The following is a 94,717-nucleotide window of genomic DNA, read 5'->3' as shown; positions in this document are numbered from 1 at the left end:
AGGGGCAGGGTTCAGACCACGTAAATCGATGTTGATATCTTTCATAACGTCCTCTTTTCTTTTGAGATATTTCTATTGCAAGGTACATTTCAAGTAACGAAAAACGTTTGCGGGAACGTTTGCAGTTTTCATCAAAGATCCGGATCCTGTCAAGAATTATTTGCTGATTTTCAGAAGCGCCATGCTCGATTTACGTCGTCAGCGCGGATCTAAAACGCCGTTATTTACGCAAAAAGCGATACGTATGACGGCAGCACTCGGCGTGGTTGCAGGCGGTTTATCTCTGTAATGTCTGTGCGGTTGCCGGGCATGCGCCTAAGGTGTTGCGTCTCACCGCCGATGACGTTTGCCAGACCAGGGGGGCGCTATGACACCGCCCGGTACCGTCACGTATTCTTACAGGGAGCCGCCTGGGCCGGTAATGACGGCGTATGATGGTGCCGAAGGTTGGCTAGCAATGAAGGAGGAACAACATTGGGACAGGTACAACTGGCGCGTGTTTACGATGTACAGCCGCCGTTTGGGGAAGACGTGTTTCTGGTGGATCGGTTATGGCCGCGCGGCATCAGCAAGCTGCGGCTCGACGGTGTGGTCTGGCTGAAAGCGGTGGCGCCGAGCGATGCGTTGCGTCGTTGGTTTCACGCCAATCCTCAGCAGTGGGCGGAGTTTGTCGAGAGGTATCGTGAGGAACTGACGGTGACGGGCGCGGTACAACCGCTGGTGGAGGCGTTGCGGCAGTCGCGTCGGGTGGTGTTGTTGTATGCCAGCCGTGAGACGCAACGCAATCATGCCGTGGTGCTGCGGCAATTTCTGCTGGAGCAGGCGACTGTCAGCGATTGCGAATAAAGGTGCCGTCCTGCTGGCGGATGAATAATGCCGTCTGGCCATCGGGCATATCGATCTCCAGCGCGCTGACCATCCCGGCGGCGTTACGCTGTAAACGCACTTGTTGCCCGATGTGCAGGGTGCTCAGCGGCTTGCCGGGGCCTTCCACCTGCGCCATGGCAAAGACATCGCCGACCGGGAGATCATTATCACGAAACAGCTGCGCCAGTGTCTGACCCTGGGCTATCTGATAGGTTTGCCAGCGGGCGGCGGGGGGGGAAGGCGTGGTGGCGGTCGGCGGCGTTTGCGCTGTGGATTGCGGCGAAGGAGTCGCCGCGTTGTCTACCAGTTGTGCCTGCATGGGGACGCTTCGGGCACTGAGCGGGACATCTACCGCACGGGGCGCTGTCTGGGTGGTGACGGGGGAATTGGGCCACAGCAGAACCACAAACAGCAGGAACAGTACGATCAGGATCCCGCGTCGATGAAAGCTGGGCAACGGATCCATCCAGCGGAAACTGTCGGGCATGCACCAGACGCGGTTCAACAGCGACGGTGGACGCTCCTGGGGGGCTACGGGTACTTCCTCTTCCCTGACTCTTTCCGCCTGATTGTCGATGTCGGCCCGGCGATGTTGCCGCTGGCCCACATACTGCCGACAGGATTGCCACAATTGCTGGACATCCCAGACGGATTGCTTTCTCCTGGGCGCGATTCTGCCCATGGTGACCTCTCTTACTAGAATAAAATCAGCGTAATTATATCGATAATTATGGAGCGATAACCAGTTAAGGGAAAAATCCGACAGTAATCTCCGTGAGGATACGTTGAACTTTTGCCGCGCGATCCTTGCCGTACATGGCGGTGTGGGCAGCAACGGAAAATTTTACCGGTTCTCTTCGCGCTGTTATGCTGCGGGTTCGATATTTTCTGAGTAAAGGAACATCCATGACAACCCCTTCTTATGACAGCGTAGAAGCGCAGGCAAGCTACGGTATCGGTTTGCAGATTGGTCAGCAGTTACAGGAGTCCGGCCTGGCCGGCCTGATTCCGGAAGCGCTGGTCGCCGGTCTGCGCGATACGCTCGAAGGCAATGCGCCGGCGGTGCCGGTTGATGTGGTGCATCGCGCGCTGCGTGAAGTCCATGAGCGGGCGGATGCGGTACGTCGTGAACGTCAGCGGGAACAGGCCGTGGAAGGGCAGAAGTTTCTGGAAGAGAACGCCCGTCAGGACGGCGTTAGCCTGACTGAATCCGGGTTGCAGTTCCGGGTGTTGACGCAGGGCGAGGGCGCGATCCCTGCGCGTCAGGATCGTGTCCGTGTGCACTACACCGGCCGTCTGATCGACGGTACCGTGTTTGACAGTTCCGTGCAGCGCGGCCAGCCGGCGGAATTCCCGGTGAGTGGCGTGATCGCCGGATGGATTGAAGCGCTGACGCTGATGCCGGTCGGCTCCAAATGGGAGCTCTATATCCCGCATAATCTGGCGTACGGCGAACGTGGCGCCGGCGCGTCGATCCCGCCGTTCAGCGCGTTGATTTTCGAAGTCGAACTGCTGGAAATCCTGTAATTCCCCCCTCGGCCGGGTGTTCCCGGCCGATTTCCTCCCTCGCGAGATTTAGCCGCCGGATGGCCCGGCTTCAGTCCCTCTTGTTGATGCGTTGTCATTCGCCAACAGCGGTCGATAGTGGTGAACCTGCCGCATGGCGACCAGATCCTTACGTCTGACGACATGAGTGGGGGAAGCGCTCCCGGCCAGCGAGCGCGTGTCTATCGTCAGCGTTGCCGCGCCTTCGTCCTGCCATCGCAGTTGTTCGGTACGGGGAAAATGGAACGTGTCCGGCCCGAATACTCCGCTATAACCTCCTTGCGCCTCGGCGTGGCAGCGGTTGGCGAACGCCAGGTAGAGATTGTTTTCCCCGGCGCGCGTGCGGAACAGGTGCCAATGCAACGGATCGGCCCCGGTAGGGATTGGATAGTTCTGCCCAACCCGGCTGCCTGGGTGGGCGCCGGTGAACCCGCCGTCAAGCGCAGCGGCGCAGGCGACGACATCGCATCCTTCCAGCGCCAGAATACGCGCCGCTTCCGGAAACAGCGCATCGTGGCCCACCAGCAGGCCGAGACGGCCGAGGGCGGTATCGAAGACGCCCCAGTGGTCGCCCGCGCTGGCCCAATCTCGATAGGCTTGCGGTAAATGAATTTGACGGTAATGGCCGACGACGCCCTCCGGCCCCAGCAGCAACAGGGTGTTATAGCGCCGTTCGCCGTTCTGTTCCGCCAGCCCGAACGCCAGCCAGACGCGGTGGGTCATCGCCAGTTGCAACAGCGGCCACAGTAATGGAGAGTCCAGCGCGATGGCGCGCTGTTCCGGCGCGTCATAACCAGTGACCGCCAGCTCGGGAAACACCAGCAGTTCGCTGCCTTGTTGGTCGATGGTCTGCTGCGCCAGCGCGGCCATACGTGCCACATTGCCGGCGATATCGTTGCCGGCATCGAACTGGAGTACCGAAATAATGCTCTGCCTGCCAGCCGGTAACGGGCGATGGTTGTAGAGCGTGAAGAAATCGGCGGGGTTCCACAGAAAGCTGTCGCTGAGTAGGCCGTGATAGAGCTCAGGGCGGCGCTGGCGAAAGACCGGTTCGCCCAGCACCTGACGAGGATGCCCGACGAGCTCCAGCGAGGCATAGGCGATGCCGTCGCCGTCGTCCACCGTCGCCAGAATTTCGCCGTCCGGCGCGATAATGCAACTGCCGCCGCTGAACTGCACGCCCCGCTCCAGTCCCCAGCGGTTGCTTTCCAGTAAATAGCAGCCGTTTTCCATCGCCCGGCTGATCCAGTAAGGGGCGGGCGTGCGCTCCGCCAGCCAGTTACTGATGTGGCAGATGATGTCCGCGCCGGCCAGCGCCAGCAGGCGGGCGGTTTCTACATAGTGAATATCCATGCAGATCAGCATGCCGATACGCCCGAGCGGCGTGTCGAACACCTGATGCCGTTCCCCTGCCGCCGCCCATTTGGGTTCGGAAATGTAGGGGTGGCTTTTGCGATGGCAGCCGATAATTCCGTCCGGGCCAATCAGTACGGCGCTGTTGTAATACAGCCCGGTAGCCGCTTCCACTTCCGGCATGCCCAGTACGATGTAGCACTGGTAACGCGCCGCCAGTTCGGCGAAGCGTCCGGTAGTGGGGCCGGGAACGGTTTCCACCTGGCCGGCGATTTCCTGACGGTGGTACCAGCAGTAGCCGGTGGTGGCCATTTCTGGTGTGGTAATCAGTTTGGCGCCCTGCCGGGCGGCCTGTTCTACTAGCGTCAGCAGGCGTGTGATATTGGCTTCCCTGGCGCCGAACAGCGGCTCGAACTGCACGGCGGCGGCAAGAAATGCGGCGGTGGTCATGGCGTTTCCTTATCGATTGATGGCGGACTGGCGGTCACTCCTTGCGGGCAGCCAGCGCGCCGGGCGTAGTCAGGGAAAACACGTCGTTGGCCTGAATCAAAGCGCAGGCCATCTCTTCGACGGTGATGCGCTTGTCCATGGCTTGGTGACGCAGGATCTCGTAGGCGCGTTCTTCGCTGATGCCGTGCATCCGCATCAGGATGGCTTTGGCCTCGCCGACGTAACGCATGCCCAGCATTTTCTTCTCCAGCCGTTCAAGGCGATCGGCCATGCGGCGACGCTGCTGGGCGTGGTGCAACGCCATCACCATGGCGGAAAGCAGGCCGGATGCGCGGATCGGCGTGGTGATGGTGGCGCCGGCGCCCATCTCCAGTGCCTGATCGAGAAAGGTCGGGTTCTCGTAGGCGATCACCGAAACCAACGCATGGCGGGCCGGGTCTAACCAGGGCGTTTCCAATTCCGGCCGGTCGGACTGCGGTGTGAAAAAGATCACATCGGTATCCGGCGGCAACCGTTCCGGGATCGGCCAGAACGCCTGTACCCGGAATCCCATCCGGCGCAGGTGATTGGTCAGCGTGGCGCCGTCCTCGTCGTTGGGATGCAGGACGACGCAACGCACGCCCCGGCTGAGCAGCAAGGCGGTGGTACTGTTGTGAAGTGGGTTATGGCGCATGGGGATACTCCACTTTTGACAGTTTAGTGACCCAATCCCCCTGAACCTGATTGGTCATGTAGGGGTCGGGGGGAACGATGCGGCGCGATTCCCGCACAATGGTGAACTGGCCATCCGGGTTGGACTGGCCGATGCGCGGGTAGAGGCCGGTATGGTGATTGAGTGGATCGACGCGAATGCGCCCCTGCGGCGCGTCGAACTCGCTGCCGTACAGCGCCGGGCGCAGCAGCGCAGCGCTGTCGCTGTCGCAGCTACGCATGGCGTTGGCGAACAGATGCACTTGGCTGTAGGTCGCCTCCCAATTCATATCGGTAGTCAGCGTTGGGCCGAACATCTGGCGGAATTTCGCCAACGCCGCCTGATTAGCCGGGGTCGCGATGCTCTGGAAATAGGGCGATGAAGTGAAGTGGCCCGCGGCCATATCGGCGCCCATCACGGCGATCTCGGTTTCCGAGGTGTTAAGGCTGCCGATGGGCATGGTTTCCGGGTCGAGGCCCTGTTCATAATAGGCACGGTATAAGTAGGGCACCGTTTGGCCGATGACGGTGCTGAAGATGAAATCCGGCTGTTTTCTGCGCACCTCGTCCATCACCGTCAGAAAGGCGTCGTATGGCGCGTTCAGATCAAGATAACGTTCGCCGATCACCGCGCCGTCGTCCCGTTGCAGCAGTAGTTCCTGCATATTGCGGTTGCATTCGTATGGATAGATATAACGCGAACCGATCATGAACACCCGGGCACCGAACTGGCTGGAGAGATAGTCCTCCAGCTGGACGCAGTTCTGGTTGGGTGCCGCGCCGCCGTAGAAAATATTTTCCGAGAATTCAAACCCTTCATACAGCTGGGAGTAGAACAGCAGGCACTGGTATTTCTCCACCACCGGGGTCATTGCCTTGCGGCTGCTGGAGGTGTAGCCGCCGAAGATGACGTTGACCCGATGCTCCACAATCAGTTGCTCCGCCAGCGAGCGGAACAGGGCGTTGTCCGATAGCGGATCCAGATGGATGGCCCGCAGCGGACGGCCGTTGATACCGCCCGACTGGTTGATTTCGCCGATCGCCAGCAGCGCGCCCCGCAGCTGGGATTGCTCCAGCAACGCGGTGACGCCGCGGGAAGAGTAGAGTAAACCGATGTTGATGGGGGCTGATGACGCCATGGTGACTCGCTTTATTCGTGTGAAAACGTGACGGCTCGCGCCATGCGGCGTCAGTGGGCCAGCAGATGCTTGTTCAGCATCGCGCCGACGGTGTATTTAGGGTCGACCATATTGCCCAGCCGCACTTTGCCGCACTGGCTCAGCAGCATGTAGGCGTCCCATTGCTCGAAGCCGAAGTCATCCACCAGCCAGTAAATCAGGTCGCGGTAGGCGATGCGGGTGGCGTCCTCCAGCGGGCGGGCGCTGCCGATGCTCATGATGGTTTCCTGGTTTTCCATGCGCGGCCAGGACAACGCCCAGCTTTTGATCAGGTCGACTTTGATGGTCGTTACCGACGGATATTCCACCGCCGTACCACAGATTTCGCCGTCGCCCTGGCAGGCGTGGGCGTCGCCGATGAACAACCGGCCACCGGGGGCGCGTACCGGCAGATAGGTAATACTGCCGGGGCCGATATCGGGGACATCCATGTTGCCGCCGTGACTATCCGGGGTCAGCGAGTTGATGGAGTCTATCTCCGGAGACACGCTAAGGGTGCCGATATGCGGTTTGTAAGGCAGCGTGTGGCGCGGGCTCCAGTAGACTTTTTCGCGGTCGAGCTTGATAAGCCGCACCTTCTCCGGCAGCGGATCGTTGAGCATGGCGGTAAGGTCGGTGCCGGTCAGTCCGCCGAAGTGCGGGATCATGGCGCAGATGCCGTGGTCGCTGCGCGGTAGCATTGACTCGATATACACCGCCAGCACGTCGCCTTTTTCCGCGCCGTTGACCATAATCGGGCCGTTTTGCGGGTTGAGAAACGGCATCTTCAGCAACTGGCTGGGCAGATCCTGCTCGGAGGTGATGGCGCCTTCAAACGCATCGCGAGTATCGACGATCACCCGATCCCCCGGTTCGATGGTCAGCACCGGTTCGGAATAGGGGCCGATGGTGTAATGGAATTGTTTCTGCCGCTCTTCGGTGAGGTGGTGCGTGATGGGCTGACGCTGGGCGCCGACGCCGCGCTGATACATGATGGATGCTTTCAACCAGTCGTGGTTCATGATCATTTCCTCTGCAAGTGGGGTGTCGGCGCTTGGCGCCGACGTCGGTCTGGGTTGAGGTAGTTACAGCGTCAGGTGGCGACGGATCGCGTCGTCGTCATTGAGCTGTTGGCTGTCGAGGGTGTCGATCACCTGCCCTTTGTCCATAACGCAGCAGCGCTGCGCCGCCCGCTGGATCATGGCGATGTCCTGTTCCACCAGAATCACCGCCACCCGCAGTTCCCGGGCGATGCGCACCAGTGTGTCGGCGATGGCGGTGACGATGGAGGGCTGTATACCTTCCGACGGCTCATCCAGCAGCAGAACCTTGGGCGAGCCCACCAGCGCGCGGGCGATAGCCAGCTGCTGTTGTTCGCCGCCGCTCATGGTGCCGGCTTTCTGTTTCAGGCGCTGACGCAGGATCGGAAAGTAGTTCAGCACCTGCTCCAGCAGCCCTTGCGCCAGTTCCCGGTGTTCGCGCACGAACTGCATGCCGACCTGCAGGTTTTCCGCCACGGTCAGGCCGGAGAAGATTTCTCGCCCCTGCGGCACGTAGCCGATGCCCAGCCGGGCGCGCCGTTGGGGCGTGGCGTGGGTGATTTCGGTTTCCCCCAATAGGATATGGCCCTGATGCACCGGAATGGTGCCGATCAGCGAGCGCATTAGGGTGGTTTTGCCCACGCCGTTGCGGCCGATCAGCCCTAGCACTTCGGCGCTGTTGAGTTGCAGGCTGGCGCCGTTGAGTACCAATCCGCCGCCGTAGCCGCTGGTGATGTTATTGATCTGCAGTAATACGTCGTTCATCCGTTTACTCCCCGTTCTTTCCCAGATAGATGTCCGCCACGTCTTCCCGCGCCAGCACCTCGGCGGCGTCGCCGTCGGCGAACACCCGTCCGCCGTGCAGCACCGTGACCTGCGAGGCGATTTGGCGCACAAAGGTCATGTCGTGTTCCACCACCATCAGCGTCAGCCCGTCGCGCTGCATCTGCCGGATCAGCTCGCCGGTGAGGTAGGTTTCCTCCACCGACAGGCCGGCGACCGGCTCATCCAGCATCAGCAGCCTGGGCTGTAGCGAGACCGCCATCGCGATTTCCAGCCACTGCTTTTTGCCGTGGGAGAGGTTGCCCGCCAGTTGGCGATGTTCGCTCGTCAGATTGAAGCGTTGCAGCAGATCGTCGAGGCTGTCTGCCGCGCGATGGTGCGCTGTGCGACGGTGGCTCAGCGAGAGTTGCAAATGCTGTTCCACGCTGAGGGCGGGAAAGATGCCGGGAATCTGAAATTTGATGCTCATACCGCGGCGGATGCGCTGAAACGGCGGCAGCGCGTTGAGCGGTTCGCCCTGAAAGCGGATTTCGCCGCTGCTGGGGCGGTGTTCGCCGGTGAGCAGTTTGAAAAAGGTGCTTTTACCGGCGCCGTTCGGGCCGATAACGCAGCGGATTTCACCCTGACGAATGCGGATATCCACCCCATGAATCACCTGTACGCCGCCAAAGCGTTTTCCTAATGCCTGGGTTTCCAATACCGGCGTGTTCATCGCGTACCTCCTACATAGTGACCGATAACCGGCAGCCGCCGTAGCTGCTGCGCCAGCCAGACCAGGATCCCCTCCGGTGCGACCAGCACGACGAACAGTAGGACAAGGCCGAGCAGGATCATGGCGTATTCACTGCCGTACACCGCCAGCCATTGCGACAGCCACACCAACAGCGCGGTGATAGCGATGGTGCCGGCCAGGCTTTTTCGCCCGGCGGTGGCGACCCAGATCACCGGCATGGCGGCAGCGGTCAGCCCCATCGACGACGGGGTGATGTAGGACCCCCACTGGGTATAGAGCACGCCGGATAACCCAGACAGGACGCCACCGAGGGTGAAGATCAGCAACTGATAGCGGCGGATATCGATACCCAGCATTTCGGCGCGCTGCGGATTTTCACGGATGGCGGCCAGCGTCAGCCCGATGTTGCCGCGCAGCAGACGTTGCATCAGCAGATAAGCGATGGCCAGCAGTGCCAGAATCAGGTAGTAAAAGGCATTGCCGTCCAGCGTGAAGGGGTGTTCGCCGCCGAAGGGTAGGCTGAGTGGTGGCATGCCGGACATGCCGTTGAAACCGTTCAACCGGGCGCTGCCGATGACCCACTGTGGGCCGGCGGTCTGGGACATAAAGGTTTCCAGTACCAGCGTGAACGACAGGGTGACGATGCCGACGAAAATGCCGGTGACGCCGCCGTAGAACATCATGTAACCGAGGGCGGCGGCCACCGCGCCCGCTGCGGCCAGTGCCAGGATAAAGCCGGACCAGGTGGAGATGAAACCGTCGCCGAAGTTGAGGGTCAACACGCCGTAAACGTAGCCCGCCAGCCCGAAAAAGGCAGTCTGGCCGAAGGAGAGGATCCCGCCGTATCCCCACATGGCGGACAGCCCCATGGCGCAGAACGTCCACAGTAGAAAATAGGACAGATCGCCGGTGAAGGCGCTGTCGACCACCAGCGGCAACAGCATGGCGATCGCCAGCACCAGTAATCCGCGCCATGAACGAAGGCCTGATCGGCGTCGCGCTTCAGTAGTGAGTCTCAGAGAAGTGGTCGTCACAGTCAGTTCCTCAACGGTTACGGGTGAACAGCTGGCCGACGCCATTGGGCAACAGTCGGATCACCAGCATGGCGGTAATCAGCAGGCCGATCTGCCCGGCCAACTGACCGTACCAGGCGTTCAGCCCGGTCTGGATGGCACCGAGCGCCATGGCGGCCGGAATGGTGCCGATCAGTACATTGGCGCCGCCGACCACCACCGAGACGAACGCTTGTACGATGAAGGCGCTGCCCATGGTCGGTACGGCGGTCATGGTCGGGGCGTAGAGGGCGCCCGCCAGCCCGGCGAGCCCGGCGCCGAGGGCGAAGGTCTGGGTATAGATGCGGTCGGTTTCCAGCCCGAGACAGGACGCCATGCGGGCATTCTGGATGGTGGCGCGGGCGCAGATACCGTAGTTGGTGTGAAAAAACAGCCAGTACAACACCAGCAGTACCGCGATGGCGATCAGCGGCAGCAGCGCACGGTAAGTCGCGAAAGAGTATTCGCCCAAGGTGAACGAACCGAAGGGGGTGGAGAGCCCTTCCAGCGAAGGGCCCGCCAGCAGCAGCATGCTTTGCTGGACGATCAGGCTGATGGCCCAGGTGGCCACCACCGAGTCGTACAGCCGCCCGTACAGGTGGCGCACCACCAGGCGTTCCACGGCGCAGCCTGCCATCGCCGCTGCGGTGGCGCCTACCAGCATGGCGAGCGGCAACGGCAGTCCGGATTTGTTCAGCGTGATCGTGACGTAGGCACCGCACATGATGAATTCGCCATGCGCCAGATTGATGACCCCCATCATGCCGAAGATCACCGCCAGACCCAGTGCCGACAGCACCAGAAAGGCGAAGTTATCGCCGAACGGGTAAAGCGCCGAATAAAGAACGGAGAGCAATAACATCAACAGGCAATCCTTGGTGCCCCGACCGGCACCGGTGAAAAAGAGGTATGCCGGGAAGCGTTAGGCCGCTTCCCTGACGTGATGCCCGGTTCAGGCCTTGGGCGGGTTGGACGGCGTGTACTGGCTGGTATCCGGTTTGACCGGCAGGTTGCAGCCGGCTTCGCCCAGCCAGTAGGGTTTGATGTCCGGCCAGACTTTGGGGATTTCCACCGAGTGGTCGTCCCGGACATGCGCCAGATAGATGGTGTGGCTCAGGTGATGGCTTTTCGGGTCGATGCACACTTTGCCGGACGGGCCGTCGGTGCAGATGTCGCCGCTTTCCAGCGCTTTGCGTACCGCGACCTGATCGACGCTGTTGGCTTTTTCTACCGCTAGCTTGTACAGATAGACCGCGTCGTAGGCGTTGGCGGCTTCCTGGTTGATGTAGGGCTCGTCAGGGAACTTGGCGCGGAAGCGTTTTTTGAAATCATTGCTGGCGGGGCTATCCACCTCTTCGATGTAGTTGGCGGTCACGTACATGTCTTTCAACGCGGGTGGTTTGAAGCGTTTGTGCTCATAGGCCTGACCGACGTTGACGGAGCTGGCCATCGGCAGATTCAGCTTGGCCGCCGCCTGTTGTTCGTAGTAGGAGGACTGGTTGGTGCCTACCAGCAACGTCACCACGAAATCCGGCTTGGCTTTCTGGATGTTCTGAATGGTTTGGCCGAATTGGGAGACGCTCAGCGGGATGAACTCTTCACCCACCATGGTGCCGCCGTTTTCCTTGACGATTTTGCGCACCCACTCGGCGGAAATCTGCCCGAAGTTGTAATCGGCGGCGATGGTGTAAACCCGCTTGCCGTATTTTTCCATCATCCAGGGCAACAGGGTGGAGAACTGCTGTTCCGGCACCGCGCCGGTCACGAAGACGTTGCTATCGCAGACGCCGCCTTCGTACTGGTTGTTGTACCAGTAAAGCTGTTTTTCCTTGTCCATGATTGGGCGGATAGCTTCGCGGGAAGCGCTGGAGAACGCGCCGAAAATAACGTCCACTTTATCGTTTTTAATTAATCGACGGGCCATTTGCTGGAAACGGGTATTATCAGATTGGGTGTCGTATTTAATTAGTTCTACCGGGCGTCCGAGAATACCGCCTTTGGCATTGATCTCTTCAATCGCTAATTCGGTGGCATGGATCTTGGGAATAACGGGCAGGGCAAAGTTACCGGACGCATCCTCCAGTAAACCTATTTTTATCGGTTTATCCGCAGCGACGGCCATATTTGACGTGCTTATCGCCAATATGGATGCCAGTGCAAGTGTCAACGTGGCGTAATGACATTGTATTCTGGACATAATTACCCCTGATGTTGGTGTGAAAAAAAGCAAAAAAAAAGCCCCGCAACGTCAAATGACTTTGCATGGGGCTCTATTGCCTTCGCCACAAGCCGACAGCGTTGGCGGTCTTGCGGGGAGTGGCTATCACTATAGAAAGCAGCATAATTGGCTGTCAACGGCTAAATTTTATTATAAGTATTCTCTATTTAACCCAGTGCAACTGCACATCAACGGGGCATGTCTGCACAAAAGATGATCACGATAGCGGTGGTGGCGTTTTCCCGATTAAATGTGATAGCGATAGAATACGGGGAATAAAAAATAAGATGTGGCGTGATGTTATTTTTATCGCCATTTATGATTTTAATATCACAATACCTATTATTTATTCAATGCACACTCAGTGCTCACTATTGTTGATTCTGGCGATATTATTATGGTGCTATGTGTAAATCAGTTTGTGATTTTATCTCTACTCTCATGGGGAGTACGTGCGGTGAAAGCAGAAGAAAAAAAGCCGGGCGGAAAAGTGCCTGATAGCCTGATGTCATAACCCCAGTCTGATGCCTTAGAACCGGGTTTAAACGCGGTTGAGTCAATTTATCCGTTTTCGTCATACAGCAGACCTTAATGAAGAAACCCTCGAATAAGGTGTTTTTAATTGTATGTTTTTTAAAAATAAATATGACTTTTTGTGAATGCATCAAGATGCGGAAAACGCAGTGATCATGTCAGTACACGTTTTCTTATTGCTGTCATGGGTTTCTCATTTTTTCTTGATTTAAAATGATGACTATCATTATATTACAATATGCGATTTTCTTATTTATTCCTTTTTATGTTATATTTAATTTATTTCGTGGAAAATAATTTATTTATTTTTTAATGTTTATTAATCAATCCATTTTAGGATTAATCTTATTTCTCAAAATATAAATATTTCACAATGTAACCGTGAAGCAGGACATGCTTCTTAATCTCATACATTAAATTATATATGGATGTGAATATTATGATGTTTAAAAAGACACTATTAATCTCTGCCGTATTATTACCTCTGTCACACAGTGTTCAAGCTGCCTGGGAACTGGGTGATATCTGTTATGGTTATGCGACCGCCACAGGATCTGGATATTCTGGCGGTGCATTATTATTAGACCCAATCCCTTCTGATATGGAGATAACAGCATTAAACCGGACGCAACTGGATTATAAAGGTGTTAAAGCTGCACTGGCCGGCGCCTATCTCAAAGTCACCGGGCCTAAAGGAAGTACAACTGTATATGTTACCGATTTATATCCTGAAGGTGGCGATTGCGCCTTGGACTTATCATTCAATGCGTTCGAGAAAATTGGCAACTTGCAGGACGGGAAAATTAATATTCAATGGGAGCTGGTAAAAGCGCCTGTAAGCGGCAATGTGATATACCGTATAAAGGAAGGTTCTAATCCTTATTGGGCCGCCGTGCAATTCAGAAATGTTCAATATCCAATTATTGAGATGAAATATCTGCGCGACAGTCAGTGGGTTAGCGCGCCCAAAACAGACTATAATCATTTTATTTTAGAATTTGTTGGGAAAAATGATATTCCGATTGAGTTTACCGATATCAAAGGGAATGTATTAAGCGATACGCTTCCGCCGATGTCAGATAGCACGTCGTCCGCCTATTTAATTAACGGGAAAGTACAGCTGCCCTAATCTTCATGATGAAAAAATATCATTAAGTAATGAGAGTTATCGGTTATACCGGTAACTCTCTTTCTTCATTATTTAGACTATATATTATTGAGTCTATTCTATGCATCCCTGTATTAAATTAATCGGCGTTGAGCTCAGCTGCGTATAGTTGCCTGTAAGGATTACGGCCTTTCATCCAGATATTTTCCCGGCGAGTACATTCAATGCATCGCCAGAATGGTGTGCCACAATGTTGCGATGCGAGTGAATGCTTTTGCGCAGGCGTTTATCGACAATATCTGGGGGGATGGCATGTCAGGCCGCCGCTTCGGGTTCACCGCACTATGCACTATGCACGTGCGGGTTATCCATTTGGTACTGTTTTCGGGAAGATCTTGACCATAACACCGGAGAAATTAGCCATTTTCTGATAGCTGTGGGCTGTGGCGGGACGTATAAAGAAGCCATCCGCCGCATAGCGGTGAAGCTGAGGTTGTTAACATGATGAAGCCACTTTTATTGGGGATTGTGATGGCGGGCGTACTGGGCGCCGCAGTCGCGGTACCTGCGGCGCAGGCAGACAGCCTGAGCCTGGCGTTGCCCGGTATCTATCTGCATATCGGTGATCGTGACGATCGTGGCTACTACTGGGACGGTAATCGCTGGTGCGATCCCGACACATGGTATGCCCGCCGGCACCACCCGCGTCAGGTTTATTACTATGAACCGCCGCCGCCGCGTGTCGTGGTAGTTGAGCCGCCTCCGCCGCCGCGTCCGGTTTATATCGTGCCCGGCGGCCCGGGCCCTGGCCCCGGTTGGGGACATCATCACGGCGGTGGTCCGCGCTGGTAGACCAAGGCAGAGCAGAAGACGTTTTCCACCGACACCGCGGCACGATAAATATCATGGGCAGGGCCCCTTTGGGGGCCCTGCCTTATTTTTTTATAACACTGCTTTCTTGCCTTGCCGTTTTCCCTAATGAGGCTTCTCAGGCTGCTTCCCGTAGCGCCCTTGGGAACAACAGGTTGTTTTCCAGATGGATGTGCTCCATCAGGTCGGCAATAAATTCACCGATGCCCGCGTACAGGGCGCGCCAGGTATTGCAGGCGTCGGTAGGCGGCGTCAGGTTGTCGGTGAGGTTTTTTACCACCTCTAGCTGCTGGCCGGCGTCATCGTGTTCATGCTCCATCACGGATATCGGCCCGGCCGCTTGTCGCCCCATCCCCGCCTGGATCATCGGAAACAGAATCCGCTCTTCTTTCATCATATGCTGAGACAAATCATCGAGGATCAGTGTGAGCTGGGCAGCCAGACCATGCGGACAGGCGGATTTATCCTGATGTACGCGCTCAACCTTTTCAGCCATTGTGATCAGTTCCGGCAGTTGCTCGCGGTGGCGATCATGGAACCGCTGGATAATGTACGGGATCATCTCGTTCAACGGCGCTTCTCGCCAGTCTTTACCTGACTGCGGCTCGGCGTCCAGTTCCGCCAGTCGCGCTTCCAGCATATCGATATCCAACTGGCGTTTGCCGGCGGCGTGTTGCAGCGTCTGTTTGCCGCCACAGCAGAAATCAAGATTGAACTCGCGGAACAGCGCGGTAGCGCGGGGAATAGCGACGGCCAGTTCGCCTAAGGATTTTTCGCGGTAGTGCATAGTAGTTACCCCTGAACGGTGCAAATAATAAGGTGTATTTTAAATGCATCTTATTGGGGCGGCCATCACCCAAAAGGGGTAGATTTATCCGTTTGCGAATGAGATGGGTCGTAATAAGGGCGCGTGCCGCGCCCTCATGCGGTTGAGCCGTCTTCCGTGCGCGGCTCAACCAAGTTTGTTTCGGTTACTGTTGTTGCAGATCGACACGGTAAACCGCAAAGCCGATATCGTCGGTGCCGACCTGCGTCAGCGGGTACTGGGCCTTCTCCTTGATAAAGGTTGCCGCTTTGGCGGACGGTGCGGTTTCCAACCGGATATCCAGCGGCGTATCGCTGACGATGCGCGCCAAGCGCCAGTTGTTGTCCGCCTCTGGTTTCACTTCGCCGGATTTTTTCGTCTCGGCGCTGATGTAGGCCGCCAGCACAGAGCGATTCTCATCCGGCGACGCGAAGGCGATGTGCTTCTCGCCGGTGCCGGCGAATTTCTCACCATAAGCGCGGTAGTTATTGGTGGCGATCAGGAAAGTCGCTTTCGGATCGATGGGTTTGCCGTTGAATGTCAGTGCGTCAATGCGATGGGCATTCGGATTGATGAGTTTGCATTCGCCATCGTAACGGGCGGGCTGGGTAACGTTGATCTGATACTTCACGCCGTCGATCACGTCGAAATTGTAAGTCCGGAAACCGTCCCAGTTGATCAGGGATTGCGGCTTGGCGTTGTGGATATCGATCTGGTTGAACTGACCGGCGGAACATTCCAACCATTCGCGAACCTGCTCGCCGTTGACTTTCACCACCACTAACGTGTTGGGGTACAGGTACAAATCGGCCGCGTTGCGGAAGGTGAGCTGGCCTTTTTCCACTTCGACGTAACCCGCCGGATCGTTCTTGCGCCCACCCGCTTTGAACGGCGCCGCAGCGGAAAGTACCGGCAGTTTTGCCAGATCCGGGTCGCCCTGAATAAAGTGTTCGACATAGGATCGCTGGGCGTTATTGACGATCTGCACGGTGGGATCATCCTGAATCAGCGACAGGTAGCTGTACATGTTGTCCGAGGCCTGGCCGATCGGCTTGCTGACAAACTCGCGGGTTTTTTGATGCGCTTCAGACAGCACTTGCACCAGTTGCGGATCTTCCGCCGCCACCGATTTTTTCTGGGCTTTGTCGTAAATCGGGCGGGCCTGTGCCGTGCCCTGTGCGACTTTCCAGGCGCCATGGTCGTTGTTCAGCACCAGATCCACCACGCCTAGATGGTCGCCCCACATGCCCGGCATGACTGCCGGAATACCATTGAGCGTCCCGCGCGCGATGTCGGCGCCCTTGATGGCGGCGAAGTCCTGGCTGGGGAATACGGCATGGGCATGGCCGAACAGGATGGCGTCAATGCCGGGGATCTGGCTCAGGTAGTAGACCGAGTTTTCCGCCATGGCGCGGTAAGGTTCGGCGGAGAGGCCGGAGTGCGGGATAGCGATAACGACATCCGCGCCTTTTTGGCGCATTTCTGGAATCCATTTTTTCGCCGTCGCGGTGATATCCGCCACCGTGACTTTACCGCTGAGGTTGGCTTTGTCCCACACCATGATCTGCGGCGGCACGAAGCCGATGTAGCCGATGTGCAGCTTATGTGTCTTTCCGTCGCGGTCCTTGACCTCGGTTTCCTTGATCAGATAGGGCGTAAACAGCGGTTTTTGGGTTTTGGCGTTCAGTACGTTGGCGTTGACATAGGGAAAACGCGCGCCGGCCAACGCTTTGTGCAGATAGTCCAGACCGTAGTTGAATTCGTGGTTGCCGAGGTTGCCGACGGCGTAATCGAGGGTGTTCATCGCTAGGTAGACCGGGTGCACTTCACCTTTTTGTAACCCTTTCGCCGCCATATAATCGCCGAGTGGGCTACCTTGAATTATATCGCCGTTGTCGACCAGTACGCTGTTGACGACTTGCTGTCGGGCGGCATGAATCAGGCTGGCGGTGCGCACCAGGCCGAATTTGTCCGTCGCGCTGTCTTTGTAATAGTCGAAGTCCATCATGTTGCTGTGCAGGTCGGTCGTTTCCAGTACGCGCAAATCGACGGTGGCCGCCTGGGCGGTGGCGGAAAGAATGGCGACCGAAAGCAGGCTCAGCGCCAGCGTGTGTTTCATGGTTTTACTCCTGTAGCGGAATTAAGTAGGGTGTATATCTCAGATAATCATGAATATTGTGTTACCTGCCATCCCAAAATGTGAACTGCAATAGAAATCCAGCAATATTATGCTCAACACTGTGTACTGTCCTGTCGTCATAACGGGTTATTCATGGGGCAGCACGATGATTTGCCAACGGTTAATTAAGGTGAGGTCATGCTAGAACATATCTGCCAACTGGCGCGGGACGCCGGCGAGGCGATCATGCAGGTTTATAACGGTCATCAACCTATCGACGTGGCCCGCAAACAGGATGATTCACCGATAACGGCGGCGGATCTGGCGGCGCACCGGGTGATCAAGCGGGGGCTGGAGAGCCGTTATCCGGATATTCCTCTGCTGTCGGAAGAGGATCCTCCCGCCTGGTCGGTACGCCAGACGTGGCAACGTTATTGGCTGGTCGACCCGCTGGACGGTACCAAGGAATTCATCAATCGTAACGGCGAGTTTACCGTTAACATCGCGTTGATTGAGGAGGGTAAACCGGTGCTGGGCGTGGTGTATGTGCCCGTGACTGGCGTGATGTACGCTGCGGCCGGGGGGAAAGCTTGGAAAGAAGAGGGCGGGCAGCGCCATCAGATTCAGGTGTATGACGCCCGGCCGCCGGTGGTGGTGGTGAGCCGCTCCCATGCGGATGCCGAGCTGGAGGATTACCTGAGCCAGCTCGGCGAACACCGCACGGTGTCAGTCGGCTCATCGCTGAAGTTTTGTCTGGTGGCGGAAGGCCGCGCTCAGCTTTATCCTCGTTTTGGGCCCACCAGCGTCTGGGATACCGCCGCCGGCCATGCTGTGGCACTGGCATCTGGCGCGCAAGTGACCGACTGGCAGGGTAAACCGCTCTCCTACCGCCCGCGGGAGTCATTTCTCAATCCGGGGTTTCGTGTCTCCCTGTTCTGAACTGGCCTGGCTCAATAGCACCTGCAGCAGGTTGACGACCTGCTGCACCTCCTGTCGGTTGAGCGACCCGTCCTTCACGTAACGTATCCGCCCTTCCTTATCCAGTACGATGACGGCCGCGCTTTTCGGCATCAGCTGCCAGGTTTTGCGTACTACCCCCTGATTATCCAGCACGAATTGCGTCCAAGGGTATTGCGTCTTGCCTGCCTCTATCCGTTTGCGGACGAAAAAGCCGGTACCGATGACAGCCTCGTCGGCATTGACGATTGTCGTCGTTTGGTAATATTCGCGCGGTAGATTGGCCGCCTTGAGTGCGGTCATCAACGTTTCATTCATATTGCGGGCGGACATACGGCCGGCAATGTGTTGAATCAGCCGGACTTTCCCGACAAGTTGTGCGCTGCTCCAGCTCAGATAGCGGGGCTTCCCGTCCTGGTATTGCAGTTCGCCGCCGTCGGAGACGACGACATCCGGCAACATGCGATAGAGGGGCAAGATATGAGCGGGCAGCCAGCGGGGGAATATTAGCAGTACCCATATTGTCAGCAGGCAGGCGCGGCGCGTCATGACGTTTTCTCCCTTATACGGTCCGAGCGTGAGGCCTTTGCGTCACGTGATACCTATAAGCGTAGATAGCGAAAAAAGGTCTGTCCTGTTTGCTGGGGTGAGTTTGTGGTGTTCCGCACATTCGCTATAAACCTGAAGGTTTATACTGATTTAAAAGGTATGGCATTCATCTGTTCGGTAAAAATATGTAAAATCCGTCAAAAATGCTGTACTCGTGGGAACTCACCGCATTCTAATGGCACTAATAGAAGTAACTTGAGTGTCATCGGTCATGGTTGTTCTGAGTGTGTCCCCTACGGGGACGGACAGAACGGATGAGCAGGACGGGAGGAGAGTAGCAATGATGAAGATCTTCGAACGTTACAATCCCTTGAAGATTGCTAAGTACGTGAAGACCTTATTCAAAGGGCGAATTTACATTAAGGGCATCGGCGCTTTTGAATTTGATTACGGTAAGATCCTGCTGCCGAAAACGCAGGATAAACAGCACCTGGTCGTGATGTCAGAGGTGAATCGGCAGGTGTTGAAATTGCAGGCGGAACTGGGGTGAACCCGATGACGGCCATGCAGGTAATAGATAACGGCCCGTCGCGGGCCGTTTTAGTTTATTCCCCTGATGGCGCGGCAGCCGGAGGCGTCGCGGCTGTTGCGTTGGTTTTCTCTTCCACGCGAGTGACCAGCAACTGGTCGATTTTGTAGCTGTCGATGTCCACCACTTCAAACTTATAACCGGCATAGCGGACGAAGTCGGTACGTTTCGGGATTTTACGCAGCATATACATCATGAAACCGCCGATGGTTTCATAGTTGTCTGAGTGAGGAAATTCGTCGATATTCAGCGCCCGCATGACGTCGTTGATTGGCGTACCGCCTTCGATCAGCCAGGAGTTTTCGTCGCGGGCAACAATTTGCTCTTCCAGCCCTTGTCCTACCAGATCGCCCATTAGCGTGGTCATCACATCGTTCAGGGTAATGATCCCCACCACCAGCGCGTATTCGTTGAGAATAACTGCGAAATCTTCCCCGGCGGTTTTGAAGCTTTCCAGCGCTTCGGATAGCGTCAACGTATCCGGCACGATCAGCGTCGGGCGGATTTGCATCCCGCTGGTCAACTCCAGGCTTTGGTTGCCGAGTACCCGGTTCAGTAGATCTTTGGAATCCACATAGCCGATGATCTGGTCGATGTTGCCGTCGCAAACCAGAAACTTGGAATGCGGCTGCTGGGCGATTTTTTCTTTGATGTGCGCTTCTTCTTCGTGCAGATCGAAAAACACCACGCTTTCCCGCGAGGTCATAGAGGAGGCGACGGTACGCGATTCCAGCTCGAATACGTTTTCAATCAGCTCGTGTTCCTGCTTGCGTAACACACCCGCCAGCGCGCCGGCTTCCACCACCGCGTAAATATCGTCGGAGGTGATGTCTTCCTTACGTACCATCGGCAGTTTCAACAGGCGGAAAATGCCGTTGGCCAGGCCATTGAACAGCCATACCAGTGGGCGAAAAAGCCACAGACAGAAGCGCATGGGGTTGATGATCCGTATGGCGACGGCTTCCGGAGCAATCATACCAATGCGTTTCGGCGTCAGATCGCCAAACAGAATGAACAGGCCAGTCACCAGTGTGAATGAACAGACAAAGCTCACTCGGGTCAGGATATCGGCGGGCACCAGGCTGGCGAACAGCATATCGAAATAAGGGGAGAAGGCGGCGTCGCCGATGATACCGGCCAGGATGGCGACTGCGTTGACGCCAATCTGGATCACGGTAAAGAAAATGCCCGGCGTCTCCTGGAATTTCAGTACCAGCGCTGCATTCAGATCGCCTTCATCGGCCATCAGCTTCAGTTTTATCTTGCGGGAAGCGGCCAGCGATATTTCGGATAAAGAAAAAAACGCACTGATGGCGATAAGTAACAGGATTACTAACAGACTGTTTAACATGGTTTTTTTCGTGTCGCCCAACGGACGCACACGAGCCTCGGAAAGGTAATGGTTTGATGTATCGGCGATGTAAATGTCGCCGACAGAACCGTACGACGGCGCTGTCGGCGACGATTATAGCAAGCGTGCTCAAATTGCCGCCAGTCTCACCCTGCAGGCGGCAGACACACACCGGTACCGCCCAGCCCACAATAGCCGTGCGGATTCTTGTGCAGGTACTGTTGATGCTCGTCTTCAGCATAATAAAAAGGGCCGACCGGCTTGACCTCGGTGGTCACGGCGCGCAGATCGCCTGCATCGCGCATGGCTTGCTGAAAGCGTCGCCGGCTTTCTTCGGCAGCGCTTGTCTGGGCGGGGGTGGTGGTGTAAATCGCTGAGCGGTACTGGGTACCGATATCCCCACCTTGCCGCATGCCTTGCGCCGGATCGTGGGATTCCCAAAACAGCTGCAACAACTGCGAATAGCTGATCTCCGCCGGATCGAACACCACCCGCACCACCTCGGCGTGGCCGGTTTGCCCGGTACAGACTTCGCGATAGGTGGGATTGGGCGTATAGCCGCCGCTGTAGCCTGCCGCGGTGCTGTATACGCCCGGCTGCTGCCAAAACAGGCGTTCGGCGCCCCAGAAACATCCCATCGCAAACAGGGCGACCTCCATCTGGGCCGGAACATGCGTCATTGAGTGCTGACTAACCACATGCAGACGCGCCACCGGCATCGGCGTGACACGGCCGGGCAAGGCTTCCGCCTGGCTGACAATCCGGGTTTTATCGAAATGCGTCATCGGGTTTGGCTCCTGATTGAATGACCGGTGAATGGGGCCGTGTTCCGGCGTTCGGGCAGTGTCCCCATATCTTGATAGCGTGTTTCCCCATTCTGCACCAGCGATACGCAGCATGGCGGAGTCATGAACCTTATCATGATGTTTATCAGATATATGCCATTTTCATCTTTTTCAATTAGTCTCTATAGTTAACTCAATATAAACAGATGAATAACGACAGGCGTTTTCGTCGCCTGATACTGCCGGGACGCGACGACAGTGATTGATAACCGCAACAAACGCCGGCTCTGCGGCATGACGCTTAGTCAGACGCTGATACTGTGCGGCGTGCTGATGACGCCGCCGACAATGGCGGCTTCCTCCAATGTGCGTTTGCAACTGCTGGGTTTGAGCGGCGATCTGCAGAAAAACGTCAGAGCCCGGCTTTCCACCATTTCCCCGGATGAAGTCAACGCCGACAGCCGCTTTCGCGCCCGCGTCAACGAGGCAATCCGGCAGGGGCTGCGAGCGATGGGCTACTACCAGCCCGATATCCATTTCGACTTCATCCCTGCCGAAGGCCGCGGACGCCCGGTGCTTAAGGTGACGGTCGATCCTGGCGAGCCAGTCACTATCGCCGGTTCCAGCATTGCCATGCGCGGCGAAGCGCAGCATGACGAAGATTATTTGCGGTTGGTGGCGGAACATCGTCCGAAAGTGGGGGAGGTGCTGAACCACGGCGCTTATGACAATTTCAAAAGCGAGCTGAACAACCTGGCGATGCGCAAGGGGTATTTCGACGCCCGCTTCAATAAAAGCCAGTTAGGCGTGATGCAGTCCACTCGTCAGGCCTGGTGGGATATCGATTATGACAGCGGCCCACGCTACCGCTTCGGAAAAGTGACTTTCCGCCATGCTCAGATTCAGGAGCAGTATCTGCAGGCGCTGTTGCCGTTTCATGAAGGCGACGCCTATACCACGGAGCAACTGGGCGAGTTAAACCGGCGTTTGTCGGCCACCGGTTGGTTTAATTCGGCGGTGGTTTCGCCGGATTTCGAACCGGGCCGGCAGAGTAAAGTCCTGCCGCTGGACGCGGTTCTGACGCCCCGAACCCGCAATAGCGTAGAAACCGGGGTCGGGTACGCGACCGATGTCGGCCCGCGTCTGAAAACTGTCTGGAATAAACCTTGGGTCAACAGCTACGGCCACAGTTTCACCAACAGCCTCAGTCTGTCCGCACCGGAACAGCAACTGGATATGAGCTACAAAATCCCACTGCTGAAAAGCCCGCTGGAACAGTATTACTTGGTACAGGGCGGTTTGAAGCGGGAAGACCTCAATGATACCCAATCCGATACCACTTCCCTGAATCTGGCCCGCTACTGGGAGCTGAACAGCGGCTGGCAACGTGCGCTTAATCTGCATTGGACGTTAGATCACTTCACACAGGCCAGCGTCACCAACACCACCATGTTGATCTACCCCGGCGTGAGCTTCAACCGCACCCGCCAGCGCGGCGGTCTGATGCCGGACTGGGGAGATACGCAGCGCTATTCCGTGGATGTTTCAAACACAACGTGGGGATCGGATCTCGATTTTGCGATCTTTCAGGCGCAGAACGTATGGATCCGCACGCTAGAGGAAAAACACCGTTTCATCGCCCGCGCCAATCTGGGTTGGATTGAAACCGGCAGTTTTACCCGCGTACCGCCGTCGCTGCGCTTTTTTGCCGGGGGCGATCGCAGCATTCGCGGCTACAAGTACAAATCCATCTCCCCCAGAGACAGCGACGGTAAGCTGACCGGCGCGTCAAAGCTGGCGGTCGGTTCATTGGAATACCAGTACAACGTCAGCGGTAAATGGTGGGGCGCGGTATTTGTGGACAGCGGCGAGGCAGTCAACGATATCCGCCGCAGCAACATGAAAACCGGGGCGGGCGTCGGCCTGCGCTGGGCATCGCCGGTCGGGCCCGTCAAGCTGGATATCGCCCGGCCGATCGGTGACGACGATAAGCATGGGCTGCAGTTTTACATCGGACTGGGGCCGGAACTATGAACAGGGTGAAAAAAGCCGGGATCGGCCTAGGTGCATTGGTCGTCACGCTGCTGGTGGTGCTGTTGCTGTTGGTCGCGACTGCGCCGGGGCTGCATCTGTTGCTGTCCGCGGCAGTACGTTGGGTACCGGGGCTAGAGATTGGGCGGATGGAGGGCGGCTGGCGTAATTTGACGTTAACGGATGTGCGTTATCGGTCGCCGGGTATCGACGTGAGCGCCGGCGCATTGCATGTGGCGTTGCAGCCGAATTGTCTGTGGCGCAGTCAGATCTGTCTGGAGGATCTTGCGCTGCAGGCATTGACGGTGACGGTAGATTCTGCCGGGCTGCCGCCGTCGGCGCCGACAGCAGGCGACACATCGCCGGAAACGGACATCACCGCACCGGTGACGCTGGTGCTGCCGCGCATCCGGCTGGACAACAGCCGGGTTCAGGTGGATGGCGTCCGCATGGAATTACCCTCGTTGCAAACCGGCATCCAATGGCAGGGGCGGTCACTGACGCTGTTGCCGACCCGGATTGACGGCATGAATGTCGTATTGCCGAAAACACCGGCGTCACCTGTCGCTGCACCGCCGGTGGCGGATGCGATGCCGTTGGGCGAACGCCTTCGCACGTTGTTCGCGTCCCCCCTGTTGCCCGAGATGCCGTCGGTGTCGTTACCGCTGGACGTCACGGTTGCCGATCTTCAGGGGGAATCCTGGTCGATCATCGGCGAGCAGACGGTCAAGGTGACGCGCCTGCACGTGAAAGCCGACGCCCGGCAGCAGGGCGTGACCTTACAACAGTTGGCCGTGCAGTTGCCGCAGGGCGCGCTGTATGCCCACGGTGAGGCGACGCTGGCGGGAGACTGGCCGCTGACGCTCAATGCCAACGCGATCCTGAATGTCGAGCCGCTGAAAGGCGAGCGTCTGCGTTTGACGGCGGCGGGCGCGCTACGGCGACAACTGGCTCTGGCGCTTAACCTGTCCGGCCCGCAGCGGGCGCAGCTTGACGTCAAGACGGAACTGGCGCAGGCGGGGTTGCCGCTGACGGTCAGCGTACAAAGCCAGCAGCTGCGCTGGCCGTTATCGGGCGAGGCGCAGTATCAGGTGGACGGACTGCGTCTCCACCTTGGCGGCAAGGCGACGGACTACCAGCTTGCGTTGCGCGGCGCACTGCGGGGGGCGGCGTTGCCACCGGGGCAGCTAACGCTGGAGGGCACGGGATCGGAACGACAGTTTTCGCTATCCCGCCTGCGTCTAAGCGCGTTACAGGGCACAGCGGATCTCAGCGGGCGTGTGGAGTGGCCGCAGGCCGTGCGCTGGCAGGGGGAGCTCGCGTTACAGGGGATCGATACCGCCCGGCAGTGGCCGGATTGGCCGCTGCGGCTGGATGGGGGGCTGAGCATGGCCGGCAGTCTGGAAAGCGGGCGCTGGCAAATTGAGGTGCCCCGTTTGGCGCTGGACGGCAGCTGGCGCCAGAATCGGCTGTCGGCAAAAGGGAGCCTGAGCGGCAGCGCCGATGGCCGCTGGAAAGTGCCGTCTCTGACGCTGGCGCTGGGGCGCAATCAATTGGCGATACAGGGGGAGCTGGCCGAACAGTGGAACCTGACCGGGGAGCTGAACGCGCCGGTGCTGAACCAGGCATGGCCCGGTCTGGCCGGGCAGGCGACGGGGCGGCTGCGGCTGGATGGCAACCGCGATGCGCCGCATCTGCTGGCTGACCTGACGGCATCGGCCGTGCGCTGGCAGGCGTTGTCGCTCAGTCAGCTCACGCTTAAAGGCGATGTGCGGGCCGGGCGTCAGGTGCAGGGAACGTTGGCGCTGCAAGGCCGGCAATTCACGCAGGGTGACATGCGCCTGTCGGCGTTTTCCTTACAACTGCAGGGCGATGAGGCGAATCATCAATTGCGGCTGAACGTGAGCGGCGAGCCGGTCGCCGGCCAATTGGCGCTGCACGGGCGTTTTGACCAGGCGCAGCAGCGTTGGCAGGGCGACCTCTCCGATAGCCGTTTTGAGACGCCGGTCGGCGAGTGGCGTCTGGCGCAGCGTGTGGCGCTGAACTATCAGGTTTCGGCGCAGAAACTCACCGTAGGGACACATTGCTGGCGTAATCCGAATGCCGAGCTGTGTGTGCCGCAACCCATCGAAGCCGGGCCGGCCGGTAAAGCCAGTGTGGCGCTCAATCGGCTTAATCTGGCTATGCTGGCACCGTTTCTGCCGCCGGAAAGTGCGCTGTCCGGCACGCTGGCCGGCAATGCCGACGTCAGTTGGCAGAGCAAGGGCGGTTTACCTGAGGCGAAAGTGATGATTTCCGGCCAAAACGTCACGCTGCGTCAGCATATGCAGGGCAATACTCTGCCGGTTGTCTTTGATGCGTTGACGTTCAACGCCGCGCTGCAACGGGGGCAGGCGGTGCTGGGGTGGCACGTGGCGATTCGGGGCAATGGGCGTTTCAATGGCGATGTGCAGATTAGCGATCCGCAACATCGGCGTGATTTGAGCGGTACCCTTGTCGTGAGCAATCTGTCGCTGGATATGCTGCGGCCGCTGTTGCGACAGGGAGAAAAAGCGGCCGGGCGGCTGGACGCCAATCTGCGGCTGGCGGGGAATCTGCAACGGCCGTCATTATTCGGGCAGGTGTCGCTTGACGGGCTGGCGATCGACGGTATCGGTTTACCGGTGGCTGTCACCGATGGTCGGCTGGCGCTGGGCTTTACCGGGATGTCCTCCACTTTGCAGGGATATCTGAAAACGATGCAGGGTCAGGTGAATCTGGCGGGGAATGCCGACTGGGCGCAGCCGGAAGCATGGCGTGCGCGTATTGCGGCGAACGGCGAACGTATCCGGGTGACAATACCGCCGATGGCACGGCTGGATGTGTCGCCGGACATCGTGTTCGACGCCTCACCGCAGCTGCTGTCGCTGACCGGAACGGTGACGATTCCCTGGGCGCGGATTGTGGTGCAAGAGATGCCCGCCAGTGCGGTGGATGTTTCCGCCGATGAAGTGATGTTGGACGCGCAACGTCAGCCGCTGAATAAAAGCAGTAGCGCGATCCCTATTAACAGCCGTCTGGTCGTGCGGATTGGCAACGATGTCTGGCTTGACGCCTATGGGTTGAAGGCCCGGCTGAGCGGGGATTTAAACGTGGCTCAGGATCAGCAAGGGCTGGGGTTGCATGGGCAAATCGTGTTGCCGGAAGGGCGCTTTAAAGCCTACGGGCAGGATTTGCAGGTACGCAAAGGGCAACTGCTGTTTTCCGGCCCTCCCACCTTGCCGGTGTTGAATATTGAGGCGATCCGTAATCCGGATAATACTGAGGATGATGTGGTGGCCGGCGTGCGCATCACGGGGACGGCGTCGTCGCCCAAGCTGGATGTGTTTTCCGAACCCACGCTGTCGCAGCAAGAAGCGTTGTCCTATTTGCTGCGTGGACAAGGGCTCGGCAGCAGCGGCGCCGACAGTGCCATGATGACATCGGCGTTGATTGGTCTAGGGGTTGCACAAAGTGGTCAAGTTGTGGGTAAAATCGGCGAGGCCTTTGGCGTAAGTAATCTAGCCTTGGATACACAGGGCGTTGGCGATAAATCTCAAGTAGTCGTCAGTGGTTACGTCCTTCCGGGCCTGCAGGTCAAATATGGCGTTGGGCTGTTTGACTCTTTGGCGACGTTAACGCTTCGTTATCGTTTGATGCCAAAACTATACCTGGAAGCCGTGTCTGGCGTGAGTCAGGCACTGGATGTGCTCTATCAGTTCGAGTTTTAGCAATGCGAATTATTGTCTACGGCAGTTTACGGCGCAAACAGGGAAACAGTCACTGGATGACGAATGCGCAATGGTTGGGCGATCATCTGCTTGAAGGTTACGAGCTGTATGATCTCGGCCATTATCCCGCGGCAGTGGTCGGCGAAGGGGCTATCTTTTGCGAGGTTTATCGCGTCAGTTCCGCTATTCTGGCGGAATTGGATGCGCTCAAACGGGATGGTGGCGAGTATAAACGCGAGTTGATCGCCACCCCTTACGGCAGCGCCTGGATTTATCTTTACCAGCAACCCGTTACCGGCCTGAGCCGGATAACCAGCGGTGACTGGTTAAAGCGTCACAACGATTGATAACGAGAAACACCGCCAACAGGCGGTGTTTTTTCATCTCATCGATAAGCTGTCGCCCAAGCGGGCGGCGAGCTTATTTGTTTTTGGCGCGTTCGAAAGACGTAACGATTTCCGCTTTGGCGGCTTCGGCATTTTCCCAACCGTCAACCTTCACCCATTTGCCTTTTTCCAGATCTTTGTAGTGTTCAAAGAAGTGGGCAATCTGGGCGCGCAGCAGTTCCGGCAGATCGTTCACATCGTTGATGTGATCGTACTCTTTGCTCAGTTTAGTGTGCGGTACGGCAACCACTTTAGCGTCTTCGCCGGATTCGTCGGTCATTTTCAGTACGCCGACCGGACGGCAACGGATGACGGAGCCCGGCTGCAGCGGATACGGCGTCGGAACCAAGACGTCAACCGGGTCGCCGTCCAGAGACAGGGTATGGTTGATGTAGCCGTAGTTGCACGGATAGAACATGGCGGTAGACATGAAACGGTCTACGAACAGCGCGCCGGTTTCCTTATCCACTTCGTATTTGATCGGATCGGCGTTGGCGGGAATCTCGATAACAACGTAGATATCTTCCGGCAGCGATTTGCCTGCCGGTACTGAGTTCAGACTCATGTGGGTTTCCTTCTTTTCAAACCGGAATAGAGTGGCGCTCATTATAGCCAACTGTTGATGAATGTCGCGGTTTTTAGGCGCTGTATGCGCCGGTTCGCCTGGTGTGAACGCCTCTCCTCCTCCCCGTTTTTTCTCTGCTATCGCTGCGGCCGTCGTCCGTTAACTGATGTATACAAATTAAATAATTCATTAATGTAAAGACTTGTAGTGATTATTCCGATAAGTAACGATTCTGTGGGGTAGCCCGCAGTTTTATTTTTTATGTATGAATTCAAGGGAGAAATTCGATGTTAAAAAACATCAGGGTCAGGCACAGCCTGCTTGCGCTGGTCGGCGCTATGCTGCTGCTATTGGCGATTGTTGTCGGGATCGGCACCAGCGCCATCAGTCAGGGGAACCGTTCGCTGGTCTCCATCGACAAAATTCAGGGCAAGGAGCTGAGCGCGTTGTCAGCCAGCTACATCGCCACATTACGAGCCCGCACTGCTGCCGCGCAAGCGGTTCGTCTGTATGAGACCGGTCAGATCGATCAGGCGAAAGAGACGCTGTCCCGGGCGGAAAAATACCTGGCGCTGTCGCGGCAGGAGATGGATCGTTTTCTGGGGTATGGCACGGTGACTCAACGCGGCGCCGAGTTGGCTGGACAGATCAAGATCAGCTACGGCGCCTATATCAGTAAGGGGATGGAACCATTACTGGCGGCACTGCGGAAAGAGTATCTCGATGAGTATTACACGGTCATGCAGGAGGCCCTGCCGCCGCTTAGTGCCGACGCGGAAAATGCGATGCACAATTTCAGTGATTTCGCCCAGCAGGTGGGGGAAAACATGGTGGCGCAGGCAGAGGAGGTTGCCAGTAGTCGGCTTATCATTATGGGTATCGCATTCGTTATCGCGCTACTGATGGTCGTGCTGGCGTGGGGGGCAATTCGCCATCTGATCCTGCTGCCGCTGGATGGCTCGGTGCGCCAACTGGAAGCGATTGCGTCCGGCGATTTATCCCGCCCGATTGAGGATGGCGGTCGTAATGAAATCGGCCGTCTGATCCAGGCGATGAAAACCATGCAGCAGGCGTTGGCGGGCGCGGTGTCTCGGGTGCGCGATGCCGGTAGCCAGATAGACATCGGCACCAGCGAGTTGGCTTCCGGCAATAACCATCTGGCAGAACGTACCGAGGAGTCTGCCGCTTCGCTGGAACAGACGGCATCCAGCATGGAACAGCTGGCTGCCACGGTGAAACTGAATGCGGAAAATGCCGATCAGGCCTATCTGTTGGCACAACAGGTATCGACCATCGCGGGCAAAGGCAGCGAGGCCGTCGGTCAGATGCTGGAGAAAATGGGCTTGATCTCCGCCACGGCGGCGCGGGTAGCGGACATTCTAGCGATGATTGACGGTATCGCTTTTCAGACGAATATTCTGGCGCTGAATGCCGCAGTGGAAGCGGCGCGTGCCGGGGAGCAAGGACGGGGATTCGCAGTGGTTGCCGGTGAGGTGCGAAGCCTAGCGCAGCGCAGCGCGCAGTCGGCCAAAGAGATTCGTTTGCTGATGGAAGATTCGCAACGGCAGGTGAATGACGGCAGCGATATTGCCCGCGTTGCGGGTGAAACCATGAATGACGTGACCCGTGCGGTGAACCAGGTGACGGCGCTGATGCATGAGATTTCAACGGCGGTGCACGAACAGAGCAACGGCATCGAACAGGTGAACCAGGCGGTGGCTCAGATGGACGAAGTGGCCCAGCAAAATGCGTCATTGGTGGAGGAGTCGGCCGCAGCGACGCGCTCTTTGGAAGAACAGGCGCGGGAGTTGGCGGCCAGCATGGCGCTATTTAGAGTGGAACGCCAGAATGCCGTAGCGGCGCTTGGCCGGTTCTGAACTGGGACAATGGCGGTGGAATAGCCGCTGGTTGGATGAGGGTTACTGTTTGTCGGCGGGAGGGGCTCCCGCCGTTTTTTTTGCCCGCAGTTTTTTCCAGATGCGGCTTTCCTGGCCACGCCACAGGCGTTGAATATTGTCATGGTGACGCATCAGGATCAGGCAGGAGAGCATCGCGACCGGGAAGGTAAATTGGGGCTTGAACCACCAGACATAAAAAGGGGCGATCAGCGCGCTGACGATGGCACCCAATGATGAATAACCACTCAACAGCACAGTCAACAGCCAGGTGCCGGTCATCAGGCCGGTGAGATCCCAGCCAATCGGCGCGATGGCGCCGAATGCAGTGGCGACACCTTTGCCGCCGCGAAACTGGAAGAAAACGGGGTAGATATGGCCGAGGCAGGCAGCAATGGCCGTCAGGCCCAGATAAAGCGGGCTGCTGCCCAGCAAATAGGCGCCCCATACCGGCAACATCCCTTTCAACACGTCGAAAACCAGCACCGTGGCCGCGGCGGCTTTGCCGCCAATACGCAGCACGTTGGTCGCGCCGGGATTGCCTGACCCTTGCTCCCGGGGATCCGGCAGACCGGCGATCCTGCATACCAGAATCGCACTGGAGATTGAGCCACACAAATAGGCGACGAGAATCATTCCAGGCGCGATAACACTCATAACCGGCTTCCGTTTAATAGGGGGGGTCGTTTTCGTTTCGTTATCTGTGGATAATACGCACTTTCCGCTGGAAGTGGTATCCAGCCGAGGCAAAAACAGGGTATGGCGTGATGGATATCGTATTTATCGAAGAACTTAGCGTGATAACCACCATTGGTGTTTATGACTGGGAACAGACTATTCAGCAGAAGCTGGTGTTCGATATCGAAATGGCGTGGGATAACCGCAAAGCGGCGGCCAGTGATGATGTCAGTGACTGCCTGAGTTATGCCGATGTCAGCGAAGCGGTGATCGCGTTGGTGGGCGGTGGGCGTTTTGCGTTGGTGGAGCGGGTGGCGGAAGAGGTTGCCGCCATGCTGATGCAGCGTTTCGGGATTACCTGGCTGCGTATTCGGGTTGGAAAACCGGGCGCAGTGGCGCAGGCGCGCACGGTCGGGGTGGTGATTGAACGTGGTAATCGGTGACGGATTGTTACATAAACCCGCCTTTTTCTTAAGGTAAACAAAAGGTAATCCTATTATTTTAGGGCGCTCCGTATTTACGGAGTCGAACCGTGGCGGCCTGCGATGATCAGCGCCGCTTTTTTATGTGCAGGGGAGTGGGTTTCATGGCGGATGTACATACGTTGCTGGTGGCGTTCATTCTGGGGATTGTGGAAGGGCTCACCGAGTTTTTACCGGTATCGTCGACCGGACACATGATCATTGTCGGTCATCTGTTGGGATTTGAGGGCGATACGGCTAAAACATTTGAAGTCATTATCCAATTGGGGTCGATCCTGGCGGTGGTGGTGGTGTTCTGGCGCCGGCTGTTCGGGCTGATTGGCATCCATTTCGGGCAAGTTCCGCATGAAGGGCGGGGGAATGGGCATCTGACGCTGGGGCATATCCTGCTGGCGATGATCCCGGCCGTGGTGCTGGGGCTGGTGTTTCATGATGCCATCAAGACGCTGTTCAACCCGACAACGGTCTCCTACGCGCTGGTCGCCGGAGGGATCCTGTTACTGCTCGCCGAGTGGGTACGCCCGACGCGCCCTCGCGCCGAAGGCCTGGACGACATCACTTATGGACAGGCGTTTCTGATTGGTTGTTTCCAGTGTCTGGCGCTGTGGCCGGGTTTCTCACGTTCCGGCGCGACCATTTCGGGGGGGATGTTGTTCGGTGTGAGCCGTTATGCCGCTTCCGAGTTCTCCTTTATTTTGGCGGTACCGATGATGCTGGGGGCCAGCGCGCTGGATCTGTACAAAAGCTGGCACTTCCTGTCGCTGGCGGATTTACCCGTATTTGCAGTGGGTTTCGTTACCGCATTCGTGGTGGCGATGATCGCCATCAAAACGTTCCTGCAGTTGATCAAACGTATTTCGTTTATTCCTTTCGCGATTTACCGCTTTATCGTCGCTGCCGCTGTCTGGCTGGTGTTCATGTAATTTCCCGACGCTGGGCGCATTCTGACATCGAACGTCGGCATGCGCCCGCTGCGTGTTGTTCCGGGTTACTCGGCCGGCGTCGATTGGCTGGTTTTCCAGTTCTCCAGCGCCTGATGGCGTCTACGATGCATCTCTTCACGGATCGCGCCGTGACGGAACCCGGCGGCCACCACCTCCGCGCTGGTGACTTGACTGGCAATCTTGAACGCCTCGCGCAGATAGTCGCCCTGCGGGTAGGGATTCTGTTCAAAACCGGCTCGGCCGCGTGCGTCCGACTCGCTGCTGATGATCAACTGCTCCAGTCGTTGCGGTTTACGCCATACGTCGATGGCGTCGAACAGTTTCAGCAGCGTTTGCGGCCGTAGAATCTGCACGGTATGCACTAGATCGTGGTATTCCGTCACCAGACAAGCGAGATCGCGCGGCGCGTTGGGAACGCGCAAACGCTGACACAGTGCCTGTACCAGCGGTACGCCTGCCGGCCCGTGACCATGATGACGGGGCCATAACGCTTGTGGGGTCAGGCCCTTGCCCACGTCATGGCACAGCACAGCGAAACGGATGTCGATATCCGGGCTGAGGCGGGCCGCCATAGACAGACTCATCATGACATGGATACCGGTGTCGATTTCCGGGTGCCATCTGGCCGGCGCCGGTACGCCGTAAAGCCGGTCGATTTCAGGGAACAACACCGCCAGCGCGCCACAATCGCGCAGTACCTGAAAGTAAACCTGCGGATCATCCGTGCCGAGCGCTTTTTCCGTTTCCTTCCATACGCGCTCCGGCGTCAGATAATCCAGATCGCCGGCTCGGGTCATCATCTGCATCAGCATCAGGGTTTCTTCGGCGATATGAAACCCCAGATGGGCGTAACGGGCGGCGAAGCGCGCGACCCGCAACACGCGCAGCGGATCTTCACTAAACGCATCGGAGACATGGCGCAGGATGCGATCCTGCAAATCCTGCTGGCCGCCGTAAGGGTCGATCAACCGCCCGGCATCATCCTGTGCAATAGCGTTGATGGTCAGATCCCGTCGCAGCAGATCCTCCTCCAGCGTAATATCCGGCGTCGCCTGACAGACAAAGCCGGTATAACCGTGGCCGGATTTGCGTTCGGTACGCGCCAGCGCGTATTCCTCTTTGGTTTCCGGATGCAGGAATACCGGGAAATCCCGCCCGACCTGTTGATAGCCTTGTTGCAGCATCGCTTCCGGGGTGGCGCCGACCACCACCCAGTCGCGTTCTGTAACCGGACGCTCCAGCAGGTTGTCACGCACGGCGCCCCCCACGAGGTATATATTCAAACCCGTCTCCCGATATGGTGATGCCCGTCAACCGGCCGAATTCGGCCCCGTTCCGGGCGACGCAAACTGTTTCAATGCGTATTGTTGACTAACCCGTGTTGCATCTCAATGGCGAGAAAAATGAAACGCGAGGCGGCTCGCCTCTTTGGGGAGATCGGAACGTGTTTGGGGGGATCGGAACAGGGTTGGAAATGGCGCGGGCCCGTCAGGCCTGTGCGCTGACGGGGTTTGGCTACCAGCGTTCGGCTTTTTTGCGGCGCGGCATCAGATACGGCAGCAGCAGCCCTAGCAGTAGACCACCGCCGGCCACGCCGCCGCCGTACATAAACCACTGCATGATCAGCATGCGTTGCTTATCGTCTAATTGCAGGCTGGCGGCGTTGAGTTTTTTCTGTGCGACCGCTAACTGGGTTTTCAGATCCTGGTTTTCCCGCTGTAGTTCGGTGATGGCGCTGTCGCTGGCGCCCACTTTCTGCTGCAAGCCGGCGGTGCGTTGGTTCCAGTCGCCATTGATGCGGTTGAGCTGATCCGTCAGGGTCTGTACCTGGTGCTCCAGTTCAGGAACCCGGGCTTTCAGACTGGGGGTTTCGCTGAGTTGGTCAAGTGCAATCCAGCTGGCGCGGCCTTTGTCATCGCGGATTTGGGCGTAGCCTGCGTCACGATTGATGCCGAGGACGGTAACGGTTTCTCCGGCATTTAGCGCACCGACGATACGGTATTGGTTGCCGGGGCCGCTACGGCTATAGGTGGTCAGATCGTCGGAAATATAGCGTTTTTCTTCGGCGCGTAGGCCGAAGGCGAGCAGCAACGTGGACAGGCTGAGGGAGAGTAAGATTAATTTTTTCATCATATCAATAAGTTATTCCGTCTCTGAGTGAGTGGTTAGCGGGCTAAGTCTGACGAGACGGGCGCAAAACCTGAATGAGAACTCTCCTATCTTGCCTTGTCCGGCGGACGGCGTGCGGCAACAGTGGCAACCTAAAGTAAAATGTTATTTACTGGCGGCATTTCCGCAGCATCCGGTGCAACAGACCATGAGTGAAGAGATTGAATTAAAATTTATTGTCCATCCCGATTCCGTCGACGCCTTGCGCGAACAACTGAATCACTGGCAGAGCGATTTCAGCCATTGCAACCGCCTGCAGGCCTGCCATCTGGCCAACATTTACTACGAAACCCCGGACGGCTATTTGCGCGCTAACGGTATTGGTCTCCGGGTTCGCGGGGAAAACGGCCACTACGAAATGACGGCGAAAACCGCCGGAAAAGTGGTGGGCGGGCTGCATCAGCATCCGGAATACAATGTGGCGTTGACCGGGCCGCAGCTGGCTGTCGCGCTGCTGCCGACCGAAATTTGGCCGGAGGGATGTGACGTCGAGTGGTTGGCGTCGGCTCTTAACCCATTGTTCAGCACAGATTTTTCCCGGGAAGTATGGGCGGTGACTTACCGTCAGAGTGTGCTCGAGGTGGCATTCGACCGTGGTGAAGTCGTTGCGGGGGAACAGCGTGAACCGATTTGCGAGCTTGAACTGGAGTTGAAAGTCGGTCAGCAGGAGGATTTGCTGTCCTTTGCCGACGAGCTGGTGGATATCGGCGGTCTGCGTCAGGGCAGCCTGAGCAAGGCGGCGCGCGGGTATCATCTCGCTAAGGGCAACCCGCCGCGGGAACGGCGCCCGCTGGGGATTGTGCCGACGGAAGAGAAAATGACGCTCGATCAGGGGATCGCCGCCGGGTTGGAGTATGCGCTCGCTCACTGGCAATACCATGAGGAGCTGTGGGCGCGAGGCAACAGCGAAGCGCGTCTGTCGTTACGCGACGCCGCAGGCATGATGCGTGAACTGCTGGTGTTGGTGGGCGGTGTCGTGCCGCGCAAGGTGACGACGCTATTCCGCGCCGCGCTGAATAATCTGGAAGCGTTGGTGGAGTCATCACCGGATGCGGAGCCGTTGTGTTACCAGAGTCACTATCTGAAAGACAAAATGGTGCTGGTGTCCTGGTTGCTGGAGGATGGCTGGCGTCAGCACATGGATAATCGTGAGCGTATGCGGCTGCAAAGCTCGTATAAACGTTTCGCCGATATCATGATGAGCCGCTGTCTGGCGGATCTGAAAACCAGTTTCGGTCGCCCACTCGATGCTTTGCATTATGCGCAGCAACTGCCGCGTTTGCAGCGCGGTTTGTTCGCTTTTCTACTGCTGGGGGGCTTTTACCCAGAGGCGTCAGTTCGGCAGTATCTCAGGTTGTGGCACGAACTGAATCGGATGATCGCCGAGCTGCCCTCGGATAGCCCGGTGCCGGATCTGCTGGAAGCATGCCGCAGAGCGGCTGTCTCACAATCGCAGTTCTGGCTGCACAGCGGTCAGTAATCGGTGTTGGTCAATGCCGGGGGATCCCCCGGCAGTGCTTTACATGGCCCCGTCGCCGCCTATTCCACTGCAGATGCCGCCTTGCTCCACGGCGACAACCGGACGTTATTACAAGGATATCGTTATGCCCAGTCACTCCAGACCGCAGTTTCCTTTGTCTGCCCCTTTGATTGAACAGGCCCGCCGGGCAGTTTCGCGGCTAACCGACATGGCGGAAACATTGCCGCCGGACGCCGGCGCCGTGGCGGCGAACAGCGACTTCGTCGTCGAGGCGTTGGGCCGCTATCCTGCTTGGGGACAAGCGTTGTTGCAGCAGGCGCCGCAGCCGGACGAGTGGCGGCAGTATGCTGACTGGTTGGCGGCGGAAACCGGCGATGTGGCTGATGAACATGCGCTGATGCGGGTTTTACGTGTGTTCCGCCGACGGATGCTGGTGCGCATCGCCTGGGGACAGTGGCTCGGCATCAGTACCACGGAACAGACACTGACCCAATTGAGCGTGTTGGCGGAAACGCTGATCGTGGCGGCGCGTGACTGGCTGTATGACCTTTGTTGCCGGGAATGGGGGACGCCGTGCAATGCCGAAGGCGCGCCGCAACCGCTGTTGATTCTGGGGATGGGCAAACTGGGCGGCGGCGAACTGAACTTTTCTTCCGATATCGATCTGATTTTTGCTTACCCGGAAAACGGACAAACCCGTGGCGGACGGCGTGAACTGGACAATGCGCAGTTTTTTACCCGCCTGGGACAGCGCCTGATCAAAGCGCTCGATCAACAAACCGCAGATGGTTTTGTCTACCGGGTAGACATGCGTCTGCGGCCGTTTGGCGACAGCGGCCCGCTGGTAATGAGCTTCGCCGCGTTGGAGGATTACTATCAGGAGCAGGGGCGCGATTGGGAGCGTTACGCCATGGTGAAGGCGCGTCTGATGGGCGGTAGCGAAGACGCCTATAGCCAGGAACTGACCAATATGCTCAGGCCCTTTGTGTTCCGCCGGTATATCGATTTCAGCGTGATTCAGTCGCTACGCAATATGAAGAGCATGATTGCCCGCGAAGTCCGTCGCCGTGATTTACGCAACAACATCAAGCTGGGGGCGGGCGGTATCCGCGAGGTCGAGTTTATTACCCAGGTGTTCCAGTTGATCCGCGGCGGACGCGAGCCAGGGCTACAACGGCGTTCGCTGTTGCCGACGCTGGTGCAGGTGGAGGCGTTGGGGTTGTTGACGTCTGAGCAAGTCGGTTGTTTGCGCGACGCTTACCTGTTTCTGCGGCGGCTGGAAAACCTGTTGCAGTCGATCGCCGACGAGCAGACCCAGACCCTGCCGGAGGATGCGCTGAACCAGGCGCGATTGGCCTGGGGAATGGCGTGTGCGGATTGGACACAGCTAAGTGAACGTTTACATCAGAAGATGTCGGCGGTACGCCGGGTGTTCGACGAATTGATTGGCGATGATGCGCCGGACGGCAGTGAAACCCCGGAGCACAGCCATTACAACAGCCTGTGGCAGGATCTGCTGGACGGCGATGAGCTGGCGACTCTCACGCCGGAGTTAACGGTAGCGGTGAGAGAGAACCTGTTGTTCCGGATACAGGATTTCCGTAACGAACTGGCGCGCCGCACTATCGGCCCCCGCGGCCGGGATGTGCTCGATCATTTAATGCCCGCGCTGTTGGCTGAAGCCTGCCGCCATGCGCAGGCGGATGTGATCATTACCCGTATTACGCCACTGCTGCTAGGGATTGTGACCCGAACCACTTATCTGGAACTGTTGCTGGAGTCCCGTGCGGCGCTGAAGCATCTGATCCGGCTGTGCGCCGCTTCGCCGATGATCGCCAGCCAACTGGCGCGTTACCCGCTGTTGCTCGATGAGTTGCTGGATCCCGCCACGTTGTATCAACCCACGGCGCCAAACGCCTATGCCGATGAACTGCGCCAGTATCTGATGCGTGTACCGGAAGAAGACGAAGAGCAACAGCTGGAGGCGTTGCGCCAGTTCAAACAGGCCCAGCATTTGCGTATTGCCGCTGCGGATATCGCGGGTGCATTGCCGGTGATGAAAGTGAGCGATCACTTAACCTATCTGGCGGAGGCGATCATCGCCGCCGTGGTGCAACAGGCGTGGAACCAGATGGTGGCGCGTTATGGGCAGCCGTCTCACCTGACCGAGGAGGTGGGGCGCGGTTTCGCTGTGGTGGGGTACGGTAAATTGGGCGGGTGGGAACTGGGCTATAGTTCCGATCTGGATCTGGTGTTCCTGATCGATTGCCCGACCGATGCGGTGACGAACGGCGAGCGCAGCATCGACGGCCGCCAGTTCTACCTGCGGCTGGCGCAACGGGTGATGCATCTGTTTAGCACCCGGACGTCGTCCGGCATTCTATACGAGGTGGATGCGCGGCTGCGGCCATCCGGCGCAGCGGGCATGCTGGTGAGTTCGGTGGAAGCGTTTGAAGATTATCAGCAGCACGAAGCCTGGACTTGGGAACATCAGGCGCTGGTGCGCGCTAGAGTGGTATACGGCGAACCTGCCATCCAGCAGCAATTCGATCGCATTCGCCAGCAGATCCTGTGTCGTGAGCGCGATGCCGAGATGCTACGTACCGAAGTGCGGGAGATGCGGGAAAAAATGCGTCAGCATCACGGCAGCAAAGATGCCGCCAGCTTCGATATCAAAGCCGATGCCGGCGGGATTACCGATATCGAATTTATCGCGCAGTATCTGATGTTGCGTTACGCCGCGCAGGAGCCGAGGCTGACGCGCTGGTCCGATAATGTGCGTATTCTGGAACTGATGGCGCAGCATGACGTGATGGCCGACGAAGAAGCCGATGCCTTGCGTTTGGCTTATATCACTATGCGCGATGAAATCCACCATCTGGCATTGCAGGAGTTGCCCGGCAGGGTGAGCGCTGATCAGTTCTGCGCTGAACGCCATCAGGTGCAACAGAGTTGGGCGCGCTGGCTGGATTGACCCCGTCACCGGCGCTGCGCCGTTCGTTGGCTGGCGTACAACGTCGGGGTGGGTTTTCGGACTTAGGGTAACGGCCTTTCGCTCTGGTTTCAGCATTTGACGCCGGCCGGTTATTTCCTGTTGGTGCGCGGATTTTCGTGCGGAAAACGGTGTCGTTGTGTGAGCTGTGGTAGTATAGCGCGCGTTAAAAATGAACCTGTTTTTGGAGCCAGGGAATGAAAGTTACGCTACCCGATTTTCGTCATGCTGCGGTGTTGGTTGTGGGCGATGTGATGCTGGATCGCTACTGGTATGGGCCGACCAGCCGTATTTCTCCGGAAGCGCCGGTGCCGGTGGTCAAAGTGGATACCATTGAGGAACGTCCCGGCGGTGCGGCGAACGTGGCAATGAACATTGCCGCGCTGGGAGCCGGTTCCCGGCTGGTGGGGCTAACTGGCATTGATGATGCTGCCCGCGCCCTCAGCGCCAGGCTGAACGAAGTGAACGTGAAGTGTGATTTTGTTTCCGTTCCGACCCATCCCACCATTACCAAACTGCGCGTACTTTCCCGCAATCAGCAGCTTATCCGGCTGGATTTTGAAGAAGGCTTTGAGCGTGTTGATCCGCAACCGATGCTTGATCGTATTCAGCAGGCGTTGCCGAAAATCGGCGCGTTGGTGCTGTCCGATTACGCCAAGGGCGCGTTGGCGCATGTGCAGAATATGATCCAACTGGCGCGCGCCGCCGGCGTGCCGGTGCTGATCGACCCGAAAGGCACCGATTTCGCCCGCTATCGCGGTGCGACGCTGTTGACGCCGAATCTGTCGGAGTTCGAGGCGGTGGCCGGCCGTTGCAAAGACGAAGACGATCTGGTGGCGCGCGGTATGAAGCTGCTGGCGGATTTTGACTTTTCCGCGTTATTGATTACTCGCTCCGAGCAAGGCATGACGCTGCTGCAACCCGGCAAAACCCCGTTGCATCTGCCGACACAGGCGCAGGAGGTTTATGACGTGACTGGCGCCGGTGATACGGTGATCGGTGTGCTGGCGGCGTCGCTGGCGGCGGGTAAACCGCTGGAAGAAGCCTGTTTTCTGTCTAATGCGGCGGCAGGCGTGGTGGTCGGTAAGTTGGGGACATCCACCGTCAGCCCGATTGAACTGGAGAACGCGGTGCGTGGCCGCGCCGATACCGGCTTTGGCGTGATGACCGAAGAACAGCTCAAACAGGCGGTGGCGCTGGCCCGTCAGCGCGGCGAAAGGATCGTGATGACCAATGGTTGCTTCGATATTCTTCACGCCGGGCATGTATCTTATCTGGCGAATGCCCGTCGTCTGGGCGATCGCCTGATCGTCGCGGTCAACAGCGATGACTCCACTCGCCGTCTGAAAGGGCCGACCCGGCCGATCAATCCGCTGATGCAACGAATGATCGTCCTGGGTGCGCTGGAGGCGGTGGACTGGGTGGTACCGTTTGAAGAGGACACGCCGCAGCGCCTGATTGCCGACGTGTTGCCGGATATTCTGGTGAAAGGCGGCGATTATAAACCGGAAGATATCGCCGGTAGCAAAGAGGTTTGGGCGAATGGCGGCGACGTGCAGGTGCTGAATTTTGAAGACGGTTGCTCGACGACCAATATTATCAACACCATCCTGACCCGAGACTAACGGGCGGTATCATGTCAGAAAAAAAGCCGATGCCCATAAATGATGCTTCCGCCGCCGCAGTGCAGATTGATGCGCTGCGTGCCCAGCTGCGTTATCACGAATACAAGTATCACGTCGAAGATGCCCCGGAAATTCCTGATGCGGAATACGACAAGCTGATGAACGCGCTGAAGCTGCTGGAGCAGGCGCATCCCGAGTGGGTGACGTCGGATTCGCCGACCCAACGGGTGGGGGCGACGCCGTTGGCGGGGTTCGATAACGTTCAACATGAAGTCCCGATGTTGTCGCTGGACAATGTATTTGACGCAGAGAGTTTTCAGGCTTTCGTGAAACGTATCGGCGATCGGTTGAAAAGCGACGATGCCCTGAGGTTTTGTTGCGAGCTGAAGCTGGACGGCCTGGCGGTGAGTTTGTTGTACGAGGACGGCGTGCTGGTGCGCGCGGCGACGCGCGGCGATGGTTCCACCGGTGAAAATATCACCTCCAATATCCGTACCATCGGTGCGATACCGCTGCGGTTGCAGGGTGACAATATTCCGCGTCGCCTGGAAGTGCGCGGAGAAGTGTTTATGAAGCATAAAGGCTTCGAGGCGCTCAACGACGAGGCGCGCCGTACCGGCGGCAAGGTGTTTGCCAATCCGCGTAATGCGGCGGCAGGCTCGTTGCGTCAGCTCGATCCGCGCATTACCGCTAAACGTCCCTTGACGTTTTTCTGCTACGGCGTGGGGTTGATGGAGGGCGGTTCATTGCCCGACAGCCACTGGCAGCGACTGATGCGGTTTCGCGAGTGGGGGTTGCCGGTCAGTGATCGTATCCGATTGTGTACCGGCGGTGATGAGGTGCTGGCGTTTTACCAGCATGTAGAAGCGGTACGCGATACGCTGGGATTTGATATCGACGGCGTGGTGATCAAAGTCGATGATTTGGCGTTGCAGGAACGGCTGGGGTTTGTCGCGCGTGCGCCGCGTTGGGCTGTGGCGTTCAAATTCCCGGCGCAGGAACAGCTGACCTGGCTGCGCGATGTGGAGTTTCAGGTAGGGCGCACCGGCGCCATCACACCGGTTGCCAGATTGGAGCCGGTGGCGGTGGCGGGCGTTATCGTCAGCAACGCCACTTTACACAATGCGGATGAGATCGACCGGTTGGGGATCCGGATTGGCGATCGCGTTGCCGTTCGACGTGCTGGTGATGTGATCCCGCAGATTGTCAGCGTGGTATTGCCGGAGCGCCCGGCGGATGCACGCCCGGTAGTGTTTCCGACGCAGTGCCCGGTTTGCGGTTCCGATGTTGAGCGGGTGGACGGTGAAGTGGTGACTCGTTGCACCGGCGGCTTGTTCTGCGCCGCACAACGTAAAGAGGCGCTCAAGCACTTCGTTTCCCGCCGTGCGCTGGATGTGGAAGGGATGGGCGATAAAATTATCGACCAGTTGGTCGAAAAAGAATACGTCAAGACGCCGGCGGATCTGTTTCGTCTGGACATCGGCATTCTTACCCGCCTGGAGCGTATGGGGCCGAAGTCGGCGCAGAATCTGGTGAATGCGCTGGACAAAGCCAGAACCACCACGTTTGCCCGTTTCCTGTATGCGTTGGGCATTCGGGATGTCGGTGAAGCGACGGCCGCTGGCTTGGCCGCGCACTTCGGAACGCTGGACGCGCTGATGACCGCAGATCTGGAAACGCTGCAGCAGGTACCGGATGTCGGCATCGTGGTGGCGACGCACGTGCGGCATTTTCTGGATGAGGAACATAACCAGCAGGTGATTCGCGATCTGATCGGCCCGGAGGTTGGTCTGCGCTGGCCAGATCCGGTGGTGGTCGACTCAGGGACGCTGGATAACCCGTTCGCGGGTAAAACCGTGGTGCTGACGGGGTCGCTCAGCCTGTTGTCCCGCGATGAGGCGAAAGATCGCCTGACGGCGCTGGGTGCGAAGGTCAGCGGCAGTGTGTCGAAGAAAACCGATTTGGTGATCGCGGGCGAGGCGGCAGGCTCCAAACTGGCGAAAGCACAGGAGCTGGGGATCGACGTGATTGATGAAGCGGAAATGATGCGGCTGCTGGGGCAGTAAGCTGATGGAAAAGGACGATTTACTGGCTATTGCCAATACGCAAATGCCGTTTGGCAAATACCAGGGGCGAGCGTTGATCGACCTGCCGGAAGAGTATTTGCTGTGGTTTGCCCGTAAAGGCGAATTTCCGGTTGGGCGCTTGGGTGAGCTGATGCAAATCACGCTGGCGATCAAGATGGAAGGCTTGCAAGGGCTGGTCAAGCCGCTTAAGCGTTAGACGTCGCCGCTGTTATTCGCGGTATCGGGTTCGACCGCTATCAAGGCGGCCTCGGTGCGCATTAACATTTTGCGGTTACTGCCTCGGCGAATGATGGGCCGCAATGCAGCCGAGGGCATCCCGCTTCCCGTTATCGATAAAAAAATCGCGCTCCATGGAGCGCGATTTTTTTATACGATGGATGCGGTCAGATATACACATTGACCAGATTGTTTTCCGTCGGGCGATTAACACCGTCGGCAATAATCGAACTGATACTGATGCTGCCGCCAGAGGAGGACTGACCTGCGCTACTGTCGTTCACCGCGGCGGCCAATTCCGAACTGTTGCCGACATTTTGTTGGGACTGCTGTGATTGCAGTTGCGACAGTTGCGCTTCCAGCGATTGAATTTCAGATTCCACGACCTGCGCCTGCGTTTTAGATGTATCGTCCGTCGAAGACGTTAACCCGGCAAGCTGGCTGGTGAGTTGCTGTATCTTTTGCTGTAGTCGCGCAATCAGCTGACTGTTGCTCTGGTCATCAGATATTCCGTTATAAGACGTTATCGAAGATACGGCGCTGATACCTGACATATGGATTCCTCCCACTGGCCTTTCTCTTGTATTGATTATAGAACATACAATTTCGCGAGAAGGTTAAGACTTATCTGTATCCTGTCGTGCGTTTGTCAGGGTGGGGGGATAAGTGTAAAGGGATATTGCTTTCCAACGGTTATTATTACGTTCGGGTGGGTAGGAAGAGCAACAAAGAAGAAAAAGGCATAACCAGGTTATGCCTCGGTGATGAGTGTCTTTAGATATAAATATCGATCTGGTTTTCGCCGCTGGCCAGGTTTACGCCCTCAGTTTTCTTGGCGGAGTCTGAATCGGAAGATGTGGAAAGGCTGTCTTCCTCAGAATCCATCGTTTGCTGCTGTTGGGCTTGCTGGGCCTGTTGGGCTTGCTGACTCTCAAGTTGCTGGATCTGTGCTTCGATCATTTCGATCTGCTGCTGGATGGCTTCTTGCTGAGTTTGAGCAACACCAGTCGTGTCAGTGGAGCTGGAACTGCTGACTTCTTTAAGTTGCTGAGTCAGTTTCTGCAGCTTCTGGTTTAGCTGGTTAATCTTCTGCGTGTAGTTGGTCGAGCTGGTGCTCGATGAACTACTGCTCGAAGAAACCGCGCTGATACTGGCCATGTTTCCTCCCTTGATATAATTATTGCACCAGGGTGCTTAGTCATTTTCGGCAAGTAATATTGTTTAATTAAGACTCTTTGTTTATAAGCTGGCGATGTTTATATTTGTTGCCGCTGGGTTTTTTACCATAACCTGATTCTTTATTTACCATAAACGTGAATAGCGTCGGTGAGACGGGTTGCCTGGCTATTGAGGCCGGCCGCCACTTCCATCGATTGCTCCACCATGTCGGTATTTCCCGCCGTCATCTGTTCAATCTGAGCGATGGAATCATTAATCAGCGATAGCGCGGAAGTCTGTTCCTGCGTGGTGTTGCTGATCTCCCGAATCATGGTCGCGACCTGATGCACCTCGTTCACGATATCGCTGATATGGTTGCCGGCTTTTTCCACCAGGGCGTTACCGTTCATGACGCTGGTCATGTTGGCGTCGATCAACGTTTTGATTTCTCTGGCGGCGGAAGCGGAATGCTGGGCCAGGCTGCGCACTTCCGCGGCGACGACCGCGAAACCACGCCCTTGTACGCCAGCCCGAGCGGCCTCCACCGCCGCGTTCAGCGCCAGAATATTAGTCTGAAACGCGATGCTGTCAATAACGCCAATAATATCAACCACCTTACGGCTGGCACTGGAGATATCCTCCATCATGTTAATCGTCTCTTGCATGATGTCTCCGCCTTTTCGTGCCGACTGGCTGGCGCTTTCCGACATGTGCGTCGCTTGTGTCGCTGTTTCCGCGCTCTGTTGTACCGCGACGGTGATCTCTTCGATGGCTGCGGCGGTCTGTTGCAAGTTCATGGAGGTTTCTTCGGTTCGGCGGCTCAATGCTTCGTTATTGTCGACCAATTGCTGGCAAACATCCTGCATCCCATTGATTTGCGTGCCGACGTCATCCACTAACGAATGCAGGTTCAAACCGAACTGGTTGACGACCCGCATCAGCAGCCCGATTTCATCGACGCGGTTGAAGCGGATATTGTCCGACTTGCGGCCTGAGACTACCTGCTGAGCCTGCTGCAGAATGGTTTTCAACGGAACGGCGATATGGCGCTGCAGGAATACATCTAATCCACCGATCAGCAGTATGGCGATGACGGCGATGGCTACCGCGTTGACACCGTACAGTGCCAGCGCTGCCGGAATGATGCCACTGGCGAAAACAGCGGCACGCAGCCGCCAACTGACCGGTAGTTTTTGAAAGAGGGATAAAATGGACAACACGCCGGTGCGAACAACCAGACCCTTGTAGAACTTGATGTTGCGCGCTTGCTTGTTCTGCACGGCCTCATACAAAGGCTCTACTTGCCGGACTTCTTCCTGCGTCGGGGGATTGCGAACAGAGATATAACCGGTCAACCGGTTGTTATGATAAACCGGCGTCACATTGGCGCGAACCCAGTAATGGTCGCCGTTTTTTCGCCGGTTTTTTACCAGCCCGGTCCAACTGTCGCCCTGTTGTAGCGTGTACCACATATCGGCAAATGCTTCGATGGGCATATCCGGATGGCGGACAACATTGTGCGGCTCGCCCATTAATTCGGTTTCATCAAAACCGCTGATGCGAATGAACGCGGAATTGGCATAAGTAATGTGACTGTTTACATCCGTGGTTGACATCAATGTCGTGTTGGCATCCAGCACATGCTCCTGTTGTGTGACAGGTGAATTGACTCTCATGAGAAACCCCGATGTCTATATATTGAACCAATACTGTGAAACACGTTGCAGCTGACCACCCATTACATGATGGTCAGATTTAGTCACAGGTTAAGAGGTGGCTTTTTAATTACGCCAAAAGCCAACATATGCGTTGGCGTAACCGGGGCACGATTTTTACAATCTGCCCTGAAGTAAAATATTTTTTATTTTTTACAGGCGGAATTTATGCATCGTATCTGGTTATTGTCAATACAATCATTCGCAATTACTCTTTTTTTAAATGATTCATTAATCCAGATCTGTGTTATAGCCACCGGCGGTTTTTTTTCTTAATAAAAGAACTACAAATTAAATTTGTTATTAACATTGTTATGACAGGAATAGGTCATCATTCATGATGAATAAATCGCAGCGCAAATGTTAATGATCGCGGGGGATTTATAAATAAGTATTAATAATAATATGTGCTCTGAGAATAAATGACGGGGTAAATAAGTATTGATGACATCGGCGTTATTTTATGGCCTCTTCTCCGGAGAGTTAAATGCTTCACGTATTGCCAATCTGTTATGCCCTAAATAATTCGCGACGCAGAAATGTAACAAGTCCGTGATGCGGGGGCGCGACGAATCCACTGGGAACGATGGGAACATACGTGCTGTGGCCTCAAGGGCAACCCCAGAGATGGGCCGAGTCATAAAGCCCACAGCGACAACTCAAATATGACAGGCACAGAGCAAATGTGCGCGAAACCGGCGCCGATTGCCTGACCATCCGCCAGTCCCCCCGAAAGCACATCACATTCGGGGGGCCGTCGGGATTACGTCACGGGTGCCGGGTTAAAGACTGACAAGGCGTTATGCAAGCCCCATCGATCAGACCAGGTCTGTTTCCTGCCGCTGGCAATATCCAAAATGAACTGGAACAACTGCCAACCCACCTGCTCAATGGTGGCTTCGCCGGTGGCGATAGTGCCGGCGTCGATATCCATCAGGTCGTGCCAGCGCTCCGCCAATGCCGAACGGGTCGCCATCTTGATAACCGGCACCGCTTTCAGGCCGTAAGGCGTACCGCGCCCCGTGGTAAATACCTGTACCGTAATGCCCGACGCCATTTGCTGCGTGCCGCAGACGAAGTCGCTGGCGGGCGTAGCGGCGTAAATCAGGCCACGTTTGGTGGGGCGCTGTCCGGGGGACAACACTTCAGCGATAGCGCTGTTACCGGATTTGGCAATCGAACCGAGCGCTTTTTCCACCACGTTCGCCAGCCCGCCTTTTTTGTTGCCGGGGGAGGGGTTGGCGCTGCGGTCGGTTTGGCCGCTGTCCAGATAATTATCGTACCAGGCCATTTCTTCCAGCAGGCGTTTGCCCACCTCTTCGTTAATGGCACGAGGCGTCAGCAGATGGATAGCATCGCGAACTTCCGTCACTTCCGAGAACATAACGGTGGCGCCGCAGCGCACCAGCAGGTCGGAGGCGAAGCCGACCGCCGGATTGGCGGTGACGCCGGAAAAGGCATCGCTACCACCGCATTGCATACCGACGACCAGCTCGGAGGCGGGAACGGTCTCCCGTTTACGTTGGTTCAGATGTTGTAGGTGTTTCTCCGCCATGGCGAGGATATCGTCCACCATGGCTTTGAAACCGACATGGTGCTCATCCTGCAAACGCACAATGCTGGCGTCGTCCAGCGAAATTGGCTGTGCATCCGGCGTCCCTTGCAACAGGCGTTCCGGCTGGAGTTTTTCGCAACCCAGCCCGACGACCAGAATCTCTCCGCCGAAATTGGGGTTGAGCGCCAGGTTATGGATGGTGCGGATTGGCACCACGGCGGCGGGGGCATTGATGGCGACGCCGCATCCGTAGAGATGGTTGAGCGCGACAACGCCATCCACGTTTGGATAGCGTGGTAGCAAGTCCCGTTCAATGATATTGACCACGTAATCCACTACGCCGGCTACACAGTGCACGCTGGTGGTAATGCCCAGCATGTTCTTGGTGCCGACGCTGCCGTCCGGATTGCGGTAGCCTTCGAAGGTATAACCTTCCAGCGCCAGCAATGGTTCGGGTACCTTGGTTGCCAGCGGGAGGGTGTCCAGCGCGGGTGCTTTGGGCAATTCCACCAGTGATTCGTCTATCCAACTTCCCCGGGGAATATCTTTCACGGCGTAACCGATGATTTCGCCGTAACGAACAATCGATGCGCCGCAGGCGATATCGGACAATGCCACTTTATGGCCCTGAGGTACATGCTCCGTCAGCTCCAGACCACAACGAAATCGCGTTCCGGCACGTAGCCCATTATTGTTGACGACAATGGCCACATTATCTGAATCGTGCACTTTGATATAAAGCGGCCGATCCTGTGCCGCCCGGTTTTCTGTATCATTTAACATGATGCAAACCTTTCATAATTATGACATACAGCTTACTTTCACTGCGGATGCTACTTATTTCTTTGCTCCGTGCCAGTATAAATGAGCGGGGAATACACCGGCATTATGCAATTGAATGACATCCCGCAGACTTCGGCTCAATTTATCGTGCGAAAAAACAACCCTGAGTGAGAGTCATCACATTCCAGGTGCGCTGTCTTTGGCACCTGAAATGGCCATCACATTTTCCAATGATAACGCCCGATACGTCGGTTTCGTGAAATAACTCCCAGGCGCTTGGGCGGTTGCCATAACTTCTTTTGTCTACCCTGTAGATTCTTGGGCGTTTATCTAGTGAGCCGCCAAACCGCTGCTTTTATAATTTCTCTCGAAGTCGAAGAGGTCATCGTCGTTTATTTTCGCTGTTCTACTTTTTGCTCTGCTCAACATTAAAACCAATATCGACACTCGATTTCATTCTGATAACCGACCCTACACTGTTTTGTTATTCGGAATGAATGAGCTAACCGCTATACCAGTAGGAGTTCATTATGAATACAGCCAGCACAACGGCAGGCGTAATACAAAAGAAAACGAATGCCCGTTACTGGATTGTCGTGATGCTGTTTATCGTCACGTCATTCAACTATGGCGACCGCGCCACCATCTCCATCGCCGGCTCGGCCATGTCGAAGGAGATAGGTCTGGATGCCGTCGGCATGGGATATATCTTTTCTGCCTTTTCCTGGGCCTATGTAATTGGTCAGATTCCTGGTGGTTGGTTGCTCGACCGCTTCGGATCCAAACGGGTTTATTTCTGGAGTATTTTTACCTGGTCACTGTTTACGCTGTTGCAGGGGTTTGTGGATTTATTCCACGGCTCGGCCATCGTCATTTCCCTGTTTATGCTGCGCTTTATGGTGGGGATCTGTGAATCTCCGTCCTTCCCTGGTAACAGCCGTATCGTCGCGGCCTGGTTCCCGGCTCAGGAGCGTGGTACCGCTGTCGCCATCTTTAACTCGGCGCAGTATTTCGCCACGGTCATTTTTGCACCGATCATGGGCTGGCTGACGCACGCCGTCGGTTGGTCGCACGTGTTCTGGTTCATGGGCGGCCTGGGTATCATCATCAGCTTCCTGTGGGTGAAGGTTATCCACGATCCGAAAGACCATCCGAGCGTTAACAAAGCTGAGCTGGAATATATCGAAGCGGGCGGCGCGCTGGTCAACATGGATGCTGCGGCGAATAAGGCCAAAGTCTCCGGTGCGGAAAAATGGCACCAGATTAAACAACTGCTGACCTCCCGCATGATGCTGGGGATCTATCTCGGTCAATACTGTATCAACGCGCTGACGTACTTCTTTATTACCTGGTTCCCGGTGTACCTGGTGCAAGCGCGCGGCATGTCGATTTTGAAAGCAGGTTTTGTCGCCTCGATCCCGGCAATTTGTGGTTTCGTCGGTGGTGTGCTGGGCGGTGTGATTTCCGACTTCCTGATGCGTCGCACCCAGTCGCTCAACATTGCGCGTAAGACGCCAATTGTGCTGGGGATGCTGCTCTCCATGTCCATGGTGATCTGTAACTATGTTTCCACCGAGTGGGTGGTTATCGCGGTGATGGCGACGGCCTTCTTCGGCAAAGGCATTGGTGCGCTGGGCTGGGCGGTGATGGCGGATACCGCACCGAAGGAAATCAGCGGTCTGAGCGGTGGTCTGTTCAACATGTTCGGCAATATCTCCGGCATCGTCACCCCGATCGCCATCGGCTATATCGTAGGTGTTACCGGTTCTTTCAACGGCGGACTGGTGTATGTGGGCGTTCATGCCTTCGTCGCGATTTTGAGCTTCCTGTTCATTGTTCAGGACATCAAGCGTGTCGAATTGAAACCGTATAGAAACAACTGATTCAAGGGATAAGGAGAAAAGCATGAGTAGCACTCAGGACACCCCAATTATTACTGACATGAAGGTCATCCCGGTGGCCGGTCATGACAGCATGTTGCTGAATATCGGCGGCGCCCACGGCGCCTATTTCACCCGCAACATCGTCATTTTGACGGACAGCGCCGGGCATACCGGCGTGGGCGAAGCGCCCGGCGGCGAGGTGATTTACAACACGCTGACGGCCGCCATTCCCCAGGTGGTGGGCAACCAGGTGGCGCGCATGAACCGCCTGGTGCACCAGATCCACAAAGGGAACCAGTCTTCCGATTTCGACTCGTTCGGCAAAGGTGCCTGGACGTTCGAGCTGCGGGTGAATGCGGTGGCAGCGCTGGAGGCCGCCTGTCTGGACCTGTTGGGACAGCATCTGGGGGTACCGGTCGCCGAACTGTTGGGGCCGGGCAAACAGCGGGATGAAGTCACGGTGCTGGGCTACCTGTTCTACATCGGCGATCGCACCCAAACCGACCTGCCGTATCTGGCGGGCGAAACCGGCGGTCATGAGTGGTACCACCTGCGCCATCAGAAAGCGATGGACAGCGAGGCTGTCGTCAGGTTGGCAGAAGCCTCGGCCGATCGCTACGGCTTCAAAGATTTCAAACTGAAAGGTGGCGTGCTGCCGGGCGAGCTGGAAATCGACACCGTTAAAGCGCTGAAAAAACGTTTCCCGGATGCCCGTATCACCGTCGACCCCAACGGCGCCTGGTTGCTGGATGAGGCGATCCGTCTGTGCCGGGACATGAAAGACGTTCTGACCTACGCGGAAGATCCGTGCGGTGCCGAGCAGGGCTTCTCCGGCCGCGAAGTGATGTCCGAATTCCGGCGTGCCACCGGTCTGCCGGTTGCCACCAACATGATCGCCACCAACTGGCGTGAAATGAACCATGCCGTGATGTTGCAGGCGGTGGATATCCCGCTGGCGGATCCGCATTTCTGGACCATGCACGGCGCAGTGCGCGTTGCGCAGCTGTGCGACGACTGGGGCCTGACCTGGGGTTGCCATTCCAACAACCACTTTGATATTTCGTTGGCGATGTTTACCCATGTTGGCGCTGCGGTACCGGGAAAACCGACCGCTATCGATACCCATTGGATCTGGCAGGAAGGTCAGCATCTGACCAAAGAACCGCTGCAGATCGTCAACGGCAAGATCAAAGTGCCGGATCGTCCGGGGCTGGGTATCGAGCTGGATATGGAACAGGTGATGAAGGCGCACGAGCTGCATAAGAAACTGCCGAGCGGCGCGCGCAATGATGCCGCTGCGATGCAGTACCTGATCCCCGGCTGGAAATTTGATCGCAAACGTCCGGTTTTCGGGCGTGAAATTCCTACGAATTCCAAGTTTTAACACAGAGGACACGCACAATGGCTTCACAAAGTACCACGCCCGTTATTACCCATATGCAGGTGATTCCGGTGGCCGGCCATGACAGCATGCTGCTGAACCTGAGTGGGGCGCATGCGCCGTATTTTACCCGTAACATCGTGATTATGCAGGATAACGCGGGTAATACCGGCGTGGGTGAAATCCCTGGCGGTGAGAAAATCCGTCAGACGCTGGAAGATGCCGCTCAGTTGGTCGTCGGCAAAACGCTGGGTGAATACAAGAATGTCATGACTGCCGTGCGTAATCAGTTCGCCGATCGCGATGCTTCCGGTCGTGGCCTGCAGACGTTCGACCTGCGTACCACCATCCACGTCGTGACCGGTATCGAAGCGGCCATGCTGGATTTGCTGGGGCAATTTCTGAATGTGCCGGTCGCAGCACTGCTGGGCGATGGTCAACAGCGCGATGCGGTGGAAATGTTGGGCTACCTGTTCTACATCGGCGATCGCAACAAAACCGACCTGCCGTATCAGAGCCAGCCGGATGAAAAATGTGACTGGTATCGTCTCCGTCATGAAGAAGCGTTGTCACCGGAAACGGTGGTGCGTCTGGCGGAAGCCGCTTATGAAAAATACGGCTTCAATGATTTCAAACTGAAAGGCGGCGTACTGGCCGGCAGCGAAGAAGCGGAGGCGGTCACGGCGTTGTCCAAACGTTTCCCGCAGGCACGTATTACGCTGGATCCAAACGGCGCCTGGTCGCTGGATGAAGCGATTCGCCTGGGCAAACAACTGCGTGGCGTGCTGGCTTATGCCGAAGACCCGTGCGGCGCGGAGCAGGGTTTCTCCGGCCGTGAAGTGATGGCGGAATTCCGTCGCGCCACCGGCCTGCCGACCGCGACCAATATGATCGCTACCGACTGGCGTCAGATGGGGCACACCATCTCCTTGCAGTCGGTGGATATCCCGCTGGCGGATCCGCATTTCTGGACCATGCAAGGCTCTGTGCGCGTTGCGCAGATGTGTCATGAATGGGGTTTGACCTGGGGTTCGCATTCCAACAACCATTTCGACATTTCGCTGGCGATGTTCACCCATGTCGCGGCGGCGGCGCCGGGCCATATCACCGCCATCGACACCCACTGGATCTGGCAGGAAGGCAACCAACGTCTGACCAAAGAACCGTTCCAGATCGTCGGCGGCATGGTGGAAGTGCCGAAAAAACCGGGTCTGGGCGTTGAATTGGATATGGCGCAGGTGATGAAGGCCCATGAGTTGTACAAAAACATGGGGCTGGGGGCGCGCAACGACGCCGTCGGCATGCAGTATCTGGTTCCCGGCTGGACGTTCGATAACAAACGCCCCTGTCTGGTTCGTTAATCCATGATGTGCGCCGTCCTGCGGGGCGGCGCGGAAAAAATAAGGACAAAACATGAAGACGCCACTGTTACCTAATCAATTTCGCCAGGATTTACGGCAAGGGAAGACCCTGATCGGCTGCTGGTGCGCGCTGGGCAATCCCATTTCTACCGAGGTACTGGGGCTGGCGGGATTTGACTGGCTGGTGCTTGATGGAGAGCACGCGCCGAACGACGTACTCAGCTTTATTCCGCAGTTGATGGCGCTGAAAGGCAGCCACAGCGCGCCGGTAGTCCGCCCGCCTTGTAATGAGCCGGTGGTCATCAAGCGCTTGCTGGATATCGGTTTTTACAACTTCTTGATCCCGTTTGTGGAAACCGAAGAAGAAGCCATCCGTGCGGTCGCGTCGACCCGTTATCCGCCGGCGGGTATCCGCGGCGTCTCCGTGGGGCACCGCAGCAATGCTTTCGGTACCGAGCCGAACTATTTTGCCACCATCAACGACAACATTACGGTGATGGTACAGATCGAGAGTCAGGAAGGGGTGGATAACCTGGACGCCATCGCCGCGGTTGATGGCGTGGATGGCATCTTCGTCGGCCCTGGCGACCTGTCCGCTGCGCTGGGTTATTTGGGGCAGCCCAATCACCCGGAAGTCCAGAAGGTGATCCGCCACATTTTTGAACGCGCCGCCGCGCACGGCAAACCGAGCGGCATTCTGGCGCCGGTGGAAGCGGATGCCCGTCGTTATCTGGAATGGGGCGCTCGGTTCGTCGCCGTCGGTAGCGATTTGGGTGTATTCCGCGGCGCGACGCAGGCGCTGTGCGATAAGTTCAAGCAGTAAACCCAACAACGCAGCCGCCCGGTGTTGCCGGACGAAGGCTGATTTGCCGTGAGTGGCACTGGCTGTAAACACCACCGGCAGGCCGTCGGGAGATACCCGCATTGACGGGGATGACGGCCGCATAAATAGGCCGCCGGGAGCGAGGCTTCCCGGCGACGATAGATTGATAAACGCATCAGACAATGGGGTTATCACGATGAAAATTGGATTTATTGGGCTGGGAATTATGGGTAAACCGATGAGCAAAAACCTGATCAAAGCAGGTTACTCATTGGTGGTACTGGATCGTAATACCGAAGCCGTTGCCGAAGTGGTCGCCGCAGGCGCTAGCGCCGCCGCCACGCCGAAGGAAGTGGCTGAGCAGAGCGACATCATCGTCACCATGCTGCCCAATTCACCGCATGTGAAAGAAGTGGTACTGGGCGAAAACGGCATTATCGAGGGTGCCCGTAAAGGGACGATTGTGGCTGATATGAGCTCCATCGCGCCGTTGGCCAGCCGTGAAATTGCCGCCGCGCTGGCGGAAAAAGGCGTCGACATGCTGGACGCGCCGGTAAGCGGCGGCGAACCGAAAGCCATCGACGGTACGCTGTCCGTGATGGTCGGCGGCGACAAAGCGATTTTCGACCGCTGCTATGACGTATTAAAAGCGATGGCCGGCTCCGTGGTGCATACCGGCGATATCGGCGCGGGTAATGTCACCAAACTGGCCAACCAGGTCATCGTGGCGCTGAATATCGCCGCCATGTCCGAAGCTCTGGTGCTGGCGACCAAAGCCGGCGTGAACCCGGATCTGGTGTATCAGGCGATTCGCGGCGGACTGGCCGGCAGCACTGTATTGGACGCCAAAGCGCCGATGGTGATGGATCGTAACTTCAAACCGGGTTTCCGTATCGATCTGCACATCAAGGATCTGGCGAACGCGCTGGATACGTCTCATGGCGTGGGCGCGCAGTTGCCGCTGACGGCGGCGGTGATGGAAATGATGCAGGCGCTGAAGGCCGACGATCTCGGCTCCGCCGACCACAGTGCGCTGGCTCGTTACTACGAGAAGCTGGCCAAGGTTGAAGTGACTCGATAGTTAGCCCGGCGGCGCGGGTATCCATGCGCCGCCTGGTTAGCGGCATACCGTTAACGAGCGCCGGTTCAGCAGCGCACGGGTAGTTGATGACGCGGGTAGTTTATGAAAATAGTTATCGCACCGGATTCTTATAAAGAGAGCTTGTCCGCACAGGAAGTCGCAACGCAGATCGAGGCCGGATTCCGGGAAGTCTTTCCTGAAGCCAGCTACGTCAAACTGCCTGTTGCGGACGGGGGAGAGGGAACCGTGGAAGCCATGGTGGCGGCGACTCGCGGTAAGATTGTCAGAGTGAACGTCACCGGCCCGTTAGGTGATGAGATTGAAGCCTTTTTTGGGTTGTCGGGTGATGAACAAACGGCGTTTATCGAGATGGCGGCGGCAAGCGGTCTGGAACTGGTGCCTCCGTATCAGCGCAACCCATTGTTGACCACCAGTTATGGTACGGGCGAATTGATCCGCTGCGCGCTGGATCACGGTGTCAGGCATTGCATCATCGGTATCGGCGGTAGCGCCACCAATGACGGCGGTGCCGGTATGGTGCAGGCGCTGGGCGCCCGGTTGCTTGACGACCAGCAACAACCGCTGGGATTCGGCGGTGCGGAACTGGCCCGTCTGGCGCATATCGATCTCAGCGCACTGGATAGCCGTATTCGGCAGTGCCGGTTTGAGGTGGCCTGCGATGTGACCAACCCGCTGACCGGCGAACACGGCGCGTCTGCGGTGTTCGGCCCGCAGAAGGGCGCTACCCGCGATATGGTCGCTCAATTGGATCAGGCGTTGCAACATTATGCCGGGGTGATCCGCCGCCAGCTGGATATGGATGTGGAACACGTCCCGGGCGCGGGTGCCGCCGGGGGGATGGGGGCTGCCTTGCAGGCGTTCTGCGGCGCGGAGCTGCGGCGCGGGATTGAGATCGTGACCGAGGCGCTGGGCCTGGATGCGCTGGTTAAGGATGCGTCGTTGGTGATTACCGGCGAAGGCCGCATCGACAGTCAGACTATCCACGGTAAGGTGCCGATTGGGGTGGCGCGGGTCGCCAAACGTTACAACAAACCGGTCATCGGTATCGCCGGCAGCCTGAGCGCCGATGTCGGTATCGTACACGAGCATGGTTTGGATGCGGTTTTCAGCGTGCTGTACAACATTTGCTCGCTGGAAGAGGCGTTGGACAACGCCGCCGACAATGTCCGTATGGCGGCGCGCAATATTGCCGCTACGCTCAAGATTGGCCAGGCGCTGGTCTGACCGCTTTCGCCGGTGAACCGCTTGTGCAGTCGCCGGCAGCTGTTGCCGTCAGGCAGGTCATCTTGTCTGCTCTAAAGCGGGGTTCGTCCTGAGCCCCGTGTCGCGCTTAAATCTTTTGCATTTGCTTGCGAGCCGCGTTTTCCACGTTGGCCATTTCGTCGATCAGTTCCAGCCATTCCGGCTCCAGATCAGTCACTGACGTGCCCTTACGCAGTTCCTGTTCGATGCAGCGACAGATTTGCCTGAGGCGTGGGACGCCGCTATAGCTACAACTGCCGTGCAGTTTATGGATCAGATCCAGCATGTCGTCCGGCGGGCAGCCGTCCAACACCTGATCGACCTGTTGACGTACCTGCGGCAGAAACGCCAGCAACATGCCCAGCAGGTCGCGGGCCAAATCGGGTTTGCGCGCCGCTTGCCGTAATGCCAGATCCCAGTCCAGAGACAGTGAGGGCGCTTCCGGATTCGGCGTCGCGGCGGGCAATTCCGTCGGTTCCTGGCGGGACATGCGGCGCAGCAGCACTTGCCGCAGCATGTGCTCGTCGATCGGTTTCGCCAGATAGTCGTCCATACCGGATTTCAGCAACTGCTCGCGTTCGCCGTTCATGGTATGGGCAGTGACTGCCACGATGGGCGTGTTGCGATGCAGTGGAATTTGGTGGATCAGTTCGCTGGCCTGCAGCCCGTCCATACCCGGCATCTGGATATCCATCAGGATGACGTCCAGCGCGTTTTTCTTCGCTTTGGCGACGGCTTCGGCGCCGTTGTCGCACAAAATAATATTTTCCACCTGTTCCTCCAGCAGGGCGCCGATCAGCTTGAGGTTGGCCGGATTATCGTCCACCGCCATCACGGTCAGCGACAGGCGTTCCAACTGAGAATGCGGGACGGGTTGTGTGGCCACGGCGGCGCTGCGGCTGAACAGCCGGTTGTCCTGCAGTATCGTCAACAGGCGGGGGGCGGTAATCGGTTTGCTCAGGCAGGCATGGATACCGAAGGATTTCAACTGTTCAGCGTCCATTTCCGCCAGGCTCGGCAGCGCCAAGATAACGTTTGGCGCCAGACGACAGAATTCGCGGATAATCGGCGTGAAGTCCAGCAGGGTATTGCGGTAACTGATGGGAACGCCGACCAGCAGGATGTCGAAGGTGCGGTTCGGTAATTGTTCCAGCGTCGGGCTGTAGCTGACCGTCAGCGGCGTATGCACCAGAATATCCAGCGTCGCCTGCGCGGCAGTGGGGTTACTCTCCACATAGGCCAGATTTTTGCCTCTCAGCATGTCGAAAGGGTGATTCGGCTCCAGTACATGCGGATTGAGTTGCAGTTTGAGGGTGCACCAGAAGGTGGTTCCCTGATTCAGTTTGCTGTGGAAACTGATGTCGCCGCCCATTTCCCGCACCAGTTTCTGGGTAATCACCAGCCCCAGCCCAGTACCGCCGTGACGGCGGGAAATGCTGGTGTCCGCTTGCCGGAATGCCTGAAACAACTGCGCCTGCTGAATTTCGGCGATGCCGATGCCGGTATCCTTGATCTGGATCTCCAGCAGAACCTGATGCTGCTCCTGTTTGCGTTTCTCGATACGGATATCGATGTTGCCTTGCTCGGTAAATTTGATGGCGTTGCCGAGCAGGTTGGTGATGATTTGCTGTAACCGCAACGGGTCGCCGATGAACTGTTCCGGCACGTCGTGCTGGATGTTGAGCGTCAGTTCCAGCCCCTTTTCGTGGGCGGTGTGGGCCAGCAGCATCACCACTTCATCCAGCGTGTTGTGCAGTGAAAACGGGATGTTTTCCAGCACCAGCTTGCCTGCTTCCAGTTTGGAGAAGTCCAGTACGTCGTTGATGATATTCAACAGATTGTTGGCGGAACGTTCGATGGTTTGCAGGTAGTCTTGCTGCGTCGGGGTCAACGGGGTCTTCAGCGTTTGACGGGTAAACCCGATGACGCCATTAAGCGGCGTGCGCAGTTCGTGGGACATATTGGCCAGAAACTCGGATTTGATGCGCGCTGCTTCCTGCGCGCGTTTTTTGGCCAGATCCAGTTCGACGTTCTGGATCTCCATCTGTTCCAGCGTTTCACGCAGATCATAGGTGGCTTGATCGATATTCTGCTGCATCTCTTCATGGTACGCCGTCAGCGACATCGCCATCGAGTTGATGCCGTTTTTCAGCATGTCCAGTTCCCCCAGCATGCGGCCCTCTACGCGGCTGTCCAACTGACCGCGGCGGATGCGATCCACGGTTTCCACCATGTTGCGGATGGGAATGGTGACATCCCGCATCAGACGGTAGGCCAGCAACAGGGCTATTCCCATGCACGCCAGCAGCAGGCATGCCGCTATGAACATCTCACGATACTGCTGCAGCCGGATGGCGCTCAGGTTGAGTTCGATTGCGACGTATCCCAGCGGCGGTCGCTTCATGGCGGGCATGTCGGCGCCCCGATTGTTCTGCTCCATCGGCGCCATCAGAATCAGATTGTCGTTATCCTGCTGCAACAGCAGGGCGTCGGGTATGGGCGCGCCCGGCGGCAATTGGATTTTTGCGCTGAACGGGTGCGGATTGCTGGATGCGATAAGCTGGTTGCCGGCATCGTATACGTTGATAGCGTGCACGATATCGGAATGGTGGCGGTGGAGCACGTTGATCAGTGTTTGCAACGGCTCAAGCTGGCGTTGCGAGACGGCGTAAGCGCTGTTGACGGCCAGCGGTTCGATAATGCTGATGCCGGTTTCGGCCAATTGATTTTGTAGCTGGTTGTAGCGGTGAATGACGAAAAAGCTACTGAGTAACAACCCTATAACGAGTGAGGGGGCCAGGATCAGTATCATCATGCGTGCGCGCAGACTGTATTTGGTCATGGGGTTCCAATGTGGGAGAATTGAGGCCGACTAATCCATTAAATCATCAATGACAGCACATCTATGGCGCAATTCTACTCTCCAAACCGGCGCGTGACGACCCGGCAAATCCTCACCGTGACGGTGGAATCACTCGATTCGTTCGGGCAGGGCGTCGCCCGCCATGAGGGCAAGACCCTGTTTATTCCCGGAGTGCTGCCGGGGGAACAAGCTGAAGTCCAACTGACGACAGAAAAGCGCCAGTTTGCCCATGCCCGGTTGCGCCGCCGGTTGAACAGCAGCGATGAGCGGGTTGAACCGAGGTGTCCGCATTTTTCCGTCTGCGGCGGTTGCCAGCAGCAGCATGCCGGCATGGCGTTGCAGCAGCGCAGCAAAGCGGCGGCGTTGCGCCATCTGATGCGGCGGGAAACCGGCGTGGATATGCCGGAACCGGTGGTGATTGACGGCCCTGATTATGGCTATCGCCGTCGGGCCCGGCTGGCATTGCTGTATCAACCGAAAACTCGTCAATTGCTGATGGGGTACCGCCGAGAAGGGTCGCACGATCTGGCGGATATTCATGTTTGTCCTGTTCTGCATCCGGCACTGGCGTCGTTGCTGACGCCGCTGCGCGATTGTCTGGCCGGTTTGAAGGCGGTCAAACGGCTTGGGCATGTGGAACTGGTGATGGCGGAGCAGGGGCCGTTGGTGGTGCTGCGTCATCTGGATGTATTGCAGGAGGCCGATCGGCAGGCGCTGAACGATTTTGGCGCGCGCGTTGGCTGCGCGTTGTTTCTGGCGCCGGAGGCGGGTGCGCTGGAGTGTCTGCGTGGCGCAGCGCCTTCGTACCGGATCGATGGGTTATCGCTGGCATTCAGCCCGCGCGATTTTATTCAGGTCAACGACGAGGCTAATCAGCGCATGGTGGCGCAAGCGCTGGAGTGGCTTGACCCGCAGCCGCATGAGCGGGTGCTCGATCTGTTTTGCGGTATGGGAAACTTTACGCTGCCGTTGGCACGCCGGGCAGCCAGCGTGGTCGGCGTGGAAGGTGTGGCCGCCCTGGTGGAAAAAGGGCGTGAAAATGCCGAGCGCAATGCGTTCGGTAATGTCACATTCTTTCTCCAGAATCTGGAAGAAGACGTGACACGGCAGCCGTGGGCCGCCCAGGGTTTTGATAAGATATTGCTCGATCCGGCGCGAGCTGGTGCGCCCGGTGTGATGTCACAGATTGTGAAGTTGACCCCCGGCCGCGTGGTTTATATATCCTGTAATCCGACTACGCTGGCGCGCGACAGCCGGGTACTGCTGGCAGCAGGGTACCGGTTGGAGCAGCTGGCGATGCTGGACATGTTTCCACATACCGGACATCTTGAGTCGATGGCACTGTTTTTGCTTGACTCTAACGTGCGGTAAAACAGGGAGAAATTATGGTTGCGGTAAGAAGTGCGCATTTGAATACCGAAGGCAAATTTGTGCCGGACGCCTGGATTGCTTCGTTGGGGATCGCCAGCAAGCAGGCGTGTGACCGCCTCGCCGAAACCTGGCGTTATTGCGAAGAAAAAACGCAGGGACACCCTGACGCCATGCTGCTGCTATGGCGCGGCATCGAGATGGTGGAGATCCTGTCCACGTTGAGCATGGATAACGACAGTATGCGTGCGGCCATGCTGTTCCCGCTGGCTAACGCCAACGTGGTGGACGAAGACACGCTGCGCGAAACCTTCGGCAAGAACATTGTTAACCTGGTGCATGGTGTGCGCGATATGGATGCGATCCGCCAGCTGAAAGCCACCCAGAACGATTCGGTCGGTTCCGAGCAAGTCGACAACATTCGTCGCATGCTGCTGGCGATGGTGGAAGATTTCCGCTGCGTGGTCATCAAACTGGCGGAGCGTATCGCCCACCTGCGCGAGGTGAAGGATGCCCCGGAAGAAGAGCGTGTACTGGCGGCTAAAGAGTGTACCAATATCTATGCGCCGCTGGCCAACCGGCTGGGTATCGGCCAGCTCAAGTGGGAACTGGAGGATTTCTGTTTCCGCTATCTGCATCCGGATGAGTACAAACGCATCGCCAAGCTGCTGCATGAGCGCCGTATCGATCGCGAGCAGTATATCGAGACTTTTGTGAAAAACCTGCGCGGCACCATGGAGCTGGAAGGGCTGAAGGCGGATGTGTACGGCCGTCCCAAGCATATCTACAGCATCTGGCGCAAGATGCAGAAAAAATCGCTGTCGTTCGATGAGTTATTCGATGTGCGCGCGGTGCGCGTGGTGGTGGAACGTCTGCAGGATTGCTATGCGGCGCTGGGGATCGTGCATACGCATTTCCGCCATCTGCCGGACGAGTTCGACGATTATGTCGCCAACCCCAAACCCAACGGCTACCAGTCCATTCATACCGTGGTATTGGGGCCGGGCGGTAAAACGGTGGAAATTCAGATCCGTACCCGTCAGATGCACGAAGACGCTGAGTTAGGGGTCGCCGCCCACTGGAAATACAAGGAAGGCACTGCCTCTGCCGGTCGTTCCGGCTACGAAGAGCGTATTGCCTGGCTGCGTAAACTGTTGTCTTGGCAAGAGGAGATGGCTGACTCGGACGAGATGCTCGACGAGGTGCGCAGCCAGGTGTTCGACGATCGCGTGTATGTGTTTACACCGAAAGGCGACGTGGTGGATCTGCCCGCCGGGTCGACGCCGCTGGATTTCGCCTACCATATTCACAGCGATATCGGTCATCGTTGCATCGGCGCCAAAGTGAGCGGGCGTATTGTGCCGTTCACCTACCAGTTGCAGATGGGCGACCAGATTGAAGTTATCACCCAGAAACAGCCGAACCCCAGCCGGGATTGGCTGAACCCGAATCTGGGATATATCACCACCAGCCGCGGCCGCTCTAAGATCCATAACTGGTTCCGCAAGCAGGATCGGGACAAGAACATTCTGGCGGGCAAACAGATCCTGGACGATGAGCTGGAGCATCTGGGCATCAGCCTGAAGATGGCGGAGAAACTGCTGCTGCCGCGCTACAACATGAATTCGATGGACGAACTGTTGGCCGGCATCGGCGGCGGCGATGTTCGCCTGAACCAGATGGTGAATTTCCTGCAGTCGAAGGTGAACCAGCCCAGCGCGGAAGAGCAGGATCGCGAAGCATTGCGCCAACTGACGCAAAAATCTCAGCAACCGGCGACACGCGCCGCCGCCAAGGATAATGGCCGCATCGTAGTAGAAGGCGTCGGTAATCTGATGCATCACATCGCCCGCTGCTGCCAGCCGATTCCTGGTGATGACATTATCGGTTTTATCACTCGCGGTCGGGGGATCTCCATCCATCGCGCCGATTGCGAGCAGTTGGACGATCTGCGTGGTCATGCGCCGGAACGCATTGTGGAAGCGGTGTGGGGCGAAAGCTACTCCAGCGGTTATTCGCTGGTGGTTCGGGTCACGGCCAATGACCGCAGCGGCTTGCTGCGCGATATCACTACAATCCTCGCCAACGAAAAAGTCAATGTGCTGGGCGTTTCCAGCCGTAGCGATGTGAAGCAGCAACTGGCGACCATCGATATGGAGATGGAGATCTATAACCTGCAGGTGCTGGGGCGAGTGCTGGCTAAGCTGAATCAGCTGCCGGATGTAATCGACGCCCGCCGTTTGCAGGGGAATAGCTAAGCCACGGCCCCTTCGGCCTCCCTGCGCCGGGAGGCCGCTTTTATCGGCTGACGGCGTCGTCTGCGAACAGTCCGACGGGCGATGCGGCCAGCCACACCGATATACTTTCACTGAAATACACTCAGGATAGAAAAATGCCTTCATCGACGGAACGTCTGCTCAACATCATGAAGCAACTGCGCGACCCGGAAAACGGGTGCCCGTGGGATCGGGAACAGACGTTTGACACCATCGCGCCTTACACGCTGGAAGAAACCTACGAAGTGCTGGACGCCATCAGCCGCAAGGATTTTGACGACTTGCGCAGCGAGTTAGGCGACTTGCTGTTTCAGGTGGTGTTTTACGCACGTATGGCGGAAGAAGAGAATCTATTTGATTTCTCAGATGTTTGTGATGCTATCAGTGACAAACTGGAGCGTCGGCATCCGCATATTTTTGGCGCGCAGCGACCGGAGCTGAAGGACAGCGAAGCGGTACTGGCCAATTGGGAACAGACCAAGGCGCAGGAGCGAGCTGAGAAGGATCGCCACTCACAGCTGGATGATATTCCCGACGCACTGCCTGCGTTGATGCGTGCGCATAAAATCCAGCAGCGTTGCGCCGCCGTCGGTTTTGACTGGCATACGCTGGGGCCGGTGGTGGACAAGCTGTACGAGGAAATCGACGAGGTGATGCATGAAGCGCAGCAGGCTGTCGTCGATCCGGAACGGTTGGGGGAGGAACTCGGCGATATGCTGTTTGCGGCGGTGAATCTTTCCCGCCATCTGGGGCATAAGGCGGAAATCGCACTGCAGCAGGCTAATCATAAATTTTGTCGCCGCTTCCGGCAGGTAGAACAGTTGATTACCGAACAAGGGAAAACCCTTGCCGAAGCGAGTCTGGACGAGATGGATGCCGCATGGCAGCAGGTGAAAGAACGAGAAAAAGCACTTTGATGAAAAAAGAGCGGGGAAGAATGCCTTTTTGCCGCTCTTTATTTTTATCTATTTGTTTTTAAATTGTGTTTTTAATCTGTTCTTTCGCAAAGAGAAACCTGTCAACAACCGGATGTTCGCCGCTGGTTCAGCAAAACGAACATTTGTGGCGTTCAGCGGCTTAGGGTATACTACTTTCCCGTCTTGGTCTTTTCTTATCGTCCTTAAATAAACCCAAATTCTCAGGTTCAGCATGACAACTAATTATATTTTTGTGACCGGCGGGGTCGTATCCTCTCTGGGTAAAGGCATTGCCGCAGCCTCTCTGGCGGCTATTCTTGAAGCCCGTGGCCTCAACGTGACCATCATGAAACTGGACCCGTACATCAATGTGGATCCGGGAACGATGAGCCCGACACAGCACGGTGAAGTGTTCGTGACGGAAGACGGCGCCGAAACTGATCTCGATCTGGGTCACTATGAGCGCTTTATTCGCACTAAAATGACGCGCCGCAATAACTTCACCACCGGACGCATTTATTCTGACGTCCTGCGCAAAGAGCGCCGGGGCGATTATCTGGGTGCGACCATTCAGGTTATCCCTCATATCACCAACGCGATTAAAGAACGCATTATCGAAGGCGGCGAAGGTCATGACGTGGTGCTGGTGGAAATCGGCGGTACTGTGGGTGATATCGAATCCTTGCCGTTTTTGGAAGCCATTCGCCAGATGGCGGTGGATGTGGGCCGCGAACATACGTTGTTCATGCATTTGACGCTGGTGCCTTACATGGCGGCAGCCGGCGAAGTGAAAACGAAACCGACCCAGCACTCCGTGAAAGAACTGCTGTCGATCGGGATTCAGCCCGACGTACTGATTTGCCGTTCCGATCGCACCGTACCCGCGAACGAGCGCGCAAAAATTGCGCTTTTCTGCAACGTGCCGGAGAAAGCGGTTATTTCACTGAAGGATCTTGATTCTATTTATAAAATTCCAGCGCTATTGAAATCTCAGGGGCTGGACGATTATATTTGTAAACGATTCAGCTTGAACTGTCCGGAAGCCGATCTGTCAGAATGGGAACAGGTCATTTATCAGGAAGCCAACCCGGTTGGTGAAGTCACTATCGGGATGATCGGCAAATATGTGGAATTGCCGGACGCTTATAAGTCGGTGATTGAGGCGCTGCGCCATGGCGGTCTGAAAAATCGCCTCACCATCAACATCAAGTTGATCGATTCGCAGGATGTTGAAACACGCGGCGTGGATGTCCTCAAGGGGCTGGATGCAATTCTGATCCCGGGGGGCTTTGGCTACCGCGGCGTTGAAGGAAAAGTGATGGCGGCGCGTTATGCCCGCGAGAACAAGATCCCGTATCTGGGCATTTGCCTGGGAATGCAGGTCGCATTGATGGAGTTTGCCCGTAACGTCGCCGGTATGGAGGGGGCAAACTCTACCGAGTTTATGCCGGACTGTAAGTACCCGGTGGTGGCGCTGATTACCGAATGGCGCGATGCAGAAGGCAATCTTGAAGTGCGTAACGAAAATAGCGATCTCGGTGGTACCATGCGCCTTGGCGGCCAAGAATGCCATCTGGTGGAGGGCAGTCTGGTGCGTCAGCTCTATGCGGAGCCGACCATTATCGAGCGTCACCGCCATCGCTACGAAGTCAACAATATGTTGTTGAAGCAGATTGAGGCTGCGGGGATGCGCGTTGCAGGCGTTTCCGCCGACCGCAGACTGGTGGAAATTGTTGAGCTGCCTGATCATCCGTGGTTTGTGGCGTGTCAATTCCACCCGGAATTTACCTCCACGCCACGAGACGGACACCCGCTGTTCGCCGGTTTTGTAAAAGCCGCCGGGGCGTACCAGAAAGGTCAGGTGAAATAAGGTTTTGCAGCAACGCGCGGTTCTCTGAACGCGCGTTGTTTGTCTGAAGTTTTAGTTTAACTTGTACTGAGGAAAATCTAATGTCCAAAATTGTTAAAGTCATCGGCCGCGAAATCATCGACTCACGCGGAAACCCGACTGTTGAAGCTGAAGTGCATCTGGAAGGCGGCTTCGTTGGTCTGGCTGCGGCACCGTCAGGTGCGTCCACCGGTTCTCGCGAAGCGCTGGAACTGCGTGACGGTGACAAATCCCGTTTCCTGGGCAAAGGCGTAACCAAAGCGGTTGCTGCGGTTAACGGCCCGATTGCACAGGCTATTCTGGGCAAAGACGCCAAGGATCAGGCTACCGTCGACAAAATCATGATCGACCTGGATGGTACTGAAAACAAATCCAACTTCGGCGCCAACGCCATTCTGGCGGTTTCCCTGGCCAGCGCCAAAGCCGCTGCGGCATCCAAAGGCCTGCCGCTGTATGCTCATATCGCTGAACTGAACGGCACTCCGGGCAAATACTCCATGCCGCTGCCGATGATGAACATCATCAACGGTGGTGAACACGCCGACAACAATGTCGACATCCAGGAATTCATGATTCAGCCGGTAGGCGCGAAAACCGTGAAAGAAGCCATCCGTATGGGTTCTGAAGTTTTCCATCACCTGGCGAAAGTGTTGAAAGGCAAAGGTCTGAACACTGCCGTTGGCGACGAAGGCGGATATGCGCCGAACCTGGGTTCCAACGCCGAAGCACTGGCTGTTATCGCTGAAGCGGTGAAAGCGGCTGGTTACGTGCTGGGCAAAGACATCACGTTAGCGATGGACTGCGCTGCATCTGAATTCTACAAAGACGGTAAATACGTTCTGGCTGGCGAAGGCAACAAAGCGTTCACCTCTGAAGAATTCACCCACTTCCTGGAAGAGCTGACCAAACAGTACCCGATCGTATCCATCGAAGACGGTTTGGACGAATCCGACTGGGCTGGCTTTGCTTACCAGACCAAAGTGCTGGGCGACAAAATCCAGCTGGTGGGCGACGACCTGTTCGTTACTAACACTAAGATCCTGAAAGAAGGTATCGAGAAAGGCATCGCTAACTCCATCCTGATCAAATTCAACCAGATCGGTTCTCTGACCGAAACGCTGGCTGCTATCAAGATGGCGAAAGACGCGGGCTACACTGCGGTGATCTCTCATCGTTCCGGCGAAACCGAAGACGCTACCATCGCCGACCTGGCGGTAGGTACTGCGGCTGGCCAGATCAAGACCGGTTCCATGAGCCGTTCTGACCGTGTGGCTAAATACAACCAGCTGATTCGTATCGAAGAAGCGCTGGGTGATTCTGCACCGTTCAACGGCCTGAAAGAAGTGAAAGGTCAGGCATAAGCGCCTACCGCCCGGCGTGTTGTGCGCCGGGCATCACAATGAACAAATCCGGCAGCTTCGCGGCTGCCGGATTTTTTTTGTCCGCCGTCTTCCCGCCGGTATCTCGTCACACGTCGCCACTGCGCAGATCGTCTGAAATGTGAAGCCATTTCCAGGCGTTGCTTCTTATTTGAATCCTGACAGCGACAAACAATGAACCCGATCCCAAATCCTGTTTTCCCGGCATGTCGTCAGCGTCGGTAGCCGGTAGAGTGGCTTCGGACTGTGGGTTCTAATGAATTGAAACTGTATTTCGACCGGAAATTTGAAGCAGATCGGGCTGTTCTTCCTGCGGGTGCCAGCGGCGGCAGTGTGATGGCAAAAGTGCAAAGGTTTTTACATAGCCCGGCGGCTACCTTAACGCTACGGCGGCAACACTCCTGTGCCTGCCACGATACCTTCATAAATACAATGAATGAGGAAGGACGGCGATGAAAACACGTAAGATTGGGCTGGCGAATTACCTGGCCTATGGGTCCGGCGATTTCCTCGGTGCGGGTACCACCGCGCTGACGGCCGGCTGGCTACTCTACTTCTACACTACCTTTTGCGGGCTGACGCCGATTCAGGCGACCTTCATTTTTGCCATGGCCAGGGTGCTAGATGCGGTTGTCAGTCCGTTGATGGGTTTCCTGACCGACAACTTCGGCTCTACCGGGTTGGGAAAACGCTTCGGTCGTCGCAAATTTTTTATCCTGCTGGGTATTCCACTGGTCTTCAGCTACAGCTTGATGTGGGTCGGTCACATGAGTTACTGGTACTACCTGCTGACCTACCTGCTGTTTGACGTGGTATACACCATGGTGTTGGTGCCGTATGAAACGTTGGTGCCGGAAATGACCGACGATTTCAAACAAAAAACCAAGTTTTCCGGCGCGCGTATCGCTCTGGCTCAGCTGTCGGCGATTCTGGCGGCGTTTTTGCCGGGTATTCTGCTGGGCTACTTTGGTAAGGACAATGCTGTTTCCTTCTTCTACTCCAGCCTGGTGTTCTCGGTGATCTGCGCCTTCGTACTGACCATGGTGTACTTCTTTACTTGGGAGCGGTCGCGCGAACAGATGTCGGAAGCGTCGCTGCGGGCGGAAAAAGAACGTCAATCGCTGACGTTGGGGCAGAGCCTCAAACGTCTGAATGTCGAGCTGCTTTCGACGCTGCGCATTCGCATTTTCCGTCAGCATTTGGGAATGTATCTGGGTGGCTATATCGCGCAAGACGTCTTCAACGCCGTGTTTACCTATTATGTGGTGTTCGTGCTGATGCAAAGCCCGACCATGGCCTCCAACCTGATGGGTACCATGGCGATCCTGCAGTTTATTTCCGTACTGTTGATGATTCCGCTGTGCATCAAATTCGGCCCGGCCCCGTCTTATCGGATGGTAGTCTGCCTGTTCGGCCTGAGCGCGCTTTCCTACGGTTTCCTGTATTACAGCGGCATGCACAACACCTTCACGCTGTTGTTGCTGGTTTCCGGGCTGGCGGGGCTGGGGCGCGGTGGTATCAACTATGTTCCCTGGAACACCTACACCTATATCGCGGATATCGATGAAATCATTACTGCCCAACGCCGCGAGGGGATCTTCGCCGGGATTATGACGTTGACCCGCAAGGCGTCCCAGGCCGGCGCGGTGATGCTGGTCGGGGTGATTTTACAGTTCTCCGGTTTTGTGTCCGGCCAAGCGACCCAGGCACCGGGCGTCAGCCATACCATCCTGATGGTGCTGTGCTTCGGTACGGTCATCGTTTTGACTCTGGGTTTTCTGGTTTCGCTGCGCTTCAAGCTGAACCTGCAGACGCACGGCGTGCTGCGTGATGAGACGGCGAAAATGCGCGAAGCCGGCCGTATTGTGCCTGAAAAGATCACTCCGGAGGCACGCGCCACCGTAGAAATGCTGGCCGGCCTGCCTTACGAATCGCTGTGGGGGAACAACAATATTGGCTACCTTAACCGCCACAAGGCGCCCGCTCGACCGCTCAGTCATACGGCGCAGCATGGCATTCATTGATGTGTAATGAGATTGGAACTGGATATACGTTATGACCATATTCCCTGTAAAACAGAGTGCGCTGCTGCGTCAGCCGGAGTATTTCATCTCCCGCGAGGAGCTGAAGGTGCTGATTTGCCGCATTACTGACAATCTGATCAATATTGAGGATAAGACCGGCGAATTTCTGCTGCGGCTGGATGATGGCCGGGTGATTGACACCAAGGGCTGGGCCGGCTGGGAGTGGACGCACGGTATCGGGCTGTACGGGATGTATCAGTATTACCGTCAGACTGGCGATGACAACATGCGCGCCATCATTGACGACTGGTTTAGCGCTCGTCTGGCGGAAGGGACGCCCACTAAAAATGTCAACACGGTATGTCCGTTCCTGACGCTGGCTTACCGCTACGAAGAGACGGGTAACAGTCACTGGCAGCCTTATCTGGAACGCTGGGCCGAATGGGTGATGTACGACATGCCGCGTACCCGCAAAAACGGCCTGCAGCATATTGTCTACAACAGCGAAAACACTGACCAAATGTGGGATGACACGCTAATGATGAGCGTGCTGCCGCTGGCGAAGATCGGCAAGTTGTTCAATCGTCCGGAGTTTGTCGAAGAAGCGACCTATCAGTTTTTGCTGCACGTCCAGTATCTGATGGATCGTCAAAGCGGGTTGTGGTTTCACGGCTGGACCTTCGACGGCAACCACAACTTTGCTCAGGCGCGCTGGGCGCGTGGCAACAGCTGGCTGACCATGGTTATTCCGGAATTCATCGAGTTGCTGGATCTGCCGGAACACAATGCCACCCGCCGTTTCCTGGTTCAGGTGTTGGAAAGCCAAATTGAAGCGCTGGCGAAGTATCAGGATGACAGCGGTCTGTGGCATACATTGTTGGACGACCCTAATTCCTATCTGGAGAGTTCCGCAACCGCCGGTTTCGCCTACGGCATTCTGAAAGCGGTACGCAAACGCTATATCGACCGTCGTTATGCTGAAATGGCGGAGAAAGCGGTGCGCGGCGTGGTGGGCAACATCAATGCCGAAGGCGAGCTGCTGCAGGTGTCGTTCGGCACCGCCATGGGCAAGGATCTGGACTACTACCGCCAGATCCCGCTGACGTCGATGCCGTATGGTCAGGCAATGGCCATCCTGTGCCTTTCCGAATATTTACGAGTCTACCTGTAAGTCCTTTCGGGCTTCCTGGCGGAAGCCCATTTTTTTCTATGCTTACAAACCGGCCAGGCTGTAGTTGGCCGGTAACCAACGATAACCGTTGGCGTTTCCCGCTGTGCCATATTTCACCGCGATATGCCCGATACCGGGGTACGGCAAATGTGCGCCGGCCACCCAGTATCCCTGCTTCACGGTTTCTTTCAGCAAGGCGTCGCGGGTGCGTACCGCCTGATCGCTATCGGCGTCGAACGCGATGGCGGTGCCCGGCAGTGGCATCTGCACCGCTTCGGCGTGGACAATGTCACCCCACAACAGCATGTTCTGTCCGTTGCTGCTCACCAGGAATGAGGTGTGACCGGGGGTATGGCCCGGCGTCTGTATGGCGGTAATACCGGCAGGCAACGATGGGGTATCGCCGAACGTTTTCAGCTTGCCGGCGTCGCGAATATGGCGGAATACCGTCTGCACGCGCTCAAAACCGGCTTTTTTATCTTGCGGTGCGGCCTTTAGGTTGTCCTGACTCAGCCAGAAATCGGTGTCTTTCTGATTCACGTACACAGTGGCGTTGGGGTAAGCCAGCTTGTCATTGCTAACCAGCCCGCCGAAATGATCGGCGTGCAAGTGGGTTATCAGTACGGTGTCTACCTGTTCGGGCTGATAACCGGCCGCTTTCAGGTTACTCAGCGTCTTACCGGTATTTTTACCGCCCAACGCGCCGGTGCCCGCGTCGACCAGAATCAGGTTGTCACCGGTATTGATCAGATAGGCGTTGATGGACGTTTCCACTTGCGGTTTTAGGTAGTTGGCTTCCAGCAGGCTGACGATTTTTTCCTGCGGCGTTTTGAGCAGCAGCTTGTCCATCGGTATGACGTTGGTGCCATCGGATAACGCGGTGATTTCATATTGTCCGACGAGGATACGGTAATAACCCGGCTGGGTCTTAACCTGCGTCACCGCTTCGGCATGAACCAGTACCGGAGCGACGGGGAGTGAGAGGAATAAAAAAGCGATAGGTTTCAATAGATTCATCTTACTTTTCCTTATTTGAGCGCGGCATTGCCGGTCATCGCCGCCTGTTGATTATTGACGGTGGATACGGGTTGTACAAATAAACGCTTCTCGGTTCCCTTTGTCGAGCACACTCAGGGTTTCCGCGTTGGCGTCGTACCCGCATTCAAGCCCGGTTGGGCGGAAAAACATGACGGGAGATGGAGCAGGCGGCGTCAGGGCGCTTAACCGACATGTGTTCCCGAATGGCGCGGTTTGGCATGTGGCCGTCTATCGGTGATAATAGCGGTTTGACCAGAAGGAATGATGAATCACCATGCCGCAGTACCCGATTAATGAAATGTTCCAGACTTTGCAGGGCGAAGGCTATTTTACCGGCGTTCCGGCGGTGTTTATTCGCCTGCAGGGGTGTCCGGTGGGGTGCAGCTGGTGTGATACCAAACATACCTGGGAGAAGCTCGCCGAGCGACAACGCTCACTGGTGGAGGTGCTGACAAAAACCGCTGAAAGCGATGTGTGGGGCGCGGCTGATGCAACGGAGATTCTGTCGTCGATGCGTGAACTGGGGTATACCGCCCGGCATGTGGTGATTACTGGCGGCGAGCCTTGTATTCACGATCTGACGCCGCTGACGCTGGCGCTGGAGCAGCAAGGGTTCAGCACGCAGATTGAAACCAGCGGTACTCATGATGTGCGCTGTTCGCCCGCAACCTGGGTGACGGTATCGCCTAAAGTGAATATGCGCGGCGGCATGGCGGTGTTGTTGTCAGCGCTGCAACGCGCCGATGAAATTAAGCACCCTGTGGCGCGAGAGCGTGATGTGGAGGCGCTGGATGCCTTGCTGGCGCGTCTTGATGACGATAAAGCGCGGGTAGTGGCGCTACAACCGGTCAGTCAGAAAGACGAGGCGACACGGCTTTGTATTACGACCTGCATCGCCCGCAACTGGCGGTTATCGATGCAGACGCACAAGTACCTGAATATCGCCTGAGGCGCCGGTCAGGCGCCGCCGCGGTAGACGCACCCGGCGGTGCAGGTTTCCTTGACCGTCACCGCACTCAGTTCTGGCAGAGAGGGTTTCAATTGCTGCCAGATCCATTGGGCCAGCACTTCGCTGGTCGGATTCTCCAGCCCTGGGATGTCGTTGAGATAGTAGTGATCCAGCCGTTGCCAGATCGGTTTGAACACGGCCTTCAGTTCGGCGAAATCCATCACCCAACCGGTATGAGGGTCAACCTCGCCGGTCACTTCCAGCCTAACCATAAAAGAGTGTCCATGCAGACGGCCGCATTTATGTCCCTCAGGAACGTGGGGAAGCCGGTGGGCGGCTTCGAACTGGAAATCTTTGAATAGCGTGGTTGCCATGGTGACGTTCTCGTATCAGTCGGATCAATCAAAAAACCGTCGCATACTACCGGAAAGTGCCGGTTGAAGCACGTTTTCGTCGGTTTGCGTGGGGTGGCAATAGGTTTTCCCGCTAAAACCCGGACTATTCCTTGCCGGCGCGCCACGGCGTGATTCGCTGCAGTGAAAGAGGGGAGTTCAATCGGTGTAATGCAGCAAAAAATTCAAATAATCAACGTGATAAATAGCGGTTAATAACACTTAAACCAATAAGGGTTATCAAAAAAACCACTTAGGTATTTTGGTTATTTAATATTTCCATACCGTCTTTAATTGTTAGCATAAGGATGGTTACTTTATATTCCGTTCAACTATCTATTGCTCCAAATTGGCATTAGCGCCCGCGAATCAGAACAAGGAAATAAACATCACAATGACAAGCCCGGTTTCTTCGACTCCGCTGCTCCCGTTGAGCGCGGAGCAACTTTCGCGTCTTCAGGCGGCGATCGGTGATTTATCGCCTACCCAACTGGCCTGGCTGTCCGGTTATTTCTGGGGTGTGGCGCAGCAGCCCGGCGTCGCCGTTGCCCAGACGGCAGATGCCGTATCTACAGCGATCGCTTCCGCGCCGCCCATCAGTATCACCCTGATTGCCGCATCACAGACCGGCAATGCCCGGCGCGTGGCCGAACAGATGCGTGACGATCTACAGGCGGCGGGTCTACCGGTCTCGCTGGTCAATGCAGGCGACTACAAGTTCAAGCAAATTGGGCAGGAAAAACTCCTGCTGATAGTGACTTCCACGCAGGGCGAGGGGGAGCCGCCGGAAGAGGCGGTGGCGCTATATAAGTTTCTGTTCTCGAAAAAAGCCCCTCAATTGACGGATACCGCATTCGCCGTGTTCGGGCTGGGTGATACGTCGTATGAATTTTTCAGCAAGGCGGGTAAAGATTTCGACAGCCGTCTGGCGGAGCTAGGGGCAACCCGGCTACTGGCGCGTGTGGATGCGGATGTCGCTTTCCAACCGCAGGCGGAGCAGTGGCGTCGTCAGGTGGTTGATGCATTAAAAGGCCGACTGGCTGTGCAACCCGTGACGACGACTGCTGGGATTGCGTCGGCGCCAGCCGCAGCCGCCAGTATCTACAGCAAAGAAGCGCCTTATACTGCATCGTTGGCGGTGAATCAGAAGATCACCGGCCGCCATTCCGAAAAAGATATCCGCCATATTGAAATCGACTTGGGCGAATCGGGCTTGCAGTATCAGCCTGGCGACGCGCTCGGCGTGTGGTATGAAAACGCTCCCGAACTGGTGCGCGAATTGTTGGCGCTGCTGTGGCTGAACGGGGATGAGCCGGTCGTGGTGAATGGCGCCACGCTGTCGTTGGAGCAGGCGTTGCAGCGGCACTTCGAGCTGACGCAGAATACCGCGCCGTTGGTGGAAAAATACGCGGCGCTGGCGCGCAACGAGAAACTGCTCGGGCTGCTAGCGGATAAGACGGCGTTGCAACAGTACGCGCAGCGGACGCCGCTGGTCGACATGGTGCGGGAAGCGCCGGTGGAATTGACGCCGGAGCAACTGACCGGCCTGCTGCGCCCGCTGACGCCCCGTTTGTATTCCATCGCGTCCGCGCAGGATGAGGTTGGCGGCGAAGTGCATATCACCGTGGGTGTGGTGCGCTATGAATATGAAGGGCGGGCCCGCACCGGCGGCGCGTCCGGTTATCTTGCCGATTACGTGGGTGAGGATGGCGAGGTACGGGTCTTTATCGAACACAATGACCATTTCCGCCTGCCGGCCGATCCGCAGACCCCGGTGATCATGATTGGCCCCGGCACCGGTATCGCGCCGTTCCGTGCCTTTATGCAGCAGCGTGAAGCGCAGGGCGCCGCTGGTCAAAACTGGCTGTTTTTCGGCAATCCGCACTTTACCGAGGATTTTCTTTACCAGGTGGAGTGGCAGCGCTACGTGAAGGACGGCCTGCTGACTCGTATCGATCTGGCCTGGTCGCGCGATCAGGCGCACAAGGTCTATGTGCAGGATCGGATCCGCGAGCAGGGCGCCGACGTGTGGCGCTGGATCCAGGATGGCGCGCATATCTATGTGTGCGGCGATGCCAACCGTATGGCGAAGGATGTGGAGCAGGCGCTGCTGGCGGTGCTGTCTGAACAGGGCGGTATGGATGCGGAGCAAGCGGATGAGTTTTTGAGTGAGCTGCGTCTTGAGCGGCGTTACCAGAGAGATGTGTACTGATGAGCGAAAGATACTCCGGCCCGTTGGTGGTGGAAGGCAAACTGGCTGATGCTGAGCGCCTGAAGCAGGAAAGCCATTATTTGCGCGGCACCATCGCAGAAGATTTGAACGACGGCCTGACCGGCGGGTTCAACGGCGACAATTTTCTGTTGATCCGCTTTCACGGCATGTATCAGCAGGATGATCGGGATATTCGTGCCGAGCGCGCGGAACAGAAACTGGAGCCGCGTCATGCCATGATGCTGCGTTGTCGTTTGCCTGGCGGCGTCATGACGCCGCAGCAGTGGCTGGGCATTGATAAGTTCGCCGGTGAAAATACGCTGTATGGCAGCATTCGTATCACCAACCGCCAGACCTTTCAGTTTCATGGCATTTTGAAGTCGGATCTGAAATCCGCCCATCAGCTGCTGCATGATCTGGGGCTGGATTCGTTGGCGACCGCCAACGACGTCAACCGCAATGTGCTGTGTACTTCTAACCCGGTGGAGTCGGAATTGCACAGCCAGGCATATGAATGGGCGAAACGCATTTCCGAGCATCTGCTGCCGCGTACCCGTGCCTATGCCGAGATCTGGCTGGATCAGGAGAAGGTGGCGGCGACCGATGAAGAGCCGATCCTCGGGTCGACGTATCTGCCACGTAAATTCAAGACTACGGTAGTGATCCCGCCGCAGAACGATGTTGATCTGCACGCCAATGATATGAATTTTGTGGCGATTGCGGATAACGGCCGTCTGGTCGGCTTCAATGTGTTGGTGGGCGGCGGTTTGTCTATTGCGCACGGTGATAAGGCGACTTACCCGCGCACTGCCAGCGAGCTGGGCTATATTGCCGTAGACCATACGCTGGCGATCGCCGAAGCGGTAGTGACGACGCAACGTGACTGGGGCAACCGTACCAACCGCAAGAATGCCAAAACCAAATACACGCTGGAGCGCGTCGGCATCGATACGTTCCGGCAGGAAGTGGAGCGGCGCGCGGGGGTGACTTTCGAGCCGGTTCGCCCCTATGAATTTACCGGTCGCGGCGATCGCATCGGTTGGGTGAAAGGAATCGATAAAAAGTGGCATTTGACGCTGTTTATCGAGAACGGCCGTATTCTTGATTATCCCGGCCGGCCGCTGAAAACCGGGATGGCGGAGATCGCCAAAATCCATAAAGGGGATTTTCGGTTGACCGCCAACCAAAACCTGATCGTGGCGGGTGTCGCCAGTCGCGATAAGGCCAGTATCGAAGCGCTGGCGCGCCAATACGGGTTGATGGACGACAGCGTAACCGAGCAACGCAAAAATTCGATGGCGTGCGTTTCATTGCCGACCTGCCCGCTGGCGATGGCGGAAGCTGAACGTTTCCTGCCGCAGTTTGTCTCGGCGGTGGAAGCCATCATGTGTAATCACGGCGTCGGCGACGAGCATATCGTACTGCGCGTCACTGGTTGCCCGAACGGCTGCGGCCGTGCTCTGCTGGCGGAAATCGGCCTGGTGGGCAAGGCGATTGGCCGCTATAACCTGCATCTCGGCGGTAATCGCGAAGGGACGCGGATTCCGCGTATGTATCGGGAAAATATTACCGAAGCGGAGATCCTCAGCGAGATCGACGCCCTGGTCGGCCGTTGGGCCGCCGAGCGTCAACCTGATGAAGGATTCGGTGATTTCGCTATTCGTGCCGGGATTGTTCGCCCAGTGCTGGATCCGGCCGTCGATTTTTATGACTGACAGGAGAGCCTGATGTCTGAATTCAATCTGGAGGCGCTGCGCGCCTTGTCTGCCCCCGAACAGGACGCGGCGCTGGCCGTCGTCAATGGTCAGTTGGAAACGCTGTCCGCCGAGGAACGGGTGAACTGGGCGTTGGATAATCTGCCGGGTGAGTTTGTACTCTCTTCCAGCTTCGGTATTCAGGCGGCCGTCTGTCTGCATTTGGTTACACGTCAACGGCCGGAGATTCCGGTGATCCTGACCGATACCGGGTATCTGTTTGCGGAAACCTATCGGTTTATCGACGAACTCACCGAACAGTTGCAGCTGAACTTGCGTGTGTATCGTTCCCCGCTGACGCCCGCCTGGCAGGAAGCGCGCTATGGCAAGCTGTGGGAGAACGGCGTGGAAGGCATCGAACAATACAACCACATCAACAAGGTTGAGCCGATGAACCGTGCGTTGCAGGAGCTGGGCGCCAGTACCTGGTTCGCCGGGCTGCGCCGTGAGCAATCCGGCAGTCGCAGTCATTTGCCGGTGCTGGCGGTGAAACGCGGTATTTTCAAGTTTCTGCCGATCGTCGACTGGGATAACCGTCAGGTGTACCACTATCTCAAAACTCATGGCCTGAACTACCACCCGCTGTGGGAACAAGGCTACCTGTCTGTGGGTGATACCCATACCACCCGTAAATGGGAACCCGGTATGAACGAAGAAGAGACCCGCTTCTTCGGGCTGAAACGCGAATGTGGGCTGCATGAAGGATAATGCCTTGCAGTCTATGACCGATTGATTGCCGATGGCCGAGCGAGGCCGGTGCGGCGGTATCGGGGATATGTCTTTCTGGCATGTCCCTGTTTTTTGCCGCTCAGTCTGGTTCTGGCGGGAGCTCAAATGGCCGGTGGCTGCTTCTGACGAGGGGAACGGTGATAAGCCTTTTTATTATTTCCTGCATGGTTTTTTATTCCATTACGGAACTAATCATGCGAATTCGGCATTTCATAACGTTTCTCTTCCCGTTCTATAGTCGCTTTATAAAATTTTTAGCTTAGTAAAGGCATCTGTGAACTATCTCCCTATTTTCGTTGATCTCCGACAGCGCCCCGTACTGGTGGTTGGGGGCGGAGATGTTGCGGCCCGTAAAATCAGTCTGCTGCTGCGCGCCGGCGCCGAGGTGAGAGTGGCGGCGCTGGCGTTGAGCGAACCGGTCGCCGAAGCCCATACCGCCGGGCGATTAGCCTGGGTGGCACGAGAGTTTATTCCTGCATTGCTGGACGATGTCTTTCTGGTGATTGCCGCCACGGATGACGCCGAACTGAATGCCCGCGTATCTGAAGCGGCAGCCCAAAGGCATTTGCTGGTTAACGTGGTGGACGATCAGCCTAAGTGCTCGTTTATTTTCCCGTCGCTGGTCGATCGTTCCCCGTTGATGGTGGCGATTTCCTCCGGCGGACAGGCACCGGTGTTGGCGCGTCTGCTGCGAGAGAAGCTAGAGGCGCTGCTGCCTGCACGTTTGGGCGTGATGGCACAAATCGCTGGCGTCTGGCGCGAACGTATCAAGCAGCATTTGCCTTCCGTTACCGCCCGTCGCCGTTTCTGGGAGCGGGTGTTCAGTGGGCGTTTCGCCAGCCTGGTGGCGTCGGGGCAACTGACTCAGGCCGAGCAGGAGCTGGGCCGGCAGCTGGCTCAGCCGGAAATGCCGCAGGGGGAAGTGGCGTTGGTGGGCGCCGGGCCCGGTGATGCCGGGTTGCTGACGCTACGCGGGTTGCAGGTGATCCAGCAGGCGGATGTGGTGCTATACGACCATCTGGTGAGCGATGAAGTGATGGAGCTGGTGCGGCGCGATGCGGAGCGGATTTGCGTCGGCAAACGTGCCAGTGCGCATCTGTTGCCGCAGGAGGACATCAACGCACTGATGGTGACGCTGGCCCGACAGGGTAAGCGAGTCGTGCGGCTGAAAGGGGGCGATCCGTTTATTTTCGGCCGTGGGGGCGAGGAGATACAGCATGTGGCGCAGGCCGGCATTCCCTTCCACATTGTGCCGGGCATTACCGCCGCGTCGGGAGCGACAGCGTATGCCGGCATTCCGTTAACGCACCGGGATTACGCGCAAAGCGTAGTGTTTATCACCGGACACTGTCGGCCGGACGGCGATGCGTTGGACTGGACGACGCTGGCGCGGGGACGGCAGACGCTGGCGATTTATATGGGCACGGTCAATGCGGCGGAAATCGCCCGGCAGTTGATCGCCCATGGTAGGGCGGCGCAGACGCCGGTAGCGGTGATCAGCCGCGGCACAAGACAGGATCAGCAGGTGCTGACGGGCGAACTGGCCCAGCTGGATGCGCTGGCGCAGCAGGCACCGCGCCCGGCGCTGGTGGTGATTGGCGAAGTGGTGAATCTGCATCAGCACATTGCCTGGTTTGGTGAACATTCGCAGGCGGCGTCAGACGGTCGTCCAGCGGTAGTGAATTTGGCTTAAGGTAGCGTTATGGACGAGAAAAGGCTTACGCATTTAAAACAGCTCGAAGCGGAAAGTATTCATATCATTCGCGAGGTGGCGGCGGAGTTCAGCAATCCGGTGATGCTGTATTCCATCGGCAAGGATTCTTCCGTCATGTTGCATCTGGCTCGCAAGGCGTTTTATCCGGGCACGTTGCCGTTCCCGCTGTTGCATGTGGATACCGGCTGGAAATTCCGCGAGATGTATGAATTTCGCGATCGTACCGCCAAGGCTTATGGCTGCGAACTGCTGGTGCACCGTAACCCTGACGGCGTGGCGATGGGGATTAACCCTTTCGTACATGGCAGCGCCAAGCACACCGACATTATGAAAACCGAAGGGCTGAAGCAGGCGTTGGACAAGTACGGCTTTGATGCCGCGTTCGGCGGCGCACGACGCGACGAGGAGAAATCCCGCGCTAAAGAGCGTATCTACTCCTTTCGCGACCGTTTCCATCGCTGGGATCCCAAAAACCAGCGGCCGGAGCTGTGGAACAATTACAACGGTCAGATTAACAAAGGGGAGAGCATCCGCGTGTTTCCGCTCTCCAACTGGACCGAACTGGATATCTGGCAATACATCTATCTGGAAAATATCGATATCGTGCCGCTGTATCTGGCGGCGCCGCGGCCGGTGCTGGAGCGTGATGGTATGCTGCTGATGGTGGACGATGACCGTATCGACCTGCAGCCCGGCGAAGTTGTGGCCAAGCGCATGGTGCGCTTTCGCACGTTGGGTTGCTGGCCGTTGACCGGTGCGGTGGAATCCCAGGCGCAAACACTGCCGGAAATCATTGAGGAGATGCTGGTTTCTACCACCAGCGAACGTCAGGGACGGGTTATCGACCGCGATCAGGCCGGCTCCATGGAGTTGAAAAAGCGTCAGGGATATTTCTGAGGAGTCATCGAATGAACCATTCCATTGCAAAACAGATTGCCGAACAGGGCGGGGTTGAAGCTTATCTGCAGGCCCAGCAACACAAGAGCCTGTTGCGTTTTCTGACCTGCGGCAGCGTTGACGATGGCAAAAGTACGCTTATCGGCCGTTTGCTGCACGATACCCGCCAGATTTATGAAGATCAGCTTTCCACGCTGCACAGCGACAGCAAACGTCTGGGGACTCAGGGAGAAAAGCTGGATCTGGCGCTGCTGGTGGACGGCTTGCAGGCCGAGCGCGAGCAGGGCATCACCATCGATGTGGCCTACCGTTATTTCTCGACGGAAAAACGCAAATTCATCATTGCTGATACCCCAGGACATGAGCAGTACACCCGCAATATGGCGACCGGCGCATCGACCTGTGACTTGGCGATTCTGCTGATCGACGCCCGTAAAGGGGTGTTGGATCAAACTCGTCGCCACAGTTTTATCGCCACTTTGCTGGGCATTCGCCATCTGGTGGTCGCCGTGAACAAGATGGATCTGGTGGATTACCAGCAGCCGGTGTTTGAGCAGTTCAAACAGGACTATCTGGATTTCGCCCGGCAGCTTCCGGCTGAACTCGATATTACCTTTGTGCCGCTCTCGGCGCTGGACGGGGATAACGTTGCGGCACGCAGTACCGCCATGAGCTGGTATACCGGCCCGACGTTGCTGGATGTGCTGGAAACCGTTGAAGTGAACCGCGTGGCGCTGCAAAAGCCGATGCGTTTCCCGGTGCAGTATGTGAACCGGCCGAACCTGGATTTCCGTGGTTATGCTGGCACGGTGGCCTCCGGCGTGGTGAGCGTCGGTCAGCGTGTGAAAGTCCTGCCTTCCGGTGTAGCGTCGTCCGTCAGCCGGATTGTGACGTTTGACGGTGATCTGCCGCAGGCGCAGGCGGGTGAAGCGGTGACGCTGGTGCTGAATGATGAAGTCGATATTAGTCGCGGTGATTTGTTGGTGAGCGCCGGCGAGTCGCTGACAGCAGTGCGCAGCGCACAGGTGGATGTGGTGTGGATGGCGGAGCAGCCGCTGGTGCCGGGACAGAGCTACGATATCAAGATCGCCGGCAGAAAAACCCGTGCGCGGGTGGAGAATATTCGCTACCAGGTGGAAATCAACACGTTGACCCAGCGCGTGACGGAGTCGCTGCCGTTGAACGGTATCGGTCTGGTGGAATTGACGTTTGACGAGCCGCTGGTGCTGGATCGCTATCAACAGAATCATGTTTCCGGCGGGATGATTTTTATCGACCGGCTGAGTAATGTCACCGTGGGGGCGGGGTTGGTGCGTGAGCCTATCGAACAGGACGATACGCAAAATAGTGGCCGTTATAGTGAGTTCGAGCTGGAGTTGAATGCGCTGATTCGTCGTCATTTCCCACACTGGGGCGCGCGCGATCTGTTGGGGGGAAAATAGAATGGCGGATTCGCATTCCCGTTCGACGACGGATGAAAATATTGTCTGGCATTCCCATACGATTGCCCGTGAGGATCGTGAGCGCCTGCGCGGGCACCGGGGCGTCGTGGTCTGGTTTACCGGGTTGTCCGGTTCCGGCAAGTCTACGCTGGCCGGGGCGCTTGAGCAGGCGTTGCATGCCAAGGGGGTCGGTACGTATTTATTGGATGGCGATAACGTCAGGCACGGGTTGTGTCGAGATCTTGGCTTCAGCGATGACGACCGGCGTGAAAATATCCGTCGGGTCGGGGAAGTGGCACGGTTGATGGTGGATGCCGGGCTGGTTGTATTAACCGCCTTTATCTCTCCGCATCGTGCCGAGCGTCAGATGGTGCGGGAACTGCTGGACGAAGGACAATTTATTGAAGTGTTTGTGGATACACCGCTGGCTGTGTGTGAAAACCGCGATCCGAAAGGCCTCTACCGCAAAGCGCGCGCCGGCGAGCTGCGTAATTTCACCGGTATCGATTCGGTTTATGAGGCGCCGGAACGTCCGGAATTGCGCCTTGATGGCCAACAATTGGTAACAAATTTGGTCGCCGAGTTATTAGTTGTGTTACACAATCGCGCTATCATCAAAACTGATTATTCCGATGGTCTGTCCTGAGGCGTTCGCTCTCTCCGGGCGTGAGCATCACTCCTGATGTGACGAGGCAGAGCAGTTTGACGATGCAGAGTGTAACCCCCCTGTCTGGCAGTGATGCGCATAGCGACTCGGAGGAGGATGTCCCATCTTCCTCCGGCGCGCTGATCGGGGCGCTGGCCGGATTCTGTTTTTATCTGCTGGTGTTTTCCCTGTTGTTGCTGATGTACGAGCCTGGCAGCACCCTGCTGCTGATGCTGTATACCTGGCCGTTCTTTCTGGCATTGATGCCGCTTTCGATACTGGCCGGCGTAGTCTGCCGTGTGCTGTGGCCCCATCATGTGGTGCTGATGTTGCTGTGTTGCGGCGCTAGCATTTTCGCTATGTTCTGGCTGGTTTTTTCACTGATTGTCGGTTGGTAGCCTGATTTTCCCCGTATTCCATGGTTCTGAACCCTCATGTTGCAGGTGATTGTTCGACGTCTGCGCACGGCGGGCCTGATAGTCAATTCCCTTTGTAGTGTGGAGTCCTGATAAAAGTTATGGGATGATTAGGCGGCTTTTCAGGGGGCTGGATGGGAAAACTTTCGCTGTTATTGTTGATTATTCTTGGCTGGTTGCAGTATTCGCTCTGGTTGGGGAAAAATGGTATCCACGATTATGTACGGGTGAAGGATGATGTAGCGGTGCAGCAAGCCAATAACGTCAAACTAAAATCCCGTAACGAGCAGTTATTTGCCGAAATCGACGATCTTAACGGCGGTCAGGAAGCTATTGAAGAGCGCGCGCGTAATGAGCTGGGGATGACGAAGCCGGGCGAAAGTTTTTACCGCCTGGTGGCTGATCAGTCCGCTCGCCGCGTCGGCGCCGTATCATCTTCAGCCCCGGTTGGTACTTCTTCTTCTACATCAACGTCTCGTTAGGTATGTCTATTTCCCTTGATTCTTTGCCAGACGTCGTGGCCGTTTTGCCGGCAGCCGGCAACGGCAGTCGGATGTGCAGCGACCGCCCCAAACAGTATCTGACTATCCATGACCGAACTATCATCGAGCATACGCTGTCCGCTTTGCTCCAGCACCCTCGTATCCGACGCATAGTGGTTGCCGTCAGCGCCGGGGATACTTATTTCGCACGTTTGCCGCTGGCGTCCGATCCGCGTATTCAGGTAGTGACCGGCGGGCGTGAGCGCGCGGATTCCGTACTCGCCGGGTTGTCGCAGATTCAGGATGCCGAATGGGTGTTGGTGCATGACGCCGCCCGGCCTTGCCTGCATCCGGACGATCTTGAACGTCTATTGATGTTGACGCGGGAGAGTGAGATTGGCGGCATTCTGGCTGTGCCGGTACGTGATACCATGAAGCGCGGTGACAATGGTCGGATCACCCACACCGTATCCAGAGATGAACTCTGGCACGCCTTAACGCCACAGCTTTTCCCTCTGGCGCTATTAAGAGATTGCCTGTCGAAGGCGTTGCAGGACGGAGCGACCATCACCGATGAAGCTTCGGCGCTGGAGTATTGCGGCTACCAGCCGCGGCTTGTTCCGGGGCGTTCTGACAATATCAAAGTGACCCGGCCGGAAGATTTGGCGTTGGCAGAGTTTTATCTGACACGCCGCAGTGAATAATCCACAACAATAAAAAAGGAGCCTGTGCGATGCGTATCGGTCACGGTTTTGATGTGCATAAGTTCGGCGGCGAGGGCCCGCTGGTGATCGGCGGGGTGCGAATTCCCTATGAGCGCGGTTTGCTGGCGCATTCCGATGGCGATGTTGTATTGCATGCGGTAACTGACGCTCTTCTGGGCGCCGCCGCTCTGGGTGATATCGGCAAATTGTTCCCGGATACCGATCCGGCATATAAGGGGATCGACAGCCGCGAGTTGCTGCGTGAAGCCTGGTGTCGCATTGTGTCCAAGGGATACGCCTTGGGTAATTTGGATGTCACCATCATTGCTCAGGCGCCGAAGATGGCACCGCATATTCCACAGATGCGCGTTAATCTGGCGGAAGATTTGCAGAGCCATATGGATGACGTCAACGTGAAGGCGACAACGACGGAACAGCTAGGCTTTACCGGGCGCGGCGAGGGGATTGCTTGCGAAGCGGTGGTACTGTTGGTGAAAAACGATACCGCCGGGGTGGTGGCATGGTGATGGCGGTAGTCGATGAGGCACTGTTCTGGCTCCACGGGCAACCCTTGGCCTCTGGGGTGTTGAAAGCGGCGCCAGAGGACTTTGTCGTCGTGGAGGATCTCGGGTTTGCGCCGGATGGCGACGGCGAACATGTGTTGTTGCGGATTAGGAAGCGTAGCTGCAACACGGTTTTCGTCGCCGAAGCGCTGGCCAAATTTGCCGGCATTCCGGCTCGTTCTGTGAGCTACGCTGGGCTGAAAGATCGTCATGCCGTCGCTGAGCAGTGGTTTTGCCTGCATATGCCCGGAAAAGCGGAACCGGACTGGTCATCATTTACGCTGGAAGGATGCGAGATTCTTGAAGCGGCCAGACATCGTCGTAAACTGCGCACCGGCGCGCTGAAAGGCAATGCCTTCACGTTGGTGCTGCGGCATATCAGCAATACGCCGGATGTGGATGCCCGGCTTAGTCTGATCGCCTGCCATGGCGTTCCTAATTATTTCGGCAGTCAGCGATTCGGCCGCGAAGGAAATAATCTGGTTCAGGCGTTGCGCTGGGCCAATGACGAAATCCGTATCAGGGAACGCGGCAAGCGCAGTTTCTATCTCTCCGCCGCCCGTAGTGAGCTGTTTAATCAGGTTGTCAGCAAACGCCTGGCGGCTTATGGGGTTGGAACAGTGTTTTGCGGCGATGCGTTGCAGCTAAGCGGCCGCGGCAGCTGGTTTGTGGTTAAACCGGAAGAGATCGACAGCGTTGAACCACGGGTGGCCGCCGGAGAGTTGCAGATAACCGCTCCCCTTCCTGGCGATGGCGAACCGGGAACACAGAGCGACGCATTGGCTTTCGAACTGGACTGTCTGTCGCACCATGCCGCATTGTTGTCTTTGCTGCAGCGCGAGCGGGTGGAGCCTGCCAGACGTGCCATCATGCTTTATCCGCAGCATATGACATGGTCGTGGCTTGATGAGCAGACGCTGGAACTTGGCTTTTGGTTGCCGGCCGGTTGTTTCGCCACCAGTGTGGTGAGAGAACTGGTGTGTGAGCGGGTACAGAATGCCGATGAGCATCTGGAAAACGTTGTTGGTTGATGCTTCCTGGCGCGTAATCATGTCGATCGGCGTCGTTCGGGCGGATGATTTTTCTGCAGAGGACTGGGCAAGTTGATGACGTTAGCCAACGTTGGAGTTTACAGGGGATGGTGAACAAACGTATGCAAACATTGCTGACGCAGTTGCGTCGGCAGGGCATTCAGGATGAGCGCCTGCTGGAGGCGATCACTGCGGTTCCCCGTGAGCGTTTCGTTGACGAAGCTTTCGAACATAAAGCTTATGACAATATTGCTCTACCGATCGGGTTTGGCCAGACGATCTCTCAGCCTTATATGGTCGCCAGAATGACGGAGTTGCTGCATTTGACGCCGGAATCCCGGGTATTGGAAATTGGCACGGGTTCCGGATATCAGACCGCCATTCTGGCGCATCTGGTGCGTCATGTTTTTTCTGTTGAACGTATCAAAGGGTTGCAGTGGCAGGCCAAGCGGCGCCTCAAGCAACTCGATCTTCATAATGTGTCTACCCGGCATGGCGATGGCTGGCAAGGGTGGGCGTCCAAAGGGCCGTTTGACGCCATTATCGTTACGGCGGCACCACCTGAAATCCCTTCCGCTTTAATGGCACAACTGGACGACGGCGGCATGATGGTGTTGCCGGTCGGAGAGCATCAGCAGACACTGCAGATGGTTGTGTGTCGCGCGGGGGAATTTCTGGTGCAAACGGTGGAAGCCGTTCGCTTTGTTCCTCTGGTCAAAGGCGAACTGGCCTGATACCGTTGCATCGCAAGATGCCGGGCCGACTTTTAAAATTTCAATACAACCGTTTTGTAGCAGCAATGGCTTGATATTGTTAGCATCAGCGCAGTCAGCTCTCCTTGCGCGTCTGGACAATACTCATAGAAAGGCGTGGAAGGAGGGAGCATCGATTTCGGAATTGTTTACCAGTATTTCATTATGTTTAGTGATGCTGGTGACAGGGTGGCTGGATAGAATAGTCGACTTTAAGAGTTATAGGGGGAGTTCGGCGCATGGGAAGCCAGATTGTGAGTTGGCGTCAGATCGCTTTATGTGCGGCAGTTGTACTGGGAGTGACTGGCTGTAGCAATGATAGTAGTCAGTCGGCGCCGATCAGTAACATAGGTGATAACAGTGCTGCCAGTCGGAGTAATAATACCGGTTATACACCGCCTCCCAGGATTTCCTCCATCAATAGTGCGCCGGCGGCTCAGCCTCCCATCAAGCCGATGAGCGCGGCAAGTCATGGCGTGCTTTCATCTCAGCCCTCCGATGAGGCTGGAATTACCACTCATGACGGTAAGATTGTTTATAACCGCAGCTATAACTCTATCCCCAAAGGGAGTTATACCGGCAATACCTATACCGTTAAACGCGGCGATACCCTGTTTTATATTGCGTGGATCACTGGCACTGATTACCGGGATTTGGCTCAGAGCAACAACATTGCCGAACCCTATAGCCTGAATGTGGGGCAAAGTCTGTCGCTGGGAAATAATATGAATAGTGGCGGCTCGCATGCCATAGCGGGAAGCACGGCCGTAGTCAGCACTGTACCGGTTGCTGTTGCTGATAGCAGCTCGGGTCATATGTTGCCGGCAAACGCCAGAAGCAGCGCGAGCACATCGGGTCATATGCTGCCGTCGAATGCGGCGAATAACGGTAGTGCCCAGTCTTTGGCCGGAACACAAATCCAAACTACGCCGGTTGATTCTCAACCAACTAATGCGTATTCTGAAAATTCGGGTAAACAGAATTCGGGCAAAATGCTGCCTTCAACAGGCGTAGCTGCAACAGCGCCTGTCACCGAACCGACGCAGGTACCCAGTAACAGCAATACAGTCATTGCTGGGTGGCGTTGGCCTACAGATGGGAAGGTCATAGATAGTTTCTCAGCCACTGAGGGGGGAAATAAAGGGATTGATATCGCTGGCTCACGTGGGCAACCCATTATATCCACTGCTGCAGGAAGGGTAGTGTATGCGGGTAATGCGTTGCGCGGTTACGGGAATCTGATCATCATCAAGCATAATGATGATTACCTGAGCGCCTATGCCCATAACGAAACTATGCTGGTCCGGGAACAACAAGAGGTAAAGGCGGGGCAACAGATTGCTACTATGGGTAGCACCGGAACCAGCTCTGTACGCTTGCATTTTGAAATTCGTTACAAGGGGAAATCCGTAAACCCGCTGCGTTTTCTTCCGCAGCGATAAATCGGGCAGAGTATTTCGGTATTCTGCCATGGGATCACGGGTAGGAGCCACTTATGAGCCAAAGCACGCTGAAAGTTAACGAGTTACATGAAGATGCTGATTTCGAAGAGAATGGAGTCGATGTTTTTGACGAAAAAGCGTTGGCAGAAGAAGAAACCAGCGATAGCGAATTACTAGAGGATGATCTGCTATCGCAGGGAACAGCCCAACGTGTCCTGGATGCAACCCAGTTGTATCTGGGGGAAATTGGCTATTCACCCCTGTTGACCGCTGAAGAAGAGGTTTATTTCGCTCGGCGGGCATTACGTGGTGATGTCTCATCGCGTCGTCGTATGATTGAAAGCAATCTACGGTTGGTAGTAAAAATCGCCCGTCGTTACAATAATCGGGGTCTGGCCTTGTTGGATCTGATTGAAGAAGGCAACCTCGGTTTGATTCGAGCGGTCGAAAAGTTCGACCCCGAACGCGGTTTTCGCTTTTCAACTTATGCGACATGGTGGATCAGGCAGACCATTGAGCGGGCTATTATGAATCAGACCCGCACTATCCGTTTACCTATCCATATTGTCAAAGAATTGAACGTTTATCTGCGCACTGCTCGCGAACTATCCCACAAACTGGATCACGAACCCAGCGCGGAAGAGATTGCTGAGAGACTGGATAGGCCGGTTGATGACGTAAACCGAATGCTGCGTCTGAATGAGCGTATTACGTCTGTCGATACACCGCTCGGTGGCGACTCCGATAAAGCATTATTGGATATTCTGGCAGATGAGAAGGATAACGGGCCGGAAGATACCACTCAAAACAACGATATGAAGCAGAATATCGTCAAGTGGCTGTTCGAGCTGAATGCTAAACAACGGGAGGTACTTGCCCGTCGTTTCGGCCTACTGGGTTATGAGGCTGCGACGCTTGAAGATGTGGGCCGGGAGATTGGCTTGACTCGTGAGCGTGTACGTCAAATCCAGGTTGAAGGGCTGCGTCGTCTTCGTGAAATATTGCAGACTCAGGGACTGAATATCGAAGAGCTATTTCGCGAATAATCAATGCTACTGATCGAATAGCATAAAAAATGGTGGGTTTTCCCACCATTTTTACATCTGCTTCCTTCTACGTGAAAGATTAATGAGTGATCTGTGCCGTCAGAAAGTTGACGATGTCTCCAACTTTGACCATCTCCTTCTCGCCTTTACGGCGATGTTTGTATTCAATGTCATCATTGTCCAGATTACGATCGCCGATTACGATCGTATGAGGAACGCCGATCAACTCCATATCGGCAAACATCACGCCAGGACGTTCTTTACGATCATCCAACAATACCTCGATACCTTTGGCGCGCAGCTGCTGATAAATGCTCTCAGCGACCTCCTGAACACGGAAGGATTTGTGCATATTCATCGGCAGGATAGCGACCTGGAATGGCGCGATCGCATCGGGCCAGATAATACCGCGCTCATCATGGTTTTGCTCGATAGCGGCAGCGATGACGCGAGTTACGCCAATACCGTAACATCCCATGGTCAGCACCTGATTACGGCCATCTTCAACCTGTACTGTTGCTTTCAGTGCTTCAGAATATTTTGTACCAAGCTGGAAAATATGGCCGACTTCGATACCGCGCTTGATGAGTAAGTTACCCCGGCCATCTGGGCTCTGGTCGCCTTCAACCACGTTGCGAATATCTGCGATCTGGGGAATGGTCACATCGCGTTCCCAGTTGATGCCGAAATAATGCTTGCCATCAATATTTGCACCAGCACTGAAGTCACTCATTACGGCGACAGTTCGGTCGGCGACCACCGGAATCGGCAGATTGACTGGACCGAGGGAGCCTGGGCCCGCTCCGATGATGGCGCGAATTTCTTCCTCGGTAGCAAATGTTAGTGGGCTGGCAACCAGCGCCAGTTTCTCCGCTTTGACTTCGTTGAGTTCGTGATCGCCGCGAACCAGTAATGCAATAAGCTTGTGTCCGCTTTCTTCCGTTGCCTTGACCAACAGTGTCTTCACGGTTTTTTCTACTGGAACCTTAAACTGCTCAACTAATTCGGTAATGGTTTTGGCATTAGGCGTATCGACCAAGAGCATATCCTGACTTGGCGACGCACGATCATGGGCGGGCGCCACGGCTTCAGCCAGCTCGATATTGGCAGCGTAGTCTGAGCCGGTAGAAAAGACGATGTCATCTTCACCGCTGGCTGCCAGCACCTGAAACTCATGTGATGCATTTCCGCCGATAGATCCTGTATCAGCCTGCACTGCGCGAAAATCCAGATCCATACGGCTGAAAATCTTGCTATAGGCTGCATACATGGCGTCGTAGGTTATTTGCAGGGATTCCTGAGTTGTATGAAAGGAATAAGCATCCTTCATCAGGAATTCGCGTGCGCGCATGATCCCGAAACGTGGGCGCACTTCATCGCGGAATTTGGTTTGAATCTGATAGAAATTCAGCGGCAGTTGCTTATAGGAGCTGATTTCGTTGCGAATCAGATCGGTAATAACTTCTTCATGCGTCGGGCCGAGCACAAACGGGCGGTCGCCACGGTCGACAAAGCGCAGCAACTCCGGACCATATTGTTCCCAACGACCACTTTCCTGCCACAGATCGGCAGGTTGAACTACTGGCATTGATACTTCGATAGCACCAGCGTTATTCATCTCTTCACGCACGATGTTTTCGACTTTTTTCAGTACACGCAACCCGGTCGGCAACCAGGTATAAAGGCCGGACGCCAGTTTACGGATCATTCCTGCGCGCAGCATAAGCTGATGGCTGATCACTTCGGCGTCGGCAGGCGTCTCCTTCAGGGTGGAGAGCATATATTGACTTGTACGCATGATGTTTGAGTTCCGTCAGAACAATAAATCGCATTAGCCGCTAGGCGGCTCAGGCATAAAAAAGTGGTTTAGTTTATCAGTGACAGCGGTTCCCAAAAAGAGACACCGGGGTTTTTTAAACCCCGTCCAGGCTAATCACTTCGGTAAGGCCACCTGTAACGCGCCATTTGACATTAAATTCCAGCAACAACGCCGCATAATCTTTATGGTCAGCACAGGGTTTCCGGTAGGCCGGGCGGGGGTCTTGCGCCAAAACCTGAGTAATGAAACGGCGCAGATAGGGATAGCGCTGTTGGTGGATCATCAATTGTTGCTCGGCGTGGGGCGAAAACGTTACCTGCATATCGGAGGACGGTGCCATCTGTGCGAAGCCGGCCCGTGCGTCGGAACGACTTTCCGCAAAGGGCAGATAGGGTTTGATATCAATGACAGGCGTACCATCTACCAGGTCGAGGCTGCCTAATTCCAGAACCACTTTCCCGTCATGGGTACGGATAGCTTTCAGCTCGACCAACGACATTCCTACCGGATTGGGGCGGAAAGTGGAACGTGTGGCGAAAACACCCATTCGTGTGTTTCCACCCAACCGCGGCGGCCGAACTGTTGGTCGCCAACCACCCGACAAGGTTTGATGAAAGATAAACAGTATCCAGAGATGGCTGAATTCAGCCAGTCCGCGTACAGTTTCCGGGTGATGGTAAGGTGGGAGCAGATGGAGCTCTCCTCCTCCGTCTTCGATCAGGCCAGGCTGCCGGGGAATGGCAAATTTTTCTTTATAAGGCGAGCGGATAACACCGATCTGCTCGAAACTGAATGAACTCATTGTGCAGAAACTTTTAGCGCGGAGCCTTGGCATATTGCCTGCCGATAGCACCCAGCTACATTGCTGACGATTTGACAGTCATGCAACAGTACGGCGTTGGCTTTCATCGACGCGGCGCGGCTTTGCATTTTTTTCTTTGCGCTGGGTATGCTGGGCGGCGCATCCTGAGCGCTGGCCTGGCAGGATGAGCCGGACACTTCGCCCATATCCCTGAATGGTTTGCCTACCAGTTCTTCAGCGCTCTTATAGAGTACCGCAGGAGCCGGATGTGGTGCGGGCTTGGGCTGTGGAGGCGTCTCTACCGCCGAGGGCGTCTGTGGCTTGGGAGCGGGCGCCGCCGGTTTATGAAGCAGTGAGCATCCTGTTAGTGATAATGCCAACAACAGAACGGGTACAGCGCGCATAAATTTTCCTCTGGCTCGATAAAGTGCGGTTATTGAAACAAGCAATCAGGAAAATAACAAGACGGGCAGAAGCCCGTCTTTTATCTATTTGATGCTTTTCTGTAAGCGTTAACTTACCAACCTTTCACTGCACCGCCATTGAAAACTTTCTGTGCTGCTTGTTCAACTTCATCAGACTGATAAGCCTTCACGAATTTCTTCACGTTCTCGGCATCTTTATTGTTTTCACGCGCAACCAGTAGGTTGACATACGGAGAGTCTTTGGATTCAACAAACAGGCCGTCTTTAGCCGGCGTCAAGTTGATTTGGCTGGCATAAGTGGTATTGATGATGGCTAGAGCGATTTGATCGTCATCCAGCGAGCGCGGTAACTGTGGTGCTTCCAGTTCCACCAATTTCAGGTTTTTCGGATTTTCAACGATATCCAATGCAGTCGGCAATAAGCCAATATTGTCTTTCAGCTTAATCAGCCCAATTTTCTGTAGCAGCAGCAGAGAGCGGCCCAAGTTGGTTGGGTCGTTGGGCAGCGCGATTTGCGCTCCGTTCTGCAGGTCATTTATCGATTTGATTTTTTTGGAATAGCCGGCGATCGGGTAAACAAAGGTGTTGCCGACGGCAACCAGTTTATAGCCGCGATCTTTAATCTGCTGATCGAGGTACGGTTTGTGTTGGAAAGCGTTCAGATCGATATCGCCTTTGCTCAATGCTTCGTTAGGCAGAACATAGTCATTGAACGTGACCAGTTCTACATCTAGCCCATATTTTTCTTTGGCGACTTTTTGGGCGACTTCAGCAACCTGCTGTTCCGCACCGACAATCACACCCACTTTGATATGGTTGGGATTTTTCTGTTCCTGGCCGCATCCTGCGAGCGCCAGAACACCGATCAACGCGCCTACGGCAGCGAACGATTTTAATTTAATTGTCATTTTCCTACCTCTGTTTGAACGTTTTTAGTCTGCACCGAAAAAATAGATACTGTGGCGCTCTCATTATTTACGAGTCACCGCTCGCACCACTCTGTCACCACAAAATTGAATCAGGTAAACCAGAATCACCAACAAGATCAATACGGTATTCATTACTAAAGGATTGTAGGTCACATATCCGTATTGAATACCCAATTGCCCCAGACCACCTGCACCTACAGCACCGCCCATCGCTGAATACCCTACCAACGTGATAAGCGTAATCGTTGCGGCGTTCACCAAACCGGGCAACGCTTCCGGTAATAGCACTTTGCGAATGATTTGCATTGGGGTAGCGCCCATGGCACGTGACGCTTCAATAAGCCCAGCAGGCAGTTCCAGCAGTGTATTTTCTACCATCCGAGCGATAAACGGCGATGCTCCGATCGTCAGTGGTACAATTACCGCGTACAGGCCGATAGACGTACCAACAATCATGCGAGTGAACGGAATCATCCACACTAATAAGATGATAAATGGAATAGAACGAAAGACGTTCACTAAGGCTGAAATCACGCGATATAGCGAAATATTTTCCATAATTTGCCCAGGGCGAGTGACATACAGCAGTACGCCGAAAGGCAACCCAACGGCAAACCCCAGAAAGCCGGAAGCAAAAGTCATAAATAACGTTTCCCAGATACTCCGGGCAAATAGCCACATCATTGCCTCAGACATAACCCAGTACCTCAATATTCACATGATGTTCCTGCAAAAACTCGATGGCAGCGGCAATATTATCCTCTTGCCCGTGCATTTCTGTCAGCATAACGCCGAACTTGACTCCACCGGCATAATCCATTTGGGCGCTGATGATGTTGTTATTGACGCTGAATTTCCGAGAGATTTCAGAGAGCAGCGGCGCGTCGACGGATTGGCCAGTAAATTCAAGACGCAACAGCGGTATGTGGCTTGTTTCTACATCATCAGACAGCCGGGCTTGATAATCTTCCGGAATATCCAGATGCAATGTTGATTGAATGAACTGCTGTGCCAGTGGCGTTTTAGGATGGGAAAACACTTCGCTGACCGTGTCTTGCTCAATCAATTTCCCATCGCTGATAACTGCAACCTGATCACAAATACGTTTGACGACATCCATTTCATGAGTAATAAGCAGGATCGTCAGCCCCAGACGCCGATTGATATCTTTTAGCAATTCCAGAATGGAACGGGTTGTCGCTGGGTCGAGTGCGCTGGTGGCTTCATCGCACAGTAATACCTTGGGATTGCTGGCCAATGCTCGTGCGATGGCAACGCGCTGCTTCTGCCCACCGGACAGGTTTGCAGGATAGGCATCCTGTTTCTCCGACAGGCCGACTAATTCCAACAGTTGGGATACTCGCTGTTTTATTTCAGTTGCAGGCGTGTTGTTCAACTCCAGGGGCAAGGCGACGTTGCCAAAGACGGTGCGAGAAGATAATAGATTAAAATGTTGAAAGATCATGCCAATCTGGCGGCGAGCCTGAGTCAGCTGACTCTCTGACAGTAGCATCAGATCCTGGCCGTCAACCAAAACGTTACCCTGAGTAGGGCGCTCCAACAGGTTTACACAGCGAATTAATGTGCTCTTGCCTGCCCCGGAAGCACCGATCACGCCGTAAATCTGGCCGGCAGGCACACGTAATGTCACGTTATCAAGCGCGATAATCGCACGCCCGTTTTGTTGAAAAATTTTAGTAATATTAATAAGTTCTATCATGGTTTTTATAAAAAATGCCTGTGGTCAGATAAATAGCATTTATGCTGCCAGCTATAATTGAAGGGATGTTAAGGCGTCTAGACGTCCAAGTCAATCGAGATCCCTTATCGATGAAGATTCTCCAGAACGAATCAAAAGTGCGATACTATGCGGCAATTTACGCCATCAGGAGCGAATGTAAGTGGCAAACCAAATTCCAGCAATTTTTCTTGATCGTGACGGAACCATAAATGTTGACCATGGCTACGTACATGAGATCGATCAGTTTCAGTTTATTGATGGCGTTATAGATGCCATGCGTGAACTTAAACAAATGGGGTTCGCATTGGTACTCGTTACTAATCAGTCTGGGATTGCTCGCGGAAAATTTACTGAAGAGCAGTTTATGCAACTGACTGAGTGGATGGATTGGTCATTAGCGGATCGCGGGGTCGACTTGGACGGTATTTACTTCTGTCCTCACCACCCAGATGCCGGAGAAGGCGAATATCGTCAGCAGTGTGATTGCCGCAAACCTCAGCCTGGAATGCTGGTATCGGCCCAGCGTTATTTGCATATTGATATGACTGCCTCTTATATGGTGGGAGATAAAGTTGAAGATATGCAGGCGGCGATAGCTGCAGAAGTGGGGACTAAAATTCTTGTCCGTACAGGTAAACCCATCAGTAATGAGGGCGAAAAACTGGCCGATGCGGTGATTGATAGTCTTGCTGATCTACCTAAATGGATAAAACAGCGCAATAAATAGGCTGTGAGGTGGAAAAATGCGCGAATGGAAGAAAAGATCGAGAAAGTGGTTGTGCTGTCCGTTCGGATCCCTATAATGCGCTTCCACTGAGACGGCAACGGCGTAACGCCAGCGCGGTACAGGACGGAGAAAGCGAAAAAAAGTCGTTGACTCCAAATGAGGAAAGCGTAGTATACGCCACCTCGCGACAGCAGGCTGCAAGCCGGTCGCACTGCTCTTTAACAATTAATCAGACAATCTGTGTGGGCACTCGCAGGACACTTCAGAACGAAAGAACTGAAAGTCTTGAAGAGTGAACAACAGTTAATTCATTACGAACTAA

The 94,717-nt window shown here is 56.2% G+C and carries 80 protein-coding genes; 47 read left to right on the top strand and 33 right to left on the bottom strand.

All coding sequences use genetic code 11. The annotated features are described in order from the left end of the window. Nucleotides 1-447: 447 nt before the first annotated feature. Nucleotides 448-846, top strand: a complete 399-nt coding sequence (locus tag HEP82_RS15185; RefSeq protein WP_407938295.1) for a DUF488 domain-containing protein — start codon at nt 448-450, stop codon at nt 844-846. Here HEP82_RS15185 and HEP82_RS15180 read toward each other — a convergent pair. Together HEP82_RS15180 and HEP82_RS15175 are read right to left on the bottom strand one after the other, a co-directional pair. Further along, on the bottom strand, nt 830-1,549 hold the full coding sequence (locus HEP82_RS15180; RefSeq protein WP_225622496.1) for a LysM-like peptidoglycan-binding domain-containing protein: 720 nt from the start codon (nt 1,547-1,549) through the stop codon (nt 830-832). The two genes, HEP82_RS15185 and HEP82_RS15180, sit on opposite strands and share 17 nt — an antisense overlap. Before the next feature lie 64 nt (nt 1,550-1,613). After that, the gene (locus HEP82_RS15175; protein WP_192458849.1) at nt 1,614-1,775 is read right to left on the bottom strand and encodes a hypothetical protein; all 162 of its coding nucleotides are present in this window, start codon (nt 1,773-1,775) and stop codon (nt 1,614-1,616) included. Here HEP82_RS15175 and fklB point away from each other — a divergent pair. Then, nucleotides 1,774-2,394 (top strand): FKBP-type peptidyl-prolyl cis-trans isomerase, encoded by a 621-nt coding sequence (gene fklB / locus HEP82_RS15170; RefSeq protein WP_192458848.1) that lies wholly within the window; start codon nt 1,774-1,776, stop codon nt 2,392-2,394. The genes HEP82_RS15175 and fklB overlap by 2 nt on opposite strands. Before the next feature lie 48 nt (nt 2,395-2,442). On the opposite strand, the gene HEP82_RS15165 is transcribed toward fklB, so the two are convergent. The 9 genes from HEP82_RS15165 to HEP82_RS15125 all read right to left on the bottom strand — a co-directional run bounded on the left by HEP82_RS15165 (nt 2,443) and on the right by HEP82_RS15125 (nt 11,792). Next, nucleotides 2,443-4,215, bottom strand: coding sequence for a nitrilase-related carbon-nitrogen hydrolase (locus tag HEP82_RS15165; protein ID WP_192458847.1), 1,773 nt, complete (start codon nt 4,213-4,215; stop codon nt 2,443-2,445). 34 nt (nt 4,216-4,249) lie between these two features. Next, the gene (locus HEP82_RS15160) at nt 4,250-4,888 is read right to left on the bottom strand and encodes an ANTAR domain-containing response regulator (protein WP_012764431.1); all 639 of its coding nucleotides are present in this window, start codon (nt 4,886-4,888) and stop codon (nt 4,250-4,252) included. Then, nucleotides 4,878-6,044 (bottom strand): transporter substrate-binding domain-containing protein, encoded by a 1,167-nt coding sequence (locus tag HEP82_RS15155; RefSeq protein ID WP_192458846.1) that lies wholly within the window; start codon nt 6,042-6,044, stop codon nt 4,878-4,880. Before HEP82_RS15155 ends, HEP82_RS15160 begins: the two co-directional genes overlap by 11 nt. A 50-nt stretch (nt 6,045-6,094) precedes the next feature. Continuing rightward, nucleotides 6,095-7,084 carry an acetamidase/formamidase family protein gene (locus HEP82_RS15150; RefSeq protein WP_192458845.1) on the bottom strand — a complete coding sequence of 330 codons (990 nt, stop codon included), beginning with the start codon at nt 7,082-7,084 and terminating at the stop codon, nt 6,095-6,097. Between the two features lie 63 nt (nt 7,085-7,147). Then, complete coding sequence (locus HEP82_RS15145; protein WP_192458844.1) at nt 7,148-7,867, bottom strand: ABC transporter ATP-binding protein; 720 nt, start codon at nt 7,865-7,867, stop codon at nt 7,148-7,150. Nucleotides 7,868-7,871: 4 nt separating this feature from the next. After that, complete coding sequence (locus HEP82_RS15140; protein ID WP_192458843.1) at nt 7,872-8,597, bottom strand: ABC transporter ATP-binding protein; 726 nt, start codon at nt 8,595-8,597, stop codon at nt 7,872-7,874. Beyond that, on the bottom strand, nt 8,594-9,652 hold the full coding sequence (locus HEP82_RS15135; protein ID WP_192458842.1) for a branched-chain amino acid ABC transporter permease: 1,059 nt from the start codon (nt 9,650-9,652) through the stop codon (nt 8,594-8,596). Before HEP82_RS15135 ends, HEP82_RS15140 begins: the two co-directional genes overlap by 4 nt. Before the next feature lie 10 nt (nt 9,653-9,662). Continuing rightward, entirely contained in the window at nt 9,663-10,532 is an 870-nt protein-coding gene (locus HEP82_RS15130; protein WP_192458841.1) for an ABC transporter permease subunit, read from the bottom strand. 90 nt (nt 10,533-10,622) lie between these two features. Beyond that, complete coding sequence (locus HEP82_RS15125) at nt 10,623-11,792, bottom strand: urea ABC transporter substrate-binding protein (protein ID WP_407938299.1); 1,170 nt, start codon at nt 11,790-11,792, stop codon at nt 10,623-10,625. Between the two features lie 1,069 nt (nt 11,793-12,861). On the opposite strand from HEP82_RS15125, the gene HEP82_RS15120 reads away from it, so the two are divergent. Then, nucleotides 12,862-13,551: an expansin EXLX1 family cellulose-binding protein gene (locus HEP82_RS15120; RefSeq protein ID WP_269150431.1), complete on the top strand. Its 690-nt coding sequence runs from the start codon at nt 12,862-12,864 to the stop codon at nt 13,549-13,551. A gap of 480 nt (nt 13,552-14,031) precedes the next feature. Then, complete coding sequence (locus HEP82_RS15115) at nt 14,032-14,382, top strand: DUF2502 domain-containing protein (protein ID WP_192458839.1); 351 nt, start codon at nt 14,032-14,034, stop codon at nt 14,380-14,382. A 136-nt stretch (nt 14,383-14,518) separates the two neighbouring features. Here HEP82_RS15115 and ytfE read toward each other — a convergent pair whose 3' ends face one another. After that, on the bottom strand, nt 14,519-15,187 hold the full coding sequence (gene ytfE, locus HEP82_RS15110; protein ID WP_192458838.1) for an iron-sulfur cluster repair protein YtfE: 669 nt from the start codon (nt 15,185-15,187) through the stop codon (nt 14,519-14,521). A gap of 184 nt (nt 15,188-15,371) precedes the next feature. Next, complete coding sequence (locus tag HEP82_RS15105) at nt 15,372-17,324, bottom strand: bifunctional 2',3'-cyclic-nucleotide 2'-phosphodiesterase/3'-nucleotidase (protein WP_192458837.1); 1,953 nt, start codon at nt 17,322-17,324, stop codon at nt 15,372-15,374. Between the two features lie 198 nt (nt 17,325-17,522). On the opposite strand from HEP82_RS15105, the gene cysQ reads away from it, so the two are divergent. After that, complete coding sequence (gene cysQ, locus HEP82_RS15100) at nt 17,523-18,263, top strand: 3'(2'),5'-bisphosphate nucleotidase CysQ (protein ID WP_192458836.1); 741 nt, start codon at nt 17,523-17,525, stop codon at nt 18,261-18,263. Here the strand turns inward: cysQ and HEP82_RS15095 are convergent. Continuing rightward, complete coding sequence (locus tag HEP82_RS15095) at nt 18,225-18,830, bottom strand: YtfJ family protein (RefSeq protein ID WP_192458835.1); 606 nt, start codon at nt 18,828-18,830, stop codon at nt 18,225-18,227. The two genes, cysQ and HEP82_RS15095, sit on opposite strands and share 39 nt — an antisense overlap. Nucleotides 18,831-19,173: 343 nt before the next feature. Between HEP82_RS15095 and HEP82_RS15090 the strand changes: the two genes are divergently transcribed. After that, nucleotides 19,174-19,380 carry a DUF1107 domain-containing protein gene (locus tag HEP82_RS15090; RefSeq protein WP_012764447.1) on the top strand — a complete coding sequence of 69 codons (207 nt, stop codon included), beginning with the start codon at nt 19,174-19,176 and terminating at the stop codon, nt 19,378-19,380. 55 nt (nt 19,381-19,435) lie between these two features. On the opposite strand, the gene HEP82_RS15085 is transcribed toward HEP82_RS15090, so the two are convergent. Together HEP82_RS15085 and msrA are read right to left on the bottom strand one after the other, a co-directional pair. Beyond that, nucleotides 19,436-20,770, bottom strand: coding sequence for a hemolysin family protein (locus tag HEP82_RS15085; RefSeq protein ID WP_192458834.1), 1,335 nt, complete (start codon nt 20,768-20,770; stop codon nt 19,436-19,438). Nucleotides 20,771-20,916: 146 nt separating this feature from the next. Continuing rightward, nucleotides 20,917-21,555, bottom strand: coding sequence for a peptide-methionine (S)-S-oxide reductase MsrA (gene msrA / locus HEP82_RS15080; protein WP_192458833.1), 639 nt, complete (start codon nt 21,553-21,555; stop codon nt 20,917-20,919). Between the two features lie 333 nt (nt 21,556-21,888). Here msrA and tamA point away from each other — a divergent pair, with 333 nt between their 5' ends. From tamA to HEP82_RS15065, 3 genes are read left to right on the top strand one after another with little or no spacing between them, the layout of a single operon-like run. Further along, a complete protein-coding gene (gene tamA / locus HEP82_RS15075) occupies nt 21,889-23,589 on the top strand; it encodes an autotransporter assembly complex protein TamA (RefSeq protein ID WP_407938298.1) in 1,701 nt (566 codons plus the stop codon). Next, nucleotides 23,586-27,335, top strand: coding sequence for an autotransporter assembly complex protein TamB (tamB, locus tag HEP82_RS15070; protein ID WP_192458831.1), 3,750 nt, complete (start codon nt 23,586-23,588; stop codon nt 27,333-27,335). The genes tamA and tamB overlap by 4 nt, the downstream gene beginning before the upstream one ends. A gap of 2 nt (nt 27,336-27,337) precedes the next feature. Continuing rightward, entirely contained in the window at nt 27,338-27,682 is a 345-nt protein-coding gene (locus HEP82_RS15065) for a gamma-glutamylcyclotransferase family protein (RefSeq protein WP_012764452.1), read from the top strand. 73 nt (nt 27,683-27,755) lie between these two features. Here the strand turns inward: HEP82_RS15065 and ppa are convergent, their stop codons facing one another. Beyond that, nucleotides 27,756-28,286 carry an inorganic diphosphatase gene (ppa, locus tag HEP82_RS15060; RefSeq protein ID WP_012764453.1) on the bottom strand — a complete coding sequence of 177 codons (531 nt, stop codon included), beginning with the start codon at nt 28,284-28,286 and terminating at the stop codon, nt 27,756-27,758. Between the two features lie 287 nt (nt 28,287-28,573). On the opposite strand from ppa, the gene HEP82_RS15055 reads away from it, so the two are divergent. After that, complete coding sequence (locus HEP82_RS15055; RefSeq protein ID WP_192458830.1) at nt 28,574-30,163, top strand: methyl-accepting chemotaxis protein; 1,590 nt, start codon at nt 28,574-28,576, stop codon at nt 30,161-30,163. Nucleotides 30,164-30,205: 42 nt separating this feature from the next. On the opposite strand, the gene plsY is transcribed toward HEP82_RS15055, so the two are convergent. After that, a complete protein-coding gene (plsY, locus tag HEP82_RS15050) occupies nt 30,206-30,838 on the bottom strand; it encodes a glycerol-3-phosphate 1-O-acyltransferase PlsY (protein ID WP_192458829.1) in 633 nt (210 codons plus the stop codon). Nucleotides 30,839-30,948: 110 nt separating this feature from the next. Here plsY and folB point away from each other — a divergent pair, with 110 nt between their 5' ends. Further along, nucleotides 30,949-31,302 (top strand): bifunctional dihydroneopterin aldolase/7,8-dihydroneopterin epimerase, encoded by a 354-nt coding sequence (folB, locus tag HEP82_RS15045; protein WP_192458852.1) that lies wholly within the window; start codon nt 30,949-30,951, stop codon nt 31,300-31,302. 143 nt (nt 31,303-31,445) lie between these two features. After that, nucleotides 31,446-32,264 (top strand): undecaprenyl-diphosphate phosphatase, encoded by an 819-nt coding sequence (bacA, locus tag HEP82_RS15040; RefSeq protein ID WP_012764457.1) that lies wholly within the window; start codon nt 31,446-31,448, stop codon nt 32,262-32,264. A 65-nt stretch (nt 32,265-32,329) separates the two neighbouring features. Here the strand turns inward: bacA and HEP82_RS15035 are convergent, their stop codons facing one another. Next, the gene (locus HEP82_RS15035) at nt 32,330-33,568 is read right to left on the bottom strand and encodes a multifunctional CCA addition/repair protein (RefSeq protein WP_192458828.1); all 1,239 of its coding nucleotides are present in this window, start codon (nt 33,566-33,568) and stop codon (nt 32,330-32,332) included. 232 nt (nt 33,569-33,800) lie between these two features. Further along, complete coding sequence (locus HEP82_RS15030; RefSeq protein ID WP_192458851.1) at nt 33,801-34,415, bottom strand: TIGR04211 family SH3 domain-containing protein; 615 nt, start codon at nt 34,413-34,415, stop codon at nt 33,801-33,803. A 187-nt stretch (nt 34,416-34,602) separates the two neighbouring features. On the opposite strand from HEP82_RS15030, the gene HEP82_RS15025 reads away from it, so the two are divergent. The 5 genes from HEP82_RS15025 to HEP82_RS15005 all read left to right on the top strand — a co-directional run bounded on the left by HEP82_RS15025 (nt 34,603) and on the right by HEP82_RS15005 (nt 42,834). Continuing rightward, nucleotides 34,603-35,934, top strand: a complete 1,332-nt coding sequence (locus HEP82_RS15025) for a CYTH domain-containing protein (RefSeq protein WP_192458850.1) — start codon at nt 34,603-34,605, stop codon at nt 35,932-35,934. A gap of 124 nt (nt 35,935-36,058) precedes the next feature. Then, complete coding sequence (glnE, locus tag HEP82_RS15020; protein ID WP_192458827.1) at nt 36,059-38,908, top strand: bifunctional [glutamate--ammonia ligase]-adenylyl-L-tyrosine phosphorylase/[glutamate--ammonia-ligase] adenylyltransferase; 2,850 nt, start codon at nt 36,059-36,061, stop codon at nt 38,906-38,908. Nucleotides 38,909-39,123: 215 nt separating this feature from the next. Next, entirely contained in the window at nt 39,124-40,551 is a 1,428-nt protein-coding gene (gene hldE, locus HEP82_RS15015) for a bifunctional D-glycero-beta-D-manno-heptose-7-phosphate kinase/D-glycero-beta-D-manno-heptose 1-phosphate adenylyltransferase HldE (RefSeq protein WP_192458826.1), read from the top strand. Nucleotides 40,552-40,580: 29 nt separating this feature from the next. Continuing rightward, nucleotides 40,581-42,617, top strand: a complete 2,037-nt coding sequence (ligA, locus tag HEP82_RS15010; protein ID WP_407938297.1) for an NAD-dependent DNA ligase LigA — start codon at nt 40,581-40,583, stop codon at nt 42,615-42,617. A gap of 4 nt (nt 42,618-42,621) precedes the next feature. Continuing rightward, the gene (locus tag HEP82_RS15005; protein WP_192458824.1) at nt 42,622-42,834 is read left to right on the top strand and encodes a DUF3820 family protein; all 213 of its coding nucleotides are present in this window, start codon (nt 42,622-42,624) and stop codon (nt 42,832-42,834) included. A gap of 187 nt (nt 42,835-43,021) precedes the next feature. On the opposite strand, the gene HEP82_RS15000 is transcribed toward HEP82_RS15005, so the two are convergent. From HEP82_RS15000 to garD, 4 genes are all read right to left on the bottom strand, one after another. Continuing rightward, nucleotides 43,022-43,408 (bottom strand): FlxA-like family protein, encoded by a 387-nt coding sequence (locus HEP82_RS15000; RefSeq protein ID WP_192458823.1) that lies wholly within the window; start codon nt 43,406-43,408, stop codon nt 43,022-43,024. A 220-nt stretch (nt 43,409-43,628) separates the two neighbouring features. After that, nucleotides 43,629-44,012, bottom strand: coding sequence for a FlxA-like family protein (locus HEP82_RS14995; RefSeq protein WP_192458822.1), 384 nt, complete (start codon nt 44,010-44,012; stop codon nt 43,629-43,631). Between the two features lie 140 nt (nt 44,013-44,152). Continuing rightward, on the bottom strand, nt 44,153-45,688 hold the full coding sequence (locus tag HEP82_RS14990) for a methyl-accepting chemotaxis protein (RefSeq protein WP_192458821.1): 1,536 nt from the start codon (nt 45,686-45,688) through the stop codon (nt 44,153-44,155). Nucleotides 45,689-46,490: 802 nt separating this feature from the next. Next, the gene (gene garD / locus HEP82_RS14985) at nt 46,491-48,065 is read right to left on the bottom strand and encodes a galactarate dehydratase (protein WP_192458820.1); all 1,575 of its coding nucleotides are present in this window, start codon (nt 48,063-48,065) and stop codon (nt 46,491-46,493) included. Between the two features lie 530 nt (nt 48,066-48,595). Between garD and HEP82_RS14980 the strand changes: the two genes are divergently transcribed. From HEP82_RS14980 to HEP82_RS14955, 6 genes are all read left to right on the top strand, one after another. Beyond that, entirely contained in the window at nt 48,596-49,948 is a 1,353-nt protein-coding gene (locus tag HEP82_RS14980) for an MFS transporter (protein ID WP_192458819.1), read from the top strand. Between the two features lie 22 nt (nt 49,949-49,970). Then, nucleotides 49,971-51,332, top strand: coding sequence for an enolase C-terminal domain-like protein (locus HEP82_RS14975; protein WP_192458818.1), 1,362 nt, complete (start codon nt 49,971-49,973; stop codon nt 51,330-51,332). Between the two features lie 17 nt (nt 51,333-51,349). Next, nucleotides 51,350-52,690 (top strand): glucarate dehydratase, encoded by a 1,341-nt coding sequence (gudD, locus tag HEP82_RS14970; RefSeq protein WP_192458817.1) that lies wholly within the window; start codon nt 51,350-51,352, stop codon nt 52,688-52,690. A 52-nt stretch (nt 52,691-52,742) separates the two neighbouring features. After that, complete coding sequence (garL, locus tag HEP82_RS14965; RefSeq protein ID WP_192458816.1) at nt 52,743-53,513, top strand: 2-dehydro-3-deoxyglucarate aldolase; 771 nt, start codon at nt 52,743-52,745, stop codon at nt 53,511-53,513. Between the two features lie 190 nt (nt 53,514-53,703). After that, nucleotides 53,704-54,594 (top strand): 2-hydroxy-3-oxopropionate reductase, encoded by an 891-nt coding sequence (garR, locus tag HEP82_RS14960; RefSeq protein ID WP_243061616.1) that lies wholly within the window; start codon nt 53,704-53,706, stop codon nt 54,592-54,594. A gap of 102 nt (nt 54,595-54,696) precedes the next feature. Then, nucleotides 54,697-55,839, top strand: a complete 1,143-nt coding sequence (locus HEP82_RS14955) for a glycerate kinase (protein ID WP_192458814.1) — start codon at nt 54,697-54,699, stop codon at nt 55,837-55,839. 106 nt (nt 55,840-55,945) lie between these two features. Here HEP82_RS14955 and barA read toward each other — a convergent pair whose 3' ends face one another. Then, nucleotides 55,946-58,699 (bottom strand): two-component sensor histidine kinase BarA, encoded by a 2,754-nt coding sequence (gene barA, locus HEP82_RS14950; RefSeq protein ID WP_192458813.1) that lies wholly within the window; start codon nt 58,697-58,699, stop codon nt 55,946-55,948. Between the two features lie 63 nt (nt 58,700-58,762). Between barA and rlmD the strand changes: the two genes are divergently transcribed. From rlmD to bglB, 7 genes are all read left to right on the top strand, one after another. Beyond that, nucleotides 58,763-60,091 (top strand): 23S rRNA (uracil(1939)-C(5))-methyltransferase RlmD, encoded by a 1,329-nt coding sequence (gene rlmD / locus HEP82_RS14945; protein ID WP_192458812.1) that lies wholly within the window; start codon nt 58,763-58,765, stop codon nt 60,089-60,091. A gap of 14 nt (nt 60,092-60,105) precedes the next feature. Next, nucleotides 60,106-62,346, top strand: coding sequence for a GTP diphosphokinase (gene relA / locus HEP82_RS14940; RefSeq protein ID WP_192458811.1), 2,241 nt, complete (start codon nt 60,106-60,108; stop codon nt 62,344-62,346). 134 nt (nt 62,347-62,480) lie between these two features. Continuing rightward, complete coding sequence (gene mazG, locus HEP82_RS14935; RefSeq protein ID WP_192458810.1) at nt 62,481-63,281, top strand: nucleoside triphosphate pyrophosphohydrolase; 801 nt, start codon at nt 62,481-62,483, stop codon at nt 63,279-63,281. A 232-nt stretch (nt 63,282-63,513) separates the two neighbouring features. Further along, on the top strand, nt 63,514-65,151 hold the full coding sequence (gene pyrG, locus HEP82_RS14930; RefSeq protein ID WP_192458809.1) for a glutamine hydrolyzing CTP synthase: 1,638 nt from the start codon (nt 63,514-63,516) through the stop codon (nt 65,149-65,151). Between the two features lie 80 nt (nt 65,152-65,231). Then, nucleotides 65,232-66,530 carry a phosphopyruvate hydratase gene (gene eno, locus HEP82_RS14925; RefSeq protein WP_192458808.1) on the top strand — a complete coding sequence of 433 codons (1,299 nt, stop codon included), beginning with the start codon at nt 65,232-65,234 and terminating at the stop codon, nt 66,528-66,530. Nucleotides 66,531-67,000: 470 nt separating this feature from the next. After that, entirely contained in the window at nt 67,001-68,572 is a 1,572-nt protein-coding gene (locus HEP82_RS14920; protein WP_192458807.1) for an MFS transporter, read from the top strand. A 31-nt stretch (nt 68,573-68,603) separates the two neighbouring features. After that, on the top strand, nt 68,604-69,743 hold the full coding sequence (bglB, locus tag HEP82_RS14915) for a beta-galactosidase BglB (RefSeq protein ID WP_192458806.1): 1,140 nt from the start codon (nt 68,604-68,606) through the stop codon (nt 69,741-69,743). 42 nt (nt 69,744-69,785) lie between these two features. On the opposite strand, the gene HEP82_RS14910 is transcribed toward bglB, so the two are convergent. After that, nucleotides 69,786-70,760, bottom strand: a complete 975-nt coding sequence (locus tag HEP82_RS14910) for an MBL fold metallo-hydrolase (protein ID WP_192458805.1) — start codon at nt 70,758-70,760, stop codon at nt 69,786-69,788. A 295-nt stretch (nt 70,761-71,055) separates the two neighbouring features. Between HEP82_RS14910 and queE the strand changes: the two genes are divergently transcribed. Then, complete coding sequence (gene queE, locus HEP82_RS14905; RefSeq protein WP_192458804.1) at nt 71,056-71,730, top strand: 7-carboxy-7-deazaguanine synthase QueE; 675 nt, start codon at nt 71,056-71,058, stop codon at nt 71,728-71,730. An 8-nt stretch (nt 71,731-71,738) separates the two neighbouring features. Here the strand turns inward: queE and queD are convergent, their stop codons facing one another. Beyond that, nucleotides 71,739-72,104, bottom strand: coding sequence for a 6-carboxytetrahydropterin synthase QueD (gene queD, locus HEP82_RS14900; RefSeq protein ID WP_012764485.1), 366 nt, complete (start codon nt 72,102-72,104; stop codon nt 71,739-71,741). A gap of 412 nt (nt 72,105-72,516) precedes the next feature. On the opposite strand from queD, the gene cysJ reads away from it, so the two are divergent. The 15 genes from cysJ (at nt 72,517) to rpoS (ending at nt 87,952) form a co-directional block, all read left to right on the top strand. After that, nucleotides 72,517-74,334 (top strand): NADPH-dependent assimilatory sulfite reductase flavoprotein subunit, encoded by a 1,818-nt coding sequence (cysJ, locus tag HEP82_RS14895; RefSeq protein WP_192458803.1) that lies wholly within the window; start codon nt 72,517-72,519, stop codon nt 74,332-74,334. Beyond that, nucleotides 74,334-76,049 (top strand): assimilatory sulfite reductase (NADPH) hemoprotein subunit, encoded by a 1,716-nt coding sequence (gene cysI, locus HEP82_RS14890; RefSeq protein ID WP_192458802.1) that lies wholly within the window; start codon nt 74,334-74,336, stop codon nt 76,047-76,049. Before cysJ ends, cysI begins: the two co-directional genes overlap by 1 nt. Nucleotides 76,050-76,061: 12 nt before the next feature. Beyond that, on the top strand, nt 76,062-76,796 hold the full coding sequence (locus tag HEP82_RS14885) for a phosphoadenylyl-sulfate reductase (RefSeq protein WP_192458801.1): 735 nt from the start codon (nt 76,062-76,064) through the stop codon (nt 76,794-76,796). A 295-nt stretch (nt 76,797-77,091) separates the two neighbouring features. Further along, nucleotides 77,092-78,510, top strand: coding sequence for a siroheme synthase CysG (gene cysG, locus HEP82_RS14880; RefSeq protein WP_192458800.1), 1,419 nt, complete (start codon nt 77,092-77,094; stop codon nt 78,508-78,510). 9 nt (nt 78,511-78,519) lie between these two features. Beyond that, a complete protein-coding gene (cysD, locus tag HEP82_RS14875) occupies nt 78,520-79,428 on the top strand; it encodes a sulfate adenylyltransferase subunit CysD (protein ID WP_192458799.1) in 909 nt (302 codons plus the stop codon). An 11-nt stretch (nt 79,429-79,439) separates the two neighbouring features. Further along, nucleotides 79,440-80,870: a sulfate adenylyltransferase subunit CysN gene (gene cysN, locus HEP82_RS14870; RefSeq protein ID WP_192458798.1), complete on the top strand. Its 1,431-nt coding sequence runs from the start codon at nt 79,440-79,442 to the stop codon at nt 80,868-80,870. A 1-nt stretch (nt 80,871) separates the two neighbouring features. Continuing rightward, nucleotides 80,872-81,516, top strand: a complete 645-nt coding sequence (gene cysC / locus HEP82_RS14865; protein WP_192458797.1) for an adenylyl-sulfate kinase — start codon at nt 80,872-80,874, stop codon at nt 81,514-81,516. Between the two features lie 62 nt (nt 81,517-81,578). Further along, entirely contained in the window at nt 81,579-81,914 is a 336-nt protein-coding gene (locus HEP82_RS14860) for a DUF3561 family protein (RefSeq protein WP_192458796.1), read from the top strand. 152 nt (nt 81,915-82,066) lie between these two features. Further along, nucleotides 82,067-82,414, top strand: a complete 348-nt coding sequence (gene ftsB, locus HEP82_RS14855) for a cell division protein FtsB (protein WP_012764494.1) — start codon at nt 82,067-82,069, stop codon at nt 82,412-82,414. 2 nt (nt 82,415-82,416) lie between these two features. Beyond that, nucleotides 82,417-83,118 (top strand): 2-C-methyl-D-erythritol 4-phosphate cytidylyltransferase, encoded by a 702-nt coding sequence (gene ispD / locus HEP82_RS14850; RefSeq protein WP_192458795.1) that lies wholly within the window; start codon nt 82,417-82,419, stop codon nt 83,116-83,118. A 29-nt stretch (nt 83,119-83,147) separates the two neighbouring features. Next, nucleotides 83,148-83,645: a 2-C-methyl-D-erythritol 2,4-cyclodiphosphate synthase gene (gene ispF, locus HEP82_RS14845; RefSeq protein ID WP_192458794.1), complete on the top strand. Its 498-nt coding sequence runs from the start codon at nt 83,148-83,150 to the stop codon at nt 83,643-83,645. Next, nucleotides 83,645-84,712, top strand: coding sequence for a tRNA pseudouridine(13) synthase TruD (gene truD, locus HEP82_RS14840; protein WP_407938296.1), 1,068 nt, complete (start codon nt 83,645-83,647; stop codon nt 84,710-84,712). Before ispF ends, truD begins: the two co-directional genes overlap by 1 nt. 107 nt (nt 84,713-84,819) lie before the next feature. Beyond that, entirely contained in the window at nt 84,820-85,446 is a 627-nt protein-coding gene (locus HEP82_RS14835) for a protein-L-isoaspartate(D-aspartate) O-methyltransferase (RefSeq protein ID WP_192458792.1), read from the top strand. Between the two features lie 257 nt (nt 85,447-85,703). After that, nucleotides 85,704-86,906, top strand: a complete 1,203-nt coding sequence (gene nlpD / locus HEP82_RS14830; RefSeq protein ID WP_192458791.1) for a murein hydrolase activator NlpD — start codon at nt 85,704-85,706, stop codon at nt 86,904-86,906. 53 nt (nt 86,907-86,959) lie between these two features. Further along, nucleotides 86,960-87,952, top strand: a complete 993-nt coding sequence (gene rpoS / locus HEP82_RS14825; protein ID WP_012764500.1) for an RNA polymerase sigma factor RpoS — start codon at nt 86,960-86,962, stop codon at nt 87,950-87,952. Between the two features lie 79 nt (nt 87,953-88,031). On the opposite strand, the gene proS is transcribed toward rpoS, so the two are convergent. The 6 genes from proS to metN form a co-directional block, all read right to left on the bottom strand. Beyond that, on the bottom strand, nt 88,032-89,750 hold the full coding sequence (proS, locus tag HEP82_RS14820) for a proline--tRNA ligase (protein ID WP_192458790.1): 1,719 nt from the start codon (nt 89,748-89,750) through the stop codon (nt 88,032-88,034). 115 nt (nt 89,751-89,865) lie between these two features. Beyond that, entirely contained in the window at nt 89,866-90,573 is a 708-nt protein-coding gene (gene tsaA, locus HEP82_RS14815) for a tRNA (N6-threonylcarbamoyladenosine(37)-N6)-methyltransferase TrmO (protein WP_192458789.1), read from the bottom strand. Next, nucleotides 90,570-90,977: an Rcs stress response system protein RcsF gene (gene rcsF, locus HEP82_RS14810; protein ID WP_192458788.1), complete on the bottom strand. Its 408-nt coding sequence runs from the start codon at nt 90,975-90,977 to the stop codon at nt 90,570-90,572. The genes tsaA and rcsF overlap by 4 nt, the downstream gene beginning before the upstream one ends. A gap of 113 nt (nt 90,978-91,090) precedes the next feature. Then, nucleotides 91,091-91,906 (bottom strand): MetQ/NlpA family lipoprotein, encoded by an 816-nt coding sequence (locus HEP82_RS14805; protein ID WP_192458787.1) that lies wholly within the window; start codon nt 91,904-91,906, stop codon nt 91,091-91,093. Between the two features lie 63 nt (nt 91,907-91,969). Continuing rightward, a complete protein-coding gene (locus HEP82_RS14800) occupies nt 91,970-92,623 on the bottom strand; it encodes a methionine ABC transporter permease MetI (RefSeq protein ID WP_192458786.1) in 654 nt (217 codons plus the stop codon). Continuing rightward, nucleotides 92,616-93,647, bottom strand: a complete 1,032-nt coding sequence (gene metN / locus HEP82_RS14795) for a methionine ABC transporter ATP-binding protein MetN (protein ID WP_192458785.1) — start codon at nt 93,645-93,647, stop codon at nt 92,616-92,618. The genes HEP82_RS14800 and metN overlap by 8 nt, the downstream gene beginning before the upstream one ends. A gap of 181 nt (nt 93,648-93,828) precedes the next feature. On the opposite strand from metN, the gene gmhB reads away from it, so the two are divergent. Further along, nucleotides 93,829-94,395: a D-glycero-beta-D-manno-heptose 1,7-bisphosphate 7-phosphatase gene (gene gmhB / locus HEP82_RS14790; RefSeq protein ID WP_192458784.1), complete on the top strand. Its 567-nt coding sequence runs from the start codon at nt 93,829-93,831 to the stop codon at nt 94,393-94,395. Nucleotides 94,396-94,717: the final 322 nt, after the last annotated feature.

It is taken from the genome of Musicola keenii (assembly GCF_014855505.1).
Classification (GTDB): Bacteria; Pseudomonadota; Gammaproteobacteria; order Enterobacterales; family Enterobacteriaceae; genus Musicola; species Musicola paradisiaca.
This window is presented reverse-complemented; position numbering and strand designations above follow the sequence as displayed.

Bases quoted from the DNA above. Each gene is read 5' to 3' on its own strand.
- ispD (WP_192458795.1), top strand. From the start codon at position 82,417: ATGTCTATTTCCCTTGATTCTTTGCCAGACGTCGTGGCCGTTTTGCCG.
- HEP82_RS14975 (WP_192458818.1), top strand. From the start codon at position 49,971: ATGAGTAGCACTCAGGACACCCCAATTATTACTGACATGAAGGTCATC.
- mazG (WP_192458810.1), top strand. From the start codon at position 62,481: ATGCCTTCATCGACGGAACGTCTGCTCAACATCATGAAGCAACTGCGC.
- pyrG (WP_192458809.1), top strand. From the start codon at position 63,514: ATGACAACTAATTATATTTTTGTGACCGGCGGGGTCGTATCCTCTCTG.
- queE (WP_192458804.1), top strand. From the start codon at position 71,056: ATGCCGCAGTACCCGATTAATGAAATGTTCCAGACTTTGCAGGGCGAA.
- cysJ (WP_192458803.1), top strand. From the start codon at position 72,517: ATGACAAGCCCGGTTTCTTCGACTCCGCTGCTCCCGTTGAGCGCGGAG.
- tamA (WP_407938298.1), top strand. From the start codon at position 21,889: ATGACGCCGCCGACAATGGCGGCTTCCTCCAATGTGCGTTTGCAACTG.
- HEP82_RS14835 (WP_192458792.1), top strand. From the start codon at position 84,820: ATGGTGAACAAACGTATGCAAACATTGCTGACGCAGTTGCGTCGGCAG.
- barA (WP_192458813.1), bottom strand. From the start codon at position 58,699: ATGACCAAATACAGTCTGCGCGCACGCATGATGATACTGATCCTGGCC.
- cysN (WP_192458798.1), top strand. From the start codon at position 79,440: ATGAACCATTCCATTGCAAAACAGATTGCCGAACAGGGCGGGGTTGAA.
- proS (WP_192458790.1), bottom strand. From the start codon at position 89,750: ATGCGTACAAGTCAATATATGCTCTCCACCCTGAAGGAGACGCCTGCC.
- HEP82_RS15165 (WP_192458847.1), bottom strand. From the start codon at position 4,215: ATGACCACCGCCGCATTTCTTGCCGCCGCCGTGCAGTTCGAGCCGCTG.
- HEP82_RS15130 (WP_192458841.1), bottom strand. From the start codon at position 10,532: ATGTTATTGCTCTCCGTTCTTTATTCGGCGCTTTACCCGTTCGGCGAT.
- rcsF (WP_192458788.1), bottom strand. From the start codon at position 90,977: ATGCGCGCTGTACCCGTTCTGTTGTTGGCATTATCACTAACAGGATGC.
- rlmD (WP_192458812.1), top strand. From the start codon at position 58,763: ATGGCGCAATTCTACTCTCCAAACCGGCGCGTGACGACCCGGCAAATC.
- HEP82_RS15145 (WP_192458844.1), bottom strand. From the start codon at position 7,867: ATGAACGACGTATTACTGCAGATCAATAACATCACCAGCGGCTACGGC.
- cysC (WP_192458797.1), top strand. From the start codon at position 80,872: ATGGCGGATTCGCATTCCCGTTCGACGACGGATGAAAATATTGTCTGG.
- bacA (WP_012764457.1), top strand. From the start codon at position 31,446: ATGGCGGATGTACATACGTTGCTGGTGGCGTTCATTCTGGGGATTGTG.
- HEP82_RS15140 (WP_192458843.1), bottom strand. From the start codon at position 8,597: ATGAACACGCCGGTATTGGAAACCCAGGCATTAGGAAAACGCTTTGGC.
- cysD (WP_192458799.1), top strand. From the start codon at position 78,520: ATGGACGAGAAAAGGCTTACGCATTTAAAACAGCTCGAAGCGGAAAGT.
- eno (WP_192458808.1), top strand. From the start codon at position 65,232: ATGTCCAAAATTGTTAAAGTCATCGGCCGCGAAATCATCGACTCACGC.
- msrA (WP_192458833.1), bottom strand. From the start codon at position 21,555: ATGACGCATTTCGATAAAACCCGGATTGTCAGCCAGGCGGAAGCCTTG.
- queD (WP_012764485.1), bottom strand. From the start codon at position 72,104: ATGGCAACCACGCTATTCAAAGATTTCCAGTTCGAAGCCGCCCACCGG.
- HEP82_RS14860 (WP_192458796.1), top strand. From the start codon at position 81,579: ATGCAGAGTGTAACCCCCCTGTCTGGCAGTGATGCGCATAGCGACTCG.
- hldE (WP_192458826.1), top strand. From the start codon at position 39,124: ATGAAAGTTACGCTACCCGATTTTCGTCATGCTGCGGTGTTGGTTGTG.
- HEP82_RS15125 (WP_407938299.1), bottom strand. From the start codon at position 11,792: ATGGCCGTCGCTGCGGATAAACCGATAAAAATAGGTTTACTGGAGGAT.
- HEP82_RS15155 (WP_192458846.1), bottom strand. From the start codon at position 6,044: ATGGCGTCATCAGCCCCCATCAACATCGGTTTACTCTACTCTTCCCGC.
- HEP82_RS15150 (WP_192458845.1), bottom strand. From the start codon at position 7,084: ATGAACCACGACTGGTTGAAAGCATCCATCATGTATCAGCGCGGCGTC.
- plsY (WP_192458829.1), bottom strand. From the start codon at position 30,838: ATGAGTGTTATCGCGCCTGGAATGATTCTCGTCGCCTATTTGTGTGGC.
- gudD (WP_192458817.1), top strand. From the start codon at position 51,350: ATGGCTTCACAAAGTACCACGCCCGTTATTACCCATATGCAGGTGATT.
- HEP82_RS14955 (WP_192458814.1), top strand. From the start codon at position 54,697: ATGAAAATAGTTATCGCACCGGATTCTTATAAAGAGAGCTTGTCCGCA.
- HEP82_RS15025 (WP_192458850.1), top strand. From the start codon at position 34,603: ATGAGTGAAGAGATTGAATTAAAATTTATTGTCCATCCCGATTCCGTC.
- cysQ (WP_192458836.1), top strand. From the start codon at position 17,523: ATGCTAGAACATATCTGCCAACTGGCGCGGGACGCCGGCGAGGCGATC.
- HEP82_RS15055 (WP_192458830.1), top strand. From the start codon at position 28,574: ATGTTAAAAAACATCAGGGTCAGGCACAGCCTGCTTGCGCTGGTCGGC.
- HEP82_RS15175 (WP_192458849.1), bottom strand. From the start codon at position 1,775: ATGGATGTTCCTTTACTCAGAAAATATCGAACCCGCAGCATAACAGCG.
- glnE (WP_192458827.1), top strand. From the start codon at position 36,059: ATGCCCAGTCACTCCAGACCGCAGTTTCCTTTGTCTGCCCCTTTGATT.
- bglB (WP_192458806.1), top strand. From the start codon at position 68,604: ATGACCATATTCCCTGTAAAACAGAGTGCGCTGCTGCGTCAGCCGGAG.
- HEP82_RS14910 (WP_192458805.1), bottom strand. From the start codon at position 70,760: ATGAATCTATTGAAACCTATCGCTTTTTTATTCCTCTCACTCCCCGTC.
- HEP82_RS14995 (WP_192458822.1), bottom strand. From the start codon at position 44,012: ATGGCCAGTATCAGCGCGGTTTCTTCGAGCAGTAGTTCATCGAGCACC.
- ispF (WP_192458794.1), top strand. From the start codon at position 83,148: ATGCGTATCGGTCACGGTTTTGATGTGCATAAGTTCGGCGGCGAGGGC.
- fklB (WP_192458848.1), top strand. From the start codon at position 1,774: ATGACAACCCCTTCTTATGACAGCGTAGAAGCGCAGGCAAGCTACGGT.
- HEP82_RS14805 (WP_192458787.1), bottom strand. From the start codon at position 91,906: ATGACAATTAAATTAAAATCGTTCGCTGCCGTAGGCGCGTTGATCGGT.
- HEP82_RS15105 (WP_192458837.1), bottom strand. From the start codon at position 17,324: ATGAAACACACGCTGGCGCTGAGCCTGCTTTCGGTCGCCATTCTTTCC.
- HEP82_RS15095 (WP_192458835.1), bottom strand. From the start codon at position 18,830: ATGACGCGCCGCGCCTGCCTGCTGACAATATGGGTACTGCTAATATTC.
- tsaA (WP_192458789.1), bottom strand. From the start codon at position 90,573: ATGAGTTCATTCAGTTTCGAGCAGATCGGTGTTATCCGCTCGCCTTAT.
- HEP82_RS15160 (WP_012764431.1), bottom strand. From the start codon at position 4,888: ATGCGCCATAACCCACTTCACAACAGTACCACCGCCTTGCTGCTCAGC.
- HEP82_RS15000 (WP_192458823.1), bottom strand. From the start codon at position 43,408: ATGTCAGGTATCAGCGCCGTATCTTCGATAACGTCTTATAACGGAATA.
- rpoS (WP_012764500.1), top strand. From the start codon at position 86,960: ATGAGCCAAAGCACGCTGAAAGTTAACGAGTTACATGAAGATGCTGAT.
- HEP82_RS15085 (WP_192458834.1), bottom strand. From the start codon at position 20,770: ATGTTAAACAGTCTGTTAGTAATCCTGTTACTTATCGCCATCAGTGCG.
- cysI (WP_192458802.1), top strand. From the start codon at position 74,334: ATGAGCGAAAGATACTCCGGCCCGTTGGTGGTGGAAGGCAAACTGGCT.
- metN (WP_192458785.1), bottom strand. From the start codon at position 93,647: ATGATAGAACTTATTAATATTACTAAAATTTTTCAACAAAACGGGCGT.
- garD (WP_192458820.1), bottom strand. From the start codon at position 48,065: ATGTTAAATGATACAGAAAACCGGGCGGCACAGGATCGGCCGCTTTAT.
- folB (WP_192458852.1), top strand. From the start codon at position 30,949: ATGGATATCGTATTTATCGAAGAACTTAGCGTGATAACCACCATTGGT.
- HEP82_RS15180 (WP_225622496.1), bottom strand. From the start codon at position 1,549: ATGGGCAGAATCGCGCCCAGGAGAAAGCAATCCGTCTGGGATGTCCAG.
- HEP82_RS15030 (WP_192458851.1), bottom strand. From the start codon at position 34,415: ATGAAAAAATTAATCTTACTCTCCCTCAGCCTGTCCACGTTGCTGCTC.
- HEP82_RS15065 (WP_012764452.1), top strand. From the start codon at position 27,338: ATGCGAATTATTGTCTACGGCAGTTTACGGCGCAAACAGGGAAACAGT.
- HEP82_RS14990 (WP_192458821.1), bottom strand. From the start codon at position 45,688: ATGAGAGTCAATTCACCTGTCACACAACAGGAGCATGTGCTGGATGCC.
- garL (WP_192458816.1), top strand. From the start codon at position 52,743: ATGAAGACGCCACTGTTACCTAATCAATTTCGCCAGGATTTACGGCAA.
- HEP82_RS14920 (WP_192458807.1), top strand. From the start codon at position 67,001: ATGAAAACACGTAAGATTGGGCTGGCGAATTACCTGGCCTATGGGTCC.
- relA (WP_192458811.1), top strand. From the start codon at position 60,106: ATGGTTGCGGTAAGAAGTGCGCATTTGAATACCGAAGGCAAATTTGTG.
- ppa (WP_012764453.1), bottom strand. From the start codon at position 28,286: ATGAGTCTGAACTCAGTACCGGCAGGCAAATCGCTGCCGGAAGATATC.
- HEP82_RS15090 (WP_012764447.1), top strand. From the start codon at position 19,174: ATGAAGATCTTCGAACGTTACAATCCCTTGAAGATTGCTAAGTACGTG.
- ytfE (WP_192458838.1), bottom strand. From the start codon at position 15,187: ATGCACTACCGCGAAAAATCCTTAGGCGAACTGGCCGTCGCTATTCCC.
- HEP82_RS15115 (WP_192458839.1), top strand. From the start codon at position 14,032: ATGATGAAGCCACTTTTATTGGGGATTGTGATGGCGGGCGTACTGGGC.
- HEP82_RS14885 (WP_192458801.1), top strand. From the start codon at position 76,062: ATGTCTGAATTCAATCTGGAGGCGCTGCGCGCCTTGTCTGCCCCCGAA.
- tamB (WP_192458831.1), top strand. From the start codon at position 23,586: ATGAACAGGGTGAAAAAAGCCGGGATCGGCCTAGGTGCATTGGTCGTC.
- truD (WP_407938296.1), top strand. From the start codon at position 83,645: ATGGCGGTAGTCGATGAGGCACTGTTCTGGCTCCACGGGCAACCCTTG.
- ftsB (WP_012764494.1), top strand. From the start codon at position 82,067: ATGGGAAAACTTTCGCTGTTATTGTTGATTATTCTTGGCTGGTTGCAG.
- ligA (WP_407938297.1), top strand. From the start codon at position 40,581: ATGCCCATAAATGATGCTTCCGCCGCCGCAGTGCAGATTGATGCGCTG.
- HEP82_RS14800 (WP_192458786.1), bottom strand. From the start codon at position 92,623: ATGTCTGAGGCAATGATGTGGCTATTTGCCCGGAGTATCTGGGAAACG.
- HEP82_RS14980 (WP_192458819.1), top strand. From the start codon at position 48,596: ATGAATACAGCCAGCACAACGGCAGGCGTAATACAAAAGAAAACGAAT.
- HEP82_RS15005 (WP_192458824.1), top strand. From the start codon at position 42,622: ATGGAAAAGGACGATTTACTGGCTATTGCCAATACGCAAATGCCGTTT.
- nlpD (WP_192458791.1), top strand. From the start codon at position 85,704: ATGGGAAGCCAGATTGTGAGTTGGCGTCAGATCGCTTTATGTGCGGCA.
- HEP82_RS15120 (WP_269150431.1), top strand. From the start codon at position 12,862: ATGATGTTTAAAAAGACACTATTAATCTCTGCCGTATTATTACCTCTG.